This is a genomic window from Leucobacter aridicollis, assembly GCF_024399335.1.
GTDB lineage: Bacteria > Actinomycetota > Actinomycetes > Actinomycetales > Microbacteriaceae > Leucobacter > Leucobacter aridicollis_A.
On the sequence record NZ_CP075339.1, the window covers coordinates 1429143 to 1544485 of the forward strand.

Genomic DNA, 115343 nt, shown 5'->3' on the forward strand with positions numbered 1-115343 from the left:
TGAAGTACTCGATGTGATTCGCAGCCTCGCTGCCGAGGGGATGACCATGGTCATCGTCACTCACGAGATGAGTCTCGCTCAAGAGATCTCCGACGGGGTGGTGGTGATGGACCGCGGCCAGGTCGTCGAATCCGGTCCACCAGAGCAGATCTTTCGGGCCCCAAAGTCAGAACGAACGCGCCGGTTCGTTGCCAAGCTCATCGCAGCTCAACAGAAAACAGAGAAGGAGAATCTATGAACACCGCACGACTCGGAACCACTGATGTCGAGGTATCACGGCTATCGCTTGGGTCTTGGTATACGTACTCTCGTCTGAGCTTCGAGGCCGGGGTCGAGCTGGTTCGCACAGCGCTTGACAATGGACTCACATTCTTCGACGTGGCCTACTACCGGAACTCGCCGCATACCGAACTCATTTTTAGCCGGCTGATTCGAGAGGCCGGCGCGAAGCGCGATGACTACCAGATCGCTGAGAAACTCTGGTACTTCTCCTACCCCGAGGAGACGCTCAGTGACCAAGCCAATCGCATGTTGCGTCGTATCGACGAGGAGTTTGTCGACACGTTGATCATCGAACACCCTCGCCCGGGTATGAGCGTCGAGAAGCTTGTCGATGAAATCACCGAGATCGTCGCTGATGGGCGAGCACGCAGTTGGGGTGCGCTGAACTGGATCCCTGAAGACCTGATGCGCGCTCACGAGCATGCAACCGCGAACGGGGTGCAGGGGCCCGCCCTCGCACAGCTCAAGTACTCCATCGTTCGGCGGAACGTCGTCGAAGAGCAATACCGCCAGGTTGTCGAGCAGACCGGAATGAGCATCCACGCATCCGACACCATGGAGGGTGGAATTCTCGCTGGGGTGCTTAACCCAGAACGTCATATCGGGATCGACGTCGGGGATATCCGCGAACAGATCAAGAACACTGTGCCCCAGATTCTCGAGGCCGCGAAGCGCCTCGAGATTACGCCAGCTCAGTTCTCACTCGCATGGTGCTTGACGAATCCGCAGGTTGCTTCACTGCTGTTCGGCGCGACGCGTCCCGAGCGTCTGCTCGAGAACATCGAAGCTGTTCGGATTGCGACGGAACACGGCGCCGAGATCCGCGCCGCAGCTGAGGGGCTCGGTATCGATGCGCACGCCCTCGATGCGCCGTACACCCACGACCGCCCCCTTATCGGCGACTACGTCGCGTAGCCTTCGCCCAGACAGGCGACGCGTCGACCGGCTGTAGGTGTTTCCGCTGAAGTCGGTGAGCGGGCCAGGACCAATGTGGTGGTCCTGGCCCGCTCAAACGTATGGCGCCGAGAATCTCACCCGCGAAAGGGGGTATCGACCTAGCGGAGCCCCGAGGATCATGAGGCCATGGGCAATGGAGCACAGATTTCTTACGCATCGGGACCGAGCATGACGCCGCTGAAGGGGCAGACCATCAGCGAGATGCTCGACGAGATCACGGACAAGTTTTCAGGCAACGAGGCACTTGTCGAGACATTCACGGGGCGGCGGTGGAGCTTCTCAGAGTTGAGAAGCGAAAGCGCGAGGCTCGCAGCGGCGCTCACAAAGCGCGGCGTCACGAAGGGTGACAGGGTCGGCATCTGGTCGCCGAACTGCGCGGAGTGGGTGTTTACACAGTACGCGACAGCGATGATTGGCGCGATCCTCGTGAACGTGAATCCGGCGTACCGCACGCACGAGCTGAAGTACGCGGTTGAGAAGTCGGGTATCACGCTTATGGTGAGCGCGGTCGAGTACCGCACGAGCGACTACGCAGGCATGCTCGCTGAGATTGGTTTCACAAACGTGCTGTTCATCGGCACGAAGGAGTGGGACGTCGCGCTTGCCGACGCCGAGCAGCACCCGCCGGCACAGGAGCCGATCCCGCTCACGTTCGACGAGGCAATCAACATTCAGTACACGTCGGGCACCACGGGCTTCCCGAAGGGCGCGACCCTCACGCACCACAACATCCTGAACAACGGCTTCTTCGTCGGTGAGGGAATCGGGTACACGGAGGCCGACAGAGTGTGCCTCCCGGTGCCGCTGTATCACTGCTTCGGCATGGTGATGGGTATCCTCGGCGCGCACAGCCACGGCGCCTGCGTCGTGCTTCCAGCGCCGACGTTTGACGCGGCGACGACTCTCGCCGCCGTCGAGCAGGAGCGCTGCACGTCGCTCTACGGGGTCCCGACGATGTTCATCGCGGAGCTTGGGCTCGAGAACTTCAGCGACTATGACCTCTCGAGCCTGCGCACCGGAATCATGGCGGGCTCGTCGTGTCCGGCCGAGGTGATGGAGCAGGTCATTGCCGAGATGCACATGAGTGAGGTCGCGATTTGTTACGGCATGACCGAGACGTCGCCGGTGTCGACGATGACGTCGGTGACCGACGACCTTGTCGCCCGCACCCAGACGATCGGCAAAGTCATGCCGCACCTCGAGGTGAAGATTATCGACGAGGACGGCCAGGTCGCCCCTGTCGGCGAGCCGGGGGAGCTGTGCACTCGCGGCTACTCGGTGATGCTCGGCTACTGGGGGCAGGCCGACGAGACTGCCGAGGCGATCGACGCTGGCGGCTGGATGCACACTGGCGACATCGCGACGATGGACAAGAATGGCAGGCTGCAGATCGTCGGGCGGCTCAAGGACATGGTGATCCGCGGCGGCGAGAACATCTACCCGCGGGAGATCGAGGAGTTCTTCTACAGGCACCCGGACATCGCCGACGTGCAGGTGATCGGCGTGCCAGATCAGCGCCTCGGCGAGGAACTCATGGCGTGGATCGTGCTGCGCCCCGGGGCCGGGATCCTCACCGCCGAAAGTCTCAGGGAGTTCGCAGCGGGAAAGCTCACGCACTTCAAGATTCCGAAGTATGTGCACGTCGTCGACGCGTTCCCTATGACAGTTACGGGCAAGGTGCGCAAGGTCGAGATGCGCGAACTTGCAACAACAATGTTGGCCAGCGTTTGAGCGTGTGTACAGTGCGCCAGGGGTACGGTGGACATGACTGCGCGATAGCCCTAGGCTGGCTCGCACGGCGCCGAAGCCGTGCGGATCACCGGGGCTGGCGCGGGCGACAAGGAGGTCCGATGTTCAAGCTTGACGGCGGGCGCACGCGGTGCGCGGCCAGGCGGCAGGTTCACGGCGTCACGGCTGCGGGCGCGTCATGATGCGCTCGGCTGTCGCGGGGGCGCTCGCGGGTGCGCGCGAGGCGACCGGCCTTGACGTGCTGTTCGGCGGCTACGCCGCACCCGACTCGGATCGGTTCACCATCACCCACACCGTCGGTGCTCTCACGCCAGCGCTCACCGGGCTCGTGATTCGCGCGGGCAAGGGGCTCGGCGGGCTCGCGTTCGCACAAAAAGCCCCGACTGCTGCCCAGGATTATCTGCATGACTCGTCGATCTCCAGGCACTACGACCCGGCTGTCGAAGCGGAGTCGCTGCGGTCGGTCGTCGCGTTCCCGATCGTCGTCGACGGCGACGCCCGCGGCATCGTGTACGGCGCGAGGCGCGAGACTGGCTCGTTCGCGGCGCAGGAGGTGCGGAGCGTCCGTGCCGCCGCCGAGGCTGTCGCCTTTCGTGTTGCCGTAGACGAGGCAGTGCAGAAGCAGGTCGAGTCCGTGGAGACCGCCGAGTACCTGCGCGCGGTTCGCTCCGCGCCCGCCGACCGCGAGTGGGAGCAGGTGCGTGTCGCGTTCGCCGAGCTCCGTGAGCTCGCGCGCACGGTTGAGGACGCCGACACCCAGATCGGGATCCAGGCGATCCTCGACAAGCTCACCCCGGAGACCGCTCCCGAGGGGCCTGCACTGTCGGTCCGAGAGATCGACGTGCTTGCGCTTGTCGCGCTCGGGCTGAGTAACCGCGAGATCGGGGAGCGGCTGCACCTCGAACTCGAAACCGTGAAGAGCTATCTGCGCAGCGCGATGCGCAAGCTCGGGGCCCACAATCGAGTCGAATCGGTCGCGCTCGCGCGTGGCCTCGGCCATTTGCCGTAACCGGCACCACCACCCTGGTGTCGCCCACAGGCGACACTTCCCACCCGGGGTCACGCACAGCACCCGCGTGCGCGGTTGCCCCACTCGACACAACGAAGGAACAGTTTGATGGAGAACTACAGTCTCAACGAGGAGGAGCTGCAGCTCGCCCAGATGGTGCGCGAGTTCGCAGACGAGGTCGTCGCACCCATCTCGTACGAGGCGGATCGCACCCACACCCTCCCGCTCGACATCGTCGCGCAGATGGGTGACATGGGCCTGTTCGGGCTCCCGTTCCCCGAGGAAGTTGGCGGTCAGGGCGGCGACTACTTCGCGCTCTGCCTCGCGATTGAGGCGCTCGCCCGCGTCGACCAGTCCATCGCGATCACGCTCGAGGCAGGGGTGAGCCTCGGCGCGATGCCAATCTTCAGGTTTGGCACTGACGCGCAGAAAGCGGAGCTGCTTCCCGACCTGCTCGCGGGCCGCGCACTCGCTGGCTTCGGCCTCACTGAGCCGGAGGCCGGATCGGACGCCGGCGCCACACGCACAACCGCTCGACTCGAGAACGGTGAGTGGGTCATCAACGGCTCGAAGCAGTTCATCACGAACTCCGGCACTGACATCACCAAGTTCGTGACGGTAACTGCCGTCACGGGGGAGAACAACGGCCGCAAGGAACTCTCGACGATCATCGTGCCGAGCGGCACACCTGGCTTCACTGTCGAGCCCGCCTACGACAAGGTCGGCTGGAACGCGTCTGACACCCACGCGCTCACGTTCAATGATGTGCGCGTGCCCGAGGCGAACCTCCTCGGTGAGCGGGGCCGTGGCTTCGCAAACTTCCTGCACACGCTCGACGAGGGGCGGATCGCCGTCGCTGCGCTCGCGACCGGCGCGGCCGAAGGGTGCCTCGAGCAGGCGATCGACTATGCGGGGAAGCGTCACGTGTTCGGCGAACCGTTGAAGACCCGTCAGCACATCCAGTTCATGATCGCGCGAATGCAACTGCGTGTGCACAACGCGAAGCTCTCCTGGCATCACGCCGCGCGACTGTGCGCCGAGGGCAAGCCGTTCAAGACCGAGGCAGCTATCGCGAAGCTCACCGCTTCCGACGCCGCGATGGACAACGCGCGCGACGCGACTCAGATCTTCGGCGGCAACGGCTTCATGAACGAGTTCCCGGTGGCGCGCCACTACCGCGACTCGAAGATTCTTGAGATCGGCGAGGGCACCAACGAGGTGCAGTTGCTCGTCATCGCTCGTTCGCTCGGCCTCGCGTAAGCGCGTCGTGTGGGGCCCGCCGAGAGGGCCCCACACGATGGCACCCGCGCCCACGCGTGACCTAGGCTGTGAGTGAACGTCCTGGAATCGGGCGTCAGGTCAGAAACGGATTCGCAATGCGCATCGCCAAGACGACAGATACCGGCGCGGTCGGAGACGTCGCGCTGCTCTCGGAGGAGCTGCTGACGGCGGCCTCGCAGTTTGAACGCGCAACGGAGGCTGTAGCCGGGGAGCTCTTCATCGCATTCCGGTCGCTCCCGCGGGAGTACGAGCGGCGCTCAACGGTGCGGTACTCGTCGGCGGAAGGCGTGCTCTTCGTCGACCTCGCAGTCGCTGAGGAAGACATTGCGGGCTTGGAGTTGAGCGAACAACGGGAAATCCTCCGGGAGGGTCTCAGCGAGCTCGTTCGCCGCGGCGTGCGGTCGCGCACGGCGGGCTGGAGCCGGGAGGAGCAGGGCATAATCGTCGCCGCGTTTGACGCGATGCTTGCCGGTGCGGACGGCACAGCTGATCGGGCCTGATCGGCCGATCGGCGAGTGGCGGGGGACTAGTCGAGCAACTTCTTGTAGGCGCCCTGCTGTAGCGCGTCGCGCAGCCTGTGCTTCTGCAGCTTTCCCATTGCGTTGGCGGGCAGGTCCGTGCCCTGAAACCAACTGGCCGGAATCTTCTGCGGGGACAGCCGCGGGCGCAGATAGTCCTTGAGGTCGTTCGCGGTGAGCGGCGCGGTGTCATCGTGGAAGCTGATCGTCGCCGCGACGGTCTCACCCCAGCGGCGATCCGGCACGCCAACGACGGCCGCGAGCGCAACGTCTGGGTGGGTCTGAATCGCTGCCTCCACCTCGCGCGGGTAGATGTTCTCACCGCCACGGATGATGAGGTCTTTCACTCGCCCCGTGATCGTGAGCGCGCCAGTATCGCTCATGAACCCGAGATCACCTGTGTGGAGCCATCCCGCTGCGTCGATGAGTTCGGCCGTCGCCTCGGGCATGCCGTAGTAGCCCGCAACCACCTGGTAGCCGCGGGCGCAGATCTCCCCGCTCTCACCGACCTTGGCGATGTCGCCGGTCTGCGGATCGACAATCTTGACCTCCGCCTGCGGGAGGGGAGTACCCGCCGTGCCCCACCGAGCACCCTCGTCGGATGCCGGCGACGTTTGCGCGAGGATCGGGCTGAGCTCAGTCTGTCCGTAGACGGTTGTCAGCGGTGCCCCGAAGACCTCTTCGATCTCGCGCGAGAGCTCCCAAGGAACGGAGTCGCCCCCAGAGGAGACCGTCTGCAGCGAGCTGAGGTCGGCGCTGCGCATCGCTGTGCGCTCGAGCGTTGCGCGAAACATTGCGGGCACCATGCGGAGATCCGTCGCCCCGTATCGTTCCACGACGTCGAGCACGAGGTCCGGATCAAAGGTTCGCAGCAGCACAAGGGTGCTTCGGGTGAGAAACGTGCCGAACCCCGCTAGCCCAGAACCTGCGGTGTGAAAGAGTGGCAGCGGAGAGACGCCGACTCCTGCATCAGACATCTCGCCGCGGGCATTCACGAAGTCGGCGTTCGTGATCATCGCGCGGTGCGAGAGCTGTGCCGGCTTCGGCAGCCCGGTCGTGCCTGACGTGAACTGCAGCTGGATCGCGTCACCAGGGCGAACCACCGGGAACTCAGTGGCGATCGGCGTCTCCCTGATGGCGTCGAGCCATCCCGCAAGCGGGATGAGTGACGGGACCCGCAAAGGTTCGTTCCGCGCTCGCAGCCGCACCCTGTCCAGTGCCTCGTAGAGGATCGGTGCCATGCGGGTGCCTCGAACTTCTTCTGGGAACGCGACAGCATCGGAGTGCGAAGCGGCGAGAATATGTGCGAGCTCCTGCCCGCGAAGCGCCGGGTTCGCGGTGACGAGTGTCATCCCAGCGAGCGCAGTCGCGCACTGCAGCAGCAGCCACTCGGGGTCGTTCGCGGCCCAGACAGCGATGTGACTGCCAGGCTCGAAGCGTTGCAGGAGCCACGAGGCGCCGTGCTCCGCGTCGGTGAGCAGCTCGCCGTACGTCCACTCCCGCGGCGGGGCGTCGACTGAGACTCCGATGAGCGCCGTGTGGTCCCGCGAGTCGGCGGCCGCGGCCCGCAAGATGTCTCCGAGCGTGTGCTCGAGCACGGGCCGGCTCGTGTCTGCGGGAAAGTAGGATTCTGTGAGGTGCACGGTGAACTCCCTTGTTCGCGTCGGGCTTGTGCCGGGCTGGCTAGAGCGCAGCGACTTCGGCTTCGGTCGGAATGGAGCCGCCGCCGTTCGGGATAAGTCCGCCCGCGTCCCGCCACTTGGTTGCCGCGTGGAACCCCTGCTGCTGCGCGAACTCCATGAACCACCGGCCCTCCGGAGAATGCCTGGTGATGCCGTCGAAAAGTGTCGCGAGGTTCTGGGTGGTCTGGAGCCCCATGTTGTCGTAGGCCTGATTCACCATGAGCTTTTGCATCGCGAGTTGGTTACTCGGTACTGTCGCCATGCGGTCGGCGAGCTCCTCGACTCGCGCGTCGAGGAGCGTCTGGGGGACCGCCTCAAGCACGAGCCCCCACTCGGCGGCCTGGGTTCCGCTGATCGTGTCGCCCGTGAGGAGCATTCGTTTCGCCCGCTCTGCCCCGAGTCGATACACCCACATTGCCGTTGTCGGGCACCCCCACACCCGGGCTGGCATGTAGCCGATCTTGGCGTCTTCGGCCATGACGACGAGGTCGCAGCTCAGTGCGACATCACTGCCTCCCGCCACCGCGTGGCCTTGCACTTTTGCGATTGTCGGCTTGAGCGACCGCCACAGACTGAAGTACTGCTCCGTCGCGGCGCGCATCGACGAGTAGTCCTTGATTGGATCCCACACATCGCCCTGGTTATCGACGCCTTGTTCGGCATATCGGTGCAGGTCGTAGCCCGAGCTAAACGACCGGCCCGCGCCACGCACCACGATCACCCGCACCTCGTCGTCGGCGTTTGCTCGGGCGACTGCCGCCGCGAGTTCACTGGCCATCTCGAGTGTGAGCGCGTTCAGCGTTTCCGGCCGGTTCAGCGTGAGGTACGCCTTCCGGTCACGCGCTTCATACAGAACGGTGGGTTGTTGAGGCATGGGTGCTCCTATCCGGGTACTTCGATGTACAGAAACTGGAGTGCTGCTGCTTCGAATGATAGGCGCTTTTAAGTTACTGTGCAATAAACGCTACTGCGGCATCGTAGAGGTGTGGCAGTACCAGCACCGGATTTGCTTGCGCTCGGCGTCGAAGTCGCCAAGCATCGACGCGCTCTCGGGTGCTCAATTGACTACCTTGCAGAGGCCGCTGGCGTGCACCGCAAGACGATCATTCAGATCGAGGCAGGCCGGGTATCGGCTCGAGTGGGAACGCTCCACGCGATCGCCCACGCGCTCAATGTTCCGCTCGCGCAGCTGCTGGATCCGCTGTGCAGACAGCACGAAGGATCGTTGAGCTAGAGCGGCGAGACGCGCGGCACAGCACCGCTCAAGTCGCGTGCGATTCACTCACGGGACTGGGATTCACCAACAGACCCGATCACGTCGTCAGTGTCAACGCCAAGCTCGGGCGCCGGGCTGGCACTCGGTGCCGGTGTCCCGCCAAACGTCAGCGGCGACCGCGGTGCAATGATCGCCCCAAGGCCTGGCTGGTCGATCTCAGTGAACAGCGGGTTTGCCACGCTGCAGCGAGGATCCTTGGCTACGAGCTCGGCAAAGTTTTGAAACTTGCCCTGTAGTACGTCAGCCTCCTGCAGGGTCACAGCCGCTTCATCAGCAGTGCGCGAGGCGAACCAGGGCCTCAACACGGCGTCGATGGCTTCGCGAGCCTCATACCGTCCGCCCTCGGTTGAGAGATCGACGTCGAGCATTGGCCCGATCATGGCGAGCTTGTCGCTGAGCCCAGTCGCTTCGCCGAGCCTGCGCCACTGGCTGTTCGAGATCGCGACGACCATCAGTGACCGACCGTCGCCCGTGCGGAAGCTCTGACCGTACGCGCCGTACACCGCATTCCCAATGGATCCGCGCGAAGCCCCAGTGAGACTGACCTCGGCGATATAGCCGAGGTTTCCAACGGTGGCGAGCATGACGTCTGAGAGCGCAAGCGTGATCTCCTGGCCGCGCCCGGTCTCGCGCCGGCTGAGCTCTGCGCTCAGCATTCCTGTTGCGATGTAGAGCCCCGCTGTGACGTCCCACGTCGGCACGACGTTGTTCACTGGGGCGTCGTCTGTGCCCGTGACTGATGCAAAACCGCTCGCCGCGTTGACGGTGTAGTCGACCGCGGGGGAGCCATCGCTGTTGCCCAGTAGCCGCAACATGATGAGATCTTCACGCCGTTGCCGCAGACGGTCGTAGTCAAGCCATCCGTGTGCGGGCAGATTCGTGAGTACTGCCCCTGCCGAGGCGATGATGTCGGTTGCTGACTGTTGGCCCTCGGCTGATCGCAGATCGAGTTCTACCGATCGTTTGCCGCGGTTCAGGCTGCGCCAGTAAATGCTGTCGCCTTCTGGCGTCACGGGCCACCGGTGGTAGTCGATGTTGCCGCCGATCGGGTCGATCCTGATCACCTCGGCGCCGAGCTGCGCGAGTGTCATTCCAGCGAGTGGTGCTGCGACGAACGCTGAAATTTCGACGACCCGCATCCCTGCGAGTGGGCCGCTCACCTAGACCACCTCAAATAGTGCCGCGACGCCTTGGCCGCCGCCGACGCACATTGTCTCGAGGCCGCGTCCACCGCCGCGGCGGTGAAGTTCGTGGAGCAGCGTGGTCATGATGCGCGCGCCGGTGGCGCCGACCGGGTGGCCAAGCGAGATACCGGAGCCGTTGACGTTGAGCTTGTCTTGCTCGTCCCAGTCCCACCCGCGCAGCACGCCGAGTGCCTGGGCCGCAAACGCCTCGTTAAGTTCGACAAGGTCGATGTCAGCCCACGACCGGCCTGTGCGCTTGAACAGCCGCTCAACTGCAGGCACGGGGCCGAGGCCCATTTCGCTCGGTTCGCACCCGACCGCCGTCCAGCCTTCGAGGAACGCCATCGGTTCAAGCCCATACTCATCGAGCTTGTCTTCTGCGACCACCAGGCAAGCTGCCGCAGCGTCGTTCTGCTGGCTCGCGTTACCAGCCGTGGTCACCCCGCCCGGAATGAGGGGAGGGAGCGCGGCGAGTGAGTGGGGCGTCGTATCCGGGCGCACACCCTCGTCGTGCGCGAACAGGAGCGGGTCGCTCTTTCGCTGGGGGATCGTGAGCGGCACGATTTCGTCAGCGAATGCGCCGCGGTCCCACGCCGCCGCCGCCCGAGCGTGGCTTCGCGCAGCAAAAGCGTCAGCTTCTTCGCGCCGGATCGAATAGCGCCGTGCGACGTTCTCGGCGGTCTCGATCATGCCTGAGATTCGACCGAATCGTGACTCAGGTTGCGACCGAAGCCGTCCGCGCTCCAGCCTGTCGTACAGCGTGGCGTTGCCCGATCGTCGGCCCCACCTCATGTCCGTCGAGTAGTACTCGATGTTGCTCATGCTCTCAACACCGCCGGCGATGACAACGTCTGCGGCGCCTGTCTGCACCATCATCGCTGCCGTCGCGATCGCCTGCAGCCCACCCCCGCAGCGGCGGTCGAGCTGCATTCCGGCGACCTGCACCGGAAGGCCTGCTTCGAGGGCGATCCAACGCCCGACGCAGGGCGTCTCGCTTGACGCATACGACTGGGCAAACACGACGTCGTCAATGGCAGCTGGATCGATGCCCGAACGGTCGAGGAGCGCGTGCACGACCGCGGCTCCGAGGGTCTCGACAGGAATGTCCCGGAGGGACTTGCCGAACTGGCCGACGGGGGTGCGAACGGGGGCAATGATTGCAGCGCGGGTCATGTTTCTCCTTTGATGATGACGAGATGCCGTCAGGGTCTCCGCGCTAGGCGTAGGTGATCCTGGCAGTGACGGCAACAGCGCCCCCGGGGGCGATGACGGCGAGTTCTTCCTCTCCGGCGCCGAGAGCGCGGCCGCAGATGTGGATTTGCTCGTTCGCGAACGTCGGGGATTTCGCCGAGAATGTGAATTCGGTAATGCGTGCCGTTGGGTGTGTACGGACGAAACCGTGCACGAGGAGCGTTGCGAGTAGCGGGCCCTGGATCACGAGGCCGGGGTAGCCCTCGACGGCCGTCGCATAGGTGACGTCGTAGTGGATGCGGTGCGCGTTGAATGTGAGTGCGGAGTAGCGAAATAGGGTCACCTCGTTGGGGCGCTCGGTGCATACCCAGTCCCATCCGCTTGGCTTCGGGGAGTCGGGTCGCGCGTGTCCAGCCGAGGGTAGGGGAACAGCGCCGGAAGCGGTGTTCGCGGTCGCGGGCTCTCGGTACACGATTGTCTGCTTCTCGACAAGTGCGACTTCTGTTCCCACCGACAGCTCATGGCGCACCGTCGCGAACGCGAGTCGGCCGCTCGCGCCGGTCTTGGGAACCACCGCGAGCGTGCGTGAGCGGCGGTTGACGGTGGCCTCGAGAAGGATCGGTGCCCGAAACGCGATAGAGCTCCCCGCCCACATTCTCCGGGGGAGGTCGGCATATGGATCGTCCGCGGGCCGTGCTGGATGCCCGTCAGGTCCGAGCTCGGTGCTTGCTGTCGTCGGTGTGAAGAGCAGCCAGTGTCCGACCGGGAAGAGGCTCGTAGGGTGTGGCGCCGCGGGAAATTCTGGCGCGCAAAGCACGGCCGCAAGTCGCTCAGCGGATGCGCGGGAGGCGACGTCCTTGCTGACGATTTCGTCCGCTATCGATTCCATTGGATTCTCACTCTCGATTCCTTGTGGGGTTCTTCCGGCAGCTCCTGTGCCCGCGTCACGGGGGAAGAAGCTGCCGTCAGCGGAGGTACAGCCGCACTCGGTCGATCTCGTTGCGAAGCAGGTGAACCTCGTGCTCGGTGGGAAGCACGGTGACTGCCAGATCGGGTGAGACTTGCAGCGGCCACCCTGTGTGCTCGAGCACGTGTTCGACGGACACTCCTGGGTGGACAGAGGTAAGCACCAGTTCTCCCATCGGATCCTCTCGGGTGAGAACCCCAAGAGGGGTGAAGACTCTCGTTGTGCCAACCCCGGCAGGTTGGATGCCGAGGGGATCCTTCGCAGCGGCGACTGGACTCGGTGACGTGCAAAAATCAAGCTGCGCGGGGAACGCCGCTCTGTCATGGCGTCGGAGGATCACAAACACCTCCTTCGCATTCTGCATGATCTCAATCGCACCTCCGGCTCCCGGCAGCCGAACCTGAGGCTGCTCCCAGTCCCCGATGAAGGTTGTGTTGAGGCTGCCGTACCTGTCAACCTGTGCTGCGCCAAGGAATCCGACGTCGATGTTTCCGCCCTGCAGCACGTAGCCGAACAGGCCGGCCATGCTCAGTACGGCCTCAGAGTATGAGACCACGACAGAGTCGCCAATGCCTTCGGCCATCGCGGTGGGGTGCGCGCCGCACACGCCTGATTCGTAGACAAGCTCGAGGTTCTCGTTCGAGATGCGCCGCGCGAGGTCGACTGCGAGCGTGGGAAGCCCCACTCCCGCAAATACCCGAACCTTGTCGGCAAGTGCCCGAGCGGCAAGGGTGACAATGATCTCTGTTGTGGTGACCGGGTTGGCGTCGAAGTCAATCAGCTGTACTGCTGATACGTCAGGTGAACTCATCGCTGCTGCTCCTCGATTCTGCTCCCGTAGTTCACGCGACCCGAGAGGTTCTCGCCAACCGCAAGCTCGTCCCATCGCTCTGCACCGAGCTTCGCCACATAGGCGGCGGGGTCAGCAACCTCGTAGACCCACTCCTTGAGCCACGCTTGGAGACGCTCTGGGTTTTGGCTTATCGCTGTCCATTCGCGGTAGAAACGTCCATCGCGGTCGTAGTAGCCCTGCGCGTACGAAGGGTGTGCGCCTCCTGGGGCGTGAACGACGGCAGTCACGGCGTGCGCCGGAAGTATCGTGCGGTTTGGATCGGCCTGAATGACCTCATCGGCCACCACCTCCTCGACGAGCACGATCGCCTTCTTCGCGGCGTAGACAGCCTCCTGCTGTGCGCCGAGAATTCCCCACATCTGGACGTTGCCGCGTCGGTCGGCGCGCTGCGCCTGCACGATGGTGACGTCGGGATTCAACGGGGGGACGACGTAGGTTGTGCCGCCCGAGTAGGGGTCGCGCACGCTCTTGATTGCGGGTGTCAACCGGGGCATGTCGCTGCCGGTGTAGGAGCGCAGCGGCATGAACGGCAGGCGCGCTGCTCCGGCATGGTATCTGCACACCATGCCGTAGTGTGTGTACTCCTCGATCTCAAGTGGGGTCGGGTCGTGTTGTTCGACACGACGCCGAATCTCGTAGAGGGAGCCCGCCGATCCGCTGGCGAAGAATGATGCGACGAGTTTGTCGACGCAGCCTGCCGCGATGAGTTGATCCGATACGAGATCTGGAGTCATGCGGCAGAGCGTCAACCGCCGCCTGCCTTGCCTGATAATCTCGTGGCCCGCCGCGAACGGGATGAGATGCGACATCCCTTCGATCGACACGGTGTCCCGGTCCTTGACGTGAGTGGCGATGGCCTCGGCAAGCGTCACAACTTTGGACGTCGACGAGCTCGCTGTGTGGATAGTAGTCATCGTGTGCCCTTCTTTGCGCAGCTGTAAGGCTACGTTCGCAGCAATTTTCATAACTGTCCAATATCAAAGTTGTCGTCATTCGTTCCCCACGTGAAACAATCCCGCCATGGAAATCGGTCAAGTACGGGCATTTCTCGCGGTAGCTGAGCACCTACATTTCGGCCGCGCTGCTGAGTCGCTTCGCATCGCACAGCCCTATCTCAGCAGGGTGATCCGCCAGTTGGAGGCCCAACTCGGGGGCGAGCTCTTCGAACGAAGCACCCGAAGTGTTGCCCTCACCGAGATGGGGCGAGTGATCCTCCCTCCCATGCGAGCCGCGTTGCACGCCATGGAGCACGCGGACCGAGCGGCGAGAGATGCCGTCGGTGGGCAGATCGGAAGGGTACGGATCGCACTCGGCGGTTACGCGACGCACGAGGTGCTTGGAGAGCTGGTGCGGCTCGTGCGGGAACGGCACCCGGGAATCCGAATCGAGATTGTGAGCGAGCTCTACGGGGTCAATGCAATCGACGCGGTGCTCGACGACAAGGTCGACCTCGGGATACTCCGGGTCTACGAGGACCTGCCCGGAATACGATCCCGGCTATTGCGAACTGAGTCGTTCTTACTCGCGGTGCCTGAGGGAAGCGAGCTTGCTGAGAAGGACTACATTGCTTTTGCCGACCTCGCCAACGAGCCATTCATCACCCTCGCTCCTGAGTTCGCAGCTGCGATGGAGCGCTCACTCCACATCCATGCTCGAGCGGCAGGCTTCATCCCGCGGGTGGTGCAAGTGTCGCCCGACAGTAAGGCGACGATGGTGTTTGTCGCCGCGGGTCTCGGGATCAGCCTGGTGGTCGACGCGGTGCGCGAACATCTCGAAGTGCCCGGGGTGGTGTTCAAAGAACTTGTCGATCACCTCCCGCCGCTGGAACTTCGGGTGGTGTGGCGGGCGGAGAGCCAGAACCCTGCGTTGATGCGGGTACTGAGGCTGCTTCCCGTCGCGCTGCACCAGGCATCGTAGGGGGAGCGACTCATGTCTCTCAGGTCTCAAATCAACAGTTTTGAGTATTGGACAACAACGAATATCGCCAAAGACGATTGAAACTTAGCTGCTTGCCTGGGGGTACTCCAAGCGATGAGCAGAGGAAGGCGCGACTGGGGCTTTCAACAGACCAGCGCCAACATGTTCCAAAGGAGGGGCAGCCAATGAACGGAGTCGCCGGCGAAGACCGGGAGCACCGGTTGAAGTGGCCCGGTGCCGAAGCTTCGCGTTTTGACCGAGGGTACGCGATAACAGACAGGTGGCTCGGCAGGATCGAGGTGTTCCTTGAAGCTGGCGCCCAACTCGCCCTCGCAGGCTTGATGTTGCTCACCGTGCTCAACGCAGCGGCACGGTACTTTTTCAACTCGCCAATTACGGGAACGCTCGACATCGTCGTCCTCTACGTTCTCCCAGCGCTCGTCTGGCTGGCAGTGCCCAAGCTGCAGGCTGGCAACGGCCAGATCAGGGCAACATTCTTGGTGAACACGTTCAACCCGTTGTGGCGAAAGATCGCCGATCTGCTGGCGGCACTCGTCATGTTCGGCCTGACGCTACTCATGCTCGAAGGCGCGCTAGGGGAGTTCGCCGCGCGCAACGGGACTTACCTCTCCGGACAGATCCGAATGCCGGTCGGGCCGAGCTGGCTTATAGTCGTGCTCGGATTGATCGGGTTGGGGCTGCGCTTGCTCGTCTCCGCAGTTGGGCTCTTCGTGCCCCGTCGTGAGGATGCAAGCGGTCAAGAGCAACCCGGTTTGGAAGCGGGGGCGACCCATGCTTGAGATCGTCGTGCCGCTCCTGCTGCTCCTCGCTCTCATGGCGCTGGGGGTCCCTGTCGCATTCTCTATGCTCCTTGCCGGCGTAGTCGGCATGCTCTTCGTCTCGGACTTCGGCCTTGTCGAGGGGTTGCTTGCAATCACTCCTCAGGCCGTCACCTCGACCTTTACCTACAGCGTGATTCCACTGTTCATTCTGATGGCAGAGTTCCTCTCTGGCAGCACAATTGCCTCGAGGCTGTTTGATACTGCCCGTGCCTGGACCGGCAGAATCCCGGGCGGGCTCGCCGCATCAACAATCGGTGCCGGCGCAGCGATGGGAACGATTTCAGGATCGAGTCTCGCAACGACAAGTACCCTTGCTCGGGTCGCAGTGCCCGAGATGCGTAAGGCAGGGTATTCCGACAAACTCTCGGTGAGCTCGGCAGCATCAGGTGGCGTGCTTGCCGCGATGATTCCCCCAAGCATTCTGTTGCTGATGTACGGCGTCACCACCGAGACCTCCATTTCGCAGCTCTTCGCCGCCGGTATTCTGCCCGCGATTCTTCAAGCGATTCTGTTTATTGTTCTCATCGTCGTGTGGGTGAAAGTCAAACCGGGTACGGCGCCGGCGTCGGCAGCAACGTCGTGGTCCGAGAAATTTCGGTCCCTCACGAGCACGTTTCCGGCTTTGCTGCTCATCATCCTCGTGCTCGGAGGCATCTATTCAGGGATTGTGACTGTGCTTGAGGCAGGAGCAATCGGGGCGTTTGGCGCCCTCATCGTTGGTGTGGTCTTTGGCGGGCTTCGGTGGAAAGCGATCCGCGAGGCTCTACAGCGAGCAGTTGAGACCACTGCGTCGATTTTCCTTGTGATCATTGGCGCGAAGATCTTCGCGCAGTACGTGACCTTGACTGGAATCACCCAGTCGCTGACTCGTGTGATTGCCGACGCCGGGCTCGCGCCGCTCTTGGTCTTGATGTTCGTGATTCTCGTCTATCTGATCCTTGGGATGTTCATGGACGCAATTGGCGCGATGCTACTCACGCTCCCAATCTTCTTCCCGCTCATCACCTCGCTCGGTTACGACGGCATCTGGTTCGGCATCATCGTCGTGCTCATGATCGAGATCGGGCTGTTGACGCCTCCGCTCGGTCTCAACGTGTTCGTCGCGACTTCCGTAACGAAAGCAGACCTTCGCGATGTGTTTGGAGGATCCATGTGGTTCGTGCTCATCTCACTGGTGACGGTGGCGATCGTCATCGCAGTGCCGCAAATCGCCACACTCTTGCCAAGCCTCGCGCCCTAGCGCCTTCCCCTCAAGAAAACAACACAACGACGATACGGAGATACGGTAATGAACCACAGCCCCATGCGAACCAGAGCGCTCCGAACGATCGCTGTAGCTGGAGCCGTCGGCGTTGCGCTGGCAGCCGCCGGCTGCAGTTCATCGGCGGCGCCAGGGGATGACGATACTTATACGATTCGATTTGCCGATTACATGCCCCCGACGCACTTTCTTGCAACAGAACTTATCGTTCCGTGGCAGGAAGAAGTCGTGGAACGCACTGACGGCCGCGTCACGTTTGACTATTACCCTGGTGGGCAGCTTGTCGAGAGCACCGAACTGTTTGCCGCGGTTGAAAGTGGCGTCGTAGACGCCGCGTTCTTCACGCCAACGGTTGCCGCCCCGGTCGATCTGCCCCTCTCCGGAGTGGTTGCGTTGCCTGGCATCGAGACCCCTGCTGGGCTGCCCGAGGCGACAGAGCCATACAATGAGTTCCTTCTCGAGACATTGGGCAGCGCTGAGTGGGCAGACAAAGGCGTGAAGCCGTTGCTCGGCGTGGTCGCCGGCCAGTATCAGCTTGTGAATCGGGGCGCGCCGATTCGTGGTGTCGAGGACTGGCATGGACTCACAGTGAGAGGCGCGAGCGGCATGCTTGACGTTATGACTGTCGAGGCTGGTGGCGCCGCTGCAACCCTCGGCACGAACGAAGTCTACGAGGGGCTTCAACGGCGCACAATTGACACGTCCATTACTCCGGGAGAGAGCGCGATCCAATACCGGCTGCACGAAGTCGCAGAGTCAATTTCGACAAATGCCCAGCTCGGGGTCGCTGGCGTCTCCCTTGGGATAGCGCAGTCAAAGTGGGACTCCTTTCCGAAGGACATTCAGGAGGCCATTGAGGCGGCGTCGGTGGCGGCGCTTGAGAACTACGGGAAAGGCACTGGTGGAATGCGTGAGGAGATCATGGAGGAGGCCGCAGGGCAGGTCGAGTTCTACGAGCTCACGCCAGCAGAGCTCGAAAGCCTCCAGCCCGCAATGAAAGCGGCGCAGGAAGCGTGGATCGTCGAGCAGGAGAGCCATGGCTATGACGGACGTGGCATTCTCGACGAGTGGGCAAGGGTCGCAAAGCCAGGTGCAGATAAATAGCGGCACGGTCTTTGGCCCTCCGCCCCGTCCCCGTGCAACATCGTCGCTATAGAATACTTTCGATATCCTTTCCTAGTGCCGCAAAGGGCGGCCTGCTGAGGAGCGAAGGTGGAGCGTCGATGATCCCATTCGATGCGCCGGTTCAGCGGCGACAACTGAGTGACGAGGTAGCGTCGTATCTGCGACAGGCGATCATTGCGGGGGAGTACCAGTCGGGAGAGTCCATCCGTGCGGAGAGCCTCGCGAATCGGCTCGATGTGTCTGCCACACCGGTTCGCGAGGCGCTGCACGCACTCAAAGCTGAGGGGTTCCTCGACCTGGTTCCCCGCAGAGGGTTTACGGTTGCGCCGCTTGTCGCCGACGATATCCGGGATATCTTCGCCGGGCACGCCCTCATTGCAGGGGAACTCGCGGCCCGTGCGGCCGAGCGAGTGACTCCCGCCGAGCTTGATGGGCTGCGCGACACGCATGCCCGGCTGATGGCCGCTGCCGCGTCCGCTGACACGCAAGCACTCGAGCAACTCAACCACGGATTCCATCGCGAGGTGTACCGTATCGCGGGATCGTCGCGACTTCGGTGGGCGCTCGGCGGTTTTGTGAAGTACGTTCCGAGAGCGTTCTACGCTCAGATCGACGGGTGGCCCGAGACTACCGCTGCAGACCACTCAGCGATCCTCGCGGCAATCGCTTCCGGTGATGCGGTCCAGGCGCGTGGGTCGATGGCTCAGCACATTCGCACCTCGGGTGAGAAGCTCGCCGAGTATTTCGAGAGCAGGCTCGCCACAACCGTCGATACGGCGACCGCTACCGAGTAGCGGTCGCCGCGAATTGGTGCCCGAGGCTACGTGTGGCGGCCACCTGCAACTTCGATGACATTGCCTGTGGTGTAGCTCGACATGTCGCTCGCGAGGAACAGTACGGCCTGCGCGACCTCCTCAGCTTCGCCAGCTCTGCCGAGCGGGATCTCCCTGATCTTGTCGGCCAGGATGTCGTCGCGGAGCACCGCTGTCATGTCGGTGCGGATCAGGCCGGGCATGACAGCATTCACCCGTACGCCGGCAAAACCGACCTCCTTCGCTGCCGCCTTGGTGAGACCGACGATGCCGGCCTTGGCCGAGCTGTAGTTGGTCTGCCCGAGCATGCCGACCTTCCCAGAGATCGACGACAGGTTGACGATTGCCCCGCCATCCGGCTGGTCGCGCATGACGGCTGCCGCCGCGCGCGTGCCAAGCCACGACCCGCGTAGATGGACCGCAATAACCTCGTCGAACATCGATTCGGTCATCTTGCGCATCGTCGCATCTCGGGTGATGCCAGCGTTGTTTACCCAGACATGTACAGCTCCGAACTTTTTGAGAGCGACAGTCACGAGATTCTCAATGTCATTCGAGCGTGACACGTCGCAGGCGATCCCGATAGCGCGCCCACCAAGCTGCGGTGCGTCTGCTGCGGTAGCTGCGGCTGCGCCGTCAACGTCGGCGAGGACGACGTTCGCGCCCTCTGCGACGAACGCCTCCGCTACAGCGAAACCGATGCCGCGCGCGCCACCGGTAACCACGGCCGTCCGGCCTTCGAGTAGTTGCTTCATCTGCGCTCTCCTTCTTCTGTTCCGCCGGCGCAACACGGGGCGGACTGTTGTGTGGCTAATGCTTGTAGCGCTCGAGTAGCCGCCTGCCGATGATCGTTCGTTGAATGTCTGCCGTCCCCTCGCCGATGAGGAGCATCGGCGCATCGCGATAGAGGCGCTCGATCTCGTACTCCTTTGCGTAGCCGTAGCCGCCGTGAATGCGCAGCGAGTCGTCCACGACCTCTTTGCAAAACTCGGCCGACAGATACTTGGCCATTCCTGACTCGAGGTCATTGCGCTCGCCGCTGTCCTTCAAACGTGCAGCTGTGACGACGAGGCCGTGAGCTGCCTCAATCTTCGTCGCCATCTCCGCGAGCCTGAACAGCACCGCCTGGTGCTCAGCGATCGGCTTGCCGAACGCTTCTCTCTGCTGGGCGTAGTCGATTGCCAGCTCAAATGCCCTGGTCGCCAGTCCAACACCCCGTGCAGCCACGTTGACGCGCCCGACCTCGACTCCGTCCATCATCTGATAGAAGCCCTTGCCGGGTGCGCCCCCAAGAATGTCTGAGGCGGGCAGACGGTGATCGTCGAAAATGAGTTCAGTTGTATCGACGCCTTTGTACCCCATCTTCTCGATCTTGGCGGGGATGGTGATTCCGGGTTTGACCTCACCGAAACCCGGTGTCTTCTCGATGAGAAATGTCGTCAAGTTGCGATGCGGCTTGTCGTGCCCCTCTGGCGTCCGAACGAGTACGGCGACGAGACTCGAGGACGCCCCGTTCGTGAGCCACATCTTGGAACCGGTGATGGAGTAGTCGCCCGACTCTGTCACCGTAGCGCGGGTCGTAATAGCTGCGACGTCAGAGCCGAGGCCCGGTTCCGACATTGAGAAAGCGCCACGCAACTCGCCTGTGGCCATGCGGGGGAGGTAATGCTGTTGCTGGTCCGGCGTACCGTGCTGGAGCAGCATGTAGGCAACGATGAAATGGGTGTTGACGACGCCCGAGACGCTCATCCAGCCGCGCGAGAGCTCTTCGACAACCAGCGAGTAAAGCAGGAGGGACTCCCCGAACCCGCCGAATTCCTCCGGGATGGTCAGGCCGAATACGCCGAGCTCGCGCAGACCGTCGACGATGCCTGAAGGGTATTCGTCTCGCCTGTCGAGCTCGGGCGCCTGCGGAATGATCTCGCGATCGACAAATTCTCGAACGGCGACGAGGATCTCCTGCTGCTCGGTGGAGAGCCCCTCGGTCTGTGCGAGGTGCTGCTGCATCACATTGCTCCTTCTGGTTGGGGTGCGTCGGGGATGACGTAGGCGGCGACGCTACGCATCCACGCGCTCAAAAATGGCGGCGAGTCCCTGGCCGCCGCCAATGCACATGGTCTCGAGGCCGTAGCGTGCCTGCCTGCGATGCATCTCGCGTGACAGGGTGGCAAGAATACGCGCGCCGGTAGCTCCGACGGGGTGGCCAAGCGAGATACCTGAGCCATGTACGTTCAAGCGCTCGAAATCGCTGGCCGTGAATCCCCACTCTCGGGTGCACGCGAGCGCTTGCGAAGCAAACGCCTCATTGAGCTCAATGAGATCGACGTCGGCGAGCGTGAGGCCAGCCCGTTCGAGAGCGACGGCAGTGGCCGGAACCGGCCCAATGCCCATTGTTTTTGGTGGTACCCCGGCTACGGCCCAAGAGACGAGGCGCACCAGCGGGCGTAGGCCGCGTCGCTCTGCCTCTGCTTGAGTGGTGACGATCGCCAGTGCTGCACCGTCGTTTTGGCCACTGGAGTTGCCTGCCGTGACGGTTGCGTGCGGGTCCATCGCGATGGAGAGCGGCCGGAGCGCAGCGAGTGCCTCCAGCGAGATGTCAGGTCGTGGATGCTCGTCGGTGTCGACAACAGTCGTGGCGCCGCGACGGTCTGTCACCGATATCGGCACGATCTCCTCGGCAAAGATGCCGCCCCGCTGGGCAGCTGTCGCACGGAGGTGCGACTCATACGCGAGTCCGTCCTGCGCCTCCCTGGATATCTCGTAGTCTGCGCGCAACTGCTCGGCAGTTTCGATCATGCCGCCTGGGACGGGGTAGTTCTTCCCGCCCGCGGTCACTCGCCCGCGTGCGAGGCTGTCGTGCAACTCGACTCCTGTACCTCTTACACCCCGACGCAGCTCGTGCGAGTAAAACGCGGCGTTGCTCATGCTCTCGGCCCCGCCAGCGACGACGAGTGTGCTGACCCCGGCCTGGACTTGCATGGCCGCGTTGAGAATGGCCTGCAGCCCCGACCCGCACCGACGGTCCACCTGCGCCCCAGGCGTCTCGACCGAAAGTCCAGCGTCGAGCGCAACGACTCGACCAAGCGCTGGAGTATCCATGCTGGGGTAGCAGTTGCCGAGAATCACGTCGTCAACGTCTTCCGGTGAGAGGCCAGCTCGGGCCACCAGTGCGGAGAGAACCTGTGCGCCAAGCTCCTGCGCGCGAAGATTCGCGAACACTCCGCCGAAGCGCCCGACCGGGCTGCGCAGCGGCTCGCAGATTACAACGTCGTCCACGATTACTCCTGCATTCCGGCGGCGCGAAGCAGGCGTCGAGCCATGACTACCTTTTGTATCTCACTGGTGCCCTCATAGATTCTGAAGAGGCGCGCCGCACGGTAGAAGCGCTCGACCGCGACGCCCCGCATGTAGCCGAGGCCGCCGTGAATTTGGACGCCGCGGTCAGCGACTCGGCCCAGCATTTCGCTTGCGAACAGCTTGGTCGCTGACGAGCCGAGCTTCTGCTCGTCGCCGCCGGCTGCGAAATCCCGTGCTGCATCGAAGGCGAGCGCTTTCGCCGCCCGCACGTCGGCGTACGATTCGCCAATCATGCCCTGGATGAGTTGGAAACTGCCGATCGGGGTCCCACCCTGCGTGGCCGTGGCCGCGTGTTGCACCGATTCCTCGAGGATCCGCTGCGCTTGCCCAACGCACACCGCCGCGATGTGGATCCTACCTTTGGTCAGCGATGCCATGGCAGCGTGGAAGCCGACCTCCTCGGCGCCACCGACGAGCCGCTCATTGCCGACGAACACATCGTTGAAGTAGATCTCGCTCGTAGACGAGCCCTCCTGTCCCATCTTCTTGTCGCGAGGTCCGATGGTGACACCGGGAGCAGCGGAATCTACAAGAAAGGCCGAGATTCCCCGACTCCCCGTGGCTGTCGCGTCGGTGCGGGCGAATACTACGAGCAGTTGCGACCGTTCTGCGTTGGTAATGAACCGCTTCGAGCCGTTGATGCGGTAGCCGCCACTTTCTTTGACCGCTGTCGTGCGGATGCCACTCGGGTCGGACCCAGCGTCTGGCTCAGTGAGCGCGAACGAAGCGACGACCTCTCCGGATGCGAGCCGCGGGAGCCACGCAGTCTTCTGCTCATCAGTGCCATAGTTGACAAGCACCTGGCCCGCGATGCCGTTGTTTGTGCCAAAGAGCGAGCGGAACGCCGGCGTCGTGTAGCCGAGTTCGATCGCGAGTGCCACGTCTTGCACCGGATCGAGCCCGATGCCGCCGTACTCTTCAGGGATCGCCCACCCAAACAGCCCCATCTCACGGGCTTCCTGCACGATGCTTTCTGGGATGTTGTCCTCGGCCTCGATTTGCTCTTCAAGTGGCACGACTCGCTTTCGCACAAAATCCTTGACCGAATCGAGTACTGCGGTGAAATCGTCAGCGTCCATGCTGCCGGTGTCCTTTCAATTGGAGGGGCCCGTCGTTGCTCCCGGGGTGAGAAGGGTGAGTGTCTGAGCGACGCAGACGGGACGCGAATCACCATCGGCCTCGACTTCATGGGTGAATGCCAGCAGCGTTCCCGTTGCACGTTGAGTCGCGCTCGCAAGTGTGACTCTGTCGCGGATGCGCCTGTGTACGAAGAGCGGATGCGGGAACCTGGCTCGGTCGAGCCCGTAGTTCAGACGGGCGCCGAAGCCCTGGAACTCATAGACCTGACTCGAAAACTGGGGGAGCAGCGAGAGCACCATGAAGCCATGCGCGATGGTCGTGCCGAACGGGCCAGCCGCCGCGCGCTCGCTATCGACATGGATCCACTGCCTGTCGCCGGTCGCGGTGGCAAAGGCGTCGATCATGTGCTGCGTGACGCGTAGCCACTCGCTGACGCCGAGTTCTGTGCCGACCATGGCGGAGAGGTCAGATTTCTCAGTGATCACCATTGGCTGTGTCATCGTTTGCCTCCCTCGCTATGCTTTGCTCGCTGCCCTAGAGCCCGCCACGCCGAATCAGTTGCGAGGCGATCACGTTACGTTGCACTTCGTTGGTGCCCTCGCCGACGATCATGAGCGGGGCGTCCCGGAAGTAGCGTTCGACGTTGTACTCGGTCGAGTACCCGTAGCCGCCGTGGATTCTCACGGCGTCGAGCGCAATCTCCATGGCTGCCTCAGAAGCAAAGAGCTTTGCCATGCCCGCCTCCATGTCGGAGCGTTCGCCGGCGTCATACTTTTCGGCCGCGAACCGGGTGAGCTGTCGTGCTGCAGTGAGCTTCGTCGCCATGTCCGCGAGATAGTTGCCGATCGCCTGGTGCTTCCAAATCGGTTTGCCGAATGTCTCACGCTCCTGGGCGTACTTCAGCGCGTCTTCGAGGGCAGCAGCGCCAACGCCCACCGCGCGCGCTGCGACCTGGATTCGCCCAGTTTCAAGCCCGCGCATCATCTGCGCGAAACCCCGGCCGGGGTCACCGCCAAGTACCGAACCGACTGGCGTTCGAAAGTCTGTGAGAACTATCTCGCAGCTTTCGACTCCCTTGTAGCCCAGCTTGGGGAGGTCGCGTGACACTTCGAGGCCGGGCCCGGGTTCGACGAGAACCACAGAGATTCCTCGGTGTTGTGGTGTGGCCGCCGGGTCGGTCTTGACGAGGAGAGCGATCAGCCCCGACCGTCGTGCGTTGGTGATCCAAGTCTTGGCGCCGTTGATGACATACGAATCGCCGTCAACGTGCGCGGTCGTCGTGATGGCTTGGAGGTCGGACCCGCCCCCGGGCTCGGTGAGCGCCATTGTTGCTCGGAGCTCGCCCGTGGCCATTCTTGGGAGGTATCGTTCGCGCTGCTCGTCGGTGCCGAACTCGGTCAGAAGCTTCGCGACAACCGTGTGCCCGCCCATCGCGCCTGCGAGTGTCATCCAGCCGCGGGCAAGCTCTTCGGTGATTCGGGCGTAGCACGGCATCGACACTGGTAGGCCGTCGTATTGCTCTGGTACCGCGAGTCCGAACACCCCCATCTCTTTCATCTGTTCGATCCATCGCTCGGGGTACTCGTTTGCGTGTTCGACGTCTCGCACGTGCGGCCGGACCTCGCGGTCAATGAATTCGCGAACTGTCTGAACGAGGAACGCCTCTTCGTCGCTGAGCGTGTGCATCCTTGCCTCTATTCGTGACGGGGTAGTCGGGGAAACGGGGTAGGCCGCCTCGCAAGCAACAATACAATATAGAAAATATTAGGCAAGGGGTGAATTGCTCGAACTGCATGACGGCGATCGGCAGCCGGCTGGCTGGGCCAGATCTCGACTGTCCAAGGAGATGCGCTGCGATACGGGCGCAAGTGACCCCCGCTCCGCAAAACTCCGACGGCTCTCACAAAGGTCTGGGATGATGGGGCTATGGCTGCTCCGCATGGATCGAACCAGCGCCAGGCCCCGAGTGCGGGCGTCTCTGGTGGACGACTCTTGCCAATTGCTGGCCTCTTTGTGGGCGCGGCTGGGGCGGTGGCTGCGGTCCTCGGCGCCTTCGCTGGCTCTGTTCCCGTCTACATTGCCGTTGGGCTTGGCGTCGTCGCTGTCGCGCTTGGGGTGGTGTCGCTCGCGCAGCGCCGTCGCGGGCCCGCGGCCATTGGCGGGCTTGTGCTTGGTGCCGCAGCTCTCGTTTTCGGAATTGCGACATTGGTGTCAGCGGCGCCCGGCCAAGACGCAGACCTGCCCCCGCAAGGGGAACTGGGAGAGCAGGCGGAACAGGGCCAGGAAGAGCAGGGCGAGGCGGAGGCCCCGGCGGGTGAAGGTCTCGTCTGGCCAAAGAACATGTCGACAGGGGGAGTTGTTGTCGCGGGCCCCGACGCAAAACTTCTCACGTCCGAGGCGCTCCCCGACAATGCGACGCCGACACCGCGCAGCGCTGACGAGCTTGGGCAGCCGGCGCTCATTCAGATTTATCTCGACTACCGCTGCCCCTACTGCTCGGTGTTTGAAGACGCGAGCGGCGAGGTGCTGAGCGAAGTGCTCGAGGCCGAGGCCGCCGCCATCGAGATCCATCCCCTCACGTTCCTGGACCGGGCCTCGGCTGGGAGTTACTACTCGTCGCGCACGGCAGGCGCGATCGCGTGCCTCGCCGACGCGCAGCCCGACGCGGCGTGGGCGACTCACAATGCGTTTCTCGCTCCAGAGTTCCAACCCACTGAGGGGCAATCCGGCCACACGAACGACGAGCTCATCGCCGAGATCGAGCGCGTCGCCGGCTCCGTGTCTCCTGAAGCGAGATCGTGCATCAGTGAGGAGCGCTTTGTTCCTGTGTCACAGGCGCTCAACGATTGGGTGTTCGCGAACCCGGTCCCGTTCTCCGGCGACCCTGGGCTGAAAGTCACCAGTGTCCCGCTCGTCGTCGTGAAGGGGACGCCCTATGAGGGTGACCCGAGTGACCCGGCTGAGTTCCGAGAGTTCCTCTCCGCCCAAGGCGTGCTCTGAGGGCGCTGACCGGGCATAACTGTGAGCAGCGAATGAGCTGTATCTGAGCCAACAGAGGCGCGAATCTTCGGGGCGCCGGAGACTAACCCCACACACATCACCAATTCGAAGACGCACGCTCCCGAGCAGCACGGCGCTCACATCGCAAGGCCCGACAAGTCGGTGCCTACGCGACCATTCCGCGCCAAGTGATCTCGAACGCCGCGGCGAGCCGGCGCCGGGCGTCCGGCGATTCGAGCGGTTCGCCGCGCACGATCGATTGGTAGTACGCGGCCCCAGCGATCGCGTCGAACGCGGCCTCGACGTCGAGGTCCTGCCGCAGGATCCCGCGCTCGATGCCAGCGCGGAGCGCCCGCTCAACCGGGCCGCGTCGGCGGCTCACGTGCGACTCCCAGTAGGCGCGCTGGAGGGCCCGGTCAGCCATGACGAGGCGGATCCGCTGCCGAAACCGTGCCTCAGAGTATCCCGAGGCGTCGACCGACGCTGGCGAACCGAGAAGCGAGCTAAAGAGCGTCTCCCGGAGGTCTCCCTCGAGCGGGAGCTCCGGTGGCACCGTCCGCCCGACGTCGAGCGCGGCGGCGATGAGCGTCGTGAGTGACGGCCACCGGCGATATAGCGCCGCCCGACTGACACCCGAGCGCTCGACGACACGAGAGACGGTGACGTCTTCCTCGGCGTCGATGAGGCCGAGCACCGCGGAAATGATCTGCGGATCCATGTCGGAGTCACGCGGCCTGCCGGGGCCACGGCGAACCGTGGCCCCGGCAGGGGCTGGCGCGGTGAGCGTCACGCGCCGAGCGCCCGTGCGCGGAGCTTCGCGATCGTGTCGCCCGTGAGGCCCGCGGCGTACAGCGGCGCGAGGGCGTCGCCGTGGCGTTCGCGGACGGAGCCGAGCAGGATCCGCATCGACACGTCCATCCCATCATCCGTGAGCGCCGCGCCGTCGAACGCGGTGGGGTCGATGCCGAGCTTTTCGAACACCGCGCTCATCGCGGTACGAGTGCGCGCCATGATTGCGGGCATGTTCGGTCCCGTCTTCGCGTAGTCGGCGACGATCACGTCATCGTCCGCCCCAAGTACGAGCAGCAGGCAGGCGGCGAGCACACCCGTGCGGTCGCGTCCGGCCGCGCAGTGAAACGCTGTCGCACCGGTGGCGTTCGCGATGATGTCGAGCGCAGTGACGATGAGCGGAGCCGCGCGGTCGATCATGCCGACGTACATCTCGCCCATCAGCTCGTGCGTCAGCTCGGGGGCGTCGCCAGCTGGAGCCTTGATCGAACCCATGAACGGCAGATGATGGTATGCAACTGGATAGTCGGCGAGGGGGCCGCGGCCTGTCACCTGCACCTCGTGTGGCGAGCGGAGGTCGATGATCGCGGCGAGGCCGTCGGTCACGAGCGTGGCCGCGAACTCGGGGGTAACTGTCGCGAGATCGTCGGTCCGGATCGCGACGCCGTCGCGGAGCGTGCCCCCAGCGATTGGCGTCCCACCGAGGTCGCGCATGTTGACGGGCGTGCTGAGCTCGAGCTCGAGTGTGGCGGTCATGTGATCTTCTTTCTGATGAGGGCGCTGCCCTGGTCGATTGCCGTGACGAGCACGATGATGCAGATGATGATTGCGCTGAGGTGGCCGTAGTCGTACATGCGCATGGCAGTGGTGAGTTCGAGGCCGATGCCACCAGCGCCGACAAGGCCGAGGATCGTCGCCCCGCGCACGTTGCCTTCGAAGAGCAGCAGCGTGTACGAGACGAGCAGTGGGGCTGCCTGCGGCAGTACTCCGTACTGGATCACCTGGCGCTTGGATGCACCGACCGCCTGCATGGCAACCATGGGCCCGCGATCGACGGACTCCATCGCTTCGGCGAAGACTTTGCCGATGGAGCCAATGGACCCGAGCGTCATCGCGAGAATCCCGGCGAACGGGCCGAGGCCGACGGCCGAGACGAACATGAGCGCGAAGACGAGGTCGGGCACCGAACGGATCACGTTCATGATCCACCGTGCCGGGTAGTACAGCCACCTGGGGGAGATGTTCGATGAGGCCGCGAACGCGACGATGAGCGAGAGCATCGCGCCGAGCACGGTGCCGACGACTGCCATCTGGAACGTCTCGATGAGCAACTCGACTATCTTGCCGAACTTTGAGAAGTCGGGCGGGAACAGCCGCGAGAGGAACTCTCCCATGTTCACCGCGCCCTCGCCGAGTTTCGCGAAGTTGAACTGGGCGCCGTTGAACGACCAGATGAGCACGATGACGGCGACGGGAAGGCCCATGAGGAATCGGGCGCGGGGGAGCGAGACCGCCTGTTCGAGGCGCGCTCGATCAGCTGCTGGCAGCTCGGGCTGCTGTGCTTTCGGGCGCTCAGGCGCCTGCGTGGACACTCGGGATCACCTCCTGGCTGGCGACGATGCCGGTGGCGCCTATACCGGCTGGCCCGTCGGAGCTTGCGGTCCCGTCGGCATACAGGGGCGCGAGTCGCTCCGCGTCGAGGTCGACGGTGCGGCCGCTCACGATCATCTCGCCGTGGCGTAGCCCGACGACGCGGTCGGTGTGGGCGAGCGCCAACGGGAGCACGTGGAGGCTCACGAGCACCGGGATCCCGTCCTGTACCGCGATCTCTCGCAGCAGCTCGAGTACCGAGTCGGCGAGCTTCGGGTCGAGGGACGCGACCGGCTCGTCCGCGAGGATGAGTTTCGGCTGCTGCATGAGCGCTCGCGCAATCGCAACGCGCTGCTGCTGGCCGCCGCTCAGCGAGCGGGCCTGGTCCTTGGCCTTGTGCGCGATGCCTACCCGGTCGAGCAGTTCGAGTGCACGTTTGCGATGCGCCGAGGTGAACCCATAGGCGAGATTGATGGGCCCAGCGCTGTGCAGGGCGCCGGTGAGCACGTTTGTGAGCACGCTCATGCGCGGGATGAGGTTGAACTGTTGGAACACCTGCCCGACCTCGGAGCGGAGGGTGCGAAGCTCGCCGCGTCGCAGGTTCGTGACGTCGTGCCCGGCGACGCGCACCTGCCCACCCGATATCGCCGCGAACCCGGTGAGGGAGCGCATGAGCGTGGACTTGCCCGAGCCAGATGAACCGAGCAGTGCGACAATCTCTCCAGGGAAGAGGTCGAGCTCAACCCCGTCGAGCACGTTCGGGCCCTCGTCGTAGGCGACGCGTAGGTCGCGGACGGTGACGAGCGGGAGCGCCTGGCGCAATTCGGCTGTGGTCATGGTGGCAGGATCGATGGGTGTAGGCGCTGAGCTGGTGGGCGAGTGTCGCAGGGCGCTCACTTGAGATCCTCGAGTTCGACGCCAGCGATCGCTGCGATGTCGGCGAAGGATGAGAAGAAGTCGGGCTTCGGGGCGATCACCGGCTCGAGCCCGGCGAAGCCGCCGTAGCCTGCGAGGCGCTCCTTGTTCTCTGCGGAAAACACCTTGGGTAGCGCTTCTTCGAGCTGGGTGCGTGTCTCTGCGTCGAGCGACTGGCGCGCGAGTACCGACCCCATGACTGCCATCGGCGCGCTCTCGCCGACCGCGCGCCACTCGCCGTCCTCGAACGGGAACATGGGTGCGCCCATCTCGGTGAGCATGAACGCGGTGCACGCCGCGTCGACCTGGCCCTGCTCGAGGGCAGCGAAGCTGCCTTCGTGGCCGCCCGCGAAGATCGCCTCGTAGTCGGTGCCCTGCTCGAGGCCAGCCTCGTGAAGCATCGACACGGGCATGAAGTAGCCGGAGCTCGACGCCTGGTCGGCGAACGCGATCGTCTTGCCCTTGAGATCGGCGGGCGTCTTGACTGGCGAGTTGTTCAGCACGACGCATGTCGAGACGGGCTTGTCGTCGCCTGGCCACGCGAGCAGTGCATCCACCTCGCCGGTGTTCACCGCGAGGGCGGAGGGGAACCCGCTCATGATGCCGATGTCGACGTGGTCCGCACGAATTGCCTCGACGACTGAGAGGTAGTCGGGCACATCGGTGACCTCAACTTCGCGGCCAGTCTCAGCCTCGAGCAGCTCGACAAGCACGTCGACTGGGTTTTCGGCGGTCGGGTCGTCTGACATGGGAATGGTTGCGATCGTGATCGGCGCATCTGCGGCGGCTGAATCGTTGCCTGTGGGGTCCGCGGCCTGGCAGCCGGTGAGGGCGAGTGCGGCGATGCCGACGATGCCAAGCGAGGTGATGACGTTGCGACGCATGGTGACCTTTCGGGGAGTGAGGCGCTCGGAGAATTCCGAGAACACCTGTATTCAAACTTCCGAAGGTGACGAGCAATTACGAGACTGGGGGTTCGCTTCCCAAAGCTTTGGTGAACGGGTCGTGAATTCCGGCGGCAACCCTGAAAAGCGGAGAGGGGGCCTGGCTCGGCGAGCGCTACGAGGCTGAGCGTGACTCGCTGGCAGCTGGGCGCACCCGCACGATCCCCTCCTGTATGACTGTGGCGACGAGAGCACCGTCGCGCGTGACGATCTCGCCCTGACACACGACGTGGTCGCCGGTTGTGCTCACGAGGCGCTGCGAGAACAGTAGCCAGTCGGACGGGGAGAAGTCGGAGTGAAACCAGATGTTCTGCTGCACTGTCGTCGAGAACATGCCTGGCGCGAGCCAGCCGTGCCCGAGCGCTGCGGCGGCTGGTTCGAGGATCGTGTCGTCGGCGATGTAGGCGACGAGAGCGATGCGGCCCTCCGGCGTCGCGAGCAGTTCCCGCTGTGCTGGTTCGCTGCCCGTGAACCGCACCCACACCCGATTCGTGGTGCGCGGCTGCACGGTTTCGCCATACAGGGGCGGGTCAATATGCCTGGTGTCGAGCGCGCGTGCCTCGGCCCAGTAGGTGTCGAGCGGTGCGGGGTCGCCGGCCGCCGCCGAGAGCGGCCCGCGCGCCGCGATTGCCTCGGCAGCGGTGGGGAGCGACTCGGGGTCGGGGAGGCCCTCGACACCCGGCACGTTCGCGGCCGGTGCCTCGCCCGGGCGCGGCGCACGAAGCAGCACGGTTGCGGCGGCGATCTCTCTGTTGCTCTGAACCAGTCGAACCGATCGGTTCGCATACCTGAACCCGTCGCGCACCCGCTCGACGACGTAGCTGAGTGTGCGGTCGCGGTCACCTGGGAGGAGGAACGCGATCTGCATGCTGTGTGGCAGCTGCCCCGCTGCGGCTGAGCGTACCGCTGCTGCGAGTGCCCCAACGGAGAGATCGCCGCCGTAGGCCGCTGGCCACGGGGTCGCGACCGTGCGGCCGGTCCACGCCTCGAACGAGCCGTCGCGTGCACCCGGAGCTGTGGTCTGCGTGAGCCCCCACGGGGTCGAAAGCTTCGGGTGGCGGTCGGTCATCGCTGGGCGGCCCTTTCGTGAGTTGCGCTCAACCCTACGCGAAACTGTCGAGGAGTTGCTCGGCCGTCGCTTCTGCGTCGGCAGCGAGCCGCGGGTCGAGTGCGAGCCGCGTTCTGCGGGCGAGCAGGTCTGCGGAAGTGGCCGCGCCCTCCGCGAGGATCCCGAACGCGAATTCGGCACGCGTGATCCCGGCACCCGGCGCGACCTCGGCCGCGAGCTCGGGATGCACGGCCGCCAGCGCTGCGACGCGTTCAGCTTCCCAGCCGTACACCCTGGCGAGGCGGGAGACAGTCGCGCCGTCGGAGACTGGCCAGACCGCTGAGGCGGCCCGCGCGCTCTCGCGCAGCGCCGCGGCTGGCGACGGGCGCCTCCGTGCCGCGGCGGCGCCGCGAGGGCCGTGCTCGGACCCAGGCGACCCGATGAGCGGCACGCGCTTGGTCACCGCGGGCAGTTCGGCAGGGCTTCTCCCGAGCCTGCGCACCGCGGCGTCGACCGCATCCTCTGCCATCTTTCGGTACACCGTGAGCTTGCCGCCGGTGACGGTGATTGGCGTACCGGGGGCGTCGAGTACGAGGTGCTGTCTCGACGCGGAGGCCGATGGGCGCTCGGATACCCCGCCAGTGCGACTGACGGAGCGGACGAGGGGGCGCAGCCCCGAGTAGGCGCTGAGCATGTCTGCGCGCGTGAGTGGGACTGCGAGCGACTCGCTTGCGACTGAGAGTAGAAAGTCGATGTCGCCCTCTGGCACGCCGGGGGCGTAGCCGTCGGCGCCCAGCGCGGGCTCGTCGGTGAGCCCAAGGTAGGAGAGCCCGTTTGCCTGCGGCAGCACAAACACGTACCGCCCGAAGTGGCCCGGGACTGGGGCGGTGATGACCGCTCTGGGGTTGCCGAAGACTTCTGACCTGAACACGAGGTGTGTTCCGCGGCTCGGGGCGAGGTCGACGGCCGGCGTGAGCTCAGCTGCCCAGACGCCTGTCGCGTTGATGACGGCGCGCGCTCGGACGCGGAGCTCGGTGCCCTCGCCCGATGGGTTCCCCGCGCCGTCGTCGGCCACGACCAACGCCTCCCTGTCTGTCGCCTGGGCGACGCGGCAGCCTGTCGCGATGTGCGCGCCGTGCCGTGCCGCGGTGCGGGCGAGCGCGACGACGAGCCGCGTGTCGTCCTCGACTGCGCCGTCCCAGTACACGAGCCCGCCACGGAGCCCGTCCTCCTTGAGCGTTGGCGCAAGGAGCAGCGCTTCCCGTGCGCTCACGCGCTTCGGCTTCGGGAGTACCCGATCGGGGAGGCCGCTTGCTGCGCGGAACGCGTCAGCGATCCTGATTCCAGTCTCCGAGAGGGCGTCGCCGAGCCTGCCGTCGAGCGGGCTGCGGCCCGCGGCGCCGGGGCTGGTGTCAGTCCCGGTCTCAGTCCCGGGATCAGCGCCCGAGCCAGGGCGCTGGGCGGCGCGACCGTCTCTTACCGCGGCGCCTTCACCTCCACGGTGGTGCGCGAACCTCGGCACGAGGAACGCCGTGGGGGTGACGAGGTGGGGCGCGATGCGCCGCATGAGCGCCTCTCGCTCGACGGCCGACTCCCAGGCGAGCGCGACGTCGCCCTGCGCGAGGTATCGCAGTCCGCCGTGAACGAGCTTCGAGCTGAAGCCGCTCGTGCCGCTCGCGAGATCCTTCGCCTCGACGAGGGCTGTCGAGAGTCCGCGGGTCGCGGCGTCGAGCGCGATGCCAGCGCCGGTCACGCCGCCACCGATTACCAGCACGTCGACCTCGTGCTCAGCGAGGTGGGCAAGCGCGCGGGCGCGACTTGCTCGGTTCACATCTCCGGGGAGTGGTTCGAACATGTCGCCTCGTTTCTGGCCGGCAGGTCCCGGCCGTTCGGCTATGCGATGGTGACGGGAGTGGTGGGGGGAGCCTCGGCCGCCGGCAGGCCGACGCTGAGTGCGGCGAGCGCGATCCCTGAGAGTTCTTTCGCAGCGCGGGCGAACGCGTCGCCCTGCAGCAGTGGAGCGCCAAGGGCGACGCCGCGAACGAGCAGCAGGAGCGTGAGGCTCGTGGGCGCGGCGGCGGCGATCGAACCGTCGTCGAGCCCCTCCTGCCTCAGCTCCTCGATCGCCTCGAGCACGAGTTCCTGGCTGCGTCCGAGCCTGCCGCTGAGATAGGGCTCGATGAGCTCGGGCTGCTCGGCGAGAACGCACGTGATGAGATCTGAGGCGACGAATGCTTCAGCGCCCGTCCCGAGGAACGCAGCAAGTCGTGCTGCCCCCGAACTCGTCTCAATTGGGGGCAGCGCCGCGCGCAGCTCGGCGACCGCGCGCGTGAACTCGCGGGTGAGGGTGAGCAGGATCGCGTTGTCCATGCTTCCCATGGCGCGATACAGCGTCATTCGTGAGATCCCGGCGGTGTCGGCCACATCTTGCGCGGTGAGCTTGCGCGGGCCATATCGGCGGAGCCCCGCGGAAACCGCGTCGAGGATCGCCTCGTCGCGCGCGATGACCGAAGAACCCCTGTGACTATGTGTGTCCATGTGTCACACTGTAACGTATGGCTGCTGATATTACCGAGAGCGTCCCCGTATCCCCGTGGTGGGGCTGGGCGCCGCCGACCCCCGGCGGCTCGCTGAGCGAGGGCACCCTTGCCGTGCTCGCCGAGCGCCTCGGAATCGACGCCGAGGCTGCACGCAGGCCCGGCGTGCTCGATGCTGCGCCTGCCACGATTCCGAGCGACGCTGACCTCGCTGCGTCAGCGCTCACTGAGGCAGCGGTCGCCGCCCTCGTGGCCGCGGCCCCGACCGGAGCCGTTGCGCAGGATGCAGCGAGCCGGGTCGCACACGCCGCCGGCAAGAACACAGTCGACCTCCTCCAGCAGCGCGCAGGCACCCCACTCGGGCTGCCCGACGCGGTTGTGCGCCCGGGCGAACGCGCCGAGGTCGCGGCGGTACTCGCGGCGTGCGTCGCGCACGGCGTCGCCGTCGTCCCCTTCGGCGGCGGTTCAAGCGTCGTCGGGGGAGTCGCTCCGCTCTCTGGCGAGCACCACGCAGTGATCGCGCTCGATCTCACTGGGCTCTCCCGGCTTCTCGACCTGAACGAGCGCGACCGCACCGCGATGTTCGAGGCAGGCGTGCGGGGCCCCGACCTCGAGCGGCAGCTCGCCGACCGCGGCTACACGCTCGGGCACATCCCGCAGTCGCACCAGCAGGCGACCCTCGGGGGCTACGCCGCGACCCGATCGGCCGGGCAAGCATCGACAGGCTACGGTGCGATCGCGGAACTCATCACCGCGATCCGCATCGAGACGCCAACCGGCCCGCTCGCGCTCGGTGGGCGCGCGCCAGCATCGGCCGCCGGCCCAGACCTCAGGCACCTCGTCATCGGCAGCGAGGGCACGATCGGCGTCATCACCGAGGTGACAGTCGCGGTGAAACGAAGGCCGACGACGAAGGCCTACGGTGCATGGGCGTTTCCATCGTTCGAGGCAGGAGCGGAGGCGATCCGTGCGCTCGCGCAAGACGGCGCGGCGGGAGACCTCCCCGACGTGTGCCGCCTGAGCGACGAGGAAGAGACCGAACTCACGCTCGCTCAGAGCGGCGGCACGCAGACAGAGGTGCTTCGGCGCTGGCTGCGCTCGCGAGGAATCGAGACACCCGCGCTGCTTCTCGGCGTGTGGGAGGGCTCAGGCTCGGCCCCGAAGGCGAGGCTCCGGCGTGCGCGCAAGATCCTCCGCGCCCACGGCGCCGTCTCCGCGACGAGCGCACCCGCCGCCGCGTGGGACCGGGGCCGGTTCAGTTCACCCCGTCTCCGCGACGAACTACTCACCATTGGCGTGCTCGTCGATACGCTCGAGACCGCGGCGACATGGACGAACCTTGCGGCGACCCACACGGCCGTCGCCGCAGCGATCCGGGGAGCGCTCGCCGCAGGCCCGGCAGGCGGCGGCGTCGCGAGTGCGGTGCAGGGGCACGTCTCGCACGTCTACAGGGACGGTGCGTCGCTGTACTACACATTCATCGCGAAGGCCGAGCATGATCCCGTCGCGCAGTATGAGCGGGTGAAGCGCGCGGCAAACGAAGCCATCGTCGCCTCGGGTGCGACGATCACCCACCACCATGCCGTCGGAACCGAACATGCGGCGCACCTTCCCGCCGAGATCGGTGAGCAGGGCGTGCGGATCCTCCGCGCGGTCAAGCGCGAGCTCGACCCGACGGGCATCATGAACCCAGGAAAGCTCATCTAGCTCGCGACGAAGCGAGAGAAAGCGGGACGCAATGGCCCAACAGACTGACGTGCACCGCGTAATTCCGGGCGCGACCGTGCTCATCACCGGAGCCGCCCGCGGAATGGGCGCGCTGTACGCCCGCCGCGCCGCCAGAGAGGGCGCGGCAAAGATCGCCCTCTGGGACCTCGACGAGGATCGCGCGACGGCGCTCGCCTCCGAACTTGCAAGCCCCCGCGGGCGCGTTGGAGGCCCCGACGTACGCGTCTACGCTGTCGACGTCTCGGACATGGAGGCTGTCGCCACGGCTGCCGCGCGTGTGCGCGACGAACTCGGTGATCCTGACGTTGTCGTGAACAACGCCGGCATCGTGCGCGGTGCGCTGTTTTGGGAGCACGACGCTGAGCGCGACATTGAACTGACGATGCGAGTGAACGCGCTCGCCCCGATGTGGATCGCGCGAGAGTTCCTGCCAGCGATGATCGCCGATAGGACTCGGCCGAAGCGGATACTCAACATCGCCTCCGCCGCCGGCACGCTCGCCAACCCGCGCATGAGCGTCTACGCCTCCTCAAAATGGGCGATGATCGGGTGGAGCGAGTCGCTCAGGCTCGAGCTCACCCGCACAGACAACGCACACGTCGCGGTCACCACGTTCTGCCCCAGCTACATCTCGACGGGCATGTTCGCGGGCGCGCGAGGGCCGCTCTTCACCCCCATCATGCGGCCGCAGCAAGCGGTGCAGGCCGCCTGGAGCGGGATGCTGAAGGGGACCCCGATGGTACTCCGGCCGTGGACAGTGAAACTCGCGATGGCGATGCGCGGTATCTTGCCGACGCGAGCCTGGGACGTGCTGGGCGACCGCGTGTTCAAGGTGTACTCATCGATGGACAGGTTCACGGGGCGCGCCGACTAAAGGTGCCACCCCGAGAGCGCCTCGGGGAAACCGTGGCACCTGGGTACCACGCGGTTCATACTTCGGGGTGACGCGCATCGGCCCGGTGAACGGGAGTATGGAAGCATGAAGTTCCCCGAGGTGTTGAAGCAGCCATCAACGTTCGTCGCCGCCGCGCTCGTGACCGCGTGCCTCGTCGCGCTGCTCGCCGCAATCGGTGGGTTCCTGCTCATCGACGGTGCAACGCGCACCGCGCTTTCGATGAAGCCTGTCGGCTCAGGGATCGTAGCAAGCTCGTCGGGCGAGAACTCAGGCTCAGAGACGTCGCAGCCCGCACCTGAGCGGGACAGCGCGGCTGCTGCCGGTGGTTCGATCGTCGCGGCCCGCGGGTAAACACACCGGCCGCCTCCGAATCGAGCGGACACGGGGAATATGCTTGAAACATGTTGCACCCATTCTTCTCGGAAGGGCAGAAGCCTCGGATCTTCGGGCACCGCGGGTACGTGTCAGCCGCGGAGGCTGAACGCGGCATCGTCGAGAACTCGAGAGCAGCGATCGCGGCGGCGCTTGCTGCGGGCGCAGACTACGTAGAATCCGATTGTCAGCTGACAGCCGACGGCGTGGTCGTGCTCTTCCACGACAACACGCTCGAACGAACCCTCGGCGACACGCGGCGTATCTCGCAGGTCTCGAGCGCCGAGCTCGCCGACGCCATGGCCGAGCGTGGAGGCCTTCTCACCCTCGAAGCGGCGCTCAGCGACTTCCCGTCGGCGAGGCCCAACCTCGATATGAAGACCCCAGAGGTCGCCACCCCCGCCGGGACGCTCATCGGAGAGCTCGCCCCAGCGCGTGTACTTATCAGCAGCTTCTCCGACACGCTCAGACGTGAGGCGCTCGCCGCGGCCGAGGTCGGTGGCATACGGCCAGCGACAGGTGCGGGTCAAAGCGCAATCGTCAAGATACTTGGAGCGGTGGCGATGCGTTCAGCTTCCCTGCTCGACAGAGCATTCGCCGGGATCGATGCGCTGCAAATCCCAGTCAAGCAGGGCCCGGTGAAGGTCTTGAGCCCGGGTCTGCTGCGCGCAGCCCACGCGCGTGGGGTCGAGGTGCACATCTGGACGGTGAACGAGCCTGTTCAGATGCGAGAGCTCGTAGAGCTCGGAGTCGACGGGATCATCACTGACCGGACGGACGTCGCGGTCGCGGCGCTGCGCGGCTCGCGCTGATCTGGGCCAGCACATGCTGGCCCAGATCATAGTGTTACCGGGCGCAGCTGCAGCGGTCAGCGACCGCGACGCCCTGCAGCGCATCTTCAATGTGTTCGCCGCAGCCGGCCCAGGTCGGCTTCGAGCAGGTCTCGCAGGTTACGCGTGCGCACATGATGTGTCCTTCGTGTGGTGGGAGCCGACCGCAACGGTCGGGCGTGAAATGATCGGCAGCACTGTGTTTCCGAGCGCCCCAATATGAGGCGCCCAACACTGTCCATCCACACCATCAAACCAGACCATCGCATAGATAGGCTTAAGGATTGAAGAGGGCGAGCCGCGAAGACGCGCGCCGCCACCGGCTACGAAGGAGACCCGATGAGCGAACAGCTCGAAACAGTCATCAAGCAGCACATTGATACCGCGTTCGAAACCACGATCGAGGAGCTGTGCGAACTCGTGCGGATCCCGTCGGTGTCATGGCCCGCGTTCGATCCAGCGCATGTGCAGCAGAGCGCCGAGAAGGTTGCCGAGCTGATGCGCTCCACTGGCGTCTTCGAGTTTGTCGACATCAGGCGCGCGCCGGTGGCGGGGCAGGAGAACGAAGCTGATCCTGAGCTCGGCCAGCCTGCCGTGATTGCGCGCCGGCCCGCGAAGAACGGCGCCCCGACAGTTCTCCTCTACGCGCACCACGACGTGCAGCCTCCCGGCAAGGAGGAGGAATGGGATACCCCGCCGTTCGAACCGACTGAGCGAAACGGTCGGCTCTACGCTCGCGGTGCCGCCGACGACAAAGCTGGAGTGATGGTTCACGTCGCAGCCATCCGTGCGCTCATCGAGGCGAAGGGCGAGGACTTCGACCTCGGTCTCGCCGTCTTCATCGAGGGGGAAGAGGAGTGGGCGTCACAGTCGTTCGCGAACTTCCTCCACGAGAATCGTGCGGAGCTCGAGGCTGACGCGATTATCGTCGCCGACTCGGGGAACTGGGACGTCGACACCCCGGCGCTCACCGTCGCGCTCCGCGGGGCCGTCGCATTCAACGTGCGCATCGAAACGATGGCTCACGCGACCCACTCGGGCATGTTCGGCGGCGCGGTTCCCGACGCGATGCTCGCGGCCGTGAAGCTGCTCGACACACTCTGGGACGAGGACGGCTCGGTCGCTGTCGAAGGGCTCACGAGCGCCGACCTCACAACCCCCGAGTACGACGAGGCGCGTCTGCGCGAGGAATCGGGCCTGCTCGACGGCGTCTCGCCGATCGGTCGCGGCGAGATCCTGTCACGCATGTGGGCCCAGCCGGCGATAACGGTGACGGGCATCGACGCGCCCAACATCGCGAACGCCTCAAACACGCTTATCCCGAGCGTGCTCGTGCGCATCTCGGCCCGAGTCGCCCCGGGTCAAGACCCGCAGGAGTTCTACGACGCGCTCACCGGCCACCTCACGAAACACGCGCCGTTCGGCGCGAAGCTCACGTTTGAGGATCCGGGCCTCGGTCAGGCGTTCAGCGTCGATACCTCGGGCCCCGCGGTCGCGCACATGCGTGCGGCGATGACCGGCGGCTTCGACCGTGAGCCCATCGACATGGGCATTGGCGGTTCCATCCCGTTCATCGCCGACCTCGTCGACGAGTTCCCGCAAGCGGAGATCCTGGTGACTGGCGTCGAGGATCCTGACGGGCGCCCGCACTCGCCGAACGAGTCGCTGCACCTTGCGTCGTACAAGAAGGCGCTTGCGACCGAGGCGATCTTCCTCGCTCGCATGAACGACGGCCTGTAGCCGCGTCACTTCCCAACGCAGGAGGGGCTGGTGGATCTAATCCACCAGCCCCTCCTGCGTTGGGCGCGAGGCCCGAAAGAGCGCTACTCGGCGTGTGCCGGACCGTCGGTCGCTTTCGGTGCGGCCGGTGCTGCCAGGGGAGCGGCGGCCGATGCGCCACCGTTCTGTGCCTTGAGGAGGTCGCGGATCTCGCTGAGCAGCTCCTGCTCGGTCTCGACGACGGGCTCTTCGGCTGCGGGAGCGGTGCGCTTGCGGAGCTCGTTCATGGGCATGACGAAGACGAAGTATACGACCGCCGCGACGATGATGAAGTTAATGAGGGCACCGATTAGCGCGCCGAAGGCGAGGGAGCTGCCGCCGGGCAGCTCGACGAGGAGCGCGGTGTCGAGTGAGTCGGCCTTGAAGAACATGCCGATGAGCGGGTTGATGAGCGACGAGACTACCTTCTCGACGACAGCATTGAACGCCGCACCAATGACAACGGCTACCGCCAGATCGATGACGTTGCCGCGGAGCAGGAACTCCTTGAAACCTTTGAACATGTGCTTCCCCCTATTGCGTGAACCGTGAACCAGAGCAGGTGTTTCGCACCTAATGTATTGCGAATCAGGGCCGGGCGCGAGCACATCTGATTCATGTTGCGATCTCAGGTGAGCAGGCGCCGTCCCGGGGTACGCTGAAGCCATGGACTTCATCGGTGCCCAGCCCACGCTCGATCTCACCTACTCCGACGTCTTTCTCGTACCGCGCCGCTCGGCGGTCGGCAGCCGCCTTGCGGTGGACCTCGCGCCGACTGACGGGACGCCCGCGACGATCCCGCTGGTCTCCGCGAACATGAACTCGGTGACAGGCCCCAGGCTCGCGGCCGTGCTCGCCCGCCGAGGCGGTCTCGGCGTCCTGCCCCAGGACATGTCTGAGAGCGGGCTCACCGACGCCATCGCCTGGGTGAAGGCGCAGCCGGTCGGATTCGACACCCCGATCGTGCTCGGCCCAGAGCAGACCGCGGCCGACGCGCTCCGCCAGGTGCCTGCGGCTGAGGGGCAGGTCGTTGTTGTCGTCGAAGGCGGCGCGGCGTATGCGGGCGCCCTGCCTGGCGGCTCCGAACCGGGCCAGACGTTCCCAGCAGGCCGCGTACTCGGTGTCCTCGCCGCAACCCGGCTCGCCGAGCTGCCGGGGGATGCGAAGCTCGGCGATCTCGCCTCCGGCCGCGTCCCAGTCCTGGATCTTGGGGAGCTCGGCGACGCTGCGCGTGACCCGCGCGCCATGTTCGACGCTGTCGACGACGCGCTCAGCGACAGCGGAGCCGAAGCCGTGATAATCGCTGACGGCGGTATGGTGCGCGGCACGCTTTCGCGCCGGTCGGCGCTGCGCGCATCGATTTACAGGCCCGCACTCGATGCGAGCGGACGGCTCGCGGTCGCTGTCGCCGTCGGAATCAACGGCGACCCGGCAGCGCGCGCACAAACTCTGGCCGCCGCAGGCGCCGACGTGCTCGTCGTCGATACCGCGCACGGCCACCAGGAGGGCATGATCCGGGCGCTCAGGGCAATCTCCGCCCTCCGGCTCGGCCTCCCGATTGTCGCTGGCAACATCGTGACGGCAGACGGCGTCACCGATCTTGTGGGGGCGGGCGCCACGATCCTGAAAGTGGGCGTCGGGCCAGGCGCGATGTGCACGACCCGCATGATGACCGCAGTGGGTCGCCCGCAGTTCTCGGCCGTGCTCGAAACGGCGCAGGCGGCGCGCGAACTCGGAGCCCACGTGTGGGCCGATGGCGGGGTTCGCTACCCGCGCGACGTCGCGCTCGCGCTCGCGGCAGGCGCAGGATCGGTGATGATCGGCTCGTGGTTTGCCGGGACTGCTGAGTCGCCCGGGGAGCTCCTCGCCGACGCTAACGGCAGGCAATACAAGGAATCGTGGGGCATGGCCTCCACGAAGGCAGTGCAGGGCAGGTTTTCGAAGCTGGACGCGTTCGAGCGCGCGCGAAAGGAGCTCTTCGCGGAAGGCATTTCCTCGTCAAAGATCTATCTCGACCCGCAGCGCCCGAGTGTCGAGGATCTCGTCGACATGATCACGTCAGGCGTGCGTTCGTCGTTCACCTACGCGGGTGCAGCGTCGCTCACCGACTTCCACGTGAACGCGCGCGTCGGGCTGCAGTCGGCCGCCGGTTACGAAGAGGGAAAGGCGCTGCCAGTCTCCTGGTAACGTTCCCGCGGGCGCATGCCTGTTCACTAGACTGTGAAGCTGCAACGGTTAGGAGCTTTGGTGGAATACATCTCGACCCGCGGCGGGATGGCCCCCGCACCCTTTAGCGCGACGCTGCTCGAAGGGCTTGCGACCGACGGCGGCCTCGCCGTTCCTGAAACGATGCCCGAGATTACGCTCGAGCGCATTGAGACCTGGCGCTCGTTGAACTACGCAGAGCTCGCAACCGAGATCCTCAGCTTCTTCGCGACAGATATTCCGGGGCCGGACCTTGCAGCGATGTGCGAGCGCGCATACCGCGAGGAGAGCTTCTCTCCAGGGATCGTGCCGCTCACACCCATCAGCGACTCGATCACGCTGCTTGGCCTCTCTGAGGGGCCCACGCTTGCGTTCAAAGACATGGCGATGCAGTTCCTTGGGCAGTCGCTCGAGTACGTGCTACGCAAGACGGGTCGCACGCTGAACATCGTCGGCGCGACCTCGGGTGATACCGGGTCGGCGGCTGAGTACGCGCTCCGTGGCAAGGAAGGCGTATCGGTGTTTATGCTGTCGCCGCAGGGGCGCATGAGCGACTTCCAGCGCGCGCAGATGTACTCGCTCGACGACGCGAACATTCACAACATCGCCGTCGAGGGCGTCTTCGACGACTGCCAGAACTTGGTGAAGGCAGTCGCCGGCGACCTCGACTTCAAACGCGAGTACAGCGTCGGCGCTGTGAACTCGATCAACCTCGGACGAATCTCGGCTCAGGTCGTGTATTACTTCTGGGCGTGGCTCCGCGCGAGCGACTCGCTCAGCGCAGACGAGCGCGAGACGTTCAAGATCTCGGTCACTGTGCCATCGGGTAACTTCGGCAACATCCTCGCCGGGCACTACGCTCGCGAGATGGGTGCCCCGATCCGTCGCCTGGTGCTCGCGGCGAACGAGAACAATGTGCTCGATGATTTCTTCAAGACTGGAATCTACGCGCCGCGGACCTCGGCTGAGACGCATCTCACGTCGAGCCCCTCGATGGACATCTCGAAGGCGTCAAACCTTGAGCGATTCATCTTCGACCTGCTCGGGCGCGATCCCGAGCGCCTGAACGCCGCGTGGCGCGAGCTTGACGAGACCGGCAAGATCGACCTGAGTGCCGAGCTGCCCCGCTTCGTCGGGGAGTTTGGTATTCAGAGCGGCACGAGCACCCACGCCGACCGAGTCGCCACGATTCGCTCGGTGCGCGAGGAGAGCGGTGTGACGATCGACCCGCACACTGCCGATGGTGTGAAGGTCGCCCGCGAGCGGCTCGAGCCCGGCGTTCCGATGATCGTGCTTGAGACCGCGAAACCCGAGAAGTTCCCCGAGATCGTTCGCGAGGCAACTGGGGAGTCGCCCGGCCTGCCCGCCGGTCTCGAGGGGCTCCTTGACCTGCCGCAGCACGTCGTGAAGATGGCTGACGATGAGGCGACGCTGCGCGCGTTCATCGCGGAGAGGGCACTCCGCGCGTAGACTCCTCACACATGGTCGATGACTAGGAGGGGTATCCAGTGTTCGGACGCCGCACAGAGCAAGTACTCACACGACGCATTGTCGAGTTGGAGCGACGGAGTGGGATTCGCGTGCCCTCCGAGGGCTCAAGCGAGACATCGGGCCCTGATGCTGACTCGCGCGAGGCGAGGTCTCGCGCGGGCGGCGCCTGGGGTGACAGCTTCGGGCTGATCGCCACGCGGTCGCTGCAGATCATCATCGTGCTCGTGCTGACCGCGGCCGTCATCGTAGGGCTGCGGACGCTGAGCACAGTCTTCATTCCGATCCTGCTCGCGCTCATCCTGGCGAGCACGTTCGCCCCAGTGATGCGACGGCTGAGGGCGCACAAGCTGCCGTCGGCGCTCGCGACGGTTGCCGTGCTGCTCGGCATCCTGCTCATGCTCACCGGAGTGGGCTGGCTCATTGTGTGGGCGGTCCAAGACGAGTGGGACGAACTCGCTGAGCAGGCGCAAAGCGGGTTTGAGCAGGTCGTTGCGTGGGTACAGACGCTTCCGTTCGCGCCGAGCTCCGAACAGATCTCTGAGTGGCAGGACACTGTCATCGACTTCGTCACGAGCTCTCAATTCGGCTCGGGCGCGCTCGCGGGCGTCGGGGCGATCACGGGCTTCGTCACCGGGCTCGTGCTCATGATTGTCGTGCTGTTCTTCTTCCTGAAAGACGGCCCGCAGATCTGGCAGTTCCTGCTCAGGCCGTTCCGCGGTGAGGCGCTCGCGCGGGCCGAGCGGGCCGGCGACAAGACAGTCTCGACGCTGGGATCCTACGTTCGTGGCACCGCCGCAGTCGCGGCCGTCGACGCGATCGGGATCGGGATCGGACTCGTCATCCTTGGCGTCCCGCTTGCGCTTCCACTCGCAGCCCTCGTATTCATCCTCGCCTTCATCCCGATCGTCGGTGCGACTGTTGCGGGCATCCTCGCAGCTCTCGTCGCTCTCGTCGCGAACGGACCCATCAGTGCAGTGCTCGTGGTCGGCGTCGTCGTTCTTGTCAACCAGCTCGAGGGCAACTTCCTGCAGCCCGTGCTCATGGGGCGAGCGCTGAAGCTGCATTCGCTCGTCATCCTGCTTGCCCTGACAATCGGCACCGTACTCAGCGGAGTGCTCGGTGCGGTTCTCGCTGTGCCGATCGCCGCAGTCGCCTGGGGCATCATTCAGGTGTGGGATGGCCCGAACCTGCCCGCGCGGCCGTTCCGCCCGAGGGAGTAGCGCAGTCGCGCTGCACGCGTATCTGCGGGCAGCGACGGCGCAACACGCGCGGGTGCACCGGTTTTGGGGGCTCGATTTGCGCAGTCGGTAGTGACGTGGGAATATATATGAGTTGTCAGCGACGGCCTAGGCCAGAAAGAGACAACAGCGTCCGGCCCCATCGTATAGCGGCCTAGTACGCCGCCCTCTCACGGCGGTAACGCGGGTTCGAATCCCGCTGGGGTCACCGGATAAGAAAGCCTCACCTTCGGGTGAGGCTTTCTTCGTTTGTGCGCAGCGCCTGCTTGGGGGAGAACCCCTCGGGAGTATGCTTGAACCACCATTTCAACGCACAACGAGGAGCACGTAGTGACCCGCACGATCAAGCTTGCAGTGATTCCAGGCGACGGTATTGGTCCGGAGGTGATCGAGCAGGCGAACCGCGTGATTGACGCGGTCGTGGCTGGTGGCGACATTACGATCGAGCGTACAGAGTTTCAGCTCGGGGCCGAGCGTTTCCTTGAGACTGGCGATACGCTTCCCGAGATCGAACAGGCGGCGATTGCGAGCCATGACGCGATCCTTTTCGGTGCAGTTGGCGGCGTGCCAGGCGATGAGCGGCTCCGCTCCGCGAACATCGAGCGCGGCCTGCTGCTGAAGCTGCGCTTCGATTTCGAGCACTACGCGAACGTGCGGCCCTGCGTGCTGTTCCCTGGGGTCGAGTCGACGCTCGCGAACCCCGGCACCGTCGACTTCGTCGTCGTGCGCGAGGGCACGGAGGGGCCGTACGTTGGCAATGGCGGGCGTCTGCGCCCAGGTACGCCGGCTGAGGTCGCGACCGAGGTGTCAGTGAACACGGCGTTCGGCGTCGAACGTGTCGTGCGCTACGCCTTCGAGACTGCAATGGCGCGCCCGCGCAAGAAGCTGACCTGGGTGCACAAGACCAACGTGCTCGTGCACGCAGGCGCAACCTGGCAGGGCGTCGTTGAGGCCGTGCGCGCGGAGTACCCCGAAATCGCCGTAGACTACATGCACGTCGATGCGGCAACAATCCACATGGTGCAAAACCCAGCACAGTTCGACGTAATTGTCACTGACAACCTCTTCGGTGACATCCTCACAGACCTTGCAGGCGCCATCGGTGGCGGCATCGGTCTCGCGGCGTCTGGCAACATCAACCCGGACGGAACCTTCCCGAGCATGTTCGAGCCTGTGCACGGCTCAGCGCCAGACATCGCCGGGCAGCAGAAGGCCGACCCGACGGCGGCGATCCTCTCGGCGGGGCTCATGCTCGATCACCTCGGGCTTGACGCAGAGGCAGAACGCCTGCGAGCGGCCGTCCGCGCGGATCGCGCGGCTGCCGGCGGCGCAACCCGCTCAACGACCGAGGTTGGCGACGCGATCATTTCGCAGATCCCGGCCCGCGCCTGACCCGCTCTCTCGGCTCGCGCCGAACCACTCACACGTTCCACACCGACCCGAAAGGCGTGTCATGACTGACTCAACCTTCACCCTCACCGAGGCCGAGCGCCTCCCCGCAGCCGAACGCGACGCGATCCTCGCAAACCCTGGCTTCGGCGACCATTTCACCGACCACATGATCTCGATCATCTGGACGAAGGACGCGGGCTGGCACGACGCACAGGTGCTGCCGTATGGACCGATCGCCATGGATCCGGCCTCGTCCGTGCTGCACTACGGGCAGGAGATCTTCGAGGGTATGAAGGCGTACCGTCGCGCCGACGACTCGATCGTGATCTTCCGCCCCGAAGAGAACGCCCGCCGACTCAACGAGTCTGCAGTGCGCCTCGCACTCCCGGAGCTTCCCGTCGAGCTGTTCGTTGAGGCAACGAAGCGCCTCGTTGAGATCGACTCGGAGTGGGTGCCGCGCGGCGCCGACCAGTCGCTCTACCTTCGCCCGTTCATGATCGCCGACGAGAGCTTCCTCGGCGTTCGCGCGGCGCAGCGAGCCCGCTTCATGGTCATCGCGAGCCCAGCTGGGCCGTACTTCACAGGCGGCGTGAAGCCTGTCTCGATCTGGCTGTCGCAGGACTTCGCACGCGCAGGCAATGGTGGCACCGGCGCCGCGAAGTGCGGCGGCAACTACGCTGCGTCGTTGCTCCCGCAGAACGTGGCAGCCGAGAACGGGTGCCAGCAGGTGCTCTTCACCGACGCAGGCAACCCCGACGTCATCGACGAGCTCGGCGGCATGAACCTCTTCCTCGTGCGTAACGACAAGACGCTGCTCACGCCCGCGCTGAACGGGAACATCTTGCCGGGTATCACCCGCAAGAGCCTCATTCAGCTCGCGAAGGATCGCGGCTACGCGGTCGAGGAGCGCGCCGTGACCGTGACCGAGTGGCGCGACGGCGTCGCCGACGGTTCGATCGTCGAGGCGTTCGCTTGCGGAACCGCGGCGGTCATCACCCCGATCGGGCAGCTCAAGTCGCCCGACTTCACAATCGACTTCGGCGATGCCGCGCCGGGCGAGTTCACGCTGTCGCTGCGCGAGGAGCTCACCGGGATCCAGTACGGCACCCACGAGGATCGCCACGGCTGGCTCACCGAGATCCCGACAGCCAGCGTCGCCGCCTAAAGGAGTAGCAGTGAAGATCGCTCGATTTGAGGCTGACGGCGAGATCTCGTTCGGCATTCTCGACCCCGCGGAGGACGGCAACGGCGTCGAGCTCGTGGAGCTCGTCGGTGACCCCATCGTCGCGGGCTACGATACGACAGGCAAGCGGTTCCGGTTTGAGGACGTGCGACTGCTCGCCCCCGTCATCCCGCGCTCGAAGATCGTGTGCGTTGGCAAGAACTATGCCGACCACATCGAAGAGATGAAGGACGTCACCGGTGGCGGGGCGCCCGCAGAGCCGCTCCTGTTCTTGAAGCCGAACACCTCGGTGATTGGCCCGGGCGGAACTATCGTGCGCCCCGCGATCTCGGATCGCGTCGAACACGAGGGCGAACTCGCCATGGTGATCGGTGCGGTCGCGAAAGACGTCCCTGAGGATCGTGCGCTTGAGTACGTCTTCGGGTTCACCTGCGCGAACGACGTCTCGGCCCGCGACATTCAGATCGCCGACGGCCAGTGGACCCGTGGCAAGGGGTTCGACACGTTCTGTCCGCTCGGGCCTGTCATCGAGACGGATCCCGACCTCGCCGACGCGCGGGTGACGACGCGCGTCAACGGAGAGACGCGGCAGGACGGCAAGACGTCACAGCTGATCTTCTCGCTCGCCCGCATCGTGGCGCACGCGTCGCAAGCCTTCACCCTGCTGCCGGGCGACGTGATTCTCACTGGCACTCCCGCCGGCGTCGGGCCGCTCGAGGCAGGCGACGTCGTTGAGGTTGAGGTCGAGGGGATCGGTATTCTGCGCAACACCGTCGCGTAGTACACGGGCTGCCTAGGCTTCCTGCGTGCTGAGTCCCTCGCCGAAAGCGGGGGACTCAGCCGTATGCGCCACGTCGACATCGTTCGCGATGCCAGCAGGAATGCTCGTCACTCGATCATCCTGGCAGCACGGGAGCGTCCCCGTGCGGGCCCAATCGCGGTCACTCAGCGCGGCATCGGCTCAGAGGTGAGACAATAGGAGCACGATGGATCCGAACAAGCTCAACCACACACCGCCCACCGGCGAGTCCAAGCTCATCAAGACTCGCCCGAATACGGGTGGTCTCGCGCGGCGCCCCCAGGTGCGGCCGAAGACTGAGGGTTGGACGCAGCTCACGAATCCCGACGGGCGCCCGACGCTGCAGTTCGCGTCCCCGCGCGTCAAGCAGCCCGCAACGCACCTCGCCGACATGACGCTCGCGGAGCGCGAAGCGAAGGTCGTCGAGATGGGGCTGCCGAAGTTCCGCGCCAAGCAGCTGTCGGTGCACTACTTCGAGCACAGGACCACGTCGCCCGAAGAAATGACTGACCTCCCGAAGGACCGCCGCGAGGAGCTTGCTGAAGCATTCTTCCCGCCGCTGCTCAGCGAAGTCAAGAAGCTCGTGACCGACGACGGCAACACTGTTAAGTTCCTCTGGCGCCTGTTCGACGGTGCGCTTGTTGAGTCTGTGCTGATGAGATACCCGGGCCGGATTACGCTGTGTGTTTCGAGCCAGTGTGGCTGCGGCATGAATTGCCCCTTCTGCGCGACAGGTCAGGCCGGCCTTACTCGCAACATGTCGACTGCTGAGATCCTCGACCAGGTCGTTCAGGCGAACCGTTTCATTGCCGAGGGCGGGCTTGGTCACAAGCGCCGCGCTGGAAACGGTGCGGAGCCCGAACGCGTGAACAACATCGTGTTCATGGGCATGGGGGAGCCGCTTGCCAACTACAAGCGCGTTATGAACGCGGTGCGCCGCATGGTCGCGCCATCACCGGAGGGCCTCGGTATGAGCGCCCGCGGCATTACGGTCTCGACGGTCGGGCTCGCTCCGGCGATCCGAAAGCTCGCGGATGAGGATATCCCGGTGACGTTCGCCCTCTCGCTGCATGCGCCCGACGACAAGCTTCGCGATGAGCTCATCCCGGTCAACAGTCGGTGGAAGGTCGACGAGGTGCTCGACGCTGCCTACGCCTACTACGAAAAGACCGGGCGCAGGGTGTCCATCGAGTACGCACTCATCAAGGACATGAACGACCACGCGTGGCGAGCCGACCTGCTCGCTGACCGCCTGAACCAGCGAGGCCGCGGCTGGGTGCATGTGAACCCGATCCCGCTCAACCCGACCCCGGGCTCCATCTGGACCTCCTCAACGAAAGAGGTCACCCGTGAGTTCGTCGACAGGCTCAACGCGGCAGGGGTCGTCACGACGCTGCGCGACACCCGCGGCAAGGAAATCGACGGGGCATGCGGTCAGCTTGTTGCGACGGAGCAGGACCGCGAGGACGCTGAGGCCTTCGCAAACGCGTAGCCCGTTTCTGGCTCGCGCGGTTCACCCAGCTCGGCCGAATCGGCGGCCAGCTGGGCCCTACCGACCGAGCGCCCGCGCGAGCAGATCCACGTCGTCGGGCGTGTTCCAGAGGTGAAACGATACGCGAGCGTTCCCGGCCCGCCCGGAGGCGACGAGCCCGGCTGCCTGCATTGCGGCGAGGTCCGCGCCCTCGGGGTCCGGCCACGTGACGATCGCTGAGTTTCCTGCCGGAAGCCCGAGTACCTCTCGAGCTGAGTTCGCGAGGGCAACTGCGTGGTCGTGCACCGCTCTGGCGTCGAGCGCTGCGAACAGCTTCAGCGCTTCCTCGGTGCCTGCGATGAGCGGCCACAAGGGCGAGAGGTCGAACCTGCCTGTGCCCGCGGAGAGTGGGGTGTTGCCTGCGTAGCAGGAGCTCCACACGTCGTCGGCCGAGCACCAGCCTGCCGCGAGCGGGGTGAGCGTGTCGTCGAGGCCCTCTCGAACCGTGAGAAACGCGGTGCCACGCGGTGAGCACAGCCACTTGTATGCGTGGCAGACGGTGTAGTCGAAGTCTGCAGCGCCAACGGGGAGCCAGCCGAGCGACTGGGTGAGGTCGACGCATGTCTGCGCTCCAACTGCAGCGGCCGCCTCGACGATCGCCGCGTGGTCAGCGACCTCGCCCGTGGCCGACTGGACGAGCGAGAACGCAACGAGTGACGTCGCGGGTGTGATCGCTTCAGCGAGCGAGGCAGCGGGAGCGTACCGAACGGTGACGCCTCGCGACGCGAGCTGTTCGAATGGATGCGTGAGGGATGCGAAGTCGCCTGTCGGGCAGAGCACTTCGCCGCCATCAGGGACTCCCGTCGCGACGACGGACACGAGTTGCGAGACCTGCGATCCAAGTGCCACCCGTGAAGCTGGGACTCCGGCGAGCCCCGCATACAGCCCTCGCACTCGCTCGGCCGCGGCCCCGATCGCGCGGGCGTCGAGCGCTCCCTTCGACCAGTCGTCGTAGAACGCGTGGCCAGCACGCACCGTTTCGAGTGGGGGGAGCCCGCCTGTGCACGCCGAGAGGTAGCCGCTCGTTGGCGGGAAGTAGCTCGCAAAGTCGCGCGGCTGGGAATGCGGTGCCGGTGAGGGGATCATACGGATCAGGCTATGACGCGACAAAACATAAGAATAGAGAATGATTCTTATGAAAGACTTGCGTCTGGGTTATAGTGGTGCTGTGAACGCCACCCGTCCCATAGATCCGCTCGGCTCAATCGATTCGACCGAGCTGCGCATCCTGCACACCCTGTCGGTGACTGGATCGCTCACGGCGACCGCAGCGGCGCTCGGCCTGAGCCAGCCAGCGGTAAGCCAGCGCATCAAGCGCGTCGAGACGCGCCTCGCGGTTCCACTCATCGAGCGGTTCGGCCGTGGGATTCGGCTGACGACCGCAGGCAACATCCTCGCCGATCATGGCCGCACCGTGGTGAGCGAGATCGATGCTGCCCTCGCGGCGATCGACGATCTGCGTGGCGAACGGGCAGGCACCCTCCGGCTCGTCGGGTTCCCGTCAGCATCGGCGACAATCGTCCCCGCCATCATGCGAAAGCTCGCAGTCGAGGCGCCTGAGGTGGCCCTCCAGTACCGCGAGGCTGAGCCGCCCGAGGCGACCGAGATGCTCCGCGACGGCGAAGTCGACTGCGCGCTGATCTTCGACTACGAGGGGGCTGCAGAGCTTCCAGCAGGTTCGGCTTTCTTCCCGCTCTGGGAGGAGGAAGTGCAACTCGTCGTGTCTGAGAGCCGTGCCGCCGAGCTCGGGGGGCTCGGCGCGGCCGGGGCGCCAGCCAAGCTCGGCGAATTCGCCGCCGACCACTGGATCGCGGGCTGCGAGAAGTGCCGTGGCCACCTGCTCGCGGCTTCCCGCGACGCTGGCTTCGATCCAGAGATTATTCAGGAGACGGACAACGTGCCGGCAATGCTCGCGATGGCTGCGGCTGGCGGTGCGGTTGCGCTCGTGCCAGGTCTCGCCCTCGCCGCAGCACGCACGCTTCCCGAAGAGGCGGTGCTCGTCGAGCTCGACCCGCAGCGTCACCGAACGATCGGGCTGATCGCTATGGCGACAGCGAACGAGAGCCCGCAGGTGCGCCTCGCTCGGCGCCTGCTCGCCAGCGTCGACGGCACCTGTTGGGGTCTCACCCCAGTGGGGAAGTAGCCACACATCAGATAGCCGCCCATCCACTGAGCCGCAGCCAACCACACATCGCCATCAAAGGAGACGTCGCGTGACGACGAACACGGCAGCACAACCGAACCGGGCACACGAGTCGCACGGGTATCGGAATCGGCTCCCGCTCGAGCTTGGCGGCAAGCTGCAGCGTCGCACGCTGATCGTGCTCTCGACCGCGACGATTCTCGGCGGTCTTGGCTTTGGCGCCTCCGCCTCTGTCGGGGCGCTGTTGCTCGCAGAGGTGAGCGGCAACGACGCGATCTCTGGACTTGCAGCTGCGATGTCGAACGCGGGTGCAGCGGCCGCGGGAATCCCGCTCGCGCGGATAGCGGCCCGACGCGGGCGCCGCGCGGCCGTCGTGCTTGGTAGCTCAGTCGCAATGCTCGGCGCGCTCCTCGCGATCTCAGGAGCGGCGATCTCGCAGTGGTGGGTGCTCGCTCTCGGGATCGGGATCCTCGGCGTCGCCTCCGCCGTGCAGCTCCTGTCGCGCTTCGCAGCGACCGATCTTGCGCTGCCAGAGAACCGCGCACGCGACCTGTCGCTCGTGGTCTGGTCGATCACCGTCGGAGCGGTGATCGGGCCGAACCTCATGGGCCCGGGAGCTGTCGTCGGTGGGTGGATAGGCGTGACTCCGCTCGCCGGAGTCTTCGTGTTCACGTTCTTTGCGCAGCTTGCGGCCGTGTGCGTGAACTACTTCGGGCTGCGGCCAGACCCGTTGCTCACCGCCCGCGCATTGCAGGCTGAAGCCGCACAGGCTCGGGATGCAGGTCCCGAAACCGCGACCGAGGTCGCGGCCTCGCGCGGCGCAAAGATCCTTGCGATTGTCATCATCGGTATGGCCCAGGCCATCATGGTCGGCCTCATGGCGATGACGCCGCTGCACCTCAAGCACCACGGCGGAAGCGACGCGCTCGTCGGGATCACGCTGAGCCTACACATCGCGGGCATGTACGCGCTGTCGCCGGTGTTCGGCATCCTCGCTGGCAAGATTGGCAGGCTCCCGGTGATCGTCGGCGGCTGGGCGATCCTGCTTGTCGCAATCTACTTCGCCTACCTCTCCGGCGAGAACAGTCTGTATGTGCAGATCGCGATGACCCTCGTTGGCGTCGGCTGGAGCGCTGTGACTGTCGCGGGCGCGGCGCTGCTCACCGACCTGACCGCGCTCGGCGAACGGCCGAAGTGGCAGGGGCGCGCCGATACGTTCATGAGCGCCTCAGGTGCTGCGGCGGGTGTGCTTGCCGGAATCGTGTTCGCAATGAGCGACTTCTCGATCCTCGCGCTCGTCGCGCTCGCTCTGCTGACGCTCGGAGCGATTGCATCGATGTACCCGAAGCTGCGAGTAGCCAGGCAACACTGAAGCCCGGCCGCGCAATAACGGCTAAACTGATGGGGATGTCTACTACCGTCGAACCCCAGTTCTCAACCGCCACCGGCAGCGACGTTCGCGTTCGCTTCTGCCCCTCACCGACTGGCACGCCGCACGTCGGCATGGTGCGCACGGCCCTGTTCAACTGGGCGTACGCCCGCCACACGGGTGGCACGTTCGTTTTCCGTATCGAAGACACTGACGCTGCGCGCGACAGCGAGGAGAGCTACGGCCAGATCCTCGATTCCCTGCGTTGGCTCGGCCTCACCTGGGACGAGGGCATCGACGTTGGCGGCCCCCACGGGCCCTACCGCCAGTCGCAGCGTGGTGAGATCTACCGCGAGATCGCGCAGCGCCTGATGGACGCCGGCTACCTCTACGAGAGCTTCTCGACCGCCGAGGAAATCGACGCGCGCAACGAGGCGAACGGCCGCGCGAAGCAGCTCGGCTACGACAACTTCGACCGCGACCTTACCGACGAGCAGCGCGCGGCGTTCCGTGCGGAGGGCCGCGAGCCCGCGCTCCGTTTCCGCATCCCCGACATGGATCTCAGCTTCGACGACCTGGTGCGCGGGCCGATTAGCTTCCCCGCGGGGTCGACCATCGACTTCGTTGTCGTTCGCCCGAACGGTGCCCCGCTGTACACGCTCACGAACCCGGTCGACGACGCGCTGATGGGCATCACCCACGTGTTGCGCGGCGAGGATCTCCTGTCGTCGACACCGCGCCAGGTCGCACTGCACCGAGCGCTCGTTGAGCTCGGCATCGAGGCCGCGATCCCGCAGTTTGGTCACCTCCCGTACGTGCTGGGAGAGGGAAACAAGAAGCTTTCAAAGCGCGACCCCGAATCGAACCTGCTGCACCACCGTGAGCGCGGGTTCATCCCCGAGGGGCTCCTCAATTACCTGTCGCTGCTCGGCTGGTCGATCTCGTCGGATCGAGACGTGTTCACGAGCGACGAGATGATCGCCGCGTTCGACGTCACGGACGTGAACCCGAACCCCGCACGCTTCGACCAGAAGAAGGCCGACGCGATCAACGCAGACCACATCAGGCTGCTGAGCGAGGACGAGTTCTACAAGCGGATTCTGCCGTACCTCATTGCGGGCGGAGCGCTGCCGGTTGAGCCGAGCGAGCAGCAGCTCGCGACGGTTCGTGCGGCGGTGCCGCTCGTGCAGAGCCGCGTCACTGTCCTGTCCGAGGTCGTGCCAATGCTCGGATTCCTCTTCACCAACGCGGCCGCGCTCGTCTACGAAGACGACGCGCTCAAGTCGTTGAAGGACGACGCGCCCGAGGCGCTGCGTGCAAGCATCACCGCGCTCGAAGCCCTCCCAGCTGACGGGTGGGCGACGGAACAGATCCAGACGGCGCTGCAGGACGCGCTCATCGAGGGCATGGGCTTGAAGCCGCGCGTCGCCTTCGGGGCGCTGCGGGTTGCCGCCTCGGGTCGCCGCGTGTCTCCGCCGTTGTTCGAGTCGTTCGAGCTGCTCGGCCGCGAGGAGACGCTTGCGCGTCTCCGCCGGCTCGAGGCTCAGCTTTCTGGCGAGTAAACGCCTCAGGCGGGCGTGCCGCCCGCCTGTCAGGAATCGGTTGACTGGATGAAGGAGTGAGACCTGATGGTGATCGAGACGGTTGCGGATAATCCCGCGGCTCCCTACGGCGTCGCAATTATCGGCGGAGGCCCTGCTGGGCTGTCAGCTGGCCTGCAGCTCGTTCGGGCGAACCGACGTATCGCGATCCTCGACTCAAACAGGCCGAGGCACTCTGCCACGCTTCGCTCCCACGGTTTCCTGACCCGCGACGGTGCGCCGCCGCTTGAGCTTCGCAGGCTCGGACGCGAAGAGTTCGAGACCTACCCGACTGCGCGTTTCGCGCAGGCAATGACCCGCGAAATCGCACCGCTGACCGCCGAGGAAGCGCGCGAAGCTGGCTTCCCAGACGGAATCGGGTTCAAGATCAGGGGCACCGGGCTTCGGGGAAGCAGCGACGTCGAGATCCTTGCCAGGCGAGTGCTCATCGCCGCCGGCCTCACTGAGGAGCTTCCGCCGTTTCCGATGATCCGCGCGTACTACGGAACTGCGCTGCACTCGTGCGTTGAGTGCGACGGGTTCGAGAAGACCGACAAGCCGCTCGCGCTGATCGGCGAGACGAGCGACATGTTCGCTCGGGCACTGCTCATCTCACGGTTCAGCTCTGACCTCATCGTCTTCACGAACGGGGCCGACACGATCCGTGCTGAGCAGGAGGCTGAGCTCGCATCGATCGGGATCCGCGTCGAGCGCCGTGCCATCGACGACATCGTTGGCGAGAAAGCCGACATGACTGGCGTCCGTCTCGCCGACGGCGAGGTCATTGCCCGGGTTGGAGGCTTCGTTCGCCCACGCTGGCATGCGTCGGTCGACTACTTTGGTGACCTGGAGATCGAGCGCGACGACTGGGGCCTCGTGAAGGTCGACGAGCGCGGCGAGACCTCGATTCGCGGAGTCTACGCCGCGGGCGACACCGTCCCGCCCGGGCCACAACAGCTCATCATCGCGGCGGGCAACGGCGCAAGCGTTGCCGCGAAGCTCAACATGGACATGATCCGTGGTGCGCTCGGCGTCGGACAAGTCGACGAGTAAACTAAGGTGAGCGCTCACGGATAGTGAGCGAGAAGTTCGTAGTACAGACGTGGGGCAGCGCGTCGTCACTCTCAAGGAGACAGTTGTGTCTGAGCAACAGCGCGCCCACTTGGTGCCTGGTGACCGTGCGGCAGCGGCTGGGGGCCGCTACGCAGTAATTTCAGCGGCGTTCGTCGGGATCCTATTGATCTCAAACGTTGTCGCAGTGAAACCGATCGCGTTCGGTGCGATCGAGGTGGGCGACCTCTCGCTACCGCTCGTGTTCGACGGGGGAGTCTTCCTCTTCCCCCTCGCCTACATCCTCGGCGACGTACTTGCCGAGGTGTACGGGCTGAAAGCGTCCCGCCGTGCGATCCTCACCGCCTTCGCGCTTGCGCTCGTCGCGTCGTTGACGATACTCATCGTGCAGGTATCGCCGCCAGCGGCTGGGTGGGAGAACCAGGACGCCTTCGCGGCTGTGCTCGGGTTTGTTCCGCGCATCGTTGCCGCGAGCCTCGTTGCCTTCCTCGCGGGTCAGCTCGTGAACGCGTGGGTGCTGGATCGGCTAAGGCGCAAGACCTCCGGCCGCTTCCTGCGGACACGACTGATCGGCTCAACGATTGCTGGCCAGCTCATTGACACTCTGCTCTTTTGCACGATCGCGTTCGCCGGGATCATTACCGGCGTCGACTTCGTCATGTACGTCGTGCTCGGCTACGTGGTGAAGGTGCTCGCCGAGGTCGTGCTGCTCCCCGTCACTACCAGGGTCATTGCGTGGACGAGGCGTGCAGAGGAGTCTCGGGTGGGGCTCATCGCGTAGTCGGGCCTGGGGTCTGGGGGTCTTGGGATCTTAGCTTGCCCGCGTCAGCCGTATTCCAGTGGATCGGCGTTAGGTATGGCGGTCTGGGCTTTCGCGGTGATTGAGACTGCAGATCTCAGATGGATGGGTTGCTCGGCCCGCAGCTCGGCACGGGGGTGTGGGCGTTCCCGTCAGCCGTGCGCCAGTGGATCGGCGTTAGATCTGGCGTCTCGGGCATCTTCGGTGATTGGGACTGCAGATCTCAGACGAATGGGTTGCTCGGCCCGCAACGCGGCCCGCTGCCCGGTTCGCACCGGGGTGGGCCGCGAGGCTCTCTCGGCCCACCCCGGAGAGGCTGTGTTTAGGCAGAGTAGCGGGCCGCCGCTTCCCGCGCGAAGTCTGCCCCGTACTGCTTCGTGAGGATCTCCTCGCGCAGCTCGATGAACGTCCCATCAATGATCGATTCGCGGATCCTGTCGACAAGTCGCACGATGAAACGCTCGTTGTGAATTGTCGCAAGCGTCGAGCCGAGCATCTCTTTCGCCTTGAAGAGATGATGCAGGTAGGCGGCGGTGTAGTTCTCGCAGGTGTAGCAGTCGCACTCGGGGTCGAGCGCTTCGAACCGGCGCCGCTGCGTGGCGGCCTTCGCATTGACGCGGCCCGCGCTCGAGTACATCGTGCCGCCCCGAGCCTGGCGCGAAGGGGCGACGCAGTCAAAGGTGTCGGCGCCGGCCGCGATTCCAAAGAAGAGGTCGTCTGGCTCGGAGATCCCGAGCAGGTGCCTCGGCTTGTTCTCGGGTAGCTCATCGCAGACCCAGCCGACGATCTCGCCGAGCTCGGTCTTCTCTATCGCGCCACCGATGCCAAAGCCGTCGAATTCCTGTTCGGTAGCTGTTGCGCCCCGCAGCCCAGCGAGTCCACTTGCTGCGCGACGACGAAGATCCTCGTATTGCGCACCTTGCACCACCCCGAAGAGCGCCTGATACGGGCGGTGCTGACGATCGGCAGTCTGTCGGGCATGCTCGTCAAGGCACCGCACCGCCCAACGTTCAGTTCGCTCGACTGAGTCCTCTTGGTACGCACGCGAGTCGAGAAGTGTCGTGAGCTCGTCGAACGCGAACATGATGTCGGCGCCGAGCTGGTGCTGAATCTGCATGGAGATCTCGGGCGTGAAACGGTGCTTATCGCCGTTGATGAACGACTTGAATGTCACACCGTCTTCGTCAACGTGCGCGAGCCGCTCTTTGGTCTGTGCAATGACCTCGGCTTCAGCGTGCGCCTTCTCTGACATAGAGATGACCTTCTTAAAGCCGACGCCGAGCGACATCACCTGGAATCCGCCAGAGTCGGTAAAGGTCGGGCCGTGCCAGTTCATGAACTTTCCGAACCCACCCGCGGCGTCGACGATATCGCTGCCGGGCTGCAAAAACAGGTGGTAGGCGTTCGCGAGCACGGCTTGGCCCCCGAGCTGGCTGACGGTCTCGGGCAACAGCGACTTCACGGTCGCCTTCGTGCCGACGGGGATAAACGCCGGAGTCTGAATGTCGCCGTGAGGGGTGTGGATCGTGCCTGCGCGGCCGAGGGGCTGCCCGTCGCTGCCAACGGCGCCGCCCGTCTCGAGCCGGTGGTCGACGTCGAATGAGAAGTCAGCAGGGGAGGGGGACACGTGGGTCGCGGAAGAGTCAGTCACCCACTCAGTGTAGAAGTTGCGCCCTGCGAGCACCCAACACGCGCGGGAACGATCAGTATCGAGGGTGAGAAGACGAGTTTTGCGCTGTGTGTAGCGATGGCGAGCGAAAGCCTACGCGGGGTGAACTGGAACCCAATACTGCATGAATGGCGGAAAGACGCGAAGACACGCCCGAGAATGCGCCACGGCTTGCCCTTCGGCTGGGATCGCCGTAATGTATTCCCTTGTCAGCGCAACGCAGCCGGGCCGCAGAGCGGTTCGGTCTAGACGGATGCGCTGGAATCACCTCGTGTGATACGATAGAAAAGTTGCTCTTCGGAAAGCCTCAGGGTGAGTACGGTGGGTGTCTGGATCTTGAGAACTCAATAGTGTGCACTTAAATTGTCAAATGCCAATTTATTATCCCCGGCATCAAGCTTTCTGGTTTGGTGTTGGAGATTCCTTTTTTGGATAACAAAGAAATTTCGTCAGTATTGATGAGTTTCTGTTGTCAGGTTAAACTCGCTCGCTTGCATGGCTTATTCCGCTGTGTGTGTGGGCATGTAATTTTTTACGGAGAGTTTGATCCTGGCTCAGGACGAACGCTGGCGGCGTGCTTAACACATGCAAGTCGAACGATGAAGCCCAGCTTGCTGGGTGGAAGAGTGGCGAACGGGTGAGTAACACGTGAGTAACCTGCCCTGAACTCTGGGATAAGCACTGGAAACGGTGTCTAATACTGGATACGACCTATCACCGCATGGTGTGTAGGTGGAAAGATTTATCGGTTCTGGATGGACTCGCGGCCTATCAGCTAGATGGTGAGGTAATGGCTCACCATGGCGACGACGGGTAGCCGGCCTGAGAGGGTGACCGGCCACACTGGGACTGAGACACGGCCCAGACTCCTACGGGAGGCAGCAGTGGGGAATATTGCACAATGGGCGCAAGCCTGATGCAGCAACGCCGCGTGAGGGATGACGGCCTTCGGGTTGTAAACCTCTTTTAGTAGGGAAGAAGCGAAAGTGACGGTACCTGCAGAAAAAGCACCGGCTAACTACGTGCCAGCAGCCGCGGTAATACGTAGGGTGCAAGCGTTGTCCGGAATTATTGGGCGTAAAGAGCTCGTAGGCGGCTTGTCGCGTCTGCTGTGAAATCCCGGGGCTCAACCCCGGGCCTGCAGTGGGTACGGGCAAGCTAGAGTGCGGTAGGGGAGATTGGAATTCCTGGTGTAGCGGTGGAATGCGCAGATATCAGGAGGAACACCGATGGCGAAGGCAGATCTCTGGGCCGCTACTGACGCTGAGGAGCGAAAGCATGGGGAGCGAACAGGATTAGATACCCTGGTAGTCCATGCCGTAAACGTTGGGAACTAGATGTAGGGCCTGTTCCACGGGTTCTGTGTCGTAGCTAACGCATTAAGTTCCCCGCCTGGGGAGTACGGCCGCAAGGCTAAAACTCAAAGGAATTGACGGGGGCCCGCACAAGCGGCGGAGCATGCGGATTAATTCGATGCAACGCGAAGAACCTTACCAAGGCTTGACATAACCGAGAACGCTGTAGAGATACAGAACTCTTTGGACACTCGGTTACAGGTGGTGCATGGTTGTCGTCAGCTCGTGTCGTGAGATGTTCGGTTAAGTCCGGCAACGAGCGCAACCCTCGTCCTATGTTGCCAGCACGTTATGGTGGGAACTCATGGGATACTGCCGTGGTCAACACGGAGGAAGGTGGGGATGACGTCAAATCATCATGCCCCTTATGTCTTGGGCTTCACGCATGCTACAATGGCCGATACAAAGGGCTGCGATACCGCGAGGTGGAGCGAATCCCAAAAAGTCGGTCTCAGTTCGGATTGGGGTCTGCAACTCGACCCCATGAAGTCGGAGTCGCTAGTAATCGCAGATCAGCAACGCTGCGGTGAATACGTTCCCGGGCCTTGTACACACCGCCCGTCAAGTCATGAAAGTCGGTAACACCCGAAGCCGGTGGCCTAACCCTTGTGGAGGGAGCCGTCGAAGGTGGGACTGGTGATTAGGACTAAGTCGTAACAAGGTAGCCGTACCGGAAGGTGCGGCTGGATCACCTCCTTTCTAAGGAGCACTCAGCAACATGGTTGCTGCAGAATGGTGCGTTCATCACCGATCGTGTGATGCGTAACCGCTCATGGGTGGAACATTTGATAAAGCAAGCTGTGATTAGCTCGCCGGTGTGAGTACATCATGTCCGTTTTTTACGGGTGTGGGAGGAAAGCTTGGGTGAGTTGGTGATTGCTTCATTAAGTGCATACTGTTGGGTCCTGGAGACCCAGACCTGCTGATGCTTTTTGGGTGTTGGTGGTGCTTGGTTTCTTCAGCCCTGGTGTCTAGAACGTGTTGTCTAGTTGTCCAGGGATTGACCGTACGTTGAGAACTACACAGTGGACGCGAGCATCTTCGATACACGCACCTGACCTTTCGAGGTTGTGGTGTGTGTCTCATTGGTCACGTGAGATTTTCGGATCTTACGTGTTTCTAAATAATTTACTTATGTGATTTCAAGTTTCGAAGAGCAAACGGTGGATGCCTTGGCATCTGGAGCCGAAGAAGGACGTAGTAATCTGCGATAAGCCTCGGGGAGCCGATAAACGGGCTGTGATCCGAGGATTTCCGAATGGGGAAACCCCGCCAGCGCGCGTGCGTAGCTGGTGACTCCCGCCTGAATATATAGGGCGGGTAGAGGGAACGTGGGGAAGTGAAACATCTCAGTACCCACAGGAAGAGAAAACAACATGTGATTCCGGTAGTAGTGGCGAGCGAACCCGGATGAGGCTAAACCGGTGGTGTGTGATACCTGGCAGGGGTTGCATCATCGGGGTTGTGGGACGTTTCAAGGAGCGCTGCCATGCTTCTAGCGTGAATGTTCAGGTTATAGGGGAACCGCTTGGAACGGCGGACCGGAGTGGGTGAGAGTCCCGTACCCGAAATGATCTGGCTGCGCGAGGCGTATCCCAAGTAGCACGGGGCCCGAGAAATCCCGTGTGAATCTGTCAGGACCACCTGATAAGCCTAAATACTCCCAGATGACCGATAGCGGACTAGTACCGTGAGGGAAAGGTGAAAAGTACCCCGGGAGGGGAGTGAAATAGTACCTGAAACCGTTTGCTTACAATCCGTTGGAGCAGCCTTGTTGCTGTGACAGCGTGCCTTTTGAAGAATGAGCCTGCGAGTTAGCGATATGTGGCGAGGTTAACCCGTGTGGGGAAGCCGTAGCGAAAGCGAGTCTGAATAGGGCGATTCAGTCGCATGTCCTAGACCCGAAGCGAAGTGATCTATCCATGGCCAGGCTGAAGCGCGTGTAAGAGCGCGTGGAGGGCCGAACCCACTTAGGTTGAAAACTGAGGGGATGAGCTGTGGATAGGGGTGAAAGGCCAATCAAACTTCGTGATAGCTGGTTCTCTCCGAAATGCATTTAGGTGCAGCGTTGCGTGTTTCTTGCCGGAGGTAGAGCTACTGGATGGCCGATGGGCCCTACAAGGTTACTGACGTCAGCTAAACTCCGAATGCCGGTAAGTGAGAGCGCAGCAGTGAGACTGTGGGGGATAAGCTTCATAGTCGAGAGGGAAACAACCCAGATCACCATCTAAGGTCCCAAAGCGCGTGCTAAGTGGAAAAGGATGTGGAGTTGCTGTGACAACCAGGAGGTTGGCTTAGAAGCAGCCATCCTTGAAAGAGTGCGTAATAGCTCACTGGTCAAGTGATTCCGCGCCGACAATGTAACGGGGCTCAAGCACGCCACCGAAGTTGTGGCATTCATATAACAGGTAGGCCTTCGTGGTCCAGCCGTATGGATGGGTAGGAGAGCGTCGTGTGGCGAGTGAAGCGGCGGTGTGAACCAGCCGTGGATGCCACACGAGTGAGAATGCAGGCATGAGTAGCGAAAGACGGGTGAGAAACCCGTCCTCCGGAAGACCAAGGGTTCCAGGGTCAAGCTAATCTTCCCTGGGTAAGTCGGGACCTAAGGCGAGGCCGACAGGCGTAGTCGATGGACAACGGGTTGATATTCCCGTACCGGCTGGTAACCGTTCAAGACCTAACTAGTAGTGCTAAGCAAACCAAAGCTTCATGGATCCTTCGGGTGATGTGGGGTGGCGGCTGCGAACCCGAACTGGGGTGGTGAGCGTGAGGTGTGACGCAGGAAGGTAGGTGATCCCGGGCGATGGTTGTCCCGGGCTAAGCATGTAGCCTGCGGGATAGGCAAATCCGTCCCGCATATAAGGGTGAGATGCGATGGGGACCCGTATGGGGAAGTCATTGATCCTATGCTGCCGAGAAAAGCATCGACGTGAGGTTGCTAGTTGCCCGTACCCCAAACCGACACAGGTGGTCAGGTAGAGAATACTAAGGAGCTCGAGATAATTATGGTGAAGGAACTCGGCAAAATGCCCCCGTAACTTCGGGAGAAGGGGGGCCATCCACTTATACGGGCTTTGCTCCGGAAAGGGTGTGGTGGCCGCAGAGACCAGTGGGGAACGACTGTTTACTAAAAACACAGGTCCGTGCTAACACGCAAGTGGACGTATACGGACTGACGCCTGCCCGGTGCTGGAAGGTTAAGAGGAGCGGTTAGCAGACTTGTCTGCGAAGCTGTGAATTTAAGCCCCAGTAAACGGCGGTGGTAACTATAACCATCCTAAGGTAGCGAAATTCCTTGTCGGGTAAGTTCCGACCTGCACGAATGGCGTAACGATTCCCCAGCTGTCTCCACCGTAAACTCGGCGAAATTGCAGTACGAGTAAAGATGCTCGTTACGCGCAGAAGGACGGAAAGACCCCGTGACCTTTACTACAGCTTGGTATTGGTGTTCGGTGTGGCTTGTGTAGGATAGGTGGGAGACTGTGAAGCGGGCACGCTAGTGTTCGTGGAGTCATTGTTGAAATACCACTCTGGTCATATTGGATATCTAACGACGAACCCTGATCGGGTTTTCGGACAGTGCCTGGTGGGTAGTTTAACTGGGGCGGTTGCCTCCCAAAAAGTAACGGAGGCGCCCAAAGGTTCCCTCAACCTGGTTGGCAATCAGGTGGCGAGTGTAAGTGCACAAGGGAGCTTGACTGTGAGACTGACAGGTCGAGCAGGGACGAAAGTCGGGACTAGTGATCCGGCAGTGGCTTGTGGAAGCGCTGTCGCTCAACGGATAAAAGGTACCTCGGGGATAACAGGCTGATCTTGCCCAAGAGTCCATATCGACGGCATGGTTTGGCACCTCGATGTCGGCTCGTCGCATCCTGGGGCTGGAGTCGGTCCCAAGGGTTGGGCTGTTCGCCCATTAAAGCGGTACGCGAGCTGGGTTTAGAACGTCGTGAGACAGTTCGGTCCCTATCCTCTGCGCGCGTTGGAAATTTGAGAGGATCTGACCCTAGTACGAGAGGACCGGGTTGGACGAACCTCTGGTGTGCCAGTTGTTCTGCCAAGGGCATGGCTGGTTGGCTACGTTCGGGATGGATAACCGCTGAAAGCATCTAAGCGGGAAGCCGGCCTCAAGATGAGATTTCCGTAGGAGTTTACTCCTGTGAGGCTCCCAGTAGATGACTGGGTTGATAGGCCAGATGTGGAAGCGCGGTAACGTGTGGAGCTGACTGGTACTAATAAGCCGATGACTTGACTTCTTCCCAAATAGTGTTTTGGGGCATGAGTAAAGTGTTGTAACGATGTTCGCGTCTACTTTGTGGTTCTTGACGTATGGCCACAACCCCAGCACGTTACGTGCCTGGTCGGGGTTGGTTTCATGTCAATAGAGTTTCGGTGGTTATAGCGTCAGGGAAACGCCCGGTCACATTCCGAACCCGGAAGCTAAGGCTGACAGCGCCGATGGTACTGCGAGGGGGACCTCGTGGGAGAGTAGGACACCGCCGAACATTTTGTTGGGAAAGCCCCGGAGCAATTGCGCTCCGGGGCTTTCGTCATTTCAGGGACGCATCCGCTCGCCGGCGCGCCGGCCTCGAAGTTCACACCGGATTGGTAGAGAGGCCATCGCTGCCCTCAATCATCCGATAAACTGGTAGCTGGACGACGGACAATGCGAAAGTAGGCAGCCAATGGGCGCGATGATGGGTACTATTCTCTTCCTCGCGCTCGTGTCTCTTGTTTCTCATCCGCTCGTGAAGCGGTTTGGGCGTCGCGTCTTTCTCGCTCTCGCCGCGGCTATGGCTGCCGTTTTCGGCGTCTTTGTCGTGCTTTCGGCCGAGGTGTTTGGGGGCGAGACGCTCGTCGAACATCTCGAGTGGATCCCGCAGCTGAACGTGAATCTCACGTTCAGGCTTGACCCGCTCTCTGCCCTGTTCGCGCTTCTCGTGACCGGAGCCGGCGCGCTCGTGCTGCTCTACTGCTCCCACTACTTCGACGACGGTGAGCTCGGCATTCCGCGATTTGCCGCAGTCTTCATGGGCTTCGCCACGAGCATGCTTGGTCTTGTCATCGCAGACAACGTCTACCTGTTGTTCATCTTCTGGGAAGCGACGACAGTCTTCTCCTTCCTGCTCATCGGGCACGTTCTGCGGTTGCGCACTGCGAACTCGGCCGCGCTCCAGGCGCTGATGATTACGACGCTTGGCGGACTCGCCATGCTCGTCGGGTTCGTGCTGATCGTGCAGGCAGGCGGCACGCCGCTGCTCTCTGAGATCATCGCAGATCCGCCGCAGGGAACGATTGTGACAGTCTCGGTCTACCTCGTGCTTCTCGGAGCGCTGTCGAAGTCGGCTATTTTCCCATTCCACTTTTGGCTCCCCGGTGCCATGGCCGCGCCGACGCCCGTGAGTGCCTACCTGCACGCGGCCGCCATGGTGAAGGCCGGCGTGTATCTGATTGCTCGGATGAGTGAGCCGTTCGCTGATGTCCCCGGTTACCGGTGGACGCTCGTGATTCTCGGCGGCGTCACAATGCTCGTCGGCGGATTCCGTGCTTTGCGCCAGTTCGATATCAAGTTGATCGTCGCGCAGGGGACTGTGAGCCAGCTTGGCCTCCTCGTCATGGTCATTGGTGTGGGAGACCCGAGAGTAACGTTTGCAGGACTCGTGTTGCTGTTCGCCCACGCGGTCGCCAAGGCTCCACTCTTCCTTGCAGTCGGCGTGGTCGACTACTCAACTGGAGTTCGTGATCTCCGGAAGTTGAGCGGCATCGGCAAGCGACTTCCTGTACTCGCATTTGTCTCGATTGTCGCTGCAGCGTCGATGGCTGGCCTGCCGCCGTTCTTCGGCTTCATTGCCAAGGAGTCTGCGTTCGCCGAGCTACTCGAGGTGGGGGCATCGCAGCCCGCAGCCTACGTGGCACTCGCGGTCGCTATCGTCGGCAGCGTTCTGACAATGAGCTACATGATCCGGTTCATCTGGGGTGCTTTTGCCTCGAAGCGGGGTGTTGCTCCTACACCGATTGTGACGAAGGTCTCCTCGGGTATCGTCGTCGCTCCGGCTATGTTTGCTGCGATCGCCGTGCTGTACGGCGTTGCGTCTCCGCTCCTTGACCCGCTCATTCGAGCGGCCGTTCCGGCATCGCCAGCTGGTGACCCCGAGCACCTGAGCATCTGGCATGGGTTCACCTTGCCGTTGCTCTTCTCCGCCGCCATTGTGGTGCTCGGAGTCCTCCTGTTCTTCCCAGCCAAACGCCTCGCAGTGACCCTGCCGCCACCGTCGGAGCGATTCTCGGGGTCGCACGCCTACTGGGTTGCGACGCACGTCCTTGATACCGTGGCGGTCAAGTTTACCTCGCTCACTCAGCGTGGTTCGCTGCCGTTCTACCTTGCCGTGATCCTCACTGTTGTCGTCATTGCGCTCGGCGGCACAGTGCTCTCGGTGCAGCAGTGGCCGGAGGAGCTGTCGCTCATTTCGAGCCCGGTCGATATCCCAATTGCGATCGTGATGATTGTCGCGGCGCTGTTCGCGATGCGCGCCCGCACACGTTTTCAGGGAGGCTTGCTTGTTGGGGTGACAGGGTACGGAATGGCGACGATCTTCGCGCTCCACGGCGCACCCGACCTTGCGCTCACCCAGCTCCTCGTAGAGACAGTCACGCTCATTGCTTTCGTGCTCGTGATTCGTCGTCTCCCCGCCCACATGGCGTCGCGGCCCAGGCTTGCGAAGCGCACGTTCAGGCTGCTGTTGGGCACGGGTGTTGGCCTTGTTCTTGGAACTGTTGCTGTCGTGTCGCTTGGCGCGCGGATCGCCGACCCGATCTCGCTCGGTCTGCCGCAGCTCGCGGTCGAGGGTGGCCACGGGTACAACGTCGTGAACGTGATGCTCGTCGACATCCGCGCGTGGGACACGATGGGGGAGCTCTCCGTGATCCTTGCTGCTGCGACAGGAGTTGCGTCCCTCGTCTTCCTGAACACGCGCAACGACCAGAGTCCTCATCTCAGCCGGCGTGAGGCCCGCAACGCAACCCGAGCGCACCTGCTCCGCGTTGCAGATCCAGAGGATCCCGCGAGCCGGATGAACTGGTTGCTTGCAGGCTCTTACCTTCGGCCAGAGCGTCGTTCGATCATTCTTGAGGTCGTCGTCCGGCTTGTGTTCCACGGCCTCCTTATTCTTTCCGTGTTCCTCTTGCTGTCCGGCCACAATGCCCCTGGCGGTGGGTTCGCCGCCGGTCTCGTCGCTGGTCTCGCGCTTGTCGCCCGTTATCTCGCAGGCGGCCGGCATGAGCTTCGAGCAACGGTGGCGCTCGACGCTGGCAGGATCCTCGGCATCGGGCTCGCGCTTGCAGTGACGATGGCCATTCTCCCGTTGTTCTTTGGGCAACCGGCGCTCTCCTCAAGCTGGGTCGATGTCGATCTTGGGCCATTTGGTTCGCTTCCGCTCGTCACGTCGACCCTGTTCGACATCGGCGTCTATCTCGTCGTGTTCGGCCTCGTGCTCGACGTGCTCAGGAGTCTGGGTTCCGAAATCGATGAGCACGAAGAAGAAGACCAAGCCGAGTTCGCAGAGGAGGTAGCGCGATGACGATGCCCCTCGTGTTGGTCGCGGTGATGGTAGTGATGTACATCGCAGGCGTGTACCTCCTCCTCGACAGGAGCCTCACACGCATCATGCTCGGGTTCCTGCTCGTCGGTAACGCGACGAATCTCCTCATCTTCCTGATGTCGGGAGATTTCGGTGCGGCACCGATCGCTGGCGGCGACGAGGAGATCAGTGATCCGCTGCCCCAGGCGTTCATCCTCACCGCTATTGTCATCACGTTTGGTGTGAGCGCGTTCCTGCTCGCGCTCATCTATCGCTCCTGGCGTCTGGCCCGCGTCAGCGACGACCATGTCGAGGATGACGCAGACGATCTCGCAATCGGTAGCGCCGAGACGCTCACAACCGGGCAGGTCACCGAAGAAGACCTTGAGGACGCCCCAGAGTTTGAGGAAGACGTGCCAGAAGACGAGACGCAGGAGGCCCGCAAGTGACATTCCTCGTTCCCCTCGTCGTTCTGATACCGCTCGTTGGCGCAGCACTGGCCCTCGCAGCGCCGGGGCGTGGCGCGCTGCAACGCGGCATCACCCTCGTGGCCCTTACTGCGAGCTCTATTCTCGGCATTGCGCTGATGTTTATCGTCGACCGCGTCGGCCCGCTCGTCATGCAGGTTGGCGGCTGGGCGGCGCCGTACGGCATCTCCCTCGTCGTTGACCGAGTCTCTGCGATCATGCTGGCGGTGTCAGCAGTCGTGCTTCTCGCGGTGTTCATCTTCTCGATCGGGCAGGGCCTCGCCGACGGCGACGAGGAGACACCGGTCTCGATCTACTACCCGACGTACATGGTGCTCGGCGCCGGCGTCTTCAATGCGTTCATCGCTGGCGACCTGTTCAACCTCTACGTCGGGTTTGAGATCCTGCTCGTCTCGAGCTACGTGCTCATCACGCTCGGTGGTACCGCGCCGCGAATTCGCGCGGGTGTGACCTACGTCATCGTGTCGCTCGTGTCCTCGATCCTGTTCCTTGCGGCGATCGGCCTTGTCTACGGAGCGACTGGGACTGTCAACATGGCCCAGCTGCAGACCCGGATAGCCGAGTTGCCGAGCGACCTGCAACTCATTCTCAACCTGGCGCTGCTTATCGCGTTCGGTATCAAGGCGGCTGTGTTCCCGCTTGCGTTCTGGCTGCCTGATTCCTACCCGACGGCCCCCGCCCCTGTGACGGCAGTGTTCGCGGGCCTTCTGACGAAGGTCGGCGTTTACGCGATCATTCGAACGCAAACGATGCTGTTCCCTGAGTCCAGCGTCGATCCATTACTCATGGTGATAGCCGCGCTCACATTGATTGTCGGCATCCTCGGGGCGATCTCGCAGCTCGACGTGAAGCGGATGCTGTCGTTTACACTCATTAGCCATATTGGGTACATGATTTTCGGCATCGCGATCGCGACATCCGCTGGCTTTGCGGCGACGATCTACTACATCGCTCACCACATTATTGTGCAGACCACGCTGTTTCTCGCAGTCGGCCTCATGGAGCGTCAGGGGGGCACGACATCGCTTTCGGGGCTTGGCGGGCTGCTGCGAAGCGCTCCGGTTATCGGCGTCTTGTTCTTCATCCCGATGCTGAACCTCGGCGGCATCCCGCCATTCTCTGGGTTCCTCGGCAAAGTGGGCCTCTTCACGGCCGGTGCGGCACTGCAGACACCCGGCGCGTACTGGCTCATCGGTATTGGTGCACTCGTCTCGCTGCTCACGCTCTACGCGCTTGCACGCGCCTGGGTGCTCGCATTCTGGCGACCGAAGCCCGCGACAGCTGTCCAGTCGGGTCCGGCGAAGGAGCCCGCAAAGGCGCCATCGACCGAGGCATTGAGGCTGCGCGAGCGTGAAGAGGCGATGATTGAGCGGTTGCAAGATGCCCCCGACGCCGCACCGACGCAAGAGAAGCGCGGAATCCCGCGGCTCATGATCGGCGCCACTGTCGGAATGATTGGGGTGAGTCTCGTACTCACGTTCGCGGCGGGCCCGCTATTCGGGTATGCCGAGCGTGCGGGTGAGGATCTCGCGAACCCAGACGTTCTCGCCTCGCTCGTGCTCGACGGTGACCACCCGAACGGTGGCAGCGGCTCCACGGCAGCACCAGAGGAGGTATCGAATGGCTAAGCGAACTCCTCGCACGGTGACGGGCATGGAACTCATCGTGCGATTCCACGAGCTGCCGCTGCTGGTTGGCCTCGTTGTGCTCTGGATGATGCTCTGGCGCGAGGCGTCGCTACTCTCGCTCGTGAGCGGCATTGTCGTCTCGATCGTGATGATGCGTGTGTTCTACCTCCCACCCGTCGCACTCGCCGGCCGATTCAACCCGTGGTACGCGCTGCGCTACCTCGGCTATTTCCTGTGGAATCTCGCGCGGGCCTCATTCGAGGTCGCGTGGCTCGCGGTTCGGCCGGGCCCGGTGCCGATGACGTCGATCATCGCCGTTCGGCTCCGCACGAAGTCCGACTTCATTTTGACTGTCGTTGGATTGACGATCTCGTTGATCCCAGGCTCACTTGTTGCCGAGGTCGATCGGTTTGGATCGGTGCTCTACCTGCACGTGCTGAACACGCCGTCGCAGAAGTGGATTACGAAGATGCGCCGTGACGTTGCGACGATCGAACGGCTTCTCATTCTCACGCTTGGCTCCAAACAAGAAGTTGCGGAGGTGCGGAAGTGACTCTCGAACTCGTGATGTTTATCGCGATTGGCGTTGGGCTGACGTTCACCGCGCTCGCGGCGCTCGTTCGTATCGTGCGCGGTCCGACGATTCTCGACAGGATGGTCGCGTCTGACGTGCTGCTCACGACAGTGATTCTCGCGCTCGGCGCCGACATGGTCGCGCGTAACCACACTGACTCCGTCCCGATCATGGTCGCGATCGCGGCGACGGCGACGTTCGCGACGATCGTGGTTGCCCGCTACGTGAAGCGGCGCGGGGAGCAGGATCTGCCCGAGTCTGCGGGGGAGGCTGAGCATGTTTGATCAGATACTGGACATTGCCGCGCTTGTCTGCTTGCTGCTTGCGGCCGTGCTTTCTGCGGCCGCCGGCATCGGCCTACTTCGGTTTACCGACGCGCTGAGTCGACTCCACGCTGCGACGAAGCCTCAGATCTTCGGTCTGCTGCTTGTTGTTGCGGCCGTCGCGATTGACCAGCGCTCGCTTGGCGTGTTTCTCGCGCTCGTGCCTGTCTTCGTCTTCCAGGCGCTCACCGCGCCGACGGCAGCTCACATGGTCGGTCGTGCCGCCTACCGTACCGGTCAGCTTGACTCCCGCACGATTCTCGTCGACGAGCTTGGCCCTGCAGTTGAGCGGGCGACGGCCAGGGCAGCTGAGCAGGATCGTGAACAGGCGCTCGCAGAGCAGGCCCGCGACCGCGAGCTCGAAGCCGCTGAAGCTGAGCGTGAGGTGACGCCCGGTAGGCCCCCGACGGTAAGCTAGCCGAATTGGCGACGCAAAAGGGTGGCCCCCTCCGTGAGGAGGGGGCCACCCTTTTCACCACCAGCGCGCTTGGACGTGCGCGGAGATTCTACGCGTCGACGAGGTAGCGGCTGTAGGCAGGTACCGTGAGGAACGTCGGGAAGGTATCGCCGAGAGCGACGTCGGCGAAGAGCTCCGCCGCGTCATCGTAACGGTCGCCCTCGAACCGCTCGAAGCCGCGCAGGGTCTCCGCGAGGATATCCGAGACCCAAGCGCGCGTGATCGGTGTGCCGTCGGCGGTGCGCTGATCCTGATGGATCCACTGCCAGATCTGCGAGCGGCTGATCTCTGCTGTCGCGGCGTCTTCCATCAGGTTGTCGATGGCGGCGGCACCGACACCGCGAAGCCACGACTCGATGTAGCGCACGCCGATCGAGACGTTATCCCGTACCCCGGCCTCGGTGATGTCGCGGCCGATGTGCACGTCGAGCAGCTGCGCGGCAGTCACCTCGACATCACCCCGCTGACGGTCGATCTGGTTTGGCCGGTGGCCAAGCACCGCGTCGAACTCGGCCCGCGCGACCTGAATGAGGTCTGGGTGCGCAACCCAGGTGCCGTCGAAGCCGTCGGCTGCCTCGCGGCTCTTGTCCGCGCGCACCTTCTCCTCGGCGAGGCGCGTGACCTCGGGGTCGCGTCGGTTCGGAATGAACGCGCTCATGCCGCCGATTGCGTGGGCTCCACGGCGGTGGGCGGTCTTCACGAGCAGCTCAGTGTATGCCCGCATGAAGGGCACCGTCATCGTGACCTCGCTACGGTCAGGCATGACGAACCTGGCGCCGCGGCCGCGGTAGTTCTTGATGATTGAGAAGATGTAGTCCCACCGACCCGCGTTCAGACCCGCCATGTGGTCGCGCAGCACGTAGAGGATCTCTTCCATCTCGAAGGCCGCGGGAAGCGTCTCGATGAGCACCGTCGCGCGGATCGTGCCGTGCGCGAGGCCGAGGCGCTCTTCGGTGTAACTGAAGATGTCGTCCCAGAGCTTTGCCTCTTCACTCGACTCGAGCTTTGCAATGTAGAAGTATGGGCCGTGGCCGTTCTCGATGAGCTTCTTCGCGTTGTGGAAGGCGTACAGACCGAAGTCGACGAGGCTGCCCGACGCTGCGCCCTGCTGTCCCTGCGCGTCGGTGAAGCGAATGTGCTTCTCGACGAGGTGCCAGCCGCGTGGCCGCATCACAATCGTGGGGGTCTCGGCGGCAGTGACCCGGTATTCCTTGCCCTCTGGGCTCGTGTATTCGAGCGTGCCGCGAATCGCGTCGAACAGCGACAGCTGGCCGCCGATGACGTTGCGCCACGTTGGGCTTGTCGCGTCCTCTTGGTCAGCGAGCCACACCTTGGCGCCTGAGTTCATCGCGTTGATCGTCATCTTCGGGTCGGTCGGACCCGTGATCTCAACGCGCCGGTCTTCGAGGCCGGGAGCCGGGGCCGCGACGCGCCAGCTTGCATCCTCACGGATATGGCGGGTGTCCTCGCGGAACTTGGGGTCGCGGCCGTTGCCGATCTCGTAGCGGCGGCGCTGCCTGTCGGCGAGTCGCTCGTGGCGGGTGCTCGCGAAGCGCTGGTGCAGTTCGGTGAGGAACGCGAGTGCCTCGGGGGTGAGGATCTCGTCGGATCGCTCGAAGGGGCGCCCGTTGACTGTGAGCTTGGGCTCGTGGGCCGTGGGGGAGAAGGTGCGTGTCCGCTCAGCGGTTGCGGTTGGAGTGTTCATTTCGGTGTCCTTAGCGTGGTGTGTGCGCCGGTCCCGGTGGTGAGTCGGTGTCGGTGCGTGTGTGGTGAAGCCGCTGGGTGTTGCTGCTAATGCCCGGGTCGGTGTCGCTCGCCATTGATGACTTCGTGAACCGGAGAACCGGGGGAACTGCGTGGTGTGCTTCTATCTTCCGCCCGGAGATCGCTCGTCGTGCCCCATTTGTAGCGTGAAATATTGCACTTTTTCTGCTTGCCGAAAGAATCTTGCTCTGTCACGATGGATGCATGACGATCGAAGCCCTCGACCTCGCCCCCGCTGAGCCCGATAGCGATGCTGGCGATGCGCTGACGCTCGGGCGTAGAATCCGTGAGCGCCGTACCGAGCTCGGCATGACTCTTGAGCAGCTCGCGCAGGCTGTCGACCGCGCGCCCTCGCAGCTTTCGGCGCTTGAGAACGGCAAACGCGAGCCGCGGCTTCCGCTCCTGCGTGCGCTTGCGGCGGCGCTCCAGTCAACAGTCGACGAGCTCCTGCTCGACGAAGCGCCGAGCGAGCGCGCTGCGCTCGAGATTTCTGTCGAGCGCGCGCAGCGAGGCGCAGTGTTCAGGTCTCTCGGGCTGCAACCCATTCGTGTGTCGAAGGCCACGAACGACGAAACGCTCCGCGCGATCATCGGGCTGCATCAGGAAGTTGAGCGGCTGCACAGTGAGCGCGCCGCAACCCCCGAGGAGGCGCGGCGCGCCAACACCGAGCTTCGGGCGGGCATGCGTGTGGCAAATAACTACTACCCGGATCTCGAGCGTGCTGCGGCTGAGTTGCTGGATAGCGTCGGCTACTCGGGTGGTCCCGTGCTCCAGCAGACTGTTGCGAAGGTCGCCGAGAAGCTCGGATTCACGCTGCACTACGTGAGCGACTTGCCGCATTCGACGAGGTCGGTCATCGATCGCCGGAATGGCAGGATCTACCTGAGCGCGAACCTCCCATCACGGGACGCCAGGGCACCGATCCTGCGCGCTCTCGGCAGCCTCGTGTGCGGCCACGAAGAGCCCCGAAACTACGGTGATTTCTTGAAGCAGCGCGTCGAGGTCAACTACCTCGCGGGAGCTGTGCTGCTGCCCGAGGCGGCTGCGGTGGAGTCGCTGAAGGACGCGAAGAAGCGCCGTGAGATCTCCATGGAAGACCTGCGCGACGCGTTCGCGGTGTCGTACGAGATGGCCGCGCACCGTTTCACGAACCTTGCGACTGAGTGGCTCGACCTCAACGTGCACTTCATGAAGGCGCACGAATCTGGCACCCTCATCAAGGCGTACGAAAACGACGGCGTGCGGTTTCCGTCAGACGCGCTTGGCAATCTCGAAGGCGCGATGGTGTGCCGCAACTGGACGGCTCGAACGGTGTTCGCCCAGCCCGACTTCTTCAATCCGTGGTATCAGTACACCGACATGGCCGCGGGAGGCACGTACTGGTGCACGTCTCGCCTTGAGAACGCGAAGGAAGGCCAGTACTCCGTGAGCGTCGGTGTGCGCTTCGAAGACGTCAAGTGGTTTCGCGGGCGCGAGACGCAGCACAGGTCGCAGTCGTTCTGCCCAGACGAGCGCTGCTGCCGTCGAGCATCAAGCGAGCTCACCCAGAAGTGGCAGGCCTCGGCCTGGCCCGAAGCTGCGACACCGACGAGCCTGCTCGCCGCCCTGCCGACAGGCACATTCCCAGGTGTCGACTCGCACGAGGTGTACGAGTTCCTCGAGTCTCACGAGTAGGCGCGTGCCTGGCCCAGTGGACGACTGGCTGCCGGGGCCGAGAGGCGCTCTCGCGTATCTGCGAGGGAAATCGGGTCCAGGGATGCGCCGCGATGCCTCACTGCGATAGCGTAGGGGGAAAGTATCGAGGCTCTAGCCCCGACAAGGATAAGACAGGTGAGATAGTGGTGAACGAGAAGCGGAATAAGGATACCGAGGTACGCGCCACGGAGCAGTTCCGTGAGGATCTCAACGCGATGATTCGCGCGCAGGTCACCGACCTCACCGTCGACGAGCTTGAGGCGGTGCAGTCGCTGCCCTCGGGTGCTGCGCTGCTCGTTGTGCGCCGTGGCCCTGATCTCGGGGCACGCTTCCTGCTCGACCAAGACGTGACTGTGGCTGGCCGTCACCCGGCCGCCGATATCTTCCTCGACGATGTGACTGTCTCGCGTAAGCATGCTGAGTTTCGACGTCGGGGAACTGTGTTCTCGGTGCTCGACCGCGGTTCGCTGAACGGCACCTACTGCAACGGTGAGCGCATCGAGGGTGAAGTTGTTCTCGAGGACGGCGTGGAGGTGCAGGTGGGAAAGTTCCGCTTCACATTCTTCGCCTCCCGGTTTGATCTCCCGGGCTCCTTCTGATGGCTTCGGCGCAACTGCGGGCTGTGCCCGTAGGGCTTCTCAGTATCGGCCAGGTGCTTGCCGCGCTGCAGGAGGACTTCGCCGACCTCACTCCGTCGAAGCTTCGCTTTCTTGAAGACCAGGGGCTCGTGACGCCTGAGCGCACGAAGTCTGGCTACCGGAAGTTCTCGCAGGAGCACGTTGAGCGTGTTCGTCTCGTGCTGACGCTACAGCGAGACCACTACCTGCCGTTGAAGAAGATCGCTGAGGTACTCGAGGAGCTTGACGCCGGGCGTGATCCAGTGATCCCTGGGGCGTCTCAGCGCAGCGCTTCGACGATCCTTTCGTCGAAGGAAGTGCTCTCGAGCGACGAGCTCTGCCACGCTGCTGCGACGAACAAGCGGTTCCTTGGTGAGGCGATCGCGGCCGGCCTGCTGCCTGCCACGGAGGTCTTCCCATTCGACGCGATTGCGCAGCTCAACGCTCTCGTGCGCCTTGCTCAGGCGGGTCTGACACCCAGGCATTTGCGCTCCCTGAGGATCGCCGCCGAGCGAGAGGCTGAGATGCTCGCTCACGCTGTTTCGTCGCGCGGTGAGAAGCAGGGATCTCCGGGCGCCGTCGACGGCTCGCTCGAGCTTGTCGAGTATCTTGAGACTGTCCGCTCCGGCGTGTTGCGTCGCAAGTTTAGTGCGCTGTAGATCGGCGGAATTTCGCTGTTTTCTCACCTTCAAGTTGAACCTGAAGGTAGAAATCGCAATTCGCTGCTCGCGGTCGTTGCCTCGGGGGCCACTCGCCGATAGCGTTAGGTGAATTGAGCACAACGCGAGAGAGGGAAGTCATGGAGCACATCGATCCGCCATTTGGCGGGAGCGGCGCTGGTGCGGGGGAGTACCTGGACTCCGCAGAGATGCTGTTCAGCGACGGGCTTCCCCAGCCGAACATCGACGGGGGCTTCAAAGGCGCCGTCGCGGCGCGTGCGGCGGGCATCACGTACCGCCAGCTTGACTACTGGGCGAGGACCGGGCTCGTTGAGCCGACAGTCCGCGGCGCGAGCGGGTCTGGCTCGCAGCGCCTGTACGGCTTCCGGGACATCCTCGTGCTAAAGCTTGTGAAGCGTCTGCTCGACACAGGAATCTCGCTGCAGCAGATCCGCACCGCAGTGGCGCAGCTCCATGAGGCAGGCGTGCACGACCTGTCTCAGACGACGCTGATGAGTGACGGTGCCGGCGTCTACCTGTGCACCTCGAGCGACGAAGTCATCGACCTCGTGAGCCGCGGCCAGGGCGTGTTCGGCATTGCGGTTGGCAAGGTGCTTCGCGAGGTCGAGACCTCACTCGTCGATCTCGACGATCACCGCGAGAAGGCCGCAGATGACTCGTCACTGAACGACGAGCTTGCTGCTCGCCGTGCCGCACGAAAGACCTCATAGTTCTTGTAGCTCGCGCATACGAGAGAGGGGCTCCGCGGCATGTGCCGCGGAGCCCCTCTCTCGTATGCGCGCTGGGCGCCAAGTCTACTAAGCCTGTTTTGCCTGCGCCGCGGCCTGGCCCGCAGACCTCAGCACGCGGTCAAGGACCAGGTCAAAGTTAGCGGCCATCTCCTGCGCAGGTTCGCCAGGCCAGAGGTGCACAGGCTTCGCGGCGCCCTGGGCCTGCTGCAGCGCAGGGCGCTCGGGGAGCTGCGGGTTCAGCACCAGGGGGCCAAACATCTCACGCAGCTCGCGGATGCGGAACTGGTGCTCCATTGACTGCGGCTGCGTGCGGTTGATGAGAATTCCAAGGGGTTGCAGTCGTGGGCTCACGCCGCGGCGGATCTCCTCGATTGCGCGCAGGGCGCGGTCAGTTGCTGCGACGGCGAACAGGCTCGGCTCGGTGACGATAAGTACGCGGTCGCTCGCTGCCCAGGCAGTACGCGTCAGGGCGTTCAGCGAGGGCGCGGAGTCGATGATGACGAGGTCGTAGTCGGCCTCGACAGTCGCGAGCGCCTCCTCGAGCTTCCAGATGTCGCGGGCAGAGGGGTGCGGGCCGTCGAAGTTGATCGCGGAGGGGCTGCCAACGAGCAGGTCAATCTTTCCGCCCTCGTGGAACTCATTCCAGCCGCTCGGTGCGATCGCTGAACGCACGACCTTCTCCTTGGGAGACTCAAGCACGTCTGCGACGTTCGCGAAGCCCTCAGGGTCGACTGCGAGCCCGGTGGAGACGTCGGACTGCGGATCGAGATCGACGACAAGCGTCCTGAGTCCACGTGAGAACGCCGCCGACGCAATGCCGAGACTTACTGTCGTCTTTCCTACGCCACCTTTGAGGGAGCTCACACTCAATACATGCACGTTTCGAGCTTACTGGATTCCGATTGGAAACTGTTGGGTGTTCTTCCAAAACGGCAGCGATTTGCGCTGAGCCGATAGCATCGAGGCTATGGCAAAACGCGAGATTCGATTGTTCGGTGACCCGGTGCTGCGCACGGTCTGCGACGAGGTGACTGAGATCGATTCGGGGGTGCGCGCAATCGTCGCCGACCTCGTTGAGACTGTCGACGAGCCGGGCCGGGCCGGGCTCGCCTCAACACAGATTGGCTACACCGTGCGCGCGTTCAGCTTGAACATCGACGGCCACATCGAATACGTGTTGAACCCGGAGCTTGTTGAGGTATCGGGAGAGCCCGTGCCGACGGGCGAGGGGTGCTTGTCGGTTCCTGGCCTGTGGTTCGAGGTGATGCGCTACCCGTACGCGAAGGTGCGCGGGATCGACCTCGAGGGCAACGAGATCACTATCGAGGGCGAGGGGCTGAAAGCACAGGCTCTGCAGCACGAGTGCGACCACCTTGACGGGAAGCTGTACATCTCACGGCTCGACCGAGAGGCCCGCGGCGAGGCAATGCGGCAGATCCGCACCTCTACGTGGTTCTAGCCGCGCGGACACACACGAAACGCATGTGGGGGTGCTCCGACTCAGAGCCGGAGCACCCCCACATGCGTCTTGTGCAGGCTAGTGCTGCGTCTGCACCGCCTCAGTCTGCGGGTTTTCGCCGTAGATGTCGGCGATCTCCGACGCGAAGTCGCGCAAAATGTTGTCGCGCTTGATGCTCATCTTCGGAGTGAGGTGACCGTTCGCTTCGACGAAGTCAGTCGGCAGGATGACGAACTTGCGAATCGACTCAGCCCGTGACACGTACTTGTTGCCTTCGTCGATGGCACGCTGCACCTCGGCGAGCACCTTCGGGTGGCGCGCGGCCTCTTCGACAGTCATGTCAGGGTTCTCACCCTGGTTCTTCAGCCAGGCGGGCAGCATCTCCATGTCGAGCGTGACGAGCGCCGCAATGAACGGCTTCTGCTCGCCGACTGCAACGACCTGGCTGATGATCGTGTTCGCGCGGATTGGATCCTCGAGAGCCGCAGGCGCAACGTTCTTGCCACCAGCGGTGACAATGATCTCCTTCTTGCGGCCGGTGATCGACAGATAGCCGTCGCTATCGAGCGAGCCGAGGTCGCCGGTCTTGAAGAACCCGTCCTCGGTGAAGACTGCCTTCGTTGCCTCAGGGTTGTTCCAGTACTCCTTGAACACGTCGATTCCCTTGACCTCGATCTCACCGTCTTCGGCGATTCGAACGGTGTGGCCGGGCAGCGCGGGGCCGACAGTGCCGATCTTGAACTTGTCGGGCAGGTTTACGGTGACCGGAGCCGTCGTCTCTGTCAGGCCGTAGCCCTCGAGGATCTTGATTCCGAGGCTCCTGTAGAAGTGGCCGAGGTACTGGCTCAGGGGTGCAGAACCCGACACTGCGTACTTGACGCGGCCGCCGAGCTTCTCACGGAGCTTCGAGTAGACAAGCTTGTCGAACACCTTGAACTTCAGGCCGAGCATGAACGGCACGTTGCCAGCATCGAGCGCCTCGGAGTGCTCAACTGCGACCTTCGCCGCAGTGCGGAAGATCTTCCCCTTGCCCTCAGCCTCGGTCGACTGCTCAGCCGAGTTGTAGACCTTCTCGAATACGCGGGGTACCGCGAGAAGGAAGGTGGGGTGGAAGGTGCTCAGCGCAGGGAGCAATTGGGTGGTGTCTGCCTGGTGGCCAACGCGCACGCCACCGTGCACGCACAGCACGGAGATAAAGCGGGCGAAGACGTGGGCGAGCGTGACGAAGAGCAGCGTCGCGGCGCCCGGCTGCTGCACGAGTTCCGACAGCGCGCTGCCGGCGTTGCGAGACAAGTCGACGAAGTTCGAGTGGGTAAGTACGCAGCCCTTCGGTCGACCGGTGGAACCCGAGGTGTAGATCAGCGTTGCGATGTCATCGCCTGATGCAAGGTTTCGGCGACGCTCGATCTCGGCGTCGTCGACACCCGCGCCCTTCGATGTCAGCGAAGCGATTGCGCCCTCGTCGAGGCGCCACACGAGATCAACCTGAGTGAGCTGATCCTGGACTTCTGCGAACCTGCCGAACTGATCGCCTGTCTCGACGATGAACCCTCGCGCTCCCGAATCCTCAAGGATCCAGTGGATCTGCAGCGCCGACGAGGTCTCGTAGACGGGAACCATGACAGCGCCGGCGTAGTGCAGCGCAAAGTCGACGAGCGTCCATTCGTAGCTCGTCTTGCACATGAACGCGATGTGGTCTCCTGGCTCGACGCCAGCCTCGACGAAGCCTTTGGCGAGGGCAACGACCTGGCTTCTGAACTCGGTCGCCGTGATGTCAGTCCAGCCGCCATTCGACGGTGTGGCGAAGAGGGGGCGATCGGGGGTGGCTGCCACCCGCTGTTCGAGAAGGTCTGTAATGTTATCCTCGGGAACCGGGGGAACGAGCAGTGGTGTTTCTGACAGCTTCACGGCAACTCCTTTGTACCTCGTGTCGGACGCTGTTCGCAGCGGTTTCGCTGCGAACATGTATGCTCTCACCCTATCTCTATGCGCCTGTGGGCGCGCGGCTCCGCTATTCTGGAGCTCTACGAAGGGAACCAGCTCACTTTGCTTTACTGGATCTTTAAACACCTGATCGTCGGGCCCTTTTTGAAAGCGGTGTACCGGCCGTGGGTGGAGGGAGCCGAGAACATTCCGGCGACTGGCCCCGTAATTCTTGTCGGGAATCACCTATCGGTTATCGACTCGTTTTTCCTGCCAATCATGATCGAGCGACGCGTGTACTTCCTCGCGAAGAGCGAATACTTCACCGGTAAAGGGCTGAAAGGGTGGCTCGTAAAGACCTTCATGCTCGGAGTCGGTCAGCTGCCAATCGACCGCTCGGGGGGTAAGGCATCTGAGGCATCCCTGAACACCGCACTCAAGGTGCTTGACCGCGGCGACGTCCTTGGGATCTACCCGGAGGGCACTCGCAGCCCTGACGCCAGGCTCTACCGTGGCCGAACTGGCGTCGCCCGGATGGTGCTTGAGTCAGGCGTCCCGGTCGTTCCAGTTGTGATGATCGACACCGAGAAGGCGATGCCGATCGGCGCGAAGTTCCCGAAGATCCGGCGCATCGGTACAGTGATCGGCCAGCCGCTCGATTTCTCACGTTTCGAGGGTATGAGCGCTGACCGCTTCGTGCTGCGTAGCGTGACCGACGAGATCACGCTCGCGATCCAGGAGCTCAGCGGCCAGGAATACGTCGACGTGTACGCGTCGAGCGTTCGCGAGCGCGCGGGCTCCTAGCTGGCGCGTTCGCTCATGGCTGTGGCCTGGAATGCCACGTCGGCGCGGCGTGTTGGGTAGTGTTGAGTGGTGCCGCTAATTGGGGCGGCGCCTTTGAGATACACACGGGATGGCCATGAACGCAGCAAGCGTAGAGACCCTGACGGCGCAGCAGACCTTTGAGCAGCTCGATGCATATCGTGCACTCGAGGCAAAGCAGCAGCCGAGCTGGCCCGACGCCGCCGCGCTCGAGTATGCGAAAGAAGAGCTCTCAACGCAGCCGCCACTCGTGTTTGCAGGCGAGGTAGACCAACTCCGCGAGCGGCTCGCAAGCGCCGCCCGCGGCGAGGCATTCCTTCTGCAGGGCGGCGATTGCGCCGAGACGTTTGAGGCGGCGACAGCAGACAAGATCCGCGACCGCGTGAAGACGCTGCTGCAGATGGCAGTCGTGCTTACCTACGGTGCCTCGATGCCAGTCATCAAGGTCGGTCGCATGGCCGGGCAGTTCGCGAAGCCCCGCTCGAGCAACGAGGAGACCCGCGAGGGTGTCACGCTGCCCGCGTACCGAGGTGACCTCGTGAACGGCTACGACTTCACGGCGGCCTCGCGCACCGCGGATCCGAGCCGTCTCGTGCGCGGCTACCACGTCTCAGCCTCGACGCTGAACCTCATTCGCGCATTCACGCAGGGTGGGATGGCTGACCTGCGCCAGGTGAACTCTTGGAACCAGGGCTTCGTCTCAAACCCCGCGAACCAGCGGTACGAGGCCCTCGCGACTGAAATCGATCGCGCACTCCGCTTCATGGATGCGTGCGGGGTCGACCACACGGCGCTCACCCAGACTGAGTTCTACGTGAGTCACGAGGCGCTGCTGCTCGACTACGAGCGCCCGCTCGCGAGGATCGATTCGCGCACAGGCGAGCTCTACGGCACCTCAGGGCACATGCTCTGGATCGGCGAGCGCACCCGCGACCTCGATGGCGCACACGTCGACTTCCTGTCGAAGCTTCGCAACCCGATCGGCGTGAAGCTCGGCCCGACGGCCACGACTGACGACGCACTGCGGCTCATCGACAAGCTCGATCCTGAGCGGGAGCCAGGCCGCCTGACATTCATCACGCGTATGGGCGCTGAGAAGATCCGCGACGTGCTCCCAGGCCTGCTCGCTGGCGTGCGAGACGCGGGCGCGCAGCCGCTGTGGGTCACCGACCCCATGCACGGGAACGGCATTACGACGGCGACGGGCTTCAAGACACGCCGCTTTGGTGACGTCATGGATGAGCTGCTCGGATTCTTCGAGGCACACCGTGAGGTAGGAACCTACCCTGGCGGCATCCACGTCGAGCTCACCGGCGACGACGTTACCGAGTGCCTTGGTGGTTCGGAGAACATTGACGAGGAGGCGCTCGCGACACGCTACGAGTCAGTCTGCGACCCTCGTCTGAACCACATGCAGTCGCTGGAGCTCGCGTTCCAGGTTGCTGAGGAGCTGAAGCGAACCGTGGGCGCTGGCGCACGCTAACCAACTGAAACCCGCTGAGGGCACGCTCGCGAGAGCCTGGCCTCAGCGGGTGAGTTGTTTCTGCGAGCTGCGTACGTCCCTGAGGTGCGACCGCTCGTGAGCTGCTTTCGCCTGGCCGCCTGGCCGCCTGGCCGCCTGGCCGCCTGGCCGCCTGGCCGCCTGGCCGCCTGGCAGCCTGGCCGCCTGGCAGCCTGGCAGCCTGGCCGCCTAGAGCGAGAGCTGAGAGGTGATCCTGATCTCGGTTCCGGCTTCGACGCGCTCGCCAGCTGCCGGATTCGTGCCCGTCGCCTTGGCAAATCCGCGCAGCGCCTCAGGCACGAGCGTCGAGGGTGAGAAGCCCGCGCCTGCGAGCGTGTCCATTGCTTCCTGGAGACCGAGCCCTGACACGTCAGGAATCTCGAAGAGCTCGGGTCCTGTCGAGATCTGCAGGCCGACAGTGTCGCCAGGTCGAACAGGGTCTGTCGTCCAGTTCACGGCGACGACCTGCCCCTTGGGGACATCGTCTGAGATGACCTCGGTGTTGTGGGCACTATCGACTGTGAGCTCGCTCTTGCTGAGCACGCTTGTCGCCTGGTCGACTGTGAGACCGTTGACCGACGGAGGTTGGCCTGCAGAGACGATGAGGTTGATAGTGCCGCGCTCTGGGAACGTGCTGCCAATCTCGGCGTCGTCGGCGTCGAGAGCGGCGAGCACCTGGCCCTCGGGCGTGTCCGAGAATCGGGTGTCGGACACCTCGCCAAATGTGAACTTGCTGTCGCTGATGAGCGCTGTGGCATCGTCAAGCTGGAGGCCGACAAGCGTTGGCACGGCAAGCATTTCCGGGCCCGTCGACTTACAGAGCGTGACTTCGGAGCCGCGGTCGAGTCGAGAACCCGGGCCCGGGGTCACTGCCGAGGCAAGGCCAACCTCGACCTCAAGGCTCGAGCAGTCTGTCACCGCAACTGTCAGGTCGAGCGCTTCAAGTTCGGCCTGAGCGTCGGCAACTGTCATGCCAGAGACTTCGGGAACTGTGACGGCGGAGCCTGGTCCCTGTCCGAACCAAAAGGCTCCGGCGCCTGTCGCGACGGCGAGTGCGGTGACGATGAGCGCCATGGTTCTGCCCCTGCGAGCGCGGCGAACGCCCTGGGCGTGTGCGCGATCGGTGCTCGTCGCGGCGGCTGCAGGCGCGACCGCGGCGTCCCGGGTGCCAGCCTGCAGGGCTGCCTGTTCGACACCGTTCAGTACTGTCGTGGAAGGAGTGAGGCGCGTCGTCGCGGCGTCGTCGAACGCATTGCCGGGCAGCACGGTTGTGTCTCCGGGGCCCTGCCCAATCGGGAGCACGGCTGTCGCGAGTGCCTCGGGCATGCCATACGGGTCGTTGCGGAGTTCGCGCATATGCAGGAGCGCCTCGCCCGCGTTCGCTGGCCGAAGTTCAGGATCGCGTTGCGTCAGCCACACAACGAAACTGTCGAGTGCGGGAGTCGAGACATCGCCTGATTCCGACGGCGCGGGCACGTCCGAGTGCGCGTGCTGGTACGCAATCTGCATTGGCTGTTCGCCGGTGAACGGTTGGGAGCCCGTGATCATCTCGTAGAGCATGATGCCGAACGCGTAGAGATCGCTGCGCTCACCGGCAACGCCGCGGGTGACAAGCTCGGGGGAGAGGTACGCGATCGTTCCGAGCAGGGCCTGGCCCGTCGTCGTGTTTGCGCTCACCGCTCGTGCGAGGCCGAAGTCGCCAAGCTTGATCCTGCCGTCGTCTACGAGCAGCACGTTCTCGGGCTTGAGATCCCTATGCACTATCCCAGCGTTGTGAGCCGCCGCGAGGCCAGCGAGCACGGCTTCGCCGATCTCGAGGCTCTGATCGAGCGTCAGCCGCTGTTGCTTCTTGAGGAGTTCGCGGAGCGTGATGCTCGGCAGATACTCCATGACGAGGTAGACCCTGCCAAGGTCTTGACCTTGGTCGAACACGTTCACGAGGTTCGTATGCGAGAGGCGTGCAGCACTGCGAGCCTCGCGGTCGAAGCGTCGTGTGAAGTCTGCGTCTTCAGCGAGGTGTTCGTGCATCACCTTGACGGCGACCTTGCGTTCCAGCCGCAGGTCGTGCGCAAGGTAGACCATTGCCATACCGCCGCGGGCAATGCGTGAGCGGATCACGTAGCGCGCGTCGAGCGTCTGCCCGATAAGCGGGTCGATAGTGGCAGGGGTCACGGGGAAAGTCTACGGAAGATTGCATGCGCATACCCTGCCGCGCGCCGTGTGCTTGCGGATTGCGCTTCGGGGAACACGCTGGCAGAGTTATGGGGTGTCAGAGAATACTGCATCAATCGGCTCGACCCTTACTATCCCCGAAGTCGCTGAGCGCCTCGGGATCCCGCTCGGCAAGGTACACCGCCTCGTTGAAGACCACTATCTCGCGATCGTGCGCATCGACGGGGTTCGGCGGGTGCCAGTCGAGTTCATCAACGACGACAACGAGCCGCTACACTCCCTGCGCGGCACGCTGCTCGCGCTCAGCGACGCCGGACTCAACTCTGAGGAGTCGATGAACTGGCTGTTCTCGGTGAACGACGAACTCGGCGTGCGGCCGATCGACTCGCTCGTCGCCGGTCACAAGAGCGCGGTACGCCGCGCCACACAGTCGCTCGCGTTCTGAGTTAAGAACTCCGGCTGGCGGCGCGGCCGGCGAGAGCGCTCAGGCGTTCTGCCGCTGCGCCGTCAAGCTCTGCGAGTGCTCGGTGCGCGCGGTCGATGTTGCGCGTGATCATCTGTTCGACCTGCTGTTCAGCGCCGCTGTCGCGAATGGTGCGCTGCAGCATGTACACCTGCTCGGTATCGAGGTCGGTGCCGAGCAGGTCATCGAAAATGCGCCGCTGGGTCACGGGCAGCGCCTCGCGCGCAAGTGTCACAAGCACCGTCCGCTTGCCTTCGACGAGATCGTCACCACTCGGCTTGCCCGTGAGCTCTTCATCTCCGAAGACGCCAAGGAGATCGTCGCGTAGCTGGAACGCGACTCCGACAGGGAGACCGAACCCCGCGAGGGCAGCCTCCTGTTCTGCGCTAGCGCCCGCGAGCGCCCCGCCGATGAGGAGCGGTGCCTCAACGCTGTACTTCGCCGACTTGTAGACGAGCACACGAGTGGAGCGGTCGAGCTGTTCCGCGTGTTCGGCGAAGCTTGAGCGCTGCTCCTCGAGCACGTCGAGGTACTGGCCGACAGCGACTTCGCTGCGCATCCTGTTGAAGTGTGCGCGGGCTGCCCGCGAGAAGGACGACTCAGCTACCGCGTCGCAGGCGCGGTTCATGAGCTCGTCGGCCCACGACTGGAGGAGGTCGCCGAGCAGGATCGCGCTCGAAATGCCAAAGTGCTCGGGCGCGCCGCGGTGGCCATGTTCGCCGTGAAGCCCGGCAAAGCGTTTGTGGACGGCTGGGCGGCCACGGCGCGTGTCGGAGCGGTCGATGACGTCGTCATGGATGAGCGCTGCTGCGTGGAAAAGCTCAAGGGCGCACGCGGCGTCGAGGACAGCGCCGAACTCGGCCGTCACCGGGCCGGCAATGTCGAGGGGGCGCACGGCGCGATACCCGTGTACGGCGAACAGGGCCCGGAATCGCTTGCCGCCGGTCAGGAAACCCTTGGCCTCGTCGAGCAGCGGAGCCGCGTCTGGACCGAGCGGCTCGAGGTCTGCGCGGTGGCTGTCGATGATGTCGTTCAATCGCTCCTGAATAAGGCCTGCGAGTCTCGTCGTTTCGTCCACCCGACTAGCCTATCCGGCGGCCGTGGTCGTAGACTGGATGGGAAGACTTTTCTTAAGGTGAAGGGGGCATCATGGCGCTGTCAGAACACGAACAGCGGCTGCTCGACGAGATGGAGCGTCGGCTCTATCAGAGCGAGGCTGATCTGCTTCCTGCATCGACGGGCGTGCCGCGTCGTTTTAACTACCGTTCGCTCGTGCTTGGCACGCTGCTCGCGCTCGCTGGCATCGGCCTGCTCATCGGTGGGGCCGCCATGCAGCAGCTGTGGCTCGGTCTTCTCGGGTTCGTCGCCATGCTTGGTGGTGTGCTTGTGATGTTCTCGAAGAGAACAGAGGTTGAGCCAGAGCAGTTCTCCTCAAGCGCCCGTCAGACGGCGCAGGCCAAGGAATCGCTTGCAGATCGCATGGAACGCCGCTGGGATGAGCGGATGGGCGGCCAGTAGGTCGCCCCACTTTCCTCCACACGGGTCACAGCTTCGGCTGTGGCCCGTTTTTTATTCCCCTTTCGAGTCAGCCGTCGCCAACCGTTGCGCCTGGGATCTACACGAGAAATGCCCGGATCTCTGGGCACCGTGATTTGTATTGCAGATCTGCGGGTTAAGGGCCGTGGCTTTGCTGGTGAGCCGTTGGGCTGAGTCGCCGCACCTCTGAGTCGCCGAGCTGTTGAGTCGCCGAGCTGTTGAGCCGCTGAGCAGCCGAGCTGCTGAGCAGCTGGGCTACTGAGACACCGCACTCCGAGCCACTGGGCCTGCGTACAGGCCGCCGGTTCTGCCTGGTAGTGCGGCCCTCAGCGCCGGGAAATGCACCGGCGAGCGCAAAAGAGCGCGAAACCGCCCAAAATCGCTCCACTTTGCTCCACCAGTCAAATCAACAGAACTTTCGAGATCTATTCGAGAAATAACGGCCATTTGCGTGATAAGTGGAGGGAAGTGGAGTACCGTGGGAGAAACGTATCGAATGAGGAGGGGAGTGGACTATGTTTCTCGGCACGTTCACTCCGCGCCTCGACGAGAAGGGCCGGCTGATTCTCCCCGCGAAGTTTCGCGACGAACTCGCCGACGGACTCGTGATCACCCGTGGCCAAGAGCGCTGCCTCTACGTCTTCAGCGAGAGCGAGTTCGAGGCGATGCACGACAGAGTCAGGCAGGCGCCGCTCACGTCGAAGCAGGCAAGGGATTACCTCCGCGTGTTTCTTTCGGGTGCACACCCTGAGACGCCAGACAAGCAGCACCGCGTGACGCTTCCCCAGACTCTTCGCGACTACGCGGGCCTCGATAGAGAGCTCGCCGTCATTGGCGCGGGCTCGCGAGCCGAGATCTGGGACGCCCAGGCATGGGAGACCTACCTGACCGAGCAGGAATCAGTCTTCTCCGACATCGAAGAGGAGGTGATTCCCGGCATGTTCTAGCCGGGAACACGTTATGGCACAGCCCACACCACGCAATCCTGCCGAGCTGCACACCTCCGTCATGCTTGACCGCTGCGTTGAACTCCTCGCCCCCGGCGCGGAGCGCGACGGAGCTTTCGTTGTTGACGCGACGCTCGGGATGGGCGGTCACACCGAGGCGCTTCTTGAACGCTTCCCAGGTCTCACAGTTATTGGGCTCGACCGCGACACAGAGGCACTCGAGCTTGCCGGCGCCAGACTCGAAAGGTTCGGCGACAGGTTCGTGCCTGTCCACGCCGTCTACGACGAGATCGACAGGGCGCTCGCTGAAGCCGGCGCACGGAGCATTGACGGTGCGCTGTTCGATCTCGGCGTCTCCTCGCTGCAGCTTGACGACGCCGACCGTGGGTTCGCCTACGCTCAAGACGCCCCGCTCGATATGCGCATGGACCAAACCCGGGGGCGCACCGCGGCTGAGATTCTCGCGGAAGAGCCCGAGGGGCGACTGCGAGAGCTCTTCGAACGTTACGGTGAGGAGCCGCTCGCAGGTCGCTACGCCCGGGCGATTGTCGCGGCGCGCAAAGTCGCCCCGCTCGAGCGCTCGGGTCAGCTCGTCGATGTGCTGCAGGAGGCGACCCCTGCCGCGGTTCTCGGCAAGCGGCACCCGGCCAAGCGGGTGTTCCAGGCACTCCGCGTCGAGGTGAACGGTGAGCTCGCGACACTTGAACGCGCGATCCCCGCGGCGATCGACAGGCTGAACCTCGGCGGAAGGCTCGTGGTGATGTCGTACCAGTCGCTCGAAGACCGCATCGTGAAGCGGGCCATTCAGGGCCGGAGCCGCTCGACGGCACCGCAGGGGCTTCCCGTCGAGCTTCCAGAACACAAGCCTGAGCTGCGCATCCTGACAAAGGGCGCTGAGCAGGCGACAGACGAAGAGAAGGCAGTGAACCCGCGCGCTATCCCGGCACGGCTTCGCGCGGCAGAACGAGTGAGGGAAATGTGATGAACGCAACAGTTCCCGTCGAGGTAGATCCGATTGAGCTGTTCGGCGCGCCCGCGCCGCTGCGCGACACCTCGCGCGATCGCGCAGATCGACTGCGCCCGGTTCCGGCTCCGGCCGCGAAGCCGAAGAAGAGCCCGGTGCTCGGCGCGATCGTTGCCGTATGCGTCATCCTCGGAATATTCGCAGCCCAGCTCGCACTCAGCATTCTCGTGTCGCAGGGCGCGTATGAGAGCCGCGCGCTCGAGATCGAGGAGCGCGACCTCGGCCGCGTCGAACGGGTGCTGTCGCAGAACCTCGACAAGCTCGCATCGCCTCAGAACCTCGTCGAGAATGCAGCCGCGCTCGGCATGGTGCAAAACGTCGCCCCAGCGACGATGCGCCTCAGCGATGGTGCGATCCAGGGAGACCTGAACTCAACGACTCGCGAGGCTAGCCCGAACCTTGTGCCAAACGCTCAGCTCGAGAACCTGCCTGTCGTTGACGCGAAGGGTCTCCTCACGAACCGAAACGCTCAGGCTGCTCCCATCGTCGACGCCGCCGCGGCCGTAGCATGGCAGGGCAAACTTCCCGCACCAGAAACGCACTAGTCCGCTCGGCGGGCCCGTTAGGAGACGAACGAGTGTTGTGGCGAACCCTGCGAGGCACGCGAGGGCGAAACCTGGTTGTCTTCGCCATTCTCGTGCTCGTCGCGCTCGCCTTCATGGTCCGGCTTATCGACCTGCAGATGATCTCTGCCGCGGCGATGAACGAGGAGTCCCACGAGAAACGCGCAGTTCCGGTCACTGTCTCGAGCGTGCGCGGCGACATCGTCGACCGCAATGGCAACGTGCTGGCGACGACTGATGAGCGCTACGACGTGCAGCTCTCGCCGAAGAACACCCTCGTGAACAAGGGCGGGTTTACCCGCCCGGATCTCGAGCGCGGAGCGGGCACCATCGACGTCACACTCGAGCAGGCGTACGCGGAGATCGGCTCGGTCACGGGCCAGAGCGGCGCGGAGATCAAGAAGATCGTCGACGACGCGCTCGAGGTCGATAAGAAGTCGGACTTCGCGTACGTCAAGCGGGGCGTCGACCTCAACCAGCTGCAGGAGCTCAAAAAGCTGCAGATTCCGTGGCTCACTTTCGAAAGCCAGCACAAGCGCGTCTACCCGAACGGCGCCGTCGGCGGCAACATTGTCGGCTTCGCCGGGCAGGACGAGGTCGCCCAGGCGGGTGTGGAACTCTCGCAGGACGAGTGCCTCGCGGGCGAAGACGGGGCAGAGACCTACGAGCGCGGCGCAGACGGCATCCAGCTCCCCGGCAGTGTGGTGGAGACGAAAAAGGCGCAGAACGGCGGCACGGTCGAGCTCACGATCGATCTCGACCTGCAGTGGGCGAGCCAGCAAATCATCAACGAGCAGGTGCAGAACGTTGGTGCCGAGTACGGCTACCTCGTCGTCATGGACGCGAAGACGGGCGAGCTCGTCGCGGTCGCCGAGGACGGCTCGGTGGATCCGAACGACGTTGGTGCGGTTGACGGTGACAGGCGAAACGCCCGCTCTTTCACCTCGCCGTACGAGCCCGGCTCGACATTCAAGATCATCACCGCGGCCGCGCTCATTGACAAGGGCCTCGCCACGCCGCAGAGCACAGTCACGGCGCCAGACAACTGGCAGCCGCAGTCGGGCGTTACCTTCAGCGACTGGTTTAACCACGGCCCGGCCGACTGGACCCTCACAGGCACGCTCGTCTACTCCTCGAACGTCGGCATCTCGATGCTCGGCAGCCAGCTCTCGCCCGAGACGCGCTACGAGTACCTGAAGAAATTCGGGGTGGGCCAGCCGACGAACGCCGGTATGCCGCTCGAGGACCAGGGTATGTTCGCGGACGTCGCTGACTGGGATGCGCAGACAAGCTACGTGACGATGTTCGGTCAGGGCCTGTCGTCGACGATCGTGCAGACCGCCGGGGTCTTCCAGACGATCGCGAACGACGGCGTGCGGGTGCCGCCGTCGATTGTGAAGAAGTGCACGCCGGAGGAGGGGAAGGCTGTCGCGCCCGACCACGGCGACGACGTCAAGGTGATTTCGCCTGAAGCGGCGGCCGAGACCCGGAAGATGCTTGAAACCATCGGCACTGACGGCCTCATCAAGGACATGGCAGCGATTCCCGGCTACCGGATCGGCGGAAAAACGGGAACCGCCGAGCAGTCTGACGGCCAGGGTGGCTACCGCACTGACTTCGTCTACAGCTTCGCAGGCATGTTCCCGATGGACGACCCGCAGTACGTGATCGTGGCGACAGTCGCATACCCGCACGGTGGTGACGGAACCGCCGCGGCTGTGACCGCGTTCCACGATGCGGCCGAGTCCACGATCCGCAAGTTTCACATTCCGCCGTCGACAGGCAAGTACGAGAAGTTGCCAATTGGCGATGAGCTCGCGTCAGCTGGGTAGGATCGATACACGTGACCAGCACTACCGGTGATCTTACGATCAGACCCCAGCACCCGCAGAAGGTGACGCTCGCGCAGCTCGCTGAGCCCTTCTCTCTCGAACTCGCACACGCAGACGGCGAGGTGGTTGTCACTGGCGTGACTATCGACTCGCGTGATGTCCAGCCTGGCGACCTCTATGTCGGCATTCCCGGCGCGAAGCATCACGGCGCGAATTTCGCTCATGCGGCGCTCGCGAGCGGCGCGGCCGCGATGCTGACTGACGCTGCGGGCCGCGACATCGCGCTCGCTGCAGGCGTCGCCGGGCTCCCGATCCTTGTCGCCGATGTGCACCCGCGCTCGATCCTCGGCGAGCTTTCGGCCCGTGTCTACGGCACTGACGCGCTCGCTGCGAAGACGTTTGGCGTGACTGGCACGAACGGCAAGACAAGCGTCGTGTATTGCATCGCACAGGTTCTCGAGGCGGCCGGGCTTCGCCCGGGCCTGAGCTCGACGGCTGAGCGCAGGATCGGCGACGAGGTGATCGTGTCGAACCTCACGAGCCCAGAGGCCTCCGAACTACACGGCCTGCTCGCCCGCATGGTTGAGCGGGGTGTCGAAGGAGTCGCGATCGAGGTCTCTGCGCAGGCCATCGGGCGCCACCGCATCGACGGGGTGCACTTCGACGTCGTCGCGTTCAACAACTTTTCGCAGGATCACCTCGAAGAGTACGGCGACATGGAGACCTACTTCCAGGCGAAGCTCGCGCTGTTTGCCCCGGAGCACGCCGCACGCGGCGTTGTCGTCGTTGACGGTCCGTGGGGGCAGCGCGTCGCACGCGAGTCGCAGATCCCGGTGACAACGCTCGCGACCGAGTACGGCCAGAGCGCCGATTGGCACCTCGCGATCACCGCCCAGAATCTCGACGGGGTCGCCTTCGTGCTTCAGGGCCCCGAGGGCGCACACTTCCGCGGCAGGGTGCCGGTGTTCGGGAGGTTCATGGCCGAGAACGCCGCGCTCGCCCTCATCATGCTGCACGAGGCGGGAATTCCTATTTCCAGGGTTGAGGCGGGACTCACTAATGGGCTCATCCCCGTGCAGATTCCCGGCAGGCTCGAGGAGATCACCGAGGGTGGCGCCGGGCCCCGGTTCTACGTCGACTACGGCCACACTCCAGGGGCCTTTGAGGCGATGCTTGACGCGCTAGGCGAGGTCGCCGAGGGCAAGATCATCTTCATGTTCGGTGCCGACGGCGACCGCGACACGACGAAGCGCGAGGAGATGGGTAGGATCGCCGCTGCTGGTTCTGACGCGCTCATCATCTGCGACTACCACCCGCGCAGCGAGCCACCCGAGCAGATTCGCGCTCAGTTGCTTGAGGGCGCTCGCTCGGCAGCCCACGCGACGCTCTACGAGGAGGCGGATCCGAAGCGCGCGATTCGCCTCGCCATTTCGCTCGCAGAACCGGGCGACGTTATTCTGTATGCCGGTCCCGGACACGAGGACTACCAGGAGGTCGCCGGGGCGTTTATCCCGTACTCGGCGCGTGATGAAGTACGCGGCGCGCTCCGCGAGGCAGGATTGCTTGCGTGATTGAACTCAGTTTCTCCGAGGTCGCTGCCGCGATTGGGGGCCGGCTCGTGCTCGCCCCAGGCGACACGCCTGACACCCTGGTGTCGGGGGAGTCCCAGACCGACTCCCGCGAGGTGCAGCCAGGCCAGATCTTCTTCGCGAGGCGCGGTGACGACACTGACGGCCACCTCTTTGCGGGAAAGGCCGCGCGAGCTGGCGCGAAGCTGCTTGTCGTGGAGCGCGAGCTCAGCGCCGCAGAACTCGGTCTCGACGCCGGCGTTCCAGCCGTCACGCAGCTCGTCGTTGGTGACGCAACTGACGCACTTGGCGCTCTCGCGACCGCGGTGATCCAGCGCCTGCGCGCACACGACAAGTTGACCATCGTCGGGATCACGGGCTCGAACGGGAAGACAACGACGAAGAATTTGGTCGCTGCGATGGCCGAGAAGCTCGGCCCGACGGTTGCGAGCGAGAAGTCGTTCAACAACGAGGTCGGCGGGCCGATGACGATGCTCCGCGCGACGCCCGAGACCGAGACCCTCGTCGCTGAGATGGGTGCGAGTGGCGTCGGCGAGATCGCTCGGCTCACGGCTATGGCTCAGCCGCATATTGGCGTGGTGCTCACTGTCGGGCTTGCGCACGCCGGTGAGTTCGGCGGCATCGAAGCGACCTTCCGCGCGAAGAGCGAAATGGTGCAGAGCCTTGACGCGACCGGTGTGGCGGTGCTCAACCGCGACGACCCTCGTGTCGCCAAGATGGCTGAGCTCACCCCAGCGCGGGTTGTCTGGTTCGGTCAGCACCCCGAGGCAGATGTCCGTGCGAGCGATATCGAGCCTTCGGCAAGCGGCACGACGTTTACCCTGCACGCTGGCGGCGAGTCGCGCTCCGTTGCGTTTCGGGTGCTCGGCGAGCACCACGTCATGAACGCGCTCGCTGCTGCAGCCGTCGGAACGACGCTCGGCCTCTCGCTGGACGCGATCGTTGAGGTGCTCGAAGCGGCGACCCTGGCGGCTCCGGGTCGTATGCAGGTGCTCGGCGGTCGCGACGGAATCACGATCATCAATGACGCCTACAACGCGAGCCCCGATTCGATGAGCGCCGCCTTGCGCACGCTCGCCCAGATCACGAAGCCTCAAGGCCGCTCGGTCGCCGTGCTCGGCGCAATGACCGAACTCGGGGACTACACGATCGAAGAGCACCTCAGAGTCGGGCTGCAAGCCGTGCGGTTGCGGATCCGGCAGCTCGTCGTCGTCGGCCGAGACGCGCGCGACCTGCACATCAGCGCCATCAACGAGGGCTCGTGGGATGGCGAGAGCGTCTTCTTCGAGACGCAGGACGAAGCTTTTGATTATCTCGTCGAGATGCTCACTACCGATGACACGGTGCTAGTGAAGTCTTCGAACGCCGCGGGCCTGCAGGCCCTCGGAGACCGCCTGGGGGAGGCATACGCATGATTGCCATGCTCATCGCGGCGGGGTTCTCGCTGTTGTATTCACTGCTACTGACGCCGTTATTTGTTCGCGGCTTCAACAAGCTCCGTTGGGGGCAGCCGATTCGCGTCGACGGGCCGAAGGAGCACGAGACGAAGCGAGGCACGCCAACGATGGGCGGCCTGATCTTCCTCTCAGGCTCAGTGCTCGCCTACTTCGTCGGCAAGCTTGTCATGGGGGAGACCCCGACGCCGTCGGCGCTGCTCGTCATTCTCATGGCTGTCGGCGCCGGCACTGTTGGCTTCATCGATGACCTCATGAAGACGAGGTTGCAGAATTCCGCGGGCCTCGGCGGCTGGGCGAAGGTCTTTGGCCAGGTCGTGATTGCGGTGTCGTTCGCGCTCCTTGGCCTGCAGTTTGCGAACGAGCACGGCCTCACGCCTGTGTCGACGCACATCTCCATCTTCCGTGACCTGCCGTTTGACTTCATGAGCCTCGGGATCATCGCGGGCACGATTCTGGTGATCCTGTGGGTCATGGTGATCGTCACTGCGACCACAAACGCTGTGAACGTGACCGATGGCCTTGACGGCCTTGCAGCGGGAGCATCGATCTTTGCGTTCTCCGCGTACGTGCTTATCGGGTTCTGGCAGTCGGCACAGAACTGCGCGGCGACCGCGGGCGAGGCCGGCTGCTACGAGGTTCGCGACCCGATGGACCTCGCGGTGATCGCGGCGGCGTTCCTCGGCGGCGTCGCCGGCTTCCTCTGGTGGAATACGAACCCCGCCCAGATCTTCATGGGTGACACTGGCTCAATGGGTATCGGTGGCGCGATCGCTGCGCTCGCGATTCTCACCCGCACCGAGGTCCTGCTCATCCTGATCGGTGGCCTGTTCATCATCGAAACCGGCTCAGTCATCCTGCAGCGGCTCTACTTCAAGGTGACGAAGGGCAAGCGAATCTTCCTGATGAGCCCAATCCACCACCACTTCGAGCTCAAAGGCTGGGCTGAAGTGACGATCGTTGTCAGGTTCTGGATGATCGCAGGTATTTTCGCGATCGTCGGAATCGGCGGCTTCTACGCAGAATGGGTGCTGAGCCAATGACCGCAGTTCAGGATCGTCTCGCCGCGCTGACAAGCTGGCACCACGACTGGTCAGGGCTGCGAGTCGCCGTGCTCGGTCTCGGTGCGACTGGCTTCTCCGTTGCTGACACACTCGTCGAGCTTGGCTCCCGCGTTCGCGTCGTCTACGGCAAGCCTGACGCCGACCGCGAGCGGTTGCTCGACGTGATTGGTTCGGAGCGTGCGCTCGCGGAGACTGACGATGCGCAGATCGCAGAGCTCACAGGCTTCGATCCCGAGCTCATCGTGATCTCGCCGGGTTACCCGGCGCATCACCCCGTGATTGAGTGGGCGAACGAGCACGGCGTTGAGGTGTGGGGCGACATCGAGCTCGGTTGGCGTCTGCGCGATAAGACGGCGAGGATCGCCGACTGGATTTGCATCACCGGAACGAACGGCAAAACGACAACCACTCAGCTCACTGCGCACATGCTCGTCGCCGGTGGTCTGCGGGCGGCACCGGTCGGCAATATCGGTACGCCGCTGCTCGATGCGCTCCGCGACCCCATTGGGTACGACGTGCTTGTGCTCGAGCTTTCAAGCTTCCAGTTGGAGCGCGTCCGCTCGATGTCTCCGTACGCGAGCGCGTGCCTGAACCTCGCGGACGACCACCTCGACTGGCACGGCGGCGCCGAGGCCTACCGCAACGCGAAGGCGAGGGTCTACGAGAACACGCAGGTCGCCTGCGTGTACAACCGAGGAGATCTCGAGACCGAGCGCATGGTCGAAGAGGCAGACGTTATCGAGGGCGCCCGCGCGATCAGCTTCGGGCTCGATACTCCGCCGCCGAGTGGTTTCGGTGTCGTCGAGGGGATTCTCGTCGACCGCGGCTTCCACACGGGGCGACAGAACGAGGCCTACGAGCTCGTCACTGTCGAGGAGCTGAAGGATCGTGGCATCGGCCAGCCGCACATGGGGCTGAACATTCTCGCTGCGGCTGCGCTTGCCCGCTCACGCGGCGTTGAGCCCGCAGAGGTTGCGAGCGCAGTTCTGAGCTTCACTCCCGACGCACACCGCGCCCAGCAGCTCGGCGAGCACGCAGGGGTGTTCTGGGTCGACGACTCGAAGGCGACGAACGTGCACGCGGCAGACGCTTCGCTGCGCGCGCTCTCCGGAGTCGTGTGGATCGTTGGCGGTCTGCTCAAAGGCGTCGACATTACGCCGCTCGTTGCCGAGCACGCGTCCCGCCTCCGCGCCGCGGTCGTCATCGGCGCGGAGCGCTCGGAGGTGCTCGGGATTCTTGCCGAGCACGCTCCCGGCGTTCCAGTCGCCGAGGTGACCGCCGAGCGCGGCATTGCCGTGATGCGTGACGCGGTGCGCGAGGCAGCCTCGTTCGCACAGCCGGGGGACACTGTCTTGTTGTCGCCAGCGTCGGCATCGATGGATCAGTTTGCTGACTACGCCGACCGCGGGCGCGCCTTCCAGGACGCGCTGCGGGAGCTTTCGGCGGACGCGGAGTAGCTGATGGCTGCCGGAGGCGGGGAGCCGGGCGAGGGGAGTGCCCGGCCCGCCCTGGCGGGTGCGCGGATATCGCTCGGCGCCGCCCCAAAGACTGGCAACAATCGCACGGTCGCATTGCTGTGGGGGATCACGCTCTTTCTCACGGGTATCGGGCTCATCATGGTGCTGTCGGCGTCGTCGGTCACGTCATACACGCAGGACCAGGGGAGTCTCGGAGGGTTCACGCGCCAGCTCGTGTTCGCGGGCCTTGGGCTACCGCTCATGGCGTTCGCGGCGACGCGCAAGCTTGATTTTTGGAAGCGGTGGGCCTGGTGGTTTTTCGGCGCAGGGCTGTTGCTGCAGGCACTCGTCTTCACGCCGCTGGGGTTCGCGGTCGGCGGTAACCGCAACTGGCTGCTCATCGGCGGCCTGCAGGCGCAGCCATCAGAAGCGCTCAAGCTCGCGCTCGTCGTCTGGATCGGTGCGGTGCTCCTGAAGAAGGAGAAATACCTCGGGCAGGTGTCTCACGAGCTCGTACCGATCGTGCTCCCCGGTGCGCTTCTCGCTCTTGGCCTCGTGCTCGCGGGTCGTGACCTCGGCACCGTGCTCATCATGGCGGCGCTGGTGATCGGTGCGATGTACTTCGGTGGCGTGAGCTTGAAGTCGCTTGGGATCATCGTCGCTGGTGGTGTGATTGCGACGATATTTTTCGTCGTCACGAGCGAGAACCGCATGAAGCGTCTCTTCGAGCACTCGGGCGGCGAGTCAGACTACTCGGGTATCGGCTGGCAGCCCCAGCACGGCCTGTGGGCCCTCGCGAACGGCGGCATGTTTGGCGTCGGGCTCGGCGGGTCGAAAGCGAAGTGGAACTGGCTCCCTGCCGCCGACAACGACTACATCTTCGCAATCATTGGCGAGGAGCTCGGGTTTGTTGGCGCGATGCTTGTGATTGTGCTGTTCATCGTGTTGGCTGTGCTGATGCTGCGAGTGATCTCGCAGGCGCGAGATCGGTTTGGCCGTGCGGTCGTCGGCGGCGCGCTCGTGTGGATCGTCGGGCAGGCCTTCGTGAATATTGGCGTGGTGATTCGAATCTTCCCCGTGCTCGGCGTGCCGCTGCCGCTGATTAGCTCAGGCGGCACCGCGCTCGTGTCGTGTCTTGTGACGATGGGGGTCGTGATCTCGGTCGCGCGCGACGCGAAGGCCTACCGAGAGGAACTTGCGCAGGGCGCATCCGTGGGACGATAGACCCTATGACAACGTACCTCCTCGCTGGCGGCGGCACCGCCGGACACGTGAACCCGCTGCTCGCCCTCGCCGATCGGATTCGCGCGAGAGAGGCAGACGCAGAGATCGTTGTGCTCGGCACGAAGGAAGGCCTTGAGGCAAGGCTTGTGCCTGAGCGAGGGTACGAGCTGTCGACGATTGCGCGGCTGCCGTTCCCGCGCAGGCCAAACGGCTACGCACTGACCTTTCCAGCGAAGTATGTCGGCGCAATCCGCGAGGTTCGCGAGCTGATCCGGGATCGCGGCGTCGACGTCGTTGTCGGCTTCGGCGGGTACGCGTCCGCTCCCGCATACCGGGCCGCAGCGAAGGAGGGCATCCCCTCCGTGATTCACGAGGCGAACGCGAAGCCAGGGATGGCGAACAAGCTCGGCGCACGGTCGACCGAGTTCGTTGGAGTCACGTTCGCCGACACGCCGATCGCGCACGCTCGGGTCACAGGTATGCCGCTTCGGCCCGAGATCGAGGAGCTCGACCTTGCCGCGCTTCGTGGCGAGGCTCGCGCCCATTTCGGCTTCGATCCTGACAGGCCGACCCTCCTGGTGACCGGAGGCTCCCTCGGCGCCCGGGCGATTAATCGCGGTATTTCTGGCTCGGCCAAGGCGATCGTCGACGCCGGAGTGCAGGTGCTGCACGTGTGGGGTGGACTCACCGAGATTGAGGACCCGGAGGTCGCGGGCTACACGGTCATCGAGTACTGCGACCGCATGGATCTGGCCTTCGCGGCATGCGATCTCGCGATCTCGCGAGCCGGATCGACGACTGTAAGTGAGCTCTCGGGTCTCGGGGTCCCTGCCGTCTTCGTGCCGCTCAGCCACGGCAACGGCGAGCAACGAGCGAATGCGGCGGGCGTTGTTGCCGCAGGCGGGGCACTCATTGTTGACGACAGTGAGCTCACTCCCGAGTGGGTGACCAGCACGCTCCTGCCCCTCATCACAGACCGGGAGCGCCTCAGCGCGATGTCCGAGCGCGCACGGCGTGCAGGATCGCTCGACGGCACCGCCAGGCTCTACGACCTTGTCCGCGAAGCCCTTGCGGCAGGATAGCGCCGCACCCCGCATCACTCCGCGTTCGTGGGCGATGCTCGCGGTGATGGTGTTCGGGCAGGCGGCTACGACGGTCGTCACGGCAACGCCAGCGTTTCTTATTCCCTACCTGCATTCTGAGCAGGGCATGAGTCTCGCTGGCGCGGGGATGCTCGCCGGCGCACCTCACCTCGGACTCGTGCTCACGCTTATCGCGTGGGGCGCGCTCACCGACAGGTTCGGCGAGCGTAAGGTACTCATCACAGGCCTCGCGCTCACGACCCTCGCGGTTGCTGCCTCCATGCTTGCCCAGGGGTTCGTCTGGCTCGGGGTCGCGTTTGTTGCGAGCGGAGCAATGTCTGCGTGCATCAACAACGCGAGTGGCCGCTTGATCGCGGGCTGGTTCCCGGTTGAAAAGCGGGGCCTCGCGATGGGCATCCGCCAGACATGCCAGCCCGTGGGCATGGCGATCGCGGCGCTTGCGGTGCCCGCGGCGGCGAACGCCTGGGGCATCGTCGGGGCGCTTGCGTTTGGCGGCGTGCTGACCGCCGTGAGCTTGGTCGCGTGCGCGATCATTGTCGTCGACCCGCAGATTCCCGCGAAGACGCTCGCCCAGGTGAGTAGCAGCCCTTACCGTGAGTCTGGCACGTTGCTGCGGATCCATGCAGTCTCCGTGCTGCTCGTCATTCCACAGTTCGTGCTCTCGACCTTCGGGCTCGTCTGGTTCGTGATCGGCTTTGGGTGGAGCGAGCTGGCGGCCGGGGCGCTCGTCGCGGCAGCCCAGCTCATCGGGGCGGCCGGCCGAATCGTCGCGGGCGTCTGGAGCGATCACGCTGGGTCGCGTCTGCGACCGATCCGGATCATCGCGTTCGCGTGCGCCGCGCTACTGCTTGTCGCGGCTTGCTTTGGTTGGGCCGATATGGCGATTCCAGCCGCGGTCGTGTTTGTACTCGTGAGCTGCGTGAGCGTCGCCGACAATGGCCTTGCCTTCACCGCCGTCGCCGAGATCGCCGGGCCGCGCTGGTCGGGCCGCGCCCTCGGAGCACAGAACACCGGGCAGTTCCTCGCGTCGGGCCTGCTGCCGCCAGTGATCGGCGCGCTCATCGCCGCGCTTGGGGTACCCGCCGCGCTCGCGATCGTCGCCATCGCGCCGCTTGTCGCGGCCCCCATTGTGCCGTCGGAGGAGGACGCGCATGCCACAGCGACGCGTACGGCGAAGGCGGTACGCTTGAAGCCGCGCAAACGTGCAGCCGGACCCGGTTCGGCGCACGACGAGGCGCCCGCACGACAGCCTGAGGAGGCTCCCTGATGATCTATCCCGACACCCAGCTTGAGATCCCTGAGGACCTCGGCCGCGTGCACTTCGTCGGTATCGGTGGAGCCGGGATGAGCGCGATCGCACACATGATGAGCGCCGCGGGCGTTCAGGTGACTGGCTCCGATCGCGGCGCGAACTACAGCACTCAGGCGCTTGCTGACGCGGGCGTCAAGATCGCGGTCGGTCACGCCGCGGAGAACGTCGGGGACGCAGACACGCTCGTCGTCACCGGCGCGTTGTCGCCGGACAATCCCGAATACGTCGAAGCCCGCGAACGTGGGATCCCGGTGCTGCACCGCTCGCAGGCGCTGGCCTGGCTTGCCCGCTCGAAGCGGCTGGTCGCTGTCGCGGGTGCCCACGGCAAGACGACCTCGACAGGAATGCTCGCCACCGCACTTTTGGGGCTCGGCACGGACCCGTCGTTCGTGAACGGGAGCGTCATCGCGGGCATCGGCACCGCCTCCGCCGCGGGGGACGACGACCTGTTCGTGATCGAGGCAGACGAGAGCGACAAATCGTTTCTCATCTACGACACGCAGGTGGCGCTCGTGACCAACGTCGATCCCGAGCATCTTGATTTCTTTGGCTCGCGCGAGAACTTCATGGCCGCGTTCGTTGACTTCGCCAGGGGAGCGAGCGAGTTGCTCGTGATCTCGGCAGACGATCCTGGCGCGCTCGAGGTGCTCGCCGCGCTTCGCGCTGAGCGGGATGGCGAAACTCCAGCTCCGGTTCGCACTTTTGGGTTTGCGGACGGCGCAGACGTTCGGATCGTATCCGTGGACACCACTGATCGCGCAGTCCTCGAGCTTGAGATCGCCGGCGAACGATTCGCCGAGCAGCTCGGAGTGTTCGGGCGCTACAACGCCGTCAATGCCGCCGGCGTGGTCGCTGTGCTCACCGGGCTCGGATTCGATCCGGGAGCCGCGCTGCGTGCGGTTGCAGGTTTCACTGGGACGCACCGCCGGTTCGAGTCACACGGCGAGCCTGGCGGGGTACGCGTATACGACGACTACGCCCACCACCCGACAGAGGTCGCAGCGCTGCTTGACTCCGCTCGTTCGGTCGCCGGCGCGGGAAAGCTCATCGTCGTGCACCAGCCACACCTCTACAGTCGCACAAGGACGTTTTTCAAGGAGTTTGCGGAGGCGTTCTCGCTCGCGGACCACACGATCGTGCTTGAGATTGACCCCGTGCGTGAGGCGCCTGACCCCTCGACGACGGGTGCGCTCGTCACCGAGGCCTTCGCAGACCGCAACCGCGCCTCATACATCGACGACTGGGCCGCCGCAGTCGCGCGGGTCGTTGAGCTCACCGCCCCAGGGGATCTCGTGCTCGTCGTCGGTGCGGGCAACGTCTACAAGATCGTTCCGCAGCTTGTCGAAGCGCTGGGCGTGGCGGTCGGGGATTCGGGCCGCGAGTGAAGCGTCCTGATGGGTTTGATTCGGGGAGGCCGCAAGACCCTGAGCGGACAGCAGCCGACCTCCGCGCCGAGCGTGAAGCGCTCGCCCGCGAACCCGCTGCTCGCGAGCAGACCGCTCGCGAGCAGGCAGCGCGGGAGGCAGCTGAACGCGACGCCCAGAACCGTGCGGACGCTGCGCGCGAGCAGGAGGCGGCCGACACTGCCGCGCGCGCCGCGGAGCGCGCATGGATCGCAGAACGCACCCACGCAGTCGACTCGGTGACCGGCGTAGGGGGCGGCGCAGGCGATCCTGATCCGGCTGATGCCCAGGAGACACGTGACGTATCGGCTTCGCTTGATGTCGCTCGGCTTCGGAGCGCGCCGGACAGAGTCCGCGCGCTGTTGCCCAGGCGTGCAGTGAGCGAGGTTGACCCAGTCGTCGCCGCCGAGAAGCGGCTGCGCGCCGCAGAGCGGCAAAACAAGCGGCGCGTGAAGCGCGAGACGAAGCGCTTTACCGCTGAGTCGCGTCGGCGACGTCGGCGCGTGCTCATAGCGCTCGGGACAGTCGCGGCACTCGTGCTGTTTGTGCTCGTCGGCGCGTTTACCCCGATCATGTCTGTGCGCGATATCAAGGTCGAGGGTGCTGCAAGCGTGAACGTCGACGAAGTGGCCGAAGCGCTCACTGAGTTCAACGGGGTGCCCCTGGCGCTCGTGAACGAGAATGACGTGCTGCGCGCGCTCGAGCCCTTCCCGCTCATTCAACGCTATGCGATCGAGCGCGTGCCACCGAGCACGCTTATCGTGCGGATTGAGGAGCGGGTGCCTGTCATCGCGATCGCAGAGGGGGACTCGCTTCGCCTGTACGACGCCGCTGGGGTCGTGCTTGGCGACGTTGCGGAGCGGCCCGAGGGGGTGCCGCTCGGCAGCGCTGGCATGCGCAACACGTCGTCAAAGGGGTTCCAGGCCGCCTCGCGCGTGGTGCGTGACATGCCTGCCGCGCTCCGCGCGCAGCTCGCTGAAGTGAGTTCGACGAGTGGGCAGGACGTGACGTTTACGCTGGCGAGCGGCGTCGAGGTGTTCTGGGGAAACACCGAGGAGACGAAGCGGAAGTCGCTCGTCCTCGAGACGATGCTGAAGTCGCTCGGCGATCGCGCGGTCAGTCATATTGACGTCTCGTCGACCGAGTCGCCCATCTTCAAATAGATTCGCGGCGTGTCGAAGGCGCGGGGTGGGCGCTGAGCCATACCGTTGACACGAAAGCGTATACGGCAATACTAACTTTGAAGTTCAAGTAGAACTTTAATGTTGCTCGTACTTGAAGGTTGAGGGGACCAGGTGGCCATGAACCAGAACTACCTCGCGGTGATCAAAGTCGTCGGAGTCGGCGGCGGCGGTGTCAATGCAGTGAACCGCATGATCGAGCTCGGGCTCCGCGGCGTCGAGTTCATTGCAGTGAACACCGATGCGCAGGCCCTGCTCCTCAGCGATGCTGACGTAAAGCTCGACGTTGGCCGCGAGCTCACTCGCGGGCTCGGCGCAGGCGCCGACCCCGAGGTTGGCCGGCGTGCAGCCGAGGACCACGCTGAGGAGATCGAGGAGGCGCTGGCTGGCGCCGACATGGTCTTCGTGACGGCTGGCGAGGGTGGTGGCACGGGCACTGGAGCGGCGCCAGTCGTTGCGCGCATCGCAAAGTCGATCGGCGCGCTCACAATTGGCGTTGTGACCCGCCCGTTCAGCTTCGAGGGCAAGCGCCGTGCCGCGCAGGCCGATGCTGGCGTCAATACCCTGCGCGAGGCCGTCGACACCCTCATCGTCGTGCCGAACGACCGCCTCCTCGAGATCAGCGAGCCGGGCATCAGCATGATCGACGCGTTCGCCGCGGCCGACCAGGTTCTGCTCGCAGGTGTCCAGGGCATCACTGACCTCATCACCACGCCCGGCCTCATCAACCTCGACTTCGCCGACGTGAAGTCGGTCATGCAGGGTGCCGGCTCGGCGCTCATGGGTATCGGCTCGGCCCGCGGTGCAGACCGTGCGATCAAGGCTGCCGAGCTCGCTGTCGCCTCGCCGTTGCTCGAAGCGTCGATCGAGGGCGCGCACGGCGTGCTCTTCTCGATCCAGGGCTCCTCGAACCTCGCGCTCAGTGAGATCACCGAGGCGTCGACGCTCGTGCAGGACGTCGTGCACCCGGAGGCCAACATCATCTTCGGAACGGTCATCGATGAGACTCTCGGAGACGAGGTCCGCGTGACTGTCATCGCCGCAGGCTTCGATGAGGAGCCCGCAGGGCAGACTCGCGGCGCCTCGGCGGATCGCGGCCGTCGCGCCGGACATGTTGAGAGCATCGAGGAAGCCTCGGCGGTCAGCGCCGCGCTTGCGGGCACCGGCGCACGTTCGGCGACGACCGAAGTCACCGAAGAGACAGGCGAGTTCGGGGGAGCGCTGCAGCACCCGCCCGTTGAGGAGCAGCTGCGCGATCCCGCGTTTGACGGTGACGATGACGACGATCTCGACATCCCAGCCTTCCTGCGATAGGCGAACACGTGAGCGTCACTGAGGCGTCGAGTACGTACGAGGGGCTCGCCGAGCGCCTGCACGCCGTGCAGGACGGGATCGCTGAGGCCTGCCGGGCAGCGGGGCGTGATGCGTCGGAGACGACGCTGATTGTCGTCACGAAGTTTCACCCCGCGAGTCTCGTCGAGGCGCTTTCAGCGCTTGGCGTCCGAGACGTCGGCGAGAACCGACACCAGGAAGCTCAAGAAAAATCAGCGCAGCTCGCGGATCTCGACCTGAACTGGCATTACATTGGGCAGTTGCAGACTAAGAAGGCGCGGCAGGCGGCCCAGTACGCCTCCGCGATTCACTCGATCGACCGCGCACGGCTCGTCGATGCGCTGTCGAGTGTCGACCGAGCGCTCGATGTCTTCCTGCAGATCAACCTCACTGACGACCCTGGCCGCGGAGGCGCCGCCCCGAGCGACATCGAGTCACTGACCGAACACATTCTCGCGACAGACTCCCTCGTGCTCCGCGGAGTGATGGCTGTCGCGCCACTCGAGGAGCCGGCGCCACGGGCGTTCGAGCGCCTCGCCGGATACTCAGACAGAGTGCGCGCCCTCGCGCCGGCAGCGACGGCGATCTCGGCGGGAATGACTCACGACTACGCCGAGGCGATCGCGGCCGGGGCGACACACCTGCGAATCGGCAGCGCAATCACAGGAAACCGGCCGGATGCCCGGTAGTCTCAAGGCAAACAATCGTTGGGAGAACAGATGAGTAACCCGTTGAAGAAGACAATGGTGTTCCTCGGACTTGCCGAGGAGGGCCTCGAAGAGGAGCCTGTCGCCCAGGCCGCGCCCGAGCGCGACCCAGCTCCCTCGGCTCAGGCCGCAGCGAAGCCCGCTCAGACGCCGCGCCCGGCAGTGGCGCCGCTTCGCCGGGTTACCCCTGTTCGCAATCAAGCACCTCAGGCAATGAACGAGATCTTTACTGTCCACCCGACCGCCTACCGTGACGCTCAGGTCATCGCCGAGAGCTTCCGTGACGGCATCCCCGTCATTATGAACCTCTCGCGCATGAGCGACGATGAGGCCAAGCGTCTCATCGATTTCTCGAGCGGCCTCACGCTCGGCTTGAACGGTCGGATCGAACGCGTGACGAGCAAAGTCTTCCTGCTGACCCCTGAGCACATCGAGGTCGGTAGCGACGAGCCCGCGAGCGAAGCCGACGGTTCATTCTTCGTGGCTCCCACCGCATAGTGGAGATCCTCTATATCTTCACCACCGTGGTGCGTATCGCACTGCGGCTGTTCGTTTTGCTGCTTTGGGCCCGCTTCATCCTTGACTGGGTGACTGTACTCGCCCGAGGATTCCGCCCGAAAGGGATTCTCGCGATCATCGTCGAAGCCGTCTATATGATCACTGATCCGCCGATTCGCATGTTCCGCAAGATCCTCCCGCCTATCCGACTCGGCCAGGTCGCCCTCGATCTCGGCTGGTTCTTGACAATGTTCGCCTGCATCATTTTGCTCAGGATTATCCCTGGCTGGGTGTAAACCCCGTAAGCTCAATGAGAGTTTGTTAGCGTTGATGTGTAGATCGCGCGAGCGATCCAACCCACAGAAAGAGATTTAACGATGGCCCTAACTCCTGAAGACGTTGTGAATCAGAAGTTCACGATCACGAAGTTCCGTGATGGCTACGATCTCGATCAGGTCGATGACTTCCTCGACACGGTCGTTGAAGAGATCCGTCAGCGCGACGCAGAAAAGCAGGAGCTTGAGGCGAAGATCGCCGAGCTCACCGCTCAGCTCGAGGAGCGCGGCCCCGTTGCCGCCGACGAGACGATCGTCGTTGAGGCCCCTGTCGCCGTTGCGCCCGCACCTGAGGTCGTCGAGGCCGCACCTGCGGCCGACGGTGCGCAGCGCCCCGACGCGATCAAGTCGAGCGCGATGCTGCAGATGGCACTCGAGCTGCACGACAAGTACGTCAGCGAGGGCGAGACCACCCGCGACGAGCTCATCAACGCCGCGCAGACCAAGAGCACTCAGATGGTAGACGACGCAGAGCGCACCGCACGCGAACTCGTCGAGGAAGCGCAGAAGCGCCGCACCGACGAACTTCGCGCGCACAGCGACGAGATGGAGAAGCTCAACCAGGTCGTCGCAGAGCTCCGCGGCTTCGAGAGCGAGTACCGCTCCACGCTGCGCTCGTACATCCAGTCGCAGCTTCGTGACCTTGACAGCTCGCCCGAGCCGCTCGTGAGGCCTGAGGGCCTCGAATAAATCGAGGGTGAAGACAACAACTTCAGCCGCAGCGGCACCAAGAACCCTTCGCCGGGTATTGGTGCCGCTGTTGCTCGGTGCAGTAGCGGCGACGGTCCTTGTCACCGACCAGCTCGTGAAGAACTGGGTCGTCGCGACCCTGCCCGAAGGGGAGACCGTCCCGGTCTTGGGAGGCTTCCTGCAGTGGCACTTCGTGCGCAACCCGGGGGCGGCGTTTTCGATTGCGAGCGGGCAGACATGGATCTTCACGATCCTCTCCGTGATCGTCGTCGGGGTCATCATTTGGCAGATTCGCCGACTGCGGTCGGTGCCGTGGGCGCTGTTCCTCGGACTGCTGCTCGGCGGTGTGCTCGGAAACCTCACTGACAGGCTCACTCGCGAGCCAGGCTTTCCCGAGGGTCACGTCATTGACTTCATCCTCACGCCGTGGATGATGCCAGCAATCTACAACATTGCCGATATCGGCATCGTCAGCGGCATGATCCTGTTCGTGCTCATCACCATTTTCGGGCTCTCGATCGAGGGCGGACGAGAGAAGCGTGGCGATGATGCGGAGTCAGATGCCGAAGCCGTGACTGGTGCTGAAGCAGAGGCAGGTGCTGAAGCAGAGACAGTACCAGCGGCCGACGCCGAGACAGGCGTCGCTGACGAGAGGTCAGAGGGTGGAACACCGTAGTCTGCCAGTGCCCGACGGGCTCGCCGGCGAACGTGCTGATGCGGCTCTGGCGAAGCTTCTTGGGTTCTCCAGAAGCTTCGCGCAGGAGGTCATCGCGGCCGGGGGCGTCTCCCTCGATGGAGAGACGATTCCAAAGTCCGCGCGGCTGAGCGCCGGAGCCCTGCTCGAAGTGAGCTGGACGGAGAAGGCGGAGCCCACTGTGGTGCCAGTCGACCTTCCCGAGCTCGGCATCGTGTACGACGACGAAGACCTCGTCGTCATTGATAAGCCAGCGGGCGTGGCAGCCCACCCGTCGCTCGGGTGGACAGGGCCGACGGTGCTCGGCGCGCTTGCTGGCGCCGGGTATCGCATCGCCACCTCCGGCCCGCCCGAACGCCAAGGAATCGTGCATAGGCTCGATGCTGGCACGAGCGGACTCATGGCCGTCGCGAAGAGCGAGCGCGCCTACAGCCTGCTCAAGCGTGCGTTCCGCGACCGGGAGGTGCGCAAGATCTATCACGCGGTCGTGCAGGGCCATCCCGATCCGTTCTCAGGAACTATCGAGGGCTCGATCGGCAGGCACCCGGGCCACGAATGGAAGTTCGCGGTGACGAGCGACGGCAAGCCTTCGATCACGCACTACGAGACTGTTGAGGCTTACCCGTTCGCAACCCTGCTCGAGATCGAGCTCGAGACCGGACGTACGCACCAGATCCGCGTCCACATGTCTGCGCAGCGCCACCCATGTGTTGGCGACACGATGTACGGTGCCGACCCCGTGCTCTCCGAACGGCTTGGGCTCACTCGCCAGTGGCTCCATGCGATGCGGCTCGGCTTCAGGCACCCGGGCACGGGGGAGCCTGTTGAGTTCGAGTCGACGTACCCCGCCGACTTGCAGCACGCGATCGACGTGCTCGACGCGTAACCCATGCTCCAGAGCCGTTCCGGGCGGCGCGCGCGGGCAGCTTCGCTCCGAGTGAGCCTGTCGGCGACTCTGGGCGTCCGCCCACGCTCGACGCGGTACCCTTGAACTGTCTTCGAAAGGGGCTCTTGAGTGTCGGATTCTGACGGTTTCGTTCATCTCCACGTGCACAGCGAGTACTCGATGCTCGACGGTGCTGCGCGCGTGAAGCCACTCATGCAGGCTGTCGCGGACCAGGGAATGCCTGCTGTCGCGATGACCGACCACGGCAACACGTTCGGCGCGTTCGACTTCTGGAGCTCTGCGAAGGATGCCGGGGTGAAGCCCATCATCGGAATCGAGGCTTACCTCACCCCGGGCACGCATCGTACTGATCGCACGCGGGTGCGCTGGGGTGACGGTGGCGGCGATGACGTCTCTGGTGGCGGCGCGTACACCCACATGACAATGCTCTCCGAGACGACTGAGGGCATGCACAACCTGTTCAGGCTATCGAGCTATTCGTCGCTCGAGGGATATTACTTCAAGCCCCGTATGGACAGGGAGCTCCTGCAGACGTACTCCAAGGGGCTTATCGCGACGACTGGGTGCCCCTCGGGCGAGATCCATACTCGTCTGCGCCTCGGGCAGTACAACGAGGCGCGCCAGGCGGCAGCCGAGTTCCAAGACATCTTCGGCAAAGACAACTTCTTCTGCGAGATCATGGATCACGGGCTTGAGATCGAGCGCCGGGTGCAGAAGGATCTGCTCGCGATCGCTCGCGATCTCGGCATTCCCCTGCTCGCGACGAACGACCTGCACTACGTCCATGAGAAGGACGCTGAGGCGCACTCGGCGCTGCTGTGCGTGCAGTCGGGGTCGCGACTTGACGACCCGAACCGGTTCCAGTTCAGCGGCTCAGGCTACTACCTGAAGAGCGCGGCCGAAATGCGGCACATCTTCCGCGAGCTGCCCGAGGCCTGTGACAACACCCTGCGCATCGCTGAGCGCTGCGAGGTTGAGTTCAACACCTCGGCCAACTACATGCCGCGATACCCGGTGCCCGACGGGGAGAGCGAGGACAGCTGGTTCGTCAAGGAGGTCGAGAAGGGCCTCCACTACCGCTACCCGAGCGGCATCCCGGATGCGGTTCGAAAGCAAGCCGAGTACGAGATCGGCGTCATCATTCAGATGGGCTTCCCCGGATACTTCCTCGTCGTCGCCGACTTCATCAACTGGGCGAAGGAGAACGGGATTCGGGTGGGCCCCGGCCGTGGCTCGGGCGCTGGCTCAATGGTCGCGTACGCGATGAGGATCACCGACCTCGACCCGCTGCAGCACGGCCTCATCTTCGAGCGCTTTCTCAACCCAGATCGCGTCTCCATGCCCGACTTCGACGTTGACTTCGATGATCGTCGCCGCGGCGAGGTCATCAAGTACGTGACCGAGAAATACGGTGACGAGCGCGTCGCGCAGATTGTGACCTACGGAACGATCAAGTCGAAGCAGGCGCTGAAGGACGCCTCGCGCGTGCTCGGTTTCCCGTTTGGCATGGGCGAGAAGCTCACCAAGGCGATGCCGCCGGCAGTCATGGCGAAGGATATCCCGCTTTCTGGCATTACCGATTCGGAGCACCCTCGGTACAAGGAGGCCGCCGAGTTCCGCGCCGTGCTGCAGGAAGACCCCGATGCCAAGCGCGTCTACGAGACCGCGCTTGGTCTCGAGGGGTTGAAGCGGCAGTGGGGCGTGCACGCAGCTGGAGTGATCATGTCGAGCGATCCGCTCATCGACATTATTCCGCTGCAAAAGCGTGAGCAAGACGGTCAGATTGTTACGCAGTTCGACTACCCGACGTGTGAGGGCCTCGGCCTCATCAAGATGGACTTTCTGGGGCTTCGAAATCTCACGATCATCTCCGACGCGCTTGAGAACGTCAGGCTGAACCGTGGGGTCGAGCTCGACCTTGAGCGCCTCGAGCTCGACGACGCGCCCTCGTACGAACTGCTTGCGCGCGGCGACACGCTGGGCGTCTTCCAGCTCGATGGCGGCCCCATGCGCGGCCTGCTTCGCCTGATGAAGCCTGACAACTTCGAAGACATTTCGGCCGTGCTCGCACTCTACCGGCCCGGCCCGATGGGCGCCGACTCGCACACGAACTACGCACTCAGAAAGAACGGGCTGCAGCCAATCACCCCGATCCACCCTGAGCTCGAGGAACCGTTGAAAGACGTGCTTGACACGACATTCGGCCTCATCATCTACCAGGAGCAGGTGATGTCGATCGCGCAGAAGGTGGCGGGCTTCTCCCTGGGCCAGGCAGATATTCTGCGGCGGGCGATGGGCAAGAAGAAGAAGTCTGAGCTCGACAAGCAGTATGAGGGCTTCGCTGCCGGCATGCACGAGCGTGGCTTTAGCGACGCCGCGGTGAAGGCGTTGTGGGACATCCTGCTGCCGTTCTCGGATTACGCGTTCAACAAGGCTCACTCTGCAGCATACGGTGTGGTGAGCTACTGGACCGCTTACCTGAAAGCGCACTACCCGGCCGAGTACATGGCAGCGCTGCTGACGAGCGTTGGCGATTCAAAGGACAAGCTCGCGATCTACCTCAACGAGTGCCGCAGGATGGGCATCAACGTGCTTCCGCCAGCTGTGAATGAGTCGTTCGCGAACTTCTCGGCCGTCGGCGACGACATCAGGTTTGGACTGGGAGCAATTCGCAACGTCGGCACGAACGTCGTCGAAGCCGTCCGGGAGGCGCGCGAGAAGAAGGGCAACTTCGAGTCGTTCCACGACTACCTCAAGAAAGTCGCGCTGCCCGCGCTGAACAAGCGCACGATCGAGTCTCTCATCAAGGCTGGCGCGTTCGATGGACTCGGCGGTACGCGTCGCGCGCTCCTCGAGATTCACGAGGGCGCGGTTGAAGGCGCGGTGAAGGAGAAGCGGGCCGAGGAGAACGGTGACGTCGGGTTCGACTTTGACAGCCTCTTCGCGGAGGCCGCCGAGGCCACCGGGGCGGGCTCGGAGACGGTGTCGCTCGTTCCCGAACGGCCGGAGTGGAACAAGAAGGACAAACTCGCGTTCGAGCGTGAGATGCTTGGCCTGTACGTGTCTGACCACCCGCTTCGCGGCCTCGAGACGACGCTCGCGAAAGAGGCGTCGGCGACTGTCGAGCAGGTGACGAATCCTGATGCGAACTTTGATGGCGAGACCGTCGTGCTTGCTGGGCTCCTCACGAGCGTGCAGCACCGCACAGCGAAGTCGGGAAACCTCTACGGCATGGCGACTATCGAGGACTTCACGGGTGAAATCCAGGCGCTCTTCATGGGCAAGTCGTACCAGGAGTTCGGGCCGATGCTGCAGCCAGACTCGATTGTCGCGCTCAGGGGCAAACTCAACGCGCGAGATGATGGAATGTCGATGCACGCGTATGGCGTGCGCGGAATTGACGCGTCGGTCCAAGACGAGGCAGGGACGCTTGCGCTCACGTTGACGGAGGCGCGGGCGACCGAGCCGCTGATGGAAGAACTTCAGTCGACGCTGAAGCGGCATCCTGGCGATTCAGAGATTAGGCTAAACCTCATCACGCCACACGCTGTGCGCGTGTTTGAACTCCGAGAACGGGTGAGAATCTCTTCCGACCTGTTCGGTGAGCTCAAGGGGTTGCTGGGGCCGCGCTGTCTCATGGACGTAGAGGAGCTTGTGTAGTGAACGAACTACAACACCGGATCATTCGCGAGCTCGGCTCGCTGCCCGAGATCGATGTCGCGGGTGAGATCGAGCGGCGGATCGCGTTTCTCGCGGACTATGCCGCGGCGATCCCCGGCGTCCGCGGGTTCGTGCTTGGTATCTCCGGGGGGCAGGACTCGTCGCTTGCTGGCAGGCTCGCACAGCTCGCTGTCGAGCGCCTTCGCGACGCTGGGTCGCCAGCCGAGTTTTGGGCGATGCGTCTCCCGTATGGTGTGCAGCACGACGAGGAAGACGCGCAGCTCGCGCTTTCATTTATTCGGCCCGACCACGCCGTCACAGTGAACATCGCCGACTCGGTTGACGGCATGGTGTCGGCGCTGACGGCAGCGACGGGCGAACCCGTAAGCGATTTCAACAAGGGAAACGTGAAGGCCAGGGCCCGGATGGTCGCACAGTACGGCCTCGCTGGCGACCGCGGGCTCATCGTGATTGGTTCGGATCATGCAGCAGAGGCGATTACTGGGTTCTTCACGAAGTTTGGTGACGGTGCCGCCGACGTGATTCCGTTGCAGGGTCTCACGAAGAGCCAGGGCGCAGAGATGCTGCGCGCCCTCGACGCGCCTTCCCGGCTGTGGGAGAAGGTGCCGACGGCTGACTTGCTCGACGGCAAGCCCGGCGAGACCGATGAGTCGAGTCTTGGCGTCACCTACCCCGAAATCGACGCGTACCTGCGGGGTGAAGAGGTGTCTGACGAAGCGCGCGCGAACCTCGAACGTCGGTTCCTCGCGACTGACCACAAGCGGCGAGTGCCGGTTGGACCAAACGACGCATGGTGGCGCGGTGAAGGAGAACTCGCATGACAACGACCTATGTGCTGGGTGGCGGTTGCTACTGGTGCCTTGACGCTGCCTACCGGGCCCTGCGCGGCGTGAGCGCCGTACGCTCCGGGTTCGCTGGCGGCGAGACTCCGAGCCCGACGTATGAGGCTGTGTGCACTGGGCGCACCGGGCACGCAGAGGTCGTCGAGGTTGAGTTCGATGAAAACGTATTGCCGCCGAGCGTTGTGCTCGATGCGTTCTTCACGATGCACGACCCGAGGCAGCTCAACCGTCAGGGCAACGACGTCGGCACGCAGTATCGCTCGGCTATGTTCTACGCTGACGACGCGCAGCGCGAGCAGTTTGAGGCCGCGCGCGAACGTGCAAACGAGGCGTGGGGCGGGGGAGTCGTCACCGAGATTGCTCCCCTGGACGCCGTGTACCCAGGGCCTGAAGAGCACCAGGACTTCTTCGCGAAGAACCCGACTCAGGGCTACTGCCTCGCGGTAGCCGTGCCGAAGGTGAACAAGATTCGCGCGGGCTTCGCTGAGTACCTCGTCTAGCCGCTGATGACAGAGAATGGAGCCGCTCGCACTGAGGCGACGGCGGCTGGCGCGCCAGTTCAGAATGGAATCATGCAGCAGGGCGCACTCGCGCTGCGCCCAGTTGCCTTCGCGTTCAGGGCCGTCTCGTTGGTGCTCATCGCGGTTGGAATCGTGCGGATCACAGGCATTTTCGGACCTGACCCGAGCCTGTCAGCGTTCACGTTTTACACGGTGCTCAGCAACGTGCTCTGCTTGGGCTGGATGCTCGTGCTCGTCGTTGCGACGAGCCGAGACCTGGTACTGCGCGGCCCGCACGGAGTCTCGTCGCCGTCCGCCTCCTGGAGCGCCGCGATCATGATGGCGATCACCATCACGATGCTCGTCTACCTTGTCGTGCTCGTTCCGACCTCGTTTGTGCAGGGCAGCGATTACGTCCCGTTCTCGCTGACTGACAACCTGATTCACATCGTCACGCCGTGCCTGTTGATCGTCGACTGGCTGCTCTTTGTGCCGAAGGGTGCGCTGCGCCGCGCCGATCCTGTGCGATGGCTCGGGTTTCCACTCGTGTACCTCGTGTTCGCCTTCATTTACGGTGGCCTCGGGGGAGAGTTTTCGCCCGGCCAACGGTACCCGTACCCGTTCTTGAACGTTGAGGCACACGGGGTCGGCGGCGTCGCGCTGTGGGTCGTCGGTCTCGGCATTGCGCTTACTGCCGTCGGCTACCTCTACTTCTGGCTTGACAGGGCACTCGCTGGCCGCGTGCGGAACTCTGATGCCTCACGCCGAAGCGAGCTGGGGAGTGAATCCGTCGGATGACCTGGCGACGTCTGGCGACCCGGCGTCGTCAGAGCCACCGCGGTCGGCGTCCACACGCGAGCGTTCTGGGGGAGTCGGGTCAGCGCTCGCCTCGCGGGAATCCTCAGTTGGCGTCGCCGCGGGTGTCTGATTGGCGCCCTCGACGCCGTTTGCTTTGAGGAATCCAGAGACCCCGAACCGCACGTCGTGCCCGACTCCCTCGGCGTCGACCTCGACTGCCGTGCCCCGCTTGCCCTCGTTCTCCCAGTCGCGCAGTCTGAGCCTGCCCGCGACGACAATCCGGTCGCCTTTCTTGAACGATTGTTTCGCGTGGCGCGCGAGTCCGCGGAAGGTGTTGATCGTGAACCAGTTTGTTTCACCATCTGACCACTCTTTCGTTTCCGCGTCGAACCTCCTGTCAGAGCTTGCGAGGCGAAACGTGCAGAACTCCGCCCCGCCGGCGGGCGTGAAGAGCTTCGGTTCTGTCGCGATCTGTCCGATGATGCTGATGTGCTGGGCCATGATGGCTCCTTTTCTCTCACTGCTGGTGTCGGTGGGCGACGCCTCCGTCAGGCGTCGGTTGCGTCCGGGTGTCGCGGACGGGTGTTTCTAGCCTGGCGCTCGGTGACACGGCCCTCGACCAAGTACGTCGGCCTGTGGACAATCAACCGGGTTAACGACGAATCGGGCACCTGTGGGCGAAGCTCACAGCATTGCTGAGGCTCACACCCTGCGGCGCCCCGTAGACTTGGCGCATGGTTGTGAAACGAGCTCGTCGCGCTGCGGCAACTGTTTTGGGCGCTGCGGCGCTCATGCTTGCCCTCAGCTCGTGCTCATTGCTCGAAGGTCCGACGCCCGTGACGCCCGAGCGTCCGCCTGTCGAGGTGCCCGCTGAGCCCGCTGTGTTTGTCCCGGGGGGTTCCTCCGAGGAGAACCTGCCGTTCTTCAGCCAGGTGCTCCGCGAGTATGCGGCAGGCGAGCAGGCCGTGCAGGGGCAGCCAATCGTGGACGCTCTTGCGGCCGGTGGTTTTGAGAAGCAAACGATGCAGGTCTCGTTTGACGCGTCCAAGACGGGCCTCGCAGCCGACAGCATCTACGTCTCGGTTCGCACAGGCGAGACCTGCCTGATCGGGCAGATCTCCGCGGAGGAACGCGACGCCACGGCGGAGGTCGTCGACGCTGTTGGGCCAGAAAAGAACGTGTGCCTCATCGGGCAGACGCGTCCGATCGACTGGTAGCCGCCGTGCGCGCCACTGGCGACTATCCGACGTCCCAGAGCAGCCGATAGAAGTCGATTCGATCCTGATCGGGGTCGATGCCGTACCCCTCGTACACGAGGTGATCGAACCCCTGACCGTGGTTCCAGTCGATACTCCATGCGGCGACCGCAAGATCCGCCCAGCGATCCGCGACGCCGAGTGAGCCGAGATCAACGTGCGCTGCGAAGCGCCCGGTCGAGTCGAGCAGCGTGTTCGGCGCGCACGCGTCGCCATGGCACACGACGAGTCGATCAGGGTCAGGCGGGTCCAGCAGGATCCTTCTGGCCGTTTCGACAGTGAGATCCCGATAGTTGCGATGCCAGTCGCCCGGACTCTCGCCCGAGGCGATGCGCTCCTCGAACCGTGAAACCCGGCCCGCGATGCCCCATTCGAACGGGCACTCGGCGACGGGGAGAGTGTCGTGCAACACTCGCAGCCCGGCGCCGATCGCCAGAGCGGCGGTCGCTGGCTCCGCGATCCACTGCGGAGCCACTGCCGAGGCGCCCGGGAGCGCGCGCGTGATGAGCCAGTCTCCATCGCTGTCGGAGCCATGACTCACTACCTCGGGCACAGTGGCACCGCCCGCCAGCGCCCACGCGAGCCGCGTCGCCTCGTCGGAGAGATTGAGTTCGGGAGTGCCAGCCGGGACCCACTTCACGTAGCTCGCGCCACCGCTACCTGGGGCGCCGTGGTCTCGAAACGTGAGCCCACCAAGCTCGTTGACCCAGACGGGGACGAGATGACGGCCGCCGGTGAGCTCGCGTACGCGCTCGGGTACAGGGACCGGTCCCGTCGGGATCTCGGCGACGGGTTCAGGTGCGTCACTCATACACACGAGTCTACGGAGCGGGCATCGTTGCCGTCCGGTCGCATGAACCTGAGTCGCCGCGTGCCGAGAACGGGTAGAGTAGTCCGCGATAGATTCCACCTCGTGAAGCAGGGAGTTCGGAGCGCACGCGCTTTTGAAAATATATGGCTGAATACATC

At 64.1% G+C, this 115343-nt stretch carries 102 protein-coding genes, 1 tRNA gene and 3 rRNA genes (2 of these 106 cut by a window edge); 75 read left to right on the forward strand and 31 right to left on the reverse strand.

Translation table 11 applies throughout. From position 1 onward, the window contains the following. From KI794_RS06390 to KI794_RS06415, 6 genes are all read left to right on the forward strand, one after another. A protein-coding gene (locus tag KI794_RS06390) for an amino acid ABC transporter ATP-binding protein (protein ID WP_119283020.1) crosses the window boundary here: on the forward strand, positions 1–238 show its 3' end. It extends 560 nt beyond the left edge of the window; only the last 238 of its 798 coding nucleotides appear in the window; the start codon falls outside the window, past its left edge; it ends in the stop codon at positions 236–238. Then, positions 235–1197 (forward strand): aldo/keto reductase, encoded by a 963-nt coding sequence (locus KI794_RS06395; RefSeq protein ID WP_119283021.1) that lies wholly within the window; start codon positions 235–237, stop codon positions 1195–1197. Before KI794_RS06390 ends, KI794_RS06395 begins: the two co-directional genes overlap by 4 nt. A 168-nt stretch (positions 1198–1365) precedes the next feature. After that, positions 1366–2970 (forward strand): AMP-binding protein, encoded by a 1605-nt coding sequence (locus KI794_RS06400; RefSeq protein WP_255809532.1) that lies wholly within the window; start codon positions 1366–1368, stop codon positions 2968–2970. Positions 2971–3166: 196 nt separating this feature from the next. Then, a complete protein-coding gene (locus KI794_RS06405; RefSeq protein ID WP_255809533.1) occupies positions 3167–3997 on the forward strand; it encodes a helix-turn-helix transcriptional regulator in 831 nt (276 codons plus the stop codon). A 108-nt stretch (positions 3998–4105) separates the two neighbouring features. Continuing rightward, positions 4106–5257 carry an acyl-CoA dehydrogenase family protein gene (locus KI794_RS06410; RefSeq protein WP_255809534.1) on the forward strand — a complete coding sequence of 384 codons (1152 nt, stop codon included), beginning with the start codon at positions 4106–4108 and terminating at the stop codon, positions 5255–5257. Between the two features lie 116 nt (positions 5258–5373). Next, the gene (locus KI794_RS06415) at positions 5374–5778 is read left to right on the forward strand and encodes a hypothetical protein (RefSeq protein ID WP_255809535.1); all 405 of its coding nucleotides are present in this window, start codon (positions 5374–5376) and stop codon (positions 5776–5778) included. Positions 5779–5804: 26 nt separating this feature from the next. On the opposite strand, the gene KI794_RS06420 is transcribed toward KI794_RS06415, so the two are convergent. Both KI794_RS06420 and KI794_RS06425 read right to left on the reverse strand, forming a co-directional pair. Continuing rightward, positions 5805–7439, reverse strand: a complete 1635-nt coding sequence (locus KI794_RS06420; RefSeq protein WP_255809536.1) for a class I adenylate-forming enzyme family protein — start codon at positions 7437–7439, stop codon at positions 5805–5807. 40 nt (positions 7440–7479) lie between these two features. Next, positions 7480–8352: a crotonase/enoyl-CoA hydratase family protein gene (locus KI794_RS06425; protein WP_255809537.1), complete on the reverse strand. Its 873-nt coding sequence runs from the start codon at positions 8350–8352 to the stop codon at positions 7480–7482. 111 nt (positions 8353–8463) lie between these two features. Here KI794_RS06425 and KI794_RS06430 point away from each other — a divergent pair, with 111 nt between their 5' ends. Continuing rightward, positions 8464–8712: a helix-turn-helix domain-containing protein gene (locus KI794_RS06430; RefSeq protein ID WP_119283028.1), complete on the forward strand. Its 249-nt coding sequence runs from the start codon at positions 8464–8466 to the stop codon at positions 8710–8712. Positions 8713–8756: 44 nt separating this feature from the next. On the opposite strand, the gene KI794_RS06435 is transcribed toward KI794_RS06430, so the two are convergent. The 5 genes from KI794_RS06435 to KI794_RS06455 form a co-directional block, all read right to left on the reverse strand. Further along, positions 8757–9914, reverse strand: a complete 1158-nt coding sequence (locus KI794_RS06435) for a CoA transferase (RefSeq protein WP_255809538.1) — start codon at positions 9912–9914, stop codon at positions 8757–8759. Next, on the reverse strand, positions 9915–11111 hold the full coding sequence (locus KI794_RS06440) for an acetyl-CoA C-acetyltransferase (RefSeq protein ID WP_255809539.1): 1197 nt from the start codon (positions 11109–11111) through the stop codon (positions 9915–9917). Between the two features lie 43 nt (positions 11112–11154). After that, positions 11155–12018, reverse strand: coding sequence for a hypothetical protein (locus KI794_RS06445; RefSeq protein ID WP_255809540.1), 864 nt, complete (start codon positions 12016–12018; stop codon positions 11155–11157). Between the two features lie 76 nt (positions 12019–12094). Next, on the reverse strand, positions 12095–12907 hold the full coding sequence (locus tag KI794_RS06450; protein ID WP_119283031.1) for a CoA-transferase subunit beta: 813 nt from the start codon (positions 12905–12907) through the stop codon (positions 12095–12097). Next, positions 12904–13863, reverse strand: a complete 960-nt coding sequence (locus tag KI794_RS06455) for a CoA transferase subunit A (protein WP_255809541.1) — start codon at positions 13861–13863, stop codon at positions 12904–12906. Before KI794_RS06455 ends, KI794_RS06450 begins: the two co-directional genes overlap by 4 nt. Before the next feature lie 106 nt (positions 13864–13969). Here KI794_RS06455 and KI794_RS06460 point away from each other — a divergent pair, with 106 nt between their 5' ends. The 5 genes from KI794_RS06460 to KI794_RS06480 all read left to right on the forward strand — a co-directional run bounded on the left by KI794_RS06460 (position 13970) and on the right by KI794_RS06480 (position 18888). Further along, entirely contained in the window at positions 13970–14866 is an 897-nt protein-coding gene (locus KI794_RS06460; protein WP_119283033.1) for a LysR substrate-binding domain-containing protein, read from the forward strand. Positions 14867–15051: 185 nt separating this feature from the next. After that, positions 15052–15666 (forward strand): TRAP transporter small permease, encoded by a 615-nt coding sequence (locus KI794_RS06465; protein ID WP_119283034.1) that lies wholly within the window; start codon positions 15052–15054, stop codon positions 15664–15666. Then, the gene (locus tag KI794_RS06470; protein WP_255809544.1) at positions 15659–16948 is read left to right on the forward strand and encodes a TRAP transporter large permease; all 1290 of its coding nucleotides are present in this window, start codon (positions 15659–15661) and stop codon (positions 16946–16948) included. The genes KI794_RS06465 and KI794_RS06470 overlap by 8 nt, the downstream gene beginning before the upstream one ends. A 192-nt stretch (positions 16949–17140) precedes the next feature. Continuing rightward, on the forward strand, positions 17141–18073 hold the full coding sequence (gene dctP, locus KI794_RS06475) for a TRAP transporter substrate-binding protein DctP (RefSeq protein WP_255809546.1): 933 nt from the start codon (positions 17141–17143) through the stop codon (positions 18071–18073). A gap of 119 nt (positions 18074–18192) precedes the next feature. Further along, positions 18193–18888: a GntR family transcriptional regulator gene (locus KI794_RS06480; RefSeq protein WP_255809548.1), complete on the forward strand. Its 696-nt coding sequence runs from the start codon at positions 18193–18195 to the stop codon at positions 18886–18888. A 26-nt stretch (positions 18889–18914) separates the two neighbouring features. On the opposite strand, the gene fabG is transcribed toward KI794_RS06480, so the two are convergent. The 6 genes from fabG to KI794_RS06510 are packed head-to-tail and all read right to left on the reverse strand — an operon-like array spanning position 18915 to position 25029. Then, the gene (gene fabG / locus KI794_RS06485; protein WP_119283038.1) at positions 18915–19661 is read right to left on the reverse strand and encodes a 3-oxoacyl-ACP reductase FabG; all 747 of its coding nucleotides are present in this window, start codon (positions 19659–19661) and stop codon (positions 18915–18917) included. Between the two features lie 55 nt (positions 19662–19716). Beyond that, entirely contained in the window at positions 19717–20913 is a 1197-nt protein-coding gene (locus KI794_RS06490; protein ID WP_255809550.1) for an acyl-CoA dehydrogenase family protein, read from the reverse strand. A 51-nt stretch (positions 20914–20964) separates the two neighbouring features. Further along, positions 20965–22182: an acetyl-CoA C-acetyltransferase gene (locus KI794_RS06495; RefSeq protein ID WP_255809551.1), complete on the reverse strand. Its 1218-nt coding sequence runs from the start codon at positions 22180–22182 to the stop codon at positions 20965–20967. A gap of 2 nt (positions 22183–22184) precedes the next feature. Then, positions 22185–23342, reverse strand: coding sequence for an acyl-CoA dehydrogenase family protein (locus KI794_RS06500; RefSeq protein ID WP_255809553.1), 1158 nt, complete (start codon positions 23340–23342; stop codon positions 22185–22187). A gap of 15 nt (positions 23343–23357) precedes the next feature. Next, on the reverse strand, positions 23358–23843 hold the full coding sequence (locus tag KI794_RS06505) for a MaoC family dehydratase (RefSeq protein ID WP_255809554.1): 486 nt from the start codon (positions 23841–23843) through the stop codon (positions 23358–23360). Positions 23844–23877: 34 nt separating this feature from the next. After that, a complete protein-coding gene (locus tag KI794_RS06510) occupies positions 23878–25029 on the reverse strand; it encodes an acyl-CoA dehydrogenase family protein (RefSeq protein ID WP_119283043.1) in 1152 nt (383 codons plus the stop codon). Between the two features lie 240 nt (positions 25030–25269). Here KI794_RS06510 and KI794_RS06515 point away from each other — a divergent pair, with 240 nt between their 5' ends. Further along, a complete protein-coding gene (locus KI794_RS06515) occupies positions 25270–26343 on the forward strand; it encodes a DsbA family protein (protein WP_255809555.1) in 1074 nt (357 codons plus the stop codon). Positions 26344–26509: 166 nt separating this feature from the next. On the opposite strand, the gene KI794_RS06520 is transcribed toward KI794_RS06515, so the two are convergent. From KI794_RS06520 to KI794_RS06555, 8 genes are all read right to left on the reverse strand, one after another. Next, the gene (locus tag KI794_RS06520) at positions 26510–27133 is read right to left on the reverse strand and encodes a TetR/AcrR family transcriptional regulator C-terminal ligand-binding domain-containing protein (RefSeq protein ID WP_255809556.1); all 624 of its coding nucleotides are present in this window, start codon (positions 27131–27133) and stop codon (positions 26510–26512) included. Next, positions 27130–27888 (reverse strand): tyrosine-protein phosphatase, encoded by a 759-nt coding sequence (locus KI794_RS06525; RefSeq protein WP_255809557.1) that lies wholly within the window; start codon positions 27886–27888, stop codon positions 27130–27132. The genes KI794_RS06520 and KI794_RS06525 overlap by 4 nt, the downstream gene beginning before the upstream one ends. Next, the gene (gene phnE / locus KI794_RS06530) at positions 27885–28724 is read right to left on the reverse strand and encodes a phosphonate ABC transporter, permease protein PhnE (RefSeq protein WP_255809558.1); all 840 of its coding nucleotides are present in this window, start codon (positions 28722–28724) and stop codon (positions 27885–27887) included. The genes KI794_RS06525 and phnE overlap by 4 nt, the downstream gene beginning before the upstream one ends. Continuing rightward, positions 28705–29559, reverse strand: a complete 855-nt coding sequence (gene phnC / locus KI794_RS06535; protein WP_255809559.1) for a phosphonate ABC transporter ATP-binding protein — start codon at positions 29557–29559, stop codon at positions 28705–28707. The genes phnE and phnC overlap by 20 nt, the downstream gene beginning before the upstream one ends. A gap of 56 nt (positions 29560–29615) precedes the next feature. After that, entirely contained in the window at positions 29616–30566 is a 951-nt protein-coding gene (phnD, locus tag KI794_RS06540) for a phosphate/phosphite/phosphonate ABC transporter substrate-binding protein (protein ID WP_255809560.1), read from the reverse strand. 130 nt (positions 30567–30696) lie between these two features. Next, complete coding sequence (locus tag KI794_RS06545; protein ID WP_255809561.1) at positions 30697–31650, reverse strand: acyl-CoA thioesterase; 954 nt, start codon at positions 31648–31650, stop codon at positions 30697–30699. Between the two features lie 34 nt (positions 31651–31684). Continuing rightward, on the reverse strand, positions 31685–33484 hold the full coding sequence (locus KI794_RS06550) for a glycerol-3-phosphate dehydrogenase/oxidase (protein ID WP_255809562.1): 1800 nt from the start codon (positions 33482–33484) through the stop codon (positions 31685–31687). A 38-nt stretch (positions 33485–33522) separates the two neighbouring features. After that, positions 33523–34167, reverse strand: coding sequence for a TetR/AcrR family transcriptional regulator (locus KI794_RS06555; RefSeq protein ID WP_255809563.1), 645 nt, complete (start codon positions 34165–34167; stop codon positions 33523–33525). Between the two features lie 17 nt (positions 34168–34184). Here KI794_RS06555 and KI794_RS06560 point away from each other — a divergent pair, with 17 nt between their 5' ends. From KI794_RS06560 to KI794_RS06580, 5 genes are all read left to right on the forward strand, one after another. Next, on the forward strand, positions 34185–35873 hold the full coding sequence (locus tag KI794_RS06560; RefSeq protein WP_255809564.1) for an FAD-binding oxidoreductase: 1689 nt from the start codon (positions 34185–34187) through the stop codon (positions 35871–35873). A gap of 31 nt (positions 35874–35904) precedes the next feature. Further along, positions 35905–36768, forward strand: a complete 864-nt coding sequence (locus tag KI794_RS06565; RefSeq protein ID WP_255809565.1) for an SDR family NAD(P)-dependent oxidoreductase — start codon at positions 35905–35907, stop codon at positions 36766–36768. A 105-nt stretch (positions 36769–36873) separates the two neighbouring features. Beyond that, the gene (locus KI794_RS06570; RefSeq protein WP_119283053.1) at positions 36874–37140 is read left to right on the forward strand and encodes a hypothetical protein; all 267 of its coding nucleotides are present in this window, start codon (positions 36874–36876) and stop codon (positions 37138–37140) included. 50 nt (positions 37141–37190) lie between these two features. Continuing rightward, entirely contained in the window at positions 37191–37973 is a 783-nt protein-coding gene (locus tag KI794_RS06575) for a glycerophosphodiester phosphodiesterase family protein (protein ID WP_255809566.1), read from the forward strand. A 357-nt stretch (positions 37974–38330) separates the two neighbouring features. Beyond that, positions 38331–39731, forward strand: a complete 1401-nt coding sequence (locus KI794_RS06580; protein WP_119283062.1) for a dipeptidase — start codon at positions 38331–38333, stop codon at positions 39729–39731. Positions 39732–39814: 83 nt separating this feature from the next. On the opposite strand, the gene mscL is transcribed toward KI794_RS06580, so the two are convergent. After that, positions 39815–40273: a large-conductance mechanosensitive channel protein MscL gene (gene mscL, locus KI794_RS06585; RefSeq protein WP_119283063.1), complete on the reverse strand. Its 459-nt coding sequence runs from the start codon at positions 40271–40273 to the stop codon at positions 39815–39817. 142 nt (positions 40274–40415) lie between these two features. On the opposite strand from mscL, the gene KI794_RS06590 reads away from it, so the two are divergent. From KI794_RS06590 to rlmN, 8 genes are all read left to right on the forward strand, one after another. Beyond that, the gene (locus tag KI794_RS06590; RefSeq protein ID WP_255809567.1) at positions 40416–41936 is read left to right on the forward strand and encodes a GuaB1 family IMP dehydrogenase-related protein; all 1521 of its coding nucleotides are present in this window, start codon (positions 40416–40418) and stop codon (positions 41934–41936) included. Positions 41937–41996: 60 nt separating this feature from the next. Next, complete coding sequence (gene thrC, locus KI794_RS06595) at positions 41997–43424, forward strand: threonine synthase (protein ID WP_119283065.1); 1428 nt, start codon at positions 41997–41999, stop codon at positions 43422–43424. A 38-nt stretch (positions 43425–43462) separates the two neighbouring features. Beyond that, complete coding sequence (locus KI794_RS06600) at positions 43463–44665, forward strand: AI-2E family transporter (protein ID WP_255809568.1); 1203 nt, start codon at positions 43463–43465, stop codon at positions 44663–44665. 153 nt (positions 44666–44818) lie between these two features. Continuing rightward, positions 44819–44891, forward strand: a tRNA-Glu gene (locus KI794_RS06605). Between the two features lie 122 nt (positions 44892–45013). Further along, positions 45014–46075 (forward strand): 3-isopropylmalate dehydrogenase, encoded by a 1062-nt coding sequence (locus KI794_RS06610; RefSeq protein WP_119283067.1) that lies wholly within the window; start codon positions 45014–45016, stop codon positions 46073–46075. 61 nt (positions 46076–46136) lie between these two features. After that, a complete protein-coding gene (locus tag KI794_RS06615) occupies positions 46137–47240 on the forward strand; it encodes a branched-chain amino acid aminotransferase (RefSeq protein WP_255809569.1) in 1104 nt (367 codons plus the stop codon). 10 nt (positions 47241–47250) lie between these two features. Continuing rightward, a complete protein-coding gene (locus tag KI794_RS06620; protein WP_119283069.1) occupies positions 47251–48039 on the forward strand; it encodes a fumarylacetoacetate hydrolase family protein in 789 nt (262 codons plus the stop codon). 205 nt (positions 48040–48244) lie between these two features. Next, entirely contained in the window at positions 48245–49549 is a 1305-nt protein-coding gene (gene rlmN, locus KI794_RS06625; protein WP_119283070.1) for a 23S rRNA (adenine(2503)-C(2))-methyltransferase RlmN, read from the forward strand. A gap of 57 nt (positions 49550–49606) precedes the next feature. Here rlmN and KI794_RS06630 read toward each other — a convergent pair whose 3' ends face one another. Next, positions 49607–50674 (reverse strand): aminotransferase class V-fold PLP-dependent enzyme, encoded by a 1068-nt coding sequence (locus KI794_RS06630; protein ID WP_255809570.1) that lies wholly within the window; start codon positions 50672–50674, stop codon positions 49607–49609. Positions 50675–50756: 82 nt separating this feature from the next. Between KI794_RS06630 and KI794_RS06635 the strand changes: the two genes are divergently transcribed. The 5 genes from KI794_RS06635 to KI794_RS06655 all read left to right on the forward strand — a co-directional run bounded on the left by KI794_RS06635 (position 50757) and on the right by KI794_RS06655 (position 56532). Then, entirely contained in the window at positions 50757–51731 is a 975-nt protein-coding gene (locus tag KI794_RS06635; RefSeq protein WP_255809571.1) for a LysR family transcriptional regulator, read from the forward strand. A 70-nt stretch (positions 51732–51801) separates the two neighbouring features. Further along, positions 51802–53103, forward strand: a complete 1302-nt coding sequence (locus tag KI794_RS06640) for an MFS transporter (protein ID WP_119283073.1) — start codon at positions 51802–51804, stop codon at positions 53101–53103. A 35-nt stretch (positions 53104–53138) separates the two neighbouring features. Then, positions 53139–54662, forward strand: a complete 1524-nt coding sequence (gene gltX / locus KI794_RS06645) for a glutamate--tRNA ligase (RefSeq protein WP_119283074.1) — start codon at positions 53139–53141, stop codon at positions 54660–54662. Between the two features lie 66 nt (positions 54663–54728). Further along, positions 54729–55733: an NAD(P)/FAD-dependent oxidoreductase gene (locus KI794_RS06650; protein WP_119283075.1), complete on the forward strand. Its 1005-nt coding sequence runs from the start codon at positions 54729–54731 to the stop codon at positions 55731–55733. Between the two features lie 85 nt (positions 55734–55818). Beyond that, the gene (locus tag KI794_RS06655) at positions 55819–56532 is read left to right on the forward strand and encodes a queuosine precursor transporter (RefSeq protein ID WP_255809573.1); all 714 of its coding nucleotides are present in this window, start codon (positions 55819–55821) and stop codon (positions 56530–56532) included. Positions 56533–56872: 340 nt separating this feature from the next. Here KI794_RS06655 and tgt read toward each other — a convergent pair whose 3' ends face one another. Next, complete coding sequence (gene tgt / locus KI794_RS06660; RefSeq protein ID WP_119283094.1) at positions 56873–58201, reverse strand: tRNA guanosine(34) transglycosylase Tgt; 1329 nt, start codon at positions 58199–58201, stop codon at positions 56873–56875. Positions 58202–58750: 549 nt separating this feature from the next. Here tgt and KI794_RS06665 point away from each other — a divergent pair. The 9 genes from KI794_RS06665 (at position 58751) to mnhG (ending at position 70579) form a co-directional block, all read left to right on the forward strand. Continuing rightward, positions 58751–60273: ribosomal RNA gene (locus KI794_RS06665) — 16S ribosomal RNA — on the forward strand. Positions 60274–60714: 441 nt separating this feature from the next. After that, a 23S ribosomal RNA gene (locus KI794_RS06670) occupies positions 60715–63827 on the forward strand. Between the two features lie 132 nt (positions 63828–63959). Further along, a 5S ribosomal RNA gene (rrf, locus tag KI794_RS06675) occupies positions 63960–64076 on the forward strand. Together the 16S, 23S and 5S rRNA genes form the textbook arrangement of a ribosomal RNA operon. A gap of 189 nt (positions 64077–64265) precedes the next feature. Continuing rightward, positions 64266–67148 carry a Na+/H+ antiporter subunit A gene (locus tag KI794_RS06680; RefSeq protein WP_255809575.1) on the forward strand — a complete coding sequence of 961 codons (2883 nt, stop codon included), beginning with the start codon at positions 64266–64268 and terminating at the stop codon, positions 67146–67148. Then, positions 67145–67597, forward strand: coding sequence for a Na(+)/H(+) antiporter subunit C (locus KI794_RS06685; protein WP_119281595.1), 453 nt, complete (start codon positions 67145–67147; stop codon positions 67595–67597). Before KI794_RS06680 ends, KI794_RS06685 begins: the two co-directional genes overlap by 4 nt. After that, positions 67594–69264, forward strand: coding sequence for a Na+/H+ antiporter subunit D (locus KI794_RS06690; RefSeq protein WP_255809576.1), 1671 nt, complete (start codon positions 67594–67596; stop codon positions 69262–69264). The genes KI794_RS06685 and KI794_RS06690 overlap by 4 nt, the downstream gene beginning before the upstream one ends. Beyond that, positions 69257–69817, forward strand: a complete 561-nt coding sequence (locus KI794_RS06695) for a Na+/H+ antiporter subunit E (RefSeq protein ID WP_119281597.1) — start codon at positions 69257–69259, stop codon at positions 69815–69817. Before KI794_RS06690 ends, KI794_RS06695 begins: the two co-directional genes overlap by 8 nt. 14 nt (positions 69818–69831) lie before the next feature. Next, positions 69832–70122: a monovalent cation/H+ antiporter complex subunit F gene (locus KI794_RS06700; protein ID WP_119281603.1), complete on the forward strand. Its 291-nt coding sequence runs from the start codon at positions 69832–69834 to the stop codon at positions 70120–70122. Then, positions 70115–70579, forward strand: a complete 465-nt coding sequence (mnhG, locus tag KI794_RS06705; protein ID WP_119281598.1) for a monovalent cation/H(+) antiporter subunit G — start codon at positions 70115–70117, stop codon at positions 70577–70579. The genes KI794_RS06700 and mnhG overlap by 8 nt, the downstream gene beginning before the upstream one ends. Before the next feature lie 88 nt (positions 70580–70667). On the opposite strand, the gene aceB is transcribed toward mnhG, so the two are convergent. Next, positions 70668–72323, reverse strand: coding sequence for a malate synthase A (aceB, locus tag KI794_RS06710; RefSeq protein ID WP_255809577.1), 1656 nt, complete (start codon positions 72321–72323; stop codon positions 70668–70670). 263 nt (positions 72324–72586) lie between these two features. Between aceB and KI794_RS06715 the strand changes: the two genes are divergently transcribed. The 4 genes from KI794_RS06715 (at position 72587) to KI794_RS06730 (ending at position 76084) form a co-directional block, all read left to right on the forward strand. Next, positions 72587–74056, forward strand: a complete 1470-nt coding sequence (locus KI794_RS06715) for an XRE family transcriptional regulator (protein WP_119281600.1) — start codon at positions 72587–72589, stop codon at positions 74054–74056. A gap of 164 nt (positions 74057–74220) precedes the next feature. Next, a complete protein-coding gene (locus KI794_RS06720) occupies positions 74221–74676 on the forward strand; it encodes an FHA domain-containing protein (protein WP_255809578.1) in 456 nt (151 codons plus the stop codon). After that, the gene (ftsR, locus tag KI794_RS06725; protein ID WP_255809579.1) at positions 74676–75353 is read left to right on the forward strand and encodes a transcriptional regulator FtsR; all 678 of its coding nucleotides are present in this window, start codon (positions 74676–74678) and stop codon (positions 75351–75353) included. The genes KI794_RS06720 and ftsR overlap by 1 nt, the downstream gene beginning before the upstream one ends. Before the next feature lie 209 nt (positions 75354–75562). Next, positions 75563–76084 (forward strand): MerR family transcriptional regulator, encoded by a 522-nt coding sequence (locus tag KI794_RS06730; RefSeq protein WP_255809743.1) that lies wholly within the window; start codon positions 75563–75565, stop codon positions 76082–76084. 87 nt (positions 76085–76171) lie between these two features. Here KI794_RS06730 and KI794_RS06735 read toward each other — a convergent pair whose 3' ends face one another. Continuing rightward, positions 76172–76984 (reverse strand): ParA family protein, encoded by an 813-nt coding sequence (locus tag KI794_RS06735; protein WP_119279297.1) that lies wholly within the window; start codon positions 76982–76984, stop codon positions 76172–76174. Positions 76985–77072: 88 nt separating this feature from the next. Here KI794_RS06735 and def point away from each other — a divergent pair, with 88 nt between their 5' ends. Then, positions 77073–77564: a peptide deformylase gene (gene def, locus KI794_RS06740; RefSeq protein ID WP_255809580.1), complete on the forward strand. Its 492-nt coding sequence runs from the start codon at positions 77073–77075 to the stop codon at positions 77562–77564. Positions 77565–77642: 78 nt separating this feature from the next. Here def and KI794_RS06745 read toward each other — a convergent pair whose 3' ends face one another. Further along, on the reverse strand, positions 77643–79472 hold the full coding sequence (locus tag KI794_RS06745; RefSeq protein WP_255809581.1) for an AMP-dependent synthetase/ligase: 1830 nt from the start codon (positions 79470–79472) through the stop codon (positions 77643–77645). Positions 79473–79610: 138 nt separating this feature from the next. On the opposite strand from KI794_RS06745, the gene KI794_RS06750 reads away from it, so the two are divergent. Continuing rightward, positions 79611–80291 (forward strand): lysophospholipid acyltransferase family protein, encoded by a 681-nt coding sequence (locus tag KI794_RS06750; protein WP_119279602.1) that lies wholly within the window; start codon positions 79611–79613, stop codon positions 80289–80291. Between the two features lie 115 nt (positions 80292–80406). Next, entirely contained in the window at positions 80407–81792 is a 1386-nt protein-coding gene (locus KI794_RS06755; RefSeq protein WP_119279604.1) for a class II 3-deoxy-7-phosphoheptulonate synthase, read from the forward strand. 207 nt (positions 81793–81999) lie between these two features. On the opposite strand, the gene pknB is transcribed toward KI794_RS06755, so the two are convergent. Further along, a complete protein-coding gene (gene pknB, locus KI794_RS06760; protein WP_255809582.1) occupies positions 82000–83982 on the reverse strand; it encodes a Stk1 family PASTA domain-containing Ser/Thr kinase in 1983 nt (660 codons plus the stop codon). 94 nt (positions 83983–84076) lie between these two features. On the opposite strand from pknB, the gene KI794_RS06765 reads away from it, so the two are divergent. Then, positions 84077–84427 (forward strand): Rv2175c family DNA-binding protein, encoded by a 351-nt coding sequence (locus KI794_RS06765; RefSeq protein WP_119279303.1) that lies wholly within the window; start codon positions 84077–84079, stop codon positions 84425–84427. Position 84428: 1 nt separating this feature from the next. Here the strand turns inward: KI794_RS06765 and KI794_RS06770 are convergent, their stop codons facing one another. Further along, positions 84429–85523 (reverse strand): polyprenyl synthetase family protein, encoded by a 1095-nt coding sequence (locus KI794_RS06770; RefSeq protein WP_119279306.1) that lies wholly within the window; start codon positions 85521–85523, stop codon positions 84429–84431. A 71-nt stretch (positions 85524–85594) separates the two neighbouring features. Here KI794_RS06770 and KI794_RS06775 point away from each other — a divergent pair, with 71 nt between their 5' ends. The 25 genes from KI794_RS06775 to KI794_RS06895 all read left to right on the forward strand — a co-directional run bounded on the left by KI794_RS06775 (position 85595) and on the right by KI794_RS06895 (position 113118). Next, positions 85595–85963, forward strand: coding sequence for a DUF3040 domain-containing protein (locus KI794_RS06775; RefSeq protein WP_119279308.1), 369 nt, complete (start codon positions 85595–85597; stop codon positions 85961–85963). 533 nt (positions 85964–86496) lie between these two features. Next, entirely contained in the window at positions 86497–86928 is a 432-nt protein-coding gene (gene mraZ / locus KI794_RS06780; protein ID WP_119279310.1) for a division/cell wall cluster transcriptional repressor MraZ, read from the forward strand. Positions 86929–86941: 13 nt separating this feature from the next. Continuing rightward, on the forward strand, positions 86942–87910 hold the full coding sequence (gene rsmH, locus KI794_RS06785) for a 16S rRNA (cytosine(1402)-N(4))-methyltransferase RsmH (RefSeq protein WP_255809583.1): 969 nt from the start codon (positions 86942–86944) through the stop codon (positions 87908–87910). Then, positions 87910–88497: a hypothetical protein gene (locus tag KI794_RS06790; protein ID WP_119279314.1), complete on the forward strand. Its 588-nt coding sequence runs from the start codon at positions 87910–87912 to the stop codon at positions 88495–88497. The genes rsmH and KI794_RS06790 overlap by 1 nt, the downstream gene beginning before the upstream one ends. A gap of 32 nt (positions 88498–88529) precedes the next feature. Further along, positions 88530–90347: a peptidoglycan D,D-transpeptidase FtsI family protein gene (locus KI794_RS06795; protein ID WP_255809584.1), complete on the forward strand. Its 1818-nt coding sequence runs from the start codon at positions 88530–88532 to the stop codon at positions 90345–90347. 11 nt (positions 90348–90358) lie between these two features. Next, positions 90359–91918, forward strand: a complete 1560-nt coding sequence (locus tag KI794_RS06800) for a Mur ligase family protein (protein WP_255809585.1) — start codon at positions 90359–90361, stop codon at positions 91916–91918. Continuing rightward, entirely contained in the window at positions 91915–93351 is a 1437-nt protein-coding gene (locus KI794_RS06805; protein ID WP_255809586.1) for a UDP-N-acetylmuramoyl-tripeptide--D-alanyl-D-alanine ligase, read from the forward strand. The genes KI794_RS06800 and KI794_RS06805 overlap by 4 nt, the downstream gene beginning before the upstream one ends. Further along, positions 93348–94433, forward strand: a complete 1086-nt coding sequence (mraY, locus tag KI794_RS06810; protein WP_119279322.1) for a phospho-N-acetylmuramoyl-pentapeptide-transferase — start codon at positions 93348–93350, stop codon at positions 94431–94433. Before KI794_RS06805 ends, mraY begins: the two co-directional genes overlap by 4 nt. Then, positions 94430–95911 (forward strand): UDP-N-acetylmuramoyl-L-alanine--D-glutamate ligase, encoded by a 1482-nt coding sequence (murD, locus tag KI794_RS06815; RefSeq protein ID WP_119279324.1) that lies wholly within the window; start codon positions 94430–94432, stop codon positions 95909–95911. Before mraY ends, murD begins: the two co-directional genes overlap by 4 nt. Before the next feature lie 3 nt (positions 95912–95914). Beyond that, a complete protein-coding gene (locus KI794_RS06820) occupies positions 95915–97135 on the forward strand; it encodes an FtsW/RodA/SpoVE family cell cycle protein (protein WP_119279326.1) in 1221 nt (406 codons plus the stop codon). Between the two features lie 5 nt (positions 97136–97140). Next, the gene (locus KI794_RS06825) at positions 97141–98217 is read left to right on the forward strand and encodes a UDP-N-acetylglucosamine--N-acetylmuramyl-(pentapeptide) pyrophosphoryl-undecaprenol N-acetylglucosamine transferase (protein ID WP_255809587.1); all 1077 of its coding nucleotides are present in this window, start codon (positions 97141–97143) and stop codon (positions 98215–98217) included. Beyond that, complete coding sequence (locus KI794_RS06830) at positions 98189–99505, forward strand: MFS transporter (RefSeq protein ID WP_255809589.1); 1317 nt, start codon at positions 98189–98191, stop codon at positions 99503–99505. The genes KI794_RS06825 and KI794_RS06830 overlap by 29 nt, the downstream gene beginning before the upstream one ends. Then, positions 99505–100935, forward strand: a complete 1431-nt coding sequence (murC, locus tag KI794_RS06835) for a UDP-N-acetylmuramate--L-alanine ligase (RefSeq protein WP_119279332.1) — start codon at positions 99505–99507, stop codon at positions 100933–100935. The genes KI794_RS06830 and murC overlap by 1 nt, the downstream gene beginning before the upstream one ends. Then, positions 100932–102116 (forward strand): FtsQ-type POTRA domain-containing protein, encoded by a 1185-nt coding sequence (locus tag KI794_RS06840; RefSeq protein WP_255809590.1) that lies wholly within the window; start codon positions 100932–100934, stop codon positions 102114–102116. Before murC ends, KI794_RS06840 begins: the two co-directional genes overlap by 4 nt. Positions 102117–102248: 132 nt before the next feature. After that, positions 102249–103448, forward strand: coding sequence for a cell division protein FtsZ (gene ftsZ / locus KI794_RS06845; protein WP_119279336.1), 1200 nt, complete (start codon positions 102249–102251; stop codon positions 103446–103448). Between the two features lie 8 nt (positions 103449–103456). Then, entirely contained in the window at positions 103457–104155 is a 699-nt protein-coding gene (locus KI794_RS06850) for a YggS family pyridoxal phosphate-dependent enzyme (RefSeq protein ID WP_255809591.1), read from the forward strand. A 30-nt stretch (positions 104156–104185) separates the two neighbouring features. Continuing rightward, positions 104186–104671 carry a cell division protein SepF gene (locus KI794_RS06855; RefSeq protein WP_119279338.1) on the forward strand — a complete coding sequence of 162 codons (486 nt, stop codon included), beginning with the start codon at positions 104186–104188 and terminating at the stop codon, positions 104669–104671. A 26-nt stretch (positions 104672–104697) separates the two neighbouring features. After that, on the forward strand, positions 104698–104967 hold the full coding sequence (locus KI794_RS06860) for a YggT family protein (RefSeq protein ID WP_255809592.1): 270 nt from the start codon (positions 104698–104700) through the stop codon (positions 104965–104967). 81 nt (positions 104968–105048) lie between these two features. Continuing rightward, positions 105049–105696 carry a DivIVA domain-containing protein gene (locus KI794_RS06865; protein WP_119279342.1) on the forward strand — a complete coding sequence of 216 codons (648 nt, stop codon included), beginning with the start codon at positions 105049–105051 and terminating at the stop codon, positions 105694–105696. Between the two features lie 7 nt (positions 105697–105703). Continuing rightward, positions 105704–106372 (forward strand): signal peptidase II, encoded by a 669-nt coding sequence (gene lspA, locus KI794_RS06870; RefSeq protein WP_255809593.1) that lies wholly within the window; start codon positions 105704–105706, stop codon positions 106370–106372. Next, positions 106359–107276, forward strand: a complete 918-nt coding sequence (locus KI794_RS06875; protein WP_119279345.1) for an RluA family pseudouridine synthase — start codon at positions 106359–106361, stop codon at positions 107274–107276. Before lspA ends, KI794_RS06875 begins: the two co-directional genes overlap by 14 nt. 180 nt (positions 107277–107456) lie before the next feature. Further along, complete coding sequence (gene dnaE / locus KI794_RS06880) at positions 107457–110957, forward strand: DNA polymerase III subunit alpha (protein WP_370647882.1); 3501 nt, start codon at positions 107457–107459, stop codon at positions 110955–110957. Continuing rightward, entirely contained in the window at positions 110957–111799 is an 843-nt protein-coding gene (gene nadE / locus KI794_RS06885) for an ammonia-dependent NAD(+) synthetase (protein ID WP_119279349.1), read from the forward strand. Before dnaE ends, nadE begins: the two co-directional genes overlap by 1 nt. Continuing rightward, a complete protein-coding gene (msrA, locus tag KI794_RS06890) occupies positions 111796–112320 on the forward strand; it encodes a peptide-methionine (S)-S-oxide reductase MsrA (RefSeq protein ID WP_119279351.1) in 525 nt (174 codons plus the stop codon). Before nadE ends, msrA begins: the two co-directional genes overlap by 4 nt. Before the next feature lie 6 nt (positions 112321–112326). After that, positions 112327–113118 carry a Pr6Pr family membrane protein gene (locus KI794_RS06895; protein ID WP_255809594.1) on the forward strand — a complete coding sequence of 264 codons (792 nt, stop codon included), beginning with the start codon at positions 112327–112329 and terminating at the stop codon, positions 113116–113118. Here KI794_RS06895 and KI794_RS06900 read toward each other — a convergent pair. Continuing rightward, complete coding sequence (locus KI794_RS06900) at positions 113080–113619, reverse strand: single-stranded DNA-binding protein (protein WP_119279355.1); 540 nt, start codon at positions 113617–113619, stop codon at positions 113080–113082. The genes KI794_RS06895 and KI794_RS06900 overlap by 39 nt on opposite strands. 233 nt (positions 113620–113852) lie before the next feature. On the opposite strand from KI794_RS06900, the gene KI794_RS06905 reads away from it, so the two are divergent. Beyond that, on the forward strand, positions 113853–114335 hold the full coding sequence (locus KI794_RS06905; protein ID WP_119279357.1) for a DUF6993 domain-containing protein: 483 nt from the start codon (positions 113853–113855) through the stop codon (positions 114333–114335). Positions 114336–114357: 22 nt separating this feature from the next. Here KI794_RS06905 and KI794_RS06910 read toward each other — a convergent pair whose 3' ends face one another. After that, complete coding sequence (locus KI794_RS06910; RefSeq protein ID WP_119279359.1) at positions 114358–115185, reverse strand: aminoglycoside 3'-phosphotransferase; 828 nt, start codon at positions 115183–115185, stop codon at positions 114358–114360. Positions 115186–115328: 143 nt separating this feature from the next. On the opposite strand from KI794_RS06910, the gene ettA reads away from it, so the two are divergent. Next, positions 115329–115343, forward strand: the start of a protein-coding gene (gene ettA / locus KI794_RS06915; RefSeq protein WP_119279361.1) for an energy-dependent translational throttle protein EttA. It continues 1665 nt past the right edge of the window; the window shows 15 of its 1680 coding nt (coding positions 1–15); the start codon lies at positions 115329–115331; its stop codon lies beyond the right edge, outside the window.

Bases quoted from the DNA above. Each gene is read 5' to 3' on its own strand.
- msrA (WP_119279351.1), top strand. From the start codon at position 111,796: ATGACAACGACCTATGTGCTGGGTGGCGGTTGCTACTGGTGCCTTGAC.
- KI794_RS06425 (WP_255809537.1), bottom strand. From the start codon at position 8,352: ATGCCTCAACAACCCACCGTTCTGTATGAAGCGCGTGACCGGAAGGCG.
- KI794_RS06465 (WP_119283034.1), top strand. From the start codon at position 15,052: ATGAACGGAGTCGCCGGCGAAGACCGGGAGCACCGGTTGAAGTGGCCC.
- mscL (WP_119283063.1), bottom strand. From the start codon at position 40,273: ATGTTCAAAGGTTTCAAGGAGTTCCTGCTCCGCGGCAACGTCATCGAT.
- KI794_RS06575 (WP_255809566.1), top strand. From the start codon at position 37,191: ATGTTGCACCCATTCTTCTCGGAAGGGCAGAAGCCTCGGATCTTCGGG.
- KI794_RS06440 (WP_255809539.1), bottom strand. From the start codon at position 11,111: ATGACCCGCGCTGCAATCATTGCCCCCGTTCGCACCCCCGTCGGCCAG.
- KI794_RS06460 (WP_119283033.1), top strand. From the start codon at position 13,970: ATGGAAATCGGTCAAGTACGGGCATTTCTCGCGGTAGCTGAGCACCTA.
- KI794_RS06415 (WP_255809535.1), top strand. From the start codon at position 5,374: ATGCGCATCGCCAAGACGACAGATACCGGCGCGGTCGGAGACGTCGCG.
- KI794_RS06580 (WP_119283062.1), top strand. From the start codon at position 38,331: ATGAGCGAACAGCTCGAAACAGTCATCAAGCAGCACATTGATACCGCG.
- KI794_RS06505 (WP_255809554.1), bottom strand. From the start codon at position 23,843: ATGACACAGCCAATGGTGATCACTGAGAAATCTGACCTCTCCGCCATG.
- KI794_RS06560 (WP_255809564.1), top strand. From the start codon at position 34,185: ATGGCTGCTGATATTACCGAGAGCGTCCCCGTATCCCCGTGGTGGGGC.
- KI794_RS06445 (WP_255809540.1), bottom strand. From the start codon at position 12,018: ATGGAATCGATAGCGGACGAAATCGTCAGCAAGGACGTCGCCTCCCGC.
- rsmH (WP_255809583.1), top strand. From the start codon at position 86,942: ATGGCACAGCCCACACCACGCAATCCTGCCGAGCTGCACACCTCCGTC.
- KI794_RS06730 (WP_255809743.1), top strand. From the start codon at position 75,563: ATGCTGTTCAGCGACGGGCTTCCCCAGCCGAACATCGACGGGGGCTTC.
- KI794_RS06865 (WP_119279342.1), top strand. From the start codon at position 105,049: ATGGCCCTAACTCCTGAAGACGTTGTGAATCAGAAGTTCACGATCACG.
- aceB (WP_255809577.1), bottom strand. From the start codon at position 72,323: ATGAACACTCCAACCGCAACCGCTGAGCGGACACGCACCTTCTCCCCC.
- KI794_RS06405 (WP_255809533.1), top strand. From the start codon at position 3,167: ATGATGCGCTCGGCTGTCGCGGGGGCGCTCGCGGGTGCGCGCGAGGCG.
- KI794_RS06570 (WP_119283053.1), top strand. From the start codon at position 36,874: ATGAAGTTCCCCGAGGTGTTGAAGCAGCCATCAACGTTCGTCGCCGCC.
- KI794_RS06550 (WP_255809562.1), bottom strand. From the start codon at position 33,484: ATGTTCGAACCACTCCCCGGAGATGTGAACCGAGCAAGTCGCGCCCGC.
- rlmN (WP_119283070.1), top strand. From the start codon at position 48,245: ATGGATCCGAACAAGCTCAACCACACACCGCCCACCGGCGAGTCCAAG.
- KI794_RS06615 (WP_255809569.1), top strand. From the start codon at position 46,137: ATGACTGACTCAACCTTCACCCTCACCGAGGCCGAGCGCCTCCCCGCA.
- KI794_RS06680 (WP_255809575.1), top strand. From the start codon at position 64,266: ATGATGGGTACTATTCTCTTCCTCGCGCTCGTGTCTCTTGTTTCTCAT.
- KI794_RS06525 (WP_255809557.1), bottom strand. From the start codon at position 27,888: ATGACCGCCACACTCGAGCTCGAGCTCAGCACGCCCGTCAACATGCGC.
- KI794_RS06715 (WP_119281600.1), top strand. From the start codon at position 72,587: ATGACGATCGAAGCCCTCGACCTCGCCCCCGCTGAGCCCGATAGCGAT.
- KI794_RS06565 (WP_255809565.1), top strand. From the start codon at position 35,905: ATGGCCCAACAGACTGACGTGCACCGCGTAATTCCGGGCGCGACCGTG.
- KI794_RS06515 (WP_255809555.1), top strand. From the start codon at position 25,270: ATGGCTGCTCCGCATGGATCGAACCAGCGCCAGGCCCCGAGTGCGGGC.
- KI794_RS06695 (WP_119281597.1), top strand. From the start codon at position 69,257: ATGGCTAAGCGAACTCCTCGCACGGTGACGGGCATGGAACTCATCGTG.
- mraY (WP_119279322.1), top strand. From the start codon at position 93,348: ATGATTGCCATGCTCATCGCGGCGGGGTTCTCGCTGTTGTATTCACTG.
- KI794_RS06395 (WP_119283021.1), top strand. From the start codon at position 235: ATGAACACCGCACGACTCGGAACCACTGATGTCGAGGTATCACGGCTA.
- KI794_RS06790 (WP_119279314.1), top strand. From the start codon at position 87,910: ATGAACGCAACAGTTCCCGTCGAGGTAGATCCGATTGAGCTGTTCGGC.
- dnaE (WP_370647882.1), top strand. From the start codon at position 107,457: ATGCTCGACGGTGCTGCGCGCGTGAAGCCACTCATGCAGGCTGTCGCG.
- KI794_RS06825 (WP_255809587.1), top strand. From the start codon at position 97,141: ATGACAACGTACCTCCTCGCTGGCGGCGGCACCGCCGGACACGTGAAC.
- def (WP_255809580.1), top strand. From the start codon at position 77,073: ATGGCAAAACGCGAGATTCGATTGTTCGGTGACCCGGTGCTGCGCACG.
- KI794_RS06510 (WP_119283043.1), bottom strand. From the start codon at position 25,029: ATGCACACGCTCAGCGACGAAGAGGCGTTCCTCGTTCAGACAGTTCGC.
- KI794_RS06905 (WP_119279357.1), top strand. From the start codon at position 113,853: ATGGTTGTGAAACGAGCTCGTCGCGCTGCGGCAACTGTTTTGGGCGCT.
- KI794_RS06820 (WP_119279326.1), top strand. From the start codon at position 95,915: ATGGCTGCCGGAGGCGGGGAGCCGGGCGAGGGGAGTGCCCGGCCCGCC.
- KI794_RS06455 (WP_255809541.1), bottom strand. From the start codon at position 13,863: ATGACTACTATCCACACAGCGAGCTCGTCGACGTCCAAAGTTGTGACG.
- KI794_RS06480 (WP_255809548.1), top strand. From the start codon at position 18,193: ATGATCCCATTCGATGCGCCGGTTCAGCGGCGACAACTGAGTGACGAG.
- KI794_RS06900 (WP_119279355.1), bottom strand. From the start codon at position 113,619: ATGGCCCAGCACATCAGCATCATCGGACAGATCGCGACAGAACCGAAG.
- KI794_RS06450 (WP_119283031.1), bottom strand. From the start codon at position 12,907: ATGAGTTCACCTGACGTATCAGCAGTACAGCTGATTGACTTCGACGCC.
- KI794_RS06400 (WP_255809532.1), top strand. From the start codon at position 1,366: ATGGGCAATGGAGCACAGATTTCTTACGCATCGGGACCGAGCATGACG.
- KI794_RS06590 (WP_255809567.1), top strand. From the start codon at position 40,416: ATGGACTTCATCGGTGCCCAGCCCACGCTCGATCTCACCTACTCCGAC.
- KI794_RS06650 (WP_119283075.1), top strand. From the start codon at position 54,729: ATGGTGATCGAGACGGTTGCGGATAATCCCGCGGCTCCCTACGGCGTC.
- KI794_RS06895 (WP_255809594.1), top strand. From the start codon at position 112,327: ATGACAGAGAATGGAGCCGCTCGCACTGAGGCGACGGCGGCTGGCGCG.
- KI794_RS06700 (WP_119281603.1), top strand. From the start codon at position 69,832: ATGTTTATCGCGATTGGCGTTGGGCTGACGTTCACCGCGCTCGCGGCG.
- KI794_RS06470 (WP_255809544.1), top strand. From the start codon at position 15,659: ATGCTTGAGATCGTCGTGCCGCTCCTGCTGCTCCTCGCTCTCATGGCG.
- KI794_RS06755 (WP_119279604.1), top strand. From the start codon at position 80,407: ATGAACGCAGCAAGCGTAGAGACCCTGACGGCGCAGCAGACCTTTGAG.
- gltX (WP_119283074.1), top strand. From the start codon at position 53,139: ATGTCTACTACCGTCGAACCCCAGTTCTCAACCGCCACCGGCAGCGAC.
- ftsR (WP_255809579.1), top strand. From the start codon at position 74,676: ATGGCTTCGGCGCAACTGCGGGCTGTGCCCGTAGGGCTTCTCAGTATC.
- KI794_RS06855 (WP_119279338.1), top strand. From the start codon at position 104,186: ATGAGTAACCCGTTGAAGAAGACAATGGTGTTCCTCGGACTTGCCGAG.
- KI794_RS06775 (WP_119279308.1), top strand. From the start codon at position 85,595: ATGGCGCTGTCAGAACACGAACAGCGGCTGCTCGACGAGATGGAGCGT.
- KI794_RS06630 (WP_255809570.1), bottom strand. From the start codon at position 50,674: ATGATCCCCTCACCGGCACCGCATTCCCAGCCGCGCGACTTTGCGAGC.
- KI794_RS06490 (WP_255809550.1), bottom strand. From the start codon at position 20,913: ATGCAGCAGCACCTCGCACAGACCGAGGGGCTCTCCACCGAGCAGCAG.
- murC (WP_119279332.1), top strand. From the start codon at position 99,505: ATGATCTATCCCGACACCCAGCTTGAGATCCCTGAGGACCTCGGCCGC.
- dctP (WP_255809546.1), top strand. From the start codon at position 17,141: ATGCCCCCGACGCACTTTCTTGCAACAGAACTTATCGTTCCGTGGCAG.
- KI794_RS06555 (WP_255809563.1), bottom strand. From the start codon at position 34,167: ATGGACACACATAGTCACAGGGGTTCTTCGGTCATCGCGCGCGACGAG.
- murD (WP_119279324.1), top strand. From the start codon at position 94,430: ATGACCGCAGTTCAGGATCGTCTCGCCGCGCTGACAAGCTGGCACCAC.
- KI794_RS06685 (WP_119281595.1), top strand. From the start codon at position 67,145: ATGACGATGCCCCTCGTGTTGGTCGCGGTGATGGTAGTGATGTACATC.
- KI794_RS06410 (WP_255809534.1), top strand. From the start codon at position 4,106: ATGGAGAACTACAGTCTCAACGAGGAGGAGCTGCAGCTCGCCCAGATG.
- fabG (WP_119283038.1), bottom strand. From the start codon at position 19,661: ATGAAGCAACTACTCGAAGGCCGGACGGCCGTGGTTACCGGTGGCGCG.
- mnhG (WP_119281598.1), top strand. From the start codon at position 70,115: ATGTTTGATCAGATACTGGACATTGCCGCGCTTGTCTGCTTGCTGCTT.
- phnC (WP_255809559.1), bottom strand. From the start codon at position 29,559: ATGACCACAGCCGAATTGCGCCAGGCGCTCCCGCTCGTCACCGTCCGC.
- KI794_RS06500 (WP_255809553.1), bottom strand. From the start codon at position 23,342: ATGGACGCTGACGATTTCACCGCAGTACTCGATTCGGTCAAGGATTTT.
- mraZ (WP_119279310.1), top strand. From the start codon at position 86,497: ATGTTTCTCGGCACGTTCACTCCGCGCCTCGACGAGAAGGGCCGGCTG.
- KI794_RS06545 (WP_255809561.1), bottom strand. From the start codon at position 31,650: ATGACCGACCGCCACCCGAAGCTTTCGACCCCGTGGGGGCTCACGCAG.
- KI794_RS06910 (WP_119279359.1), bottom strand. From the start codon at position 115,185: ATGAGTGACGCACCTGAACCCGTCGCCGAGATCCCGACGGGACCGGTC.